This is a genomic window from Acidovorax sp. GW823-FHT02H02 (assembly GCF_058797075.1).
On sequence record NZ_JBXAJH010000004.1, the window covers coordinates 252358 to 340930 of the forward strand.

The 88573-nt window shown below is 64.8% G+C and carries 82 protein-coding genes and 1 other RNA gene; 29 read left to right on the forward strand and 54 right to left on the reverse strand.

Annotated elements, in window-relative coordinates; translation table 11 throughout:
• Window positions 1-155: 155 nt before the first annotated feature.
• Window positions 156-287, reverse strand: coding sequence for a hypothetical protein (locus AC1RDS_RS06490; RefSeq protein WP_348683424.1), 132 nt, complete (start codon window positions 285-287; stop codon window positions 156-158).
• 98 nt (window positions 288-385) lie between these two features.
• Window positions 386-922, reverse strand: a complete 537-nt coding sequence (gene ppa, locus AC1RDS_RS06495) for an inorganic diphosphatase (RefSeq protein ID WP_092696525.1) — start codon at window positions 920-922, stop codon at window positions 386-388.
• Window positions 923-1154: 232 nt separating this feature from the next.
• Here ppa and AC1RDS_RS06500 point away from each other — a divergent pair, with 232 nt between their 5' ends.
• The 4 genes from AC1RDS_RS06500 to AC1RDS_RS06515 all read left to right on the forward strand — a co-directional run bounded on the left by AC1RDS_RS06500 (window position 1155) and on the right by AC1RDS_RS06515 (window position 6449).
• On the forward strand, window positions 1155-3236 hold the full coding sequence (locus AC1RDS_RS06500; RefSeq protein ID WP_348683426.1) for a sodium-translocating pyrophosphatase: 2082 nt from the start codon (window positions 1155-1157) through the stop codon (window positions 3234-3236).
• A 213-nt stretch (window positions 3237-3449) separates the two neighbouring features.
• Complete coding sequence (locus AC1RDS_RS06505) at window positions 3450-4883, forward strand: aldehyde dehydrogenase family protein (RefSeq protein WP_092696523.1); 1434 nt, start codon at window positions 3450-3452, stop codon at window positions 4881-4883.
• 97 nt (window positions 4884-4980) lie between these two features.
• The gene (locus AC1RDS_RS06510; RefSeq protein ID WP_092696522.1) at window positions 4981-5589 is read left to right on the forward strand and encodes a DUF2889 domain-containing protein; all 609 of its coding nucleotides are present in this window, start codon (window positions 4981-4983) and stop codon (window positions 5587-5589) included.
• A 98-nt stretch (window positions 5590-5687) separates the two neighbouring features.
• Window positions 5688-6449 (forward strand): SDR family oxidoreductase, encoded by a 762-nt coding sequence (locus AC1RDS_RS06515; RefSeq protein ID WP_287878078.1) that lies wholly within the window; start codon window positions 5688-5690, stop codon window positions 6447-6449.
• A gap of 45 nt (window positions 6450-6494) precedes the next feature.
• On the opposite strand, the gene AC1RDS_RS06520 is transcribed toward AC1RDS_RS06515, so the two are convergent.
• Window positions 6495-7331 carry a type IV pili methyl-accepting chemotaxis transducer N-terminal domain-containing protein gene (locus AC1RDS_RS06520; protein WP_348683429.1) on the reverse strand — a complete coding sequence of 279 codons (837 nt, stop codon included), beginning with the start codon at window positions 7329-7331 and terminating at the stop codon, window positions 6495-6497.
• Between the two features lie 203 nt (window positions 7332-7534).
• Here AC1RDS_RS06520 and moaA point away from each other — a divergent pair, with 203 nt between their 5' ends.
• The 4 genes from moaA to AC1RDS_RS06540 all read left to right on the forward strand — a co-directional run bounded on the left by moaA (window position 7535) and on the right by AC1RDS_RS06540 (window position 11313).
• Window positions 7535-8671, forward strand: a complete 1137-nt coding sequence (moaA, locus tag AC1RDS_RS06525) for a GTP 3',8-cyclase MoaA (protein WP_348683431.1) — start codon at window positions 7535-7537, stop codon at window positions 8669-8671.
• A gap of 104 nt (window positions 8672-8775) precedes the next feature.
• Window positions 8776-9408: a molybdenum cofactor guanylyltransferase MobA gene (mobA, locus tag AC1RDS_RS06530; protein ID WP_092696518.1), complete on the forward strand. Its 633-nt coding sequence runs from the start codon at window positions 8776-8778 to the stop codon at window positions 9406-9408.
• A gap of 46 nt (window positions 9409-9454) precedes the next feature.
• Window positions 9455-10810 (forward strand): molybdopterin molybdotransferase MoeA, encoded by a 1356-nt coding sequence (moeA, locus tag AC1RDS_RS06535; RefSeq protein WP_092696517.1) that lies wholly within the window; start codon window positions 9455-9457, stop codon window positions 10808-10810.
• Between the two features lie 167 nt (window positions 10811-10977).
• Window positions 10978-11313: a thioredoxin family protein gene (locus AC1RDS_RS06540; RefSeq protein WP_092696516.1), complete on the forward strand. Its 336-nt coding sequence runs from the start codon at window positions 10978-10980 to the stop codon at window positions 11311-11313.
• Between the two features lie 167 nt (window positions 11314-11480).
• On the opposite strand, the gene AC1RDS_RS06545 is transcribed toward AC1RDS_RS06540, so the two are convergent.
• The gene (locus AC1RDS_RS06545) at window positions 11481-12680 is read right to left on the reverse strand and encodes an MFS transporter (protein WP_431603996.1); all 1200 of its coding nucleotides are present in this window, start codon (window positions 12678-12680) and stop codon (window positions 11481-11483) included.
• Between the two features lie 397 nt (window positions 12681-13077).
• Between AC1RDS_RS06545 and AC1RDS_RS06550 the strand changes: the two genes are divergently transcribed.
• Window positions 13078-13704 carry a c-type cytochrome gene (locus AC1RDS_RS06550; protein WP_348683434.1) on the forward strand — a complete coding sequence of 209 codons (627 nt, stop codon included), beginning with the start codon at window positions 13078-13080 and terminating at the stop codon, window positions 13702-13704.
• Between the two features lie 114 nt (window positions 13705-13818).
• On the opposite strand, the gene AC1RDS_RS06555 is transcribed toward AC1RDS_RS06550, so the two are convergent.
• The 4 genes from AC1RDS_RS06555 to AC1RDS_RS06570 all read right to left on the reverse strand — a co-directional run bounded on the left by AC1RDS_RS06555 (window position 13819) and on the right by AC1RDS_RS06570 (window position 17428).
• Window positions 13819-15207: a phenylacetate--CoA ligase family protein gene (locus AC1RDS_RS06555; protein WP_348683436.1), complete on the reverse strand. Its 1389-nt coding sequence runs from the start codon at window positions 15205-15207 to the stop codon at window positions 13819-13821.
• Window positions 15204-15863: a SagB/ThcOx family dehydrogenase gene (locus tag AC1RDS_RS06560; RefSeq protein WP_348683437.1), complete on the reverse strand. Its 660-nt coding sequence runs from the start codon at window positions 15861-15863 to the stop codon at window positions 15204-15206. The genes AC1RDS_RS06555 and AC1RDS_RS06560 overlap by 4 nt, the downstream gene beginning before the upstream one ends.
• Before the next feature lie 222 nt (window positions 15864-16085).
• The gene (gene rnhA / locus AC1RDS_RS06565) at window positions 16086-16535 is read right to left on the reverse strand and encodes a ribonuclease HI (RefSeq protein ID WP_026436780.1); all 450 of its coding nucleotides are present in this window, start codon (window positions 16533-16535) and stop codon (window positions 16086-16088) included.
• Window positions 16532-17428, reverse strand: a complete 897-nt coding sequence (locus AC1RDS_RS06570) for a class I SAM-dependent methyltransferase (RefSeq protein WP_348683439.1) — start codon at window positions 17426-17428, stop codon at window positions 16532-16534. Before AC1RDS_RS06570 ends, rnhA begins: the two co-directional genes overlap by 4 nt.
• On the opposite strand from AC1RDS_RS06570, the gene gloB reads away from it, so the two are divergent.
• A complete protein-coding gene (gene gloB / locus AC1RDS_RS06575) occupies window positions 17427-18200 on the forward strand; it encodes a hydroxyacylglutathione hydrolase (RefSeq protein ID WP_348683440.1) in 774 nt (257 codons plus the stop codon). The genes AC1RDS_RS06570 and gloB overlap by 2 nt on opposite strands.
• Window positions 18200-19702 carry a transglycosylase SLT domain-containing protein gene (locus AC1RDS_RS06580; protein ID WP_348683442.1) on the forward strand — a complete coding sequence of 501 codons (1503 nt, stop codon included), beginning with the start codon at window positions 18200-18202 and terminating at the stop codon, window positions 19700-19702. The genes gloB and AC1RDS_RS06580 overlap by 1 nt, the downstream gene beginning before the upstream one ends.
• A gap of 27 nt (window positions 19703-19729) precedes the next feature.
• Here AC1RDS_RS06580 and AC1RDS_RS06585 read toward each other — a convergent pair whose 3' ends face one another.
• Window positions 19730-19882 carry a DUF3096 domain-containing protein gene (locus AC1RDS_RS06585; RefSeq protein ID WP_092696510.1) on the reverse strand — a complete coding sequence of 51 codons (153 nt, stop codon included), beginning with the start codon at window positions 19880-19882 and terminating at the stop codon, window positions 19730-19732.
• 119 nt (window positions 19883-20001) lie between these two features.
• Entirely contained in the window at window positions 20002-21051 is a 1050-nt protein-coding gene (locus AC1RDS_RS06590; RefSeq protein WP_348683444.1) for an ABC transporter substrate-binding protein, read from the reverse strand.
• On the opposite strand from AC1RDS_RS06590, the gene AC1RDS_RS06595 reads away from it, so the two are divergent.
• Window positions 21050-21187 carry a hypothetical protein gene (locus AC1RDS_RS06595; RefSeq protein ID WP_159433756.1) on the forward strand — a complete coding sequence of 46 codons (138 nt, stop codon included), beginning with the start codon at window positions 21050-21052 and terminating at the stop codon, window positions 21185-21187. The genes AC1RDS_RS06590 and AC1RDS_RS06595 overlap by 2 nt on opposite strands.
• Here AC1RDS_RS06595 and AC1RDS_RS06600 read toward each other — a convergent pair.
• The 4 genes from AC1RDS_RS06600 to dnaX all read right to left on the reverse strand — a co-directional run bounded on the left by AC1RDS_RS06600 (window position 21178) and on the right by dnaX (window position 24890).
• Window positions 21178-21600: an MAPEG family protein gene (locus AC1RDS_RS06600; RefSeq protein ID WP_092696508.1), complete on the reverse strand. Its 423-nt coding sequence runs from the start codon at window positions 21598-21600 to the stop codon at window positions 21178-21180. The two genes, AC1RDS_RS06595 and AC1RDS_RS06600, sit on opposite strands and share 10 nt — an antisense overlap.
• A gap of 81 nt (window positions 21601-21681) precedes the next feature.
• The gene (recR, locus tag AC1RDS_RS06605) at window positions 21682-22272 is read right to left on the reverse strand and encodes a recombination mediator RecR (protein ID WP_092696507.1); all 591 of its coding nucleotides are present in this window, start codon (window positions 22270-22272) and stop codon (window positions 21682-21684) included.
• Window positions 22273-22521: 249 nt separating this feature from the next.
• Window positions 22522-22854 (reverse strand): YbaB/EbfC family nucleoid-associated protein, encoded by a 333-nt coding sequence (locus AC1RDS_RS06610; protein WP_010457931.1) that lies wholly within the window; start codon window positions 22852-22854, stop codon window positions 22522-22524.
• A gap of 41 nt (window positions 22855-22895) precedes the next feature.
• Window positions 22896-24890 carry a DNA polymerase III subunit gamma/tau gene (gene dnaX / locus AC1RDS_RS06615; protein WP_092696506.1) on the reverse strand — a complete coding sequence of 665 codons (1995 nt, stop codon included), beginning with the start codon at window positions 24888-24890 and terminating at the stop codon, window positions 22896-22898.
• 178 nt (window positions 24891-25068) lie between these two features.
• Here dnaX and ffs point away from each other — a divergent pair.
• The 4 genes from ffs to mepK all read left to right on the forward strand — a co-directional run bounded on the left by ffs (window position 25069) and on the right by mepK (window position 27664).
• Window positions 25069-25165, forward strand: an RNA gene (gene ffs, locus AC1RDS_RS06620) — signal recognition particle sRNA small type.
• 70 nt (window positions 25166-25235) lie between these two features.
• On the forward strand, window positions 25236-25451 hold the full coding sequence (locus AC1RDS_RS06625) for a hypothetical protein (protein ID WP_026436787.1): 216 nt from the start codon (window positions 25236-25238) through the stop codon (window positions 25449-25451).
• A gap of 122 nt (window positions 25452-25573) precedes the next feature.
• Window positions 25574-27064 (forward strand): L,D-transpeptidase family protein, encoded by a 1491-nt coding sequence (locus tag AC1RDS_RS06630; protein WP_081679682.1) that lies wholly within the window; start codon window positions 25574-25576, stop codon window positions 27062-27064.
• A gap of 33 nt (window positions 27065-27097) precedes the next feature.
• On the forward strand, window positions 27098-27664 hold the full coding sequence (mepK, locus tag AC1RDS_RS06635) for a peptidoglycan L,D-endopeptidase MepK (protein WP_026436789.1): 567 nt from the start codon (window positions 27098-27100) through the stop codon (window positions 27662-27664).
• Window positions 27665-27695: 31 nt separating this feature from the next.
• On the opposite strand, the gene AC1RDS_RS06640 is transcribed toward mepK, so the two are convergent.
• The 3 genes from AC1RDS_RS06640 to AC1RDS_RS06650 form a co-directional block, all read right to left on the reverse strand.
• Window positions 27696-29054 carry a TIGR03862 family flavoprotein gene (locus AC1RDS_RS06640; protein WP_026436790.1) on the reverse strand — a complete coding sequence of 453 codons (1359 nt, stop codon included), beginning with the start codon at window positions 29052-29054 and terminating at the stop codon, window positions 27696-27698.
• Window positions 29055-29091: 37 nt separating this feature from the next.
• Entirely contained in the window at window positions 29092-32520 is a 3429-nt protein-coding gene (locus tag AC1RDS_RS06645; RefSeq protein WP_026436791.1) for a UvrD-helicase domain-containing protein, read from the reverse strand.
• Window positions 32521-32685: 165 nt separating this feature from the next.
• A complete protein-coding gene (locus tag AC1RDS_RS06650; RefSeq protein WP_348683477.1) occupies window positions 32686-35232 on the reverse strand; it encodes a PD-(D/E)XK nuclease family protein in 2547 nt (848 codons plus the stop codon).
• 109 nt (window positions 35233-35341) lie between these two features.
• Between AC1RDS_RS06650 and trxA the strand changes: the two genes are divergently transcribed.
• The 5 genes from trxA to AC1RDS_RS06675 all read left to right on the forward strand — a co-directional run bounded on the left by trxA (window position 35342) and on the right by AC1RDS_RS06675 (window position 40802).
• On the forward strand, window positions 35342-35674 hold the full coding sequence (gene trxA / locus AC1RDS_RS06655; protein WP_026436793.1) for a thioredoxin TrxA: 333 nt from the start codon (window positions 35342-35344) through the stop codon (window positions 35672-35674).
• 273 nt (window positions 35675-35947) lie between these two features.
• Window positions 35948-37210 (forward strand): transcription termination factor Rho, encoded by a 1263-nt coding sequence (gene rho, locus AC1RDS_RS06660; protein WP_026436794.1) that lies wholly within the window; start codon window positions 35948-35950, stop codon window positions 37208-37210.
• Between the two features lie 142 nt (window positions 37211-37352).
• The gene (locus AC1RDS_RS06665) at window positions 37353-37610 is read left to right on the forward strand and encodes a type B 50S ribosomal protein L31 (RefSeq protein WP_026436795.1); all 258 of its coding nucleotides are present in this window, start codon (window positions 37353-37355) and stop codon (window positions 37608-37610) included.
• A gap of 103 nt (window positions 37611-37713) precedes the next feature.
• A complete protein-coding gene (locus tag AC1RDS_RS06670; protein WP_026436796.1) occupies window positions 37714-39435 on the forward strand; it encodes a hypothetical protein in 1722 nt (573 codons plus the stop codon).
• Complete coding sequence (locus AC1RDS_RS06675; protein WP_026436797.1) at window positions 39435-40802, forward strand: MATE family efflux transporter; 1368 nt, start codon at window positions 39435-39437, stop codon at window positions 40800-40802. Before AC1RDS_RS06670 ends, AC1RDS_RS06675 begins: the two co-directional genes overlap by 1 nt.
• On the opposite strand, the gene phoR is transcribed toward AC1RDS_RS06675, so the two are convergent.
• The 7 genes from phoR to pstS all read right to left on the reverse strand — a co-directional run bounded on the left by phoR (window position 40717) and on the right by pstS (window position 47398).
• A complete protein-coding gene (phoR, locus tag AC1RDS_RS06680; RefSeq protein WP_026436798.1) occupies window positions 40717-42099 on the reverse strand; it encodes a phosphate regulon sensor histidine kinase PhoR in 1383 nt (460 codons plus the stop codon). The genes AC1RDS_RS06675 and phoR overlap by 86 nt on opposite strands.
• 58 nt (window positions 42100-42157) lie before the next feature.
• The gene (gene phoB, locus AC1RDS_RS06685; RefSeq protein ID WP_026436799.1) at window positions 42158-42865 is read right to left on the reverse strand and encodes a phosphate regulon transcriptional regulator PhoB; all 708 of its coding nucleotides are present in this window, start codon (window positions 42863-42865) and stop codon (window positions 42158-42160) included.
• A 15-nt stretch (window positions 42866-42880) separates the two neighbouring features.
• On the reverse strand, window positions 42881-43585 hold the full coding sequence (gene phoU, locus AC1RDS_RS06690) for a phosphate signaling complex protein PhoU (protein WP_026436800.1): 705 nt from the start codon (window positions 43583-43585) through the stop codon (window positions 42881-42883).
• Between the two features lie 12 nt (window positions 43586-43597).
• Complete coding sequence (gene pstB / locus AC1RDS_RS06695) at window positions 43598-44383, reverse strand: phosphate ABC transporter ATP-binding protein PstB (protein WP_026436801.1); 786 nt, start codon at window positions 44381-44383, stop codon at window positions 43598-43600.
• A 15-nt stretch (window positions 44384-44398) separates the two neighbouring features.
• Window positions 44399-45280 carry a phosphate ABC transporter permease PstA gene (gene pstA / locus AC1RDS_RS06700; protein ID WP_092696495.1) on the reverse strand — a complete coding sequence of 294 codons (882 nt, stop codon included), beginning with the start codon at window positions 45278-45280 and terminating at the stop codon, window positions 44399-44401.
• Complete coding sequence (pstC, locus tag AC1RDS_RS06705) at window positions 45277-46203, reverse strand: phosphate ABC transporter permease subunit PstC (protein WP_348688363.1); 927 nt, start codon at window positions 46201-46203, stop codon at window positions 45277-45279. Before pstC ends, pstA begins: the two co-directional genes overlap by 4 nt.
• A gap of 154 nt (window positions 46204-46357) precedes the next feature.
• Entirely contained in the window at window positions 46358-47398 is a 1041-nt protein-coding gene (pstS, locus tag AC1RDS_RS06710) for a phosphate ABC transporter substrate-binding protein PstS (protein WP_026436804.1), read from the reverse strand.
• 208 nt (window positions 47399-47606) lie between these two features.
• Here pstS and AC1RDS_RS06715 point away from each other — a divergent pair, with 208 nt between their 5' ends.
• The 4 genes from AC1RDS_RS06715 (at window position 47607) to AC1RDS_RS06730 (ending at window position 51434) form a co-directional block, all read left to right on the forward strand.
• Window positions 47607-48098 (forward strand): fasciclin domain-containing protein, encoded by a 492-nt coding sequence (locus tag AC1RDS_RS06715; protein ID WP_026436805.1) that lies wholly within the window; start codon window positions 47607-47609, stop codon window positions 48096-48098.
• A gap of 117 nt (window positions 48099-48215) precedes the next feature.
• Window positions 48216-49310, forward strand: a complete 1095-nt coding sequence (locus AC1RDS_RS06720) for an ABC transporter substrate-binding protein (RefSeq protein WP_244273580.1) — start codon at window positions 48216-48218, stop codon at window positions 49308-49310.
• 70 nt (window positions 49311-49380) lie between these two features.
• Complete coding sequence (locus tag AC1RDS_RS06725) at window positions 49381-50862, forward strand: Ppx/GppA phosphatase family protein (protein ID WP_026436807.1); 1482 nt, start codon at window positions 49381-49383, stop codon at window positions 50860-50862.
• A 53-nt stretch (window positions 50863-50915) separates the two neighbouring features.
• Window positions 50916-51434 (forward strand): hypothetical protein, encoded by a 519-nt coding sequence (locus tag AC1RDS_RS06730; RefSeq protein ID WP_348683453.1) that lies wholly within the window; start codon window positions 50916-50918, stop codon window positions 51432-51434.
• Window positions 51435-51469: 35 nt separating this feature from the next.
• Here the strand turns inward: AC1RDS_RS06730 and sixA are convergent, their stop codons facing one another.
• The 9 genes from sixA to AC1RDS_RS06775 form a co-directional block, all read right to left on the reverse strand.
• Window positions 51470-51931 carry a phosphohistidine phosphatase SixA gene (sixA, locus tag AC1RDS_RS06735; protein WP_092696492.1) on the reverse strand — a complete coding sequence of 154 codons (462 nt, stop codon included), beginning with the start codon at window positions 51929-51931 and terminating at the stop codon, window positions 51470-51472.
• Window positions 51931-54123, reverse strand: a complete 2193-nt coding sequence (gene ppk1 / locus AC1RDS_RS06740) for a polyphosphate kinase 1 (protein WP_092696491.1) — start codon at window positions 54121-54123, stop codon at window positions 51931-51933. Before ppk1 ends, sixA begins: the two co-directional genes overlap by 1 nt.
• Window positions 54124-54203: 80 nt before the next feature.
• On the reverse strand, window positions 54204-55265 hold the full coding sequence (locus AC1RDS_RS06745) for a glycosyltransferase family 4 protein (RefSeq protein WP_348683456.1): 1062 nt from the start codon (window positions 55263-55265) through the stop codon (window positions 54204-54206).
• Complete coding sequence (locus AC1RDS_RS06750; RefSeq protein WP_348683458.1) at window positions 55262-56131, reverse strand: UDP-2,3-diacylglucosamine diphosphatase; 870 nt, start codon at window positions 56129-56131, stop codon at window positions 55262-55264. Before AC1RDS_RS06750 ends, AC1RDS_RS06745 begins: the two co-directional genes overlap by 4 nt.
• A complete protein-coding gene (locus AC1RDS_RS06755; protein WP_425285631.1) occupies window positions 56131-56868 on the reverse strand; it encodes a GNAT family N-acetyltransferase in 738 nt (245 codons plus the stop codon). The genes AC1RDS_RS06750 and AC1RDS_RS06755 overlap by 1 nt, the downstream gene beginning before the upstream one ends.
• Before the next feature lie 427 nt (window positions 56869-57295).
• Window positions 57296-58630 carry a phosphoglucosamine mutase gene (glmM, locus tag AC1RDS_RS06760; protein WP_092696487.1) on the reverse strand — a complete coding sequence of 445 codons (1335 nt, stop codon included), beginning with the start codon at window positions 58628-58630 and terminating at the stop codon, window positions 57296-57298.
• Window positions 58631-58752: 122 nt separating this feature from the next.
• Entirely contained in the window at window positions 58753-59595 is an 843-nt protein-coding gene (gene folP / locus AC1RDS_RS06765) for a dihydropteroate synthase (RefSeq protein WP_348683460.1), read from the reverse strand.
• A 76-nt stretch (window positions 59596-59671) separates the two neighbouring features.
• Window positions 59672-61591: an ATP-dependent zinc metalloprotease FtsH gene (ftsH, locus tag AC1RDS_RS06770; RefSeq protein ID WP_092696485.1), complete on the reverse strand. Its 1920-nt coding sequence runs from the start codon at window positions 61589-61591 to the stop codon at window positions 59672-59674.
• Window positions 61592-61757: 166 nt separating this feature from the next.
• Window positions 61758-62420: an RlmE family RNA methyltransferase gene (locus tag AC1RDS_RS06775; RefSeq protein WP_287878021.1), complete on the reverse strand. Its 663-nt coding sequence runs from the start codon at window positions 62418-62420 to the stop codon at window positions 61758-61760.
• A gap of 106 nt (window positions 62421-62526) precedes the next feature.
• On the opposite strand from AC1RDS_RS06775, the gene AC1RDS_RS06780 reads away from it, so the two are divergent.
• Both AC1RDS_RS06780 and AC1RDS_RS06785 read left to right on the forward strand, forming a co-directional pair.
• Window positions 62527-63003 (forward strand): YhbY family RNA-binding protein, encoded by a 477-nt coding sequence (locus tag AC1RDS_RS06780; RefSeq protein ID WP_026436876.1) that lies wholly within the window; start codon window positions 62527-62529, stop codon window positions 63001-63003.
• A gap of 4 nt (window positions 63004-63007) precedes the next feature.
• The gene (locus AC1RDS_RS06785; RefSeq protein WP_287878018.1) at window positions 63008-63772 is read left to right on the forward strand and encodes a glycosyltransferase; all 765 of its coding nucleotides are present in this window, start codon (window positions 63008-63010) and stop codon (window positions 63770-63772) included.
• Between the two features lie 22 nt (window positions 63773-63794).
• Here AC1RDS_RS06785 and kdoO read toward each other — a convergent pair whose 3' ends face one another.
• The 21 genes from kdoO to rpsB form a co-directional block, all read right to left on the reverse strand.
• Window positions 63795-64670 carry a Kdo hydroxylase KdoO gene (gene kdoO, locus AC1RDS_RS06790; RefSeq protein WP_287878017.1) on the reverse strand — a complete coding sequence of 292 codons (876 nt, stop codon included), beginning with the start codon at window positions 64668-64670 and terminating at the stop codon, window positions 63795-63797.
• Window positions 64671-64710: 40 nt separating this feature from the next.
• Complete coding sequence (locus tag AC1RDS_RS06795; protein ID WP_287878015.1) at window positions 64711-65130, reverse strand: DUF4149 domain-containing protein; 420 nt, start codon at window positions 65128-65130, stop codon at window positions 64711-64713.
• A gap of 11 nt (window positions 65131-65141) precedes the next feature.
• A complete protein-coding gene (gene greA, locus AC1RDS_RS06800; protein WP_287878012.1) occupies window positions 65142-65618 on the reverse strand; it encodes a transcription elongation factor GreA in 477 nt (158 codons plus the stop codon).
• Between the two features lie 189 nt (window positions 65619-65807).
• A complete protein-coding gene (carB, locus tag AC1RDS_RS06805; RefSeq protein WP_092696479.1) occupies window positions 65808-69074 on the reverse strand; it encodes a carbamoyl-phosphate synthase large subunit in 3267 nt (1088 codons plus the stop codon).
• Window positions 69074-70261, reverse strand: coding sequence for a glutamine-hydrolyzing carbamoyl-phosphate synthase small subunit (carA, locus tag AC1RDS_RS06810; protein ID WP_092696478.1), 1188 nt, complete (start codon window positions 70259-70261; stop codon window positions 69074-69076). Before carA ends, carB begins: the two co-directional genes overlap by 1 nt.
• A 254-nt stretch (window positions 70262-70515) precedes the next feature.
• Window positions 70516-71289 carry a TrmH family RNA methyltransferase gene (locus AC1RDS_RS06815; RefSeq protein WP_348683464.1) on the reverse strand — a complete coding sequence of 258 codons (774 nt, stop codon included), beginning with the start codon at window positions 71287-71289 and terminating at the stop codon, window positions 70516-70518.
• Between the two features lie 46 nt (window positions 71290-71335).
• A complete protein-coding gene (gene rnhB, locus AC1RDS_RS06820; RefSeq protein WP_026436868.1) occupies window positions 71336-71953 on the reverse strand; it encodes a ribonuclease HII in 618 nt (205 codons plus the stop codon).
• Window positions 71925-73082 carry a lipid-A-disaccharide synthase gene (lpxB, locus tag AC1RDS_RS06825; protein ID WP_092696476.1) on the reverse strand — a complete coding sequence of 386 codons (1158 nt, stop codon included), beginning with the start codon at window positions 73080-73082 and terminating at the stop codon, window positions 71925-71927. Before lpxB ends, rnhB begins: the two co-directional genes overlap by 29 nt.
• A 9-nt stretch (window positions 73083-73091) precedes the next feature.
• Entirely contained in the window at window positions 73092-73880 is a 789-nt protein-coding gene (lpxA, locus tag AC1RDS_RS06830; protein ID WP_092696475.1) for an acyl-ACP--UDP-N-acetylglucosamine O-acyltransferase, read from the reverse strand.
• A 29-nt stretch (window positions 73881-73909) separates the two neighbouring features.
• Window positions 73910-74350 (reverse strand): 3-hydroxyacyl-ACP dehydratase FabZ, encoded by a 441-nt coding sequence (fabZ, locus tag AC1RDS_RS06835; RefSeq protein ID WP_026436865.1) that lies wholly within the window; start codon window positions 74348-74350, stop codon window positions 73910-73912.
• Window positions 74351-74366: 16 nt separating this feature from the next.
• Window positions 74367-75347 (reverse strand): UDP-3-O-(3-hydroxymyristoyl)glucosamine N-acyltransferase, encoded by a 981-nt coding sequence (lpxD, locus tag AC1RDS_RS06840; protein WP_348683467.1) that lies wholly within the window; start codon window positions 75345-75347, stop codon window positions 74367-74369.
• A 24-nt stretch (window positions 75348-75371) separates the two neighbouring features.
• Window positions 75372-75890: an OmpH/Skp family outer membrane protein gene (locus AC1RDS_RS06845; RefSeq protein ID WP_026436863.1), complete on the reverse strand. Its 519-nt coding sequence runs from the start codon at window positions 75888-75890 to the stop codon at window positions 75372-75374.
• On the reverse strand, window positions 75890-78187 hold the full coding sequence (gene bamA / locus AC1RDS_RS06850) for an outer membrane protein assembly factor BamA (protein WP_092696473.1): 2298 nt from the start codon (window positions 78185-78187) through the stop codon (window positions 75890-75892). Before bamA ends, AC1RDS_RS06845 begins: the two co-directional genes overlap by 1 nt.
• A 44-nt stretch (window positions 78188-78231) precedes the next feature.
• The gene (gene rseP, locus AC1RDS_RS06855; protein ID WP_287879431.1) at window positions 78232-79596 is read right to left on the reverse strand and encodes an RIP metalloprotease RseP; all 1365 of its coding nucleotides are present in this window, start codon (window positions 79594-79596) and stop codon (window positions 78232-78234) included.
• Between the two features lie 26 nt (window positions 79597-79622).
• Complete coding sequence (gene ispC / locus AC1RDS_RS06860) at window positions 79623-80813, reverse strand: 1-deoxy-D-xylulose-5-phosphate reductoisomerase (protein WP_287879434.1); 1191 nt, start codon at window positions 80811-80813, stop codon at window positions 79623-79625.
• Complete coding sequence (locus AC1RDS_RS06865; RefSeq protein ID WP_092696470.1) at window positions 80810-81667, reverse strand: phosphatidate cytidylyltransferase; 858 nt, start codon at window positions 81665-81667, stop codon at window positions 80810-80812. Before AC1RDS_RS06865 ends, ispC begins: the two co-directional genes overlap by 4 nt.
• Before the next feature lie 9 nt (window positions 81668-81676).
• Window positions 81677-82408: a polyprenyl diphosphate synthase gene (uppS, locus tag AC1RDS_RS06870; RefSeq protein WP_092696469.1), complete on the reverse strand. Its 732-nt coding sequence runs from the start codon at window positions 82406-82408 to the stop codon at window positions 81677-81679.
• A gap of 30 nt (window positions 82409-82438) precedes the next feature.
• Complete coding sequence (gene frr / locus AC1RDS_RS06875; protein WP_092696468.1) at window positions 82439-82999, reverse strand: ribosome recycling factor; 561 nt, start codon at window positions 82997-82999, stop codon at window positions 82439-82441.
• A gap of 49 nt (window positions 83000-83048) precedes the next feature.
• A complete protein-coding gene (gene pyrH, locus AC1RDS_RS06880) occupies window positions 83049-83771 on the reverse strand; it encodes a UMP kinase (RefSeq protein WP_092696467.1) in 723 nt (240 codons plus the stop codon).
• 50 nt (window positions 83772-83821) lie between these two features.
• The gene (gene tsf, locus AC1RDS_RS06885) at window positions 83822-84748 is read right to left on the reverse strand and encodes a translation elongation factor Ts (protein ID WP_348683471.1); all 927 of its coding nucleotides are present in this window, start codon (window positions 84746-84748) and stop codon (window positions 83822-83824) included.
• A 106-nt stretch (window positions 84749-84854) separates the two neighbouring features.
• Window positions 84855-85607 (reverse strand): 30S ribosomal protein S2, encoded by a 753-nt coding sequence (gene rpsB / locus AC1RDS_RS06890; protein ID WP_092696465.1) that lies wholly within the window; start codon window positions 85605-85607, stop codon window positions 84855-84857.
• Window positions 85608-85794: 187 nt separating this feature from the next.
• Here rpsB and AC1RDS_RS06895 point away from each other — a divergent pair, with 187 nt between their 5' ends.
• The gene (locus tag AC1RDS_RS06895) at window positions 85795-87138 is read left to right on the forward strand and encodes an amidase (RefSeq protein ID WP_287879441.1); all 1344 of its coding nucleotides are present in this window, start codon (window positions 85795-85797) and stop codon (window positions 87136-87138) included.
• A gap of 50 nt (window positions 87139-87188) precedes the next feature.
• The gene (locus tag AC1RDS_RS06900) at window positions 87189-88427 is read left to right on the forward strand and encodes an FAD-dependent oxidoreductase (RefSeq protein WP_092696463.1); all 1239 of its coding nucleotides are present in this window, start codon (window positions 87189-87191) and stop codon (window positions 88425-88427) included.
• Window positions 88428-88573 lie beyond the last annotated feature (146 nt).

Genomic DNA, 88573 nt, shown 5'->3' on the forward strand with positions numbered 1-88573 from the left:
AGGGCGAGAGTGGGTGCTTATAAGATTCATTTCAAATGAATATTAACGCAGTGCACCCACCAATGCAAGCTCCGATGCATGCCATGGAGCCCGTTCTTCGTTCTTTATGGATCAGAAACCGTTCAGCGTGCGCCGGCCGAAATCCATCGAGGCGCTCAGGGCGAACGGTTCAGAGGGCGCCGGGCCGTGAGGGCCACCACATCCGCCACGGCATCCACCACGCGCCCCATATCCCGCCTGGCCGTTGCAGCACCGTTCGCCATGCTGCCCAGTGGCGAAAAAAGCATGCAAACCAGGCGGTTTGCATGCTTTTATCGTGACAGCTGTCAGCGCTTTATGGCAAAGCGCAAAGCCCCTATTTCACCGAAAAATCGGTGAACGAACTTCAGGCAGCGCCCTTCTGGAAGCTCGCGATACCGTCGGTGATTTCCTTCTTGGCGGCGTCGATGCCTTCCCAGCCCAGCACCTTGACCCACTTGCCCTTTTCGAGGTCCTTGTAGTGCTCGAAGAAATGGGCAATGGCGTTGCGGCGCATGGCGTTCACGTCGTCGATGGTCTTCCAGTGGTCGTACATGGGCAGGATCTTGGACGTGGGCACGGCAATCACCTTGCCATCCACACCGGCCTCGTCTTCCATCATCAGGATGCCCAGGGGGCGGCAGGGGACCACCACGCCGGGATGCAGGGGGTAAGGCGTGATCACCAGCACATCGACCGGGTCGCCGTCGCCCGACAGGGTCTGCGGCACATAGCCATAGTTGGTGGGGTAGTGCATGGCCGTGGTCATGAAACGGTCCACAAAAATGGCGCCCGATTCCTTGTCCACCTCGTACTTGATGGGGTCGGAGTTCATCGGGATCTCGATGACGACGTTGAAGGCATCGGGAACGTTCTTGCCTGGGGGGACGTTGTTGAGGGACATGTCTTGTATGAAAAGTTGATGGACGGCAATCCGCGCAGCATGCCGCGTCGGGATTAACCCTGATTTTAGGCACATGGCCCTTTCTGCCGGCTTGCAAATGGAGGTTTGGCTGTAAATTGACCCTGTTGGCCAATCGACTCCGGTACGCTGGGGCACGAGGAAGCAACGCAGCGGAAGCACGCCGATGCGTTGTGTTTCCTTCCGTGCAAGTGAATATTTCAAGGAGTGACGAATGGCTGGAAATACAGCGCTGACTGCCCCTCTGATACTGGCTGTGGTGTGTGGATTGATTGCGGTGGCCTATGGCATCTGGGCCCGGGGATGGATTCTTGCCAAAGACCCCGGCAACGCCCGCATGCAGGAAATCGCCGCCGCCATCCAGGCCGGCGCCGCCGCCTATCTGGCCCGCCAGTACAAGACCATTGCCCTCGTCGGCGTGGTGCTGGCCATTCTCATCGGCATCTTCCTGGACGGCACCACGGCCGTGGGCTTCGTGGTGGGCGCAGTGCTTTCGGGCGCCTGCGGCTTCATCGGCATGAACGTGTCGGTGCGCGCCAATGTGCGCACGGCACAGGCGGCCACGCAGGGCATTGGCCCGGCGCTGGATGTGGCGTTTCGCGGCGGCGCCATCACCGGCATGCTGGTGGTGGGCCTGGGCCTCCTGGGCGTTACCGGCTTCTACTGGTTTCTGGCGGGCAACGGCAACCTCACGCCCACGGCCAAGCTGTCCGTGCTGCTCAACCCGCTGATCGGCTTTGCCTTTGGCTCGTCGCTGATCTCTATCTTTGCGCGGCTGGGCGGCGGCATCTTCACCAAGGGCGCCGACGTGGGCGCCGACCTGGTGGGCAAGGTGGAGGCCGGCATCCCCGAGGACGACCCGCGCAACCCCGCCGTGATTGCCGACAACGTGGGCGACAACGTGGGCGACTGCGCCGGCATGGCGGCGGACCTCTTCGAAACCTACGCGGTGACGCTGATCGCCACCATGGTGCTCGGCGCGCTGCTGGTGGCCACCGCCCCGGTCAACGCCGTGGTGTACCCGCTCGCGCTGGGCGCCGTGTCCATCGTGGCCAGCATCATCGGCTGCTTCTTCGTGAAGGCATCGCCCGGCATGAAGAACGTGATGCCCGCGCTGTACAAGGGCCTGGCGATTGCGGGCGTGCTGTCGCTCGTCGCGTTCTACTTCGTCACCGTCTGGATCATGCCGGACAACGCCATCACCGCCACCGGCAGCCAGATGAAGCTGTTTGGCGCCTGCGCCACGGGGCTGGTGCTGACGGCCGCGCTGGTGTGGATCACCGAGTTCTACACCGGCACGCAATACTCGCCCGTGCGGCACATCGCCCAGGCATCGACCACGGGTCACGGCACCAACATCATTGCCGGCCTGGGCGTGTCCATGCGCTCCACCGCCTGGCCGGTGATCTTTGTGTGCCTGGCCATCCTGTCGGCCTACCAGCTTGCGGGCCTGTATGGCATTGCCGTGGCGGCCATGTCCATGCTCTCCATGGCGGGCATCGTGGTGGCGCTCGATGCCTATGGCCCCATCACCGACAACGCAGGCGGCATCGCAGAAATGGCCGAGCTGCCCAGCAGCGTGCGCGATATTACCGACCCGCTCGACGCCGTGGGCAACACCACCAAGGCCGTGACCAAGGGCTACGCCATCGGCTCGGCGGGCCTGGCCGCGCTGGTGCTGTTTGCCGACTACACGCACAAGCTCGAAAGCTATGGCCGGGCCATCAGCTTTGACCTGAGCGATCCGCTCGTGATCATCGGGCTGTTCATCGGCGGCCTTATCCCCTACTTGTTCGGCGCGATGGCCATGGAGGCCGTGGGCCGCGCCGCCGGCGCCGTGGTGGTGGAGGTGCGCCGCCAGTTCAGCACCATCAAGGGCATCATGGACGGCACGGGCAAGCCCGAGTACGGCAAGGCCGTGGACATGCTGACCACCGCCGCCATCAAGGAAATGGTGATCCCCAGCCTGCTGCCCGTGGTGGTACCCGTCGTGGTGGGCCTGCTGCTGGGCCCCAAGGCGCTGGGAGGGCTGCTGATGGGCACCATCGTGACCGGCCTGTTCGTGGCGATTTCCATGTGCACCGGCGGCGGCGCCTGGGACAACGCCAAGAAGTACATCGAGGACGGCCACCACGGCGGCAAGGGCAGCGAGGCGCACAAGGCCGCCGTCACCGGCGACACGGTGGGCGACCCCTACAAGGACACCGCCGGCCCCGCCATCAACCCGCTGATCAAGATCATCAACATCGTGGCACTGCTGATCGTGCCGCTGGTCGTGAAATTCCACGGCGGCTGATTCCACCGCCGCCTCTCCCCACAGGCTCGCTGCGGCGGGCCTTTTTTGTGCCCGACAACGCCGTTTTTCAGATGATAGGCAGCACCGCCAGCGGGCAGCGATTCACCAAAACGCTATTACATCAATAGCTATAAGTGCTTTACAGACAAGCGCTGAATCCATTTTTGACATCATCCCCCGAGGAACACCTGGCTTTTACCGCACAATTTGGCCATGCCACTGCACTTCATCGCCAATGCCCCCGTTCCCTCCACCTCCGGCCGCACGATCCCGGTGATCGACCCCTCCGACGGCCAGCCGTTCGACGAGATCCAGCGCGGCACGGCCGAGGACATCGACGCCGCCGTGCGCGCGGCGCAGCAGTGCTACCACGCCGTGTGGCAGAAGATGGCGCCCGCCGACCGGGGCCGCCTGCTGCACCAGCTCTCGGCCAAGATACTGGAACACGCGGACGAGCTGAGCGCGCTGGAGCGGCGCGACTGCGGCAAGCCCACCCGCCAGGCCCGGGCCGATGCGCTGGCGCTGGCGCGCTACTTCGAGTTCTATGCCGGAGCCTGCGACAAATTGCACGGCGAGACCATCCCCTACGCCGATGGCTACAGTGTGCTCACCTGGCGCGAACCCCACGGCGTGACGGGCCACATCATTCCGTGGAACTACCCCATGCAGATCTTTGGCCGCAGCGTGGGCGGCGCGCTGGCGGCGGGCAATGTGTGCGTGGTCAAGCCGGCCGAAGATGCCTGCCTGAGCCTGATCCGCGTGGCGCAGCTGGCGGCCGAGGTGGGGTTTCCGGCGGGTGCGCTCAACATCGTTACCGGCTACGGCCACGAGGTGGGCGACGCACTGGCGCGCCACCCGGGCGTCCAGCACATCAGCTTCACCGGCAGCCCCAAGATCGGCACGCTGATCCAGCAGGTGGCCGCCGAGCGCCACTGCCCCGTGACGCTGGAGCTGGGCGGCAAAAGCCCGCAGATCATCTTTGCCGATGCCGACCTGGACGCCGCCGTGCCCGTGGTCATCAATGCCATCGTGCAGAACGCGGGGCAGACCTGCTCGGCCGGCTCGCGCGTGCTGATCGACTCGCTCATCTACGAGCCCCTGCTGGAGCGCCTGGGCCAGGCCTTTGAAGCGCTGCGCGTGGGCCCCGCCGCGATGGACCTGGACGTGGGCCCGCTGATCCGCCAGTCGCAGCAGCAGCGCGTATGGGATTTTCTGTCCGACGCGCAGGTGGCCGGCATCCCCATGGTGGCCCAGGGCCAGATCGTGGACGATGCGCCCGAAACCGGTTTCTACCAGGCCCCCACGCTGCTGCGCGATGTGCCGGTGGAGCACCGCCTGGCGCAGGAGGAAGTCTTTGGCCCCGTGCTCAGCGCGATGGCCTTCCAGGACGAGGACCATGCGGTGGAGCTGGCCAACGCCACCCAGTTTGGCCTGGTGGCCGGCATCTGGACGCGCGATGGCGCCCGCCAGTTCCGCATGGCCCGGCGCGTGCACAGCGGCCAGGTGTTCATCAACAACTACGGCGCTGCCGGCGGCGTGGAGCTGCCGTTTGGCGGCGTCAAATCGAGCGGCTACGGCCGCGAAAAGGGCCTGGAGGCGCTGCACGGCTTCACCACGCTCAAGACCGTGGCCATCCGGCACGGCTGACCCAGGCCCGCCTGTCGCGCCCGCGCAAGGCGGCGCGGCGGTGTGCCGGTAGCATGTGTTCTCGCCCTTCCTTTTTGCCCGACGGTTTCTTTTCTCCATGCCCCTGAGCCCCCCCGCCCCCCGCACCGCCCGGCACCAGCGCCGCGTCCATTACCAAGGCTTTGAACGCGACGATGGGCTGTGGGACATCGAAGGCGAGCTGCACGACAGCAAGACCTACGATGCGCCCTCGTTCCGCGAGGCCGGCCTGCGCCGCGCTGGCGAGCCCATCCACCACATGTGGCTGCGCGTCACCGTCAACCGCCAGCTGGTGGTGCAGGCCATCGACGTGGCCATGGACACCCACCCGCTCAAGGACTGTCCCCAGGCCCAGCCCGCGCTGCAATCCATGGTGGGCTGCAGCATGGCGCGCGGCTGGCGCCAGGCCATCCAGAAGAACCTGGGCGGCGTGGCCAGCTGCACCCACCTGCGCGAACTGCTGTTCAACCTGGCCACGGCAGCATTCCAGTCGGTGCCCGCGGTGTTTGCTGCCGCCAATGCGGACGAGCCGCCCCGCCACCTGGGCCAGTGCACCGGCTGGGACTTCAACGGCAACGGCGTGAAGGAATATTTTCCGCAGTTCTACCGCCGCGGCCCGGACGGTCTGACGGTGCCGGTGGGCCCGCCCCCTGCGACCGACGACGCCCGCCCCGCGCTGCAGCCCTAGCCCGTGTGGCGGGGGAACAATATGAATAAAAACAGGCGCTATCGCCTACCCCTAAAGCGCAAGCCGCTATCCAATTTATAAAGCAAGGAGACAACACCATGCGCGTGCAGCACAAATCCATCATCGTCACCGGCGCCGGCAACGGTATTGGCGAAGGCATTGCCAAGCGCCTGGCGGCTGAAGGGGGCAAGGTCATCGTGAATGACGTCAACGCAGTTGGCGGCCAGCGTGTGGTGGCCGAGATCATCGCGGCGGGTGGCACGGCGGCCTTCTTCCAGGCCGATGTGACAAAGTCCGCCGATGTCAAGGCCCTGGTCGACGAGGCCGTGCGCCTGCATGGCCGGCTGGACGTGGTGGTCAACAACGCCGGCTGGACGCACCGCAACCGCCCCATGCTGGAAGTGAGCGAGGACGAGTTCGACAAGGTCTATGCCATCAACGTCAAGAGCATCTACCTCTCGGCCATCCACGCCGTGCCCGCGATGCGCCAGGGCGGCGGCGGCAGCTTCATCAACATTGCCTCCACGGCGGGCCTGCGCCCCCGGCCGGGCCTGACCTGGTACAACGGCTCCAAGGGCGCCGTCATCACCACCAGCAAGTCGATGGCCGCCGAGCTGGGCCCCGACAACATCCGCGTGAACTGCATCAACCCCGTGTTCAACCCCGACACGGGCCTGGCCGCCGAGTTTGCGGGGGGACCGGTGGACGAAGCGCGCCGCGCGAAATTCCTGGCCACCATTCCGCTGGGCCGCTTTTCCACGGCGCTCGACGTGGCCAACGCCGCGCTGTACCTGGCCAGCGACGAGGCCGCCTTCATCAGCGGCGTGTGCATCGAGGTGGATGGGGCACGCTGCGTGTAGCAGCACACCACAGCCCCCCGGACGGCGCTGCCGGCAAGCCCCTGGCTACAGCACCTCGCGCAAGGCGGCTTCGTACAGGCCGGTGAGCCGGTCCATCACGCTCAGCAGGCGTTCGCTGGTAGTGGCCACCGCGCTCAGTCCCTGCTCGTCGGCGGGCCGGCGCAGGGCCGCCTCAAAAAACACCCACTGCGGGGCCGCCAGCTCCAGCTCGCCACGAATGGCGGGCGTGGAGACCGGTGCGGCCGTCAGGGTCTGCATGGCCTGCCGGAAATCGGCGGCATCTGCCGCCAGTTGCGCATGCACCAGCTTGGTGTCCGCCTTGGCGGCTACCAGAAAATAGTTCTTGGCCAGGCGCTGCGACAGCATGCGCTGGCGCCCGGCCAGATTCACCAGCCGCGCACTGGCCACCCGTGCCATCTTTTCGATGGACTCGGTCACCGCCTGGGCCACCAGCAGCGTGCGGTCGGACTGCTCGGACACCGCGGCCAAGGCCGCCCGCGACATGGGCGCCGCTGTCAACTGGTCGAGCCGTGCAAACTGCTTTTGCACTTCGTCCAGCTGCCGCGCCACCTCGGCGGGCCACTGGCCCGACTGCAGCCCGCGCGCCAGCTCGCCAGATCCCTGCTGCACCCGTTTGCGCGCATGGCCCAGCACGTCCCTGGCAGCCTCGGGCAGCACCTGCAAATATTGCTGGCAATACGCCTTGGCCATGCGCTGCGACAGTGCCCGAAACCATCCCGCGTGGTTGATGGCCCCCGACAGTGCCATTTGCGCCTGGGCCCCGCCGGCCCAGGTGGGCAGCAGGATGCCCGCCGCCACCCACTGCACGGCCACCCGGCGCTGGCAGGGAAGCGCTTGTGCAATCGACCTCGCATTCGTCATGTCATTTCCTTGAAACTTTGTGTGCTGCGATTGTTGTGACACACCACCTGCGCCCCCTGCGCCATGTCAAGCAACTGCCATTCGCCGGACATTGGCGGGACATTGGCGGGACGAACCCGCGTTAACCCGCTCCATTGACCCCAGTCAACCTCGCCAGCAGGGGCATGGCCTCGATGGCGGGGCCGATACGGCAGAATCACCCCATGTCTGAACGTGTGATTCCTCTGGTGGACCAACGCATCGCCGCTCTGGCGGCCAGGGTGCCCGCGCAGGCCGCCGCCCCCACCGGTCTGCTGACCGACACCCGGGACCGCCCCCTGCGCGACCTGCGCATCAGCGTGACCGACCGCTGCAACTTCCGCTGCAACTACTGCATGCCCAAGGAAGTGTTCGACAAGGACCATGCCTACCTGCCGCACAACGCCCTGCTGAGCTTTGAGGAGATCACGCGGCTGGCGCGGCTGTTTCTGGCCCACGGCGTGCGCAAGATCCGCCTGACCGGGGGCGAGCCTCTGCTGCGCAAGAACCTCGAGGAACTGGTGGCCCAGCTGGCCCGGCTGCGCACGGTGGACGGCACCGCGCCCGACCTCACCCTCACCACCAACGGCTCGCTGCTAGCGCGCAAGGCGCGGGCCCTCAAGGAGGCGGGCCTGAACCGCGTCACCGTGAGCCTCGATGGCCTGGACGACGCGGTGTTCCGCCGCATGAACGATGTGGATTTTCCGGTGGCCGATGTGCTGGCCGGCATCGAGGCGGCGCACGCGGCGGGGCTGTCGCAGATCAAGGTGAACATGGTGGTCAAGCGCGGCACCAATGACCACGAAATCCTGCCCATGGCGCGCCACTTTCGCGGCACGGGCACCACGCTGCGCTTTATCGAATACATGGATGTGGGCGCCACCAACGGCTGGCGCATGGACGAGGTGCTGCCGTCGGCCGAACTGATCGAGCGCCTGCGCGCCGAGCTGCCGCTGGTGCAGCTCAGCCCCACCAGCCCCGGCGAAACCGCCGAGCGCTGGGGCTACGCCAGCGCTGCTGGCCAGCACGACCAGGCCCTGGGCGAAGTGGGCGTGATCAGCAGCGTGACGCAGGCCTTCTGCGGCGACTGCAACCGCGCGCGCCTTTCCACCGAAGGCCGGCTGTACCTGTGCCTTTTTGCCACCCAGGGCTACGACCTGCGCAGCCTGCTGCGCGGCGGCGCCAGCGACGAGGCCATTGCATCGGCCATCGCGCCCATCTGGCAGCAACGCACCGACCGCTATTCGGAGCTGCGCAGCAGCCTGCCGGCCGACACCACGCAGGGCGCGCGCCGGGTGGAAATGAGCTACATCGGCGGATGAGATGCAACAATCCCCTGAGCGACTTCACCGCTTCCCCCATCTCTTGCGCTGCGCGCGGGCAGGGGGACGCAGCCCTCGCTGAATCGGCAACGACCATCAAAGACATGATTGAAACGAACGACATCACCGGCCTCGTGCTGGCCGGCGGTCGCGGCTCCCGCATGGGCGGCGTGGACAAGGGCCTGCAGAATTTTCGTGGCCTGCCGCTGGCGCTGCACACGCTGATGCGCCTGCAGATGCAGGTGGGCGCCACCATGGTCAACGCCAACCGCAACCTGGCCGCCTACGAGGCCTTTGGCGCACCCGTGTGGCCCGACGTGATTGCCGACTATGCCGGCCCGCTGGCGGGCTTTCTGACCGGGCTGGAGCGCTGCGAAACCCCGTGGCTGCTCACCGTGCCCTGCGACACCCCGCTGTTTCCGCTGGACCTGGCGGCACGGCTGGCGGCCGCTGCGGACGCCCAAGGGGCCGACATCGCCATGGCCGCCGCCCCCGAGGACGATGGCGCGGGCGGCACCGCCGTGCGCACCCAGCCCGTGTTCTGCCTGCTGCGTGTGGACCTGCTCGAAAGCCTGGTCGCCTTCACCCAGGCCGGTGGCCGCAAGATCGACGCCTGGACCGCACAGCACCCGCATGTGGTGGTGCCCTTCGACCAGCCGGGCGACGACCCGCTGGCCTTCTTCAACGCCAACACGCTGGACGAGCTGCACCGCCTTGAAAGCGCCGGCATTCCCTGACCGGGTGCACCGGTTGCACCCCCACCCGCTCAGCGCGAACGCACCCATGAAAACCATTGCACAGATTGCCGCCGAACTGCAGGGCTACGACCCCCAGGCACTCAGTGCCGACCAGGTGTCGGCCTTTCTGGAACAGCTGGTGCAGCCGGTCACGGCCACCGAAGAGATCGGCATTTTCGAGGCCCTGGGCCGCGTGCTGGCACGCGACGTGGTCTCGCCCCTGAGCGTGCCGCCCCACGACAACTCGGCCATGGACGGCTACGCCTTTGCCGGTGCGCAACTGGTGGCGGGCCAGCCGCTCACGCTGCGCGTGGTGGGCACGGCGCTGGCGGGCAAGGCCTGGACCGGCACCGTGGGCGCGGGCGAATGCCTGAAGATCATGACCGGCGCCATCATGCCCCCGGGCCTGGACACCGTGGTGCCGCAGGAGTTCACCACCGCCGCCGATGGCGACCACATCACCATTGCCGCCAACGTGCTGCGCCTGGGCGACAACCGCCGCTTCAAGGGCGAAGACCTCATGGAAGGCGGTGTGGCGCTATCCAAAGGAGCGCTGCTGGCTCCTGCCGCGCTGGGGCTGGTGGCCAGTCTGGGGCTGAAAACCGTGGCGGTGTACCGCCGCCTGCGCGTGGCCTATTTTTCCACCGGCGACGAAATCCTGAGCCTGGGCGAGCCGCCCCGCGAAGGCGCGGTGTACGACAGCAACCGCTACACCGTGTTCGGCCTGCTCACGCGGCTGGGCGTGGAGGTGATCGACCTGGGCGTAGTGCCCGACACCCCCGCCCTGCTGGAGGCCGCCTTCCGCGATGCCGCGCAGCGGGCCGACGCCATCATCACCAGTGGCGGCGTGAGCGTGGGCGAGGCCGACCACACGCGCACCATGATGAAGCAGCTCGGTGACGTGGCTTTCTGGCGCATCGCCATGCGCCCCGGCCGGCCCATGGCCGTGGGACGCATTGCCAGCGCAGGTTTTCAGAAAAAAGAGGCCTCCAGCGCAGATGCAGAAAGCACTGACAGCTATCAGAACGATACTGGCAAAGCCGCCACCGGTGCCGTTCTTTTCGGCCTACCCGGCAACCCCGTGGCGGTCATGGTGACCTTTCTGGCCTTTGTGCGCCCCGCCCTGCTGCGCATGATGGGCAGCACCCGCCCGGCCCCGCCGCTGCTGCGCGCCGTGAGCACCGAGGTCCTCCGCAAGAAGGCCGGCCGCACCGAATACCAGCGTGGCACCGTCACCACCGCTGCCGACGGCACGCTGCAGGTCTGCACCACGGGCAACCAGGGTTCAGGCGTGCTCAGCTCCATGGTGCAGGCCAACGGCCTGATCGTGCTGCACCACGGCCAGGGCAACGTGGCCGTGGGCGACACGGTGGATGTGATGATGTTCGACGGAGTAATTTGAGCCCCCCCTGTGTCGCTTCGCGCCTTCCCCCGAGGGGGACGACGCCCTCGCTGCGGGGCGGCCCTTGCTCGGCGTCCCTGGCAGGTGACGCGCCAGTTGCGCGCCGAGCGGGCGACGCGCAGCACAATGGGTTTCGTATCTGCCCTCTTCTTGAAATCATTGAGCCTATGCCCTACGCCGCCCAACACCTTGCACAAGCACCCACCCGCGCCGAAGTGGACCGCCTGCCCGGCGCCACCGTGCTCGAATTCGGCACCCCCTGGTGCGGCCACTGCCAGCGCGCCCAGCCCCTCATCGAGCAGGCCCTGCGCGACCGGACGGATATGGCCCACATCAAGGTGGAAGACGGCCCCGGCCAGCGCCTGGGCCGCAGCTTTGGCGTGAAGCTCTGGCCCACCCTGGTGCTGCTGCGCGATGGACAAGAGTTGGCGCGTGTGGTGCGGCCCCAGGACGCCCTGACCATGGAACAGCTGCTTGGCGCAGACCGGCCGGCACCGGGCTGATTTTCATGGTGTCCTGCACCGCCAGCGACCCATGAAACAGACGCAGCCCAGGCCAGGGCAGCCAAGCAAGGGCCGCCCCGCAGCAAGGGCTGCGTCCCCCTGCCCACAGCGCGCAGCGGTGCGAGAGCGGGGGGAAGCGGCAACGCCGCTCAGGGGGGTGTCTCGCTTCAAGCCTGCTCGATCACCGGGGTGCGCTGGGCCAGCCAGGCCAGCACGCCGGTCAACGCCGCCATCGCCCCGCAGAAAACCACGATGGCCACCCGCAGGCCCAGGTGGTCCGACAGCCAGCCCACGCCCAGAATGGGCACGATGGTGCCCAGATAGCCCACCACCAGGTAGGTGGACAGCAGCCCGGACCGGTTCTCGGGGCCCGCCACCTTGTTCACGATGGCAATGCCTGCCAGGTTCACCAGGCCATGGCCTGCGGCGGTACTGAGCACGCTCAGCACGAACAGCAGCGGCAGGTTGGTGTAGGTGGTGGCAATCAGCAGCAGATTGCAGGCCGCCAGCAGCCCCAGCCCGGCGATGGCGCAGGTCTTGGTGTGCACCGGCCGGGCCAGCCACTGAAAGCCGGCCGAGAGAAACAGGATCATGGCAATCGACAGGCCACTCACGGCCGGCCCGTGCCAGGGCACCATGTGCGCCATGAAGCTCGGTGCCAGCGACGCATACAGGCCAAAGATGCCGAAGGTGCTGAACGCCCCCAGGCTGGCAATCAGGAACGGGCGCCGCAGGGTGGGTTGCGGCAGGGTGATGCGCGGCAGCCAGTCGCCCAAGGCCAAAGGCTGCTGCACCGCGGCCGCACCCGGTGAAGCCCGTTGCACCTGGTACAGGGCATAAATGGCCAGCACCCCCAGCACCACGCTGGGCGCATAGGCCGTCACCAGCGGCAGCGGCACCCACTGCGCCATCAGGCCGCCCACCAGCGGCCCCAGGCCAAAACCCAGCGCCATGGCAAAACTGGTCATGGCCGAGGCGCGCATCACGTTGCGGCTGCGGTTGAGCTGCGTGAGGCCGATCGAGGCCGAGGTGGTGATCATTCCCGATGCAACGCCGATCAGCACACGGCTGACCACGAACGACGCCACGCTCCAGGCCAGCGCCGACAGCAGCACGCCGGCCGTGACCAGCACCAGGCCATGGCGCAACACGGGCAGAAATCCGAACCGGTCGCTCAGCCGCCCCAGGAACAGCAGGCTGGCCAGCGCCCCAAACATGTAGGCCACGTAGATGCCCGTGATGTGGCTGGGCTGCAGGCCCCAGTGGGCCTGGTACAGCGGGTACAGCGGGCTGGCCAGGGCGGTGCCCATGACACCCACGCACATGGCAAAACAGACCCAGGCAAATGGAGGCCAATGGCGTGGCATAAATGGTAGGCCGACCGGCCGCGAGAGGGCCGTGTTGGCGAAAAAATGGACGGGGGAAAAACGGCAAAAGCCGCATGCGACCCAGGGGCGCACACGGCTTTCTCAGGCTCCAGGGTTGCATCCGATGGGGTGCAAAGCAGCCACAACGGTGCATTCCCGGGCGGTCATTTTACGAAGAACACCCCCAAGCGCGCCTGCGCCGCAGGCCCCGCCCCTACCGGCAGGCGTGCCATTGCCTGCCCCGGGCGCCGGCTGCACCCCCTCCCCCGCCCAAAGCACACTCTTTGATCCAACCCCGCCTGCGCGTGCGAACGGTGGTGAACCCCGGGCCTAGAATGACCTTTTCAATAAAGTGGTTATCGCCATGCTCCTGCGCACAGCTCTGACGATCGGATGGATGGCTGCACTCGTGGTCCCGCCCGTGGTGGCCCAGCAAGCCAAGGCCCGCGCCACCGCCAACGTGGATCTGGACGCGCGCTTCAAGGAAGCGCAAACCAGTGCACCGCTGGCCGATCACCTCTACAAGGTGGGCCGCAAGGTGGCCGCCGTGTGCGCCCATTGCCATGGCGAAGGCGGCACCAGCACCAAGCCGTCCATTCCCAACCTGGCCGGCCAGAATCCGGCCTATCTGCTGGAGCAGATGCGGCAGTTTGCCGACGGCCGCCGGCGCAACGAATTCATGGAAGGCATGATCCGCGCCATGAACAGCGACGAAAAAATCGGCATGGTGCTGTTCTATGCAGCACAGCCAGTGGCCCACCAGACCACCGCCAGCCCCGCACTGACCGCCAAGGGGCAGGCCTATTTCGAGAAAACCTGCTTTCGCTGCCATGGCGCTGCAGGCCGGGGGAACGAGCAGATTGCCCGCATCGCCGGGCAGCAGCCCGACTACCTGCGCATGACCCTGCACCGCTACCGAGAAGATACGGGGGCGCGCACCGGTTCCATCATGACCCCCAACACCAGGCAGATGTCGGATGCCGACATCGAAGCGGTGGTGGCCTATGTGTCGTCCATGCCTTGAACGCCGTTTCATACGGTCTTGCCTCCAAACGTATCACTTCGTTGGTTCGCCTTGCCGTGCTAGAGCACTGTCTGCGGCTTCCCGCCTAGTTATCCGCTTGAATACAAGACCGTATCAGACACAACAAGCCATGATGCGGCAGGCCTTGCCGCTGCGCCCGCGTGGCACGGGCAGGTCCAGTTCCTGCAGCACCCGCAGCCGCGGCAGGCCCTGGGCCCTGGCAAAGGCCTTGAGCGCCTTGCAGCCGCGCTCCATGGCCGCCTGCCCGGCCTCGCCCGCCACGGGCAGGCGCAGCACCAGCGTGTGCGCGTCCTGCTGGCGCAGGTAGAAATCAAACACGCCCGCGTCGTCCTCCAGCACCGTGGACAAGGCCAGCGGCAACAGCGTTACCGGCCGCCCGCCCGGCCCTGCCATGTGCAACAGATCGTCGTGGCGCCCCTGCACCACCATCACCGGCAAGGGTGAACCACAGCCGCAGCGCCCGGCCTGCAGCGTCACCTGGTCACCCAGGTCGTAGCGGATGAGGGGCTGAACGGTGTTGGCCAGATTGGTCAGCAGCACGCTGCAGGCGGCATGGCCCACCGGCACGGGGCGGTGGTGCTCATCCACGGGCTCCAGGATCACCCAGTCGGCGTTCAGGTGCATCTGGCCGTGGGCGCACTCCCAGCCCATGGAGAGGAACTCCGAGGCGCCATAGCTGTTGCGCACCACGGCGCCCAGCGCCCGTTCGATGTGCGCGCGCACGGCCGGACTCAGCGATTCACCGCCGGTCCAGACCTCGTGCGGCGCGATGCGCAAGGCACCCCGGTCCGCCTCGTCGGCCAGCAGCGCGGCCGCGGTGGGGTAGGTGGCCAGCACCGTGGGTGCAAAATCATTCAGGGCGGCCACCAGCTCGGGTGCGGACTCCTGGATGGAAAAACTGCGGATGCGCCCCGCCAGCCACGGGTTGAGGGTGCGCAGCCGCTGCACCGAGACATAGCTGGCGAAATGCCCGCTGGTCGCCCCCACGAAGGCAATGCGCTCGGACAGGCACAGCGGGTCCAGCCAGCGCAGCAGGGGGCGCGGCGTGCTGCGGCGCAGCGCCTCCAGCGCGTCGTACACGGCCATGGCCTGTGCGTCCTGCACAAAGATGCCCGGCTGGCCGCTGGTGCCCGAGCTTTCCCACACCATGTAGCGGCCCTGCCAGGGCGTGGCGATGCGCGCCGGGTCGGCGGTGAAGGCGCGCAGCGCATGGAGCGTGAGGCACGGGTCGGTCACCCAGTCGTCAAAGCGCGCCATCAGCTGGTGGCGTGTGACCACCGGCAAATCCTGCAACGGCGTGCGGGCCGAGGTGCCTGCGGGCAGCAGCTCGCGGTACAGGCGCGCGCCCTTGAGCGCGGCCTCCAGCAGCCGCGCCAGCCGCGCCTGCTGGCGCCGCGCCAGGCCCTGCACCGAATCGTGGTTGGCCGCCATCACCTCCAGCGACACCGCCGACAGGCGCAGCGGGTCGAACACGGTGCTCATGGCGGCGCCGCCCCGGCCGGCCAGCCCACGGTTTGCGCCAGCAGCACCTGCTGGTTGGTGCCCAGGCCCATGGCCTGCGCCAGTGCGGTGCGGTCCAGCCAGGCGCGGATGACGGTGGCCAGCCCGGTGGATGCGGCCTGCAGATAGACGTTTTGCGCCATGGCACCCGCCGCGGCTGCGGCGTAGGTGCTGCGCTGTTCGGCCGGCACCAGCTTCATGCGTGCATGGTCGGCCACATAGACGAGATCGAGCGGCGCGCTGTCCACAAAGTCCTGGTAGCCCGTGACGCGCCGTACATCGGCGACCACCGTGCGCTGCAGTGCGTGGGTCTGGGGGTCGTAGAGGTACAGGCCTTCGGGCAGGGCTACGTACAGGTCCACCTCCTGCGCGTTCATGGCGCTCGGCGCCGTGCGCCCGCCGCTGTCGTGCCGGTTGACGCCCGCCGCAGCCCACAGCAGGTCCGACAGCACCGGCATTGGCAGCGCCACGGGATCGAATTCGCGCTGCGACTGCCGCCGGGCCAGCGCCTGCATGAGCGGCATGCCGCCGTCGCACCGCGGCGGGGGCAAGGCCAGCACCGGACTGCCATCGCCCGTGGGGGGCTCGGGGCGCAGCTGCCCCATCAGCCCCAGCGCCATCTTGGTCAGCGGGTTCACGTTCACTCCTGTGCAGAGTTCCACCGGCCGCCATCAGACCACAGCGCCGCGCCGCTGCCTACTGGAAAGGCGCAGGCCGATGCCCACCGGCAGAGTGCTCACACACCAGGAATTTGGTTAAAAACACCTGAAGCGCCTAATTCATGTGCGCTTATAGCTACCAATAAAGTAGCAATCAACAAGAAATCGGCAGCGCATACCCGCCAGATCTGGTCGAGAACTTCAGCGCCGCCCCAGGGCCTGTTCCACACCGCGGTTGGCCAGGGCATCGGCCCGCTCGTTGCCCGGATCGCCCGAATGACCCCGCACCCAGCGCCAGTCGATGCGGTGACCGGCCCCGGTGACCAGCGCATCCAGACGCTGCCACAGCTCGACGTTTTTCACCGGCTGCCTGGCGGCGGTGCGCCAGCCGCGCGCCTTCCAGCCGTGGATCCATTCGGTGATGCCCTTGCGCACATATTCGCTGTCGAGGTACAGCGTCACCGCGCAAGGCCGCTTGAGCGCAGACAGCGCCTCGATGACGGCCAGCAGTTCCATGCGGTTGTTGGTGGTGCCGAGCTCGCCGCCAAACAGCTCTTTTTCAGTGGCACCGGAGCGCAGTAAAACGCCCCAGCCGCCGGGGCCCGGATTGCCCTTGCAGGCACCATCGGTATAGATCTCGATCTGATTCAAACTTTTTTCCTGTGGGTGCGGTCTGTGGCGCCCGGTGCCATGGTGGGCACCAGGCTGGTGCGGTGCGACGGTTTCTGGCTGGCACCGCGGTGGGCCACCGGCACCGACGCGGCAGCGCGCTGCGGTGCGGTGCGCCAGGCGGGTTCGAGCAGGCGCATGCCATGCACGCGCTTGACGGCCACCAGAAAGTACGCGGCCCCGAGTATCGGCCACCATTGATCGCCCAGGCGGTCCATCCAGGCAAATCTTTCCAGCCAGTGGCTGCTGCGCACGGCCGGCCGGTAGCAGCCAAAGCGCGCCGACTCGACCTCGAAATTGAGCAGCCGCAACCAGTCGCGCAGCCGCCGGTAGCCAATGAACTCGCCCGCATCCGGCAGGTACAGGCGGCCCCGCCCCAGGCGCTGGTACAGGCGCGCGCGGTGTTGGCGCAAGGCCCACAGGCTGACCGGATTGAGCCCGCTGATCACCACCCGCCCCTCGGGCACCAGCACGCGCTCCACCTCGCGCAGCGCGGCATGCGGGTCCGCGCTCTGCTCCAGCGTGTGCGGCAGCACGATGAGGTCCAGGCTGTTGTCCGCAAACGGCAGCGCCACCGGGTCGGCCAGCAGGGCCAGCAGGCGCAGGGGGTCTGGCGCGGGCGCGGCGCCAGCGGGTGGCGGGCCTGCAGCGCAGGTGCCCGGCAGCAGGGCCATACCCTCTTCGCCCAGGGCCAGCCACTGGTGAGGCATGCGGTTGGCGCGCAGGCCGTCGAGCATCGGAATGCCGATCTGCAGGCCATGGTAGCCAAAGATGTCCACCACCGCCTCATCGAAGCGCTGCTGCTCCCACGCCAGCAGGTAACGGCCGGGGGGGGAGTCGAACCAGTGGTGCAAACTTATAATTTGATCGCTCATGAACCTGCTACCGCTGCCCGCCTTTGCCGATAACTACATCTGGATGCTGCACAACGGCCGCCAGGCCATCGTGGTGGACCCCGGTGACGCGGCGCCCGTGCTGCAGGCGCTGCAGGCCCAGGGGCTGCAGTTGCAGGCCATTCTAGTCACGCACCACCACGCCGATCATGTGGGCGGCGTGGATGCCTTGCGCGCTGCCACCGGCGCCCAGGTGTTCGGCCCGGCGCGCGAGCGCATCCCCGAGCCGCTGGTGCGCCTGGCGCAGGGCGACAGCGTGGATCTGCTGGGCCTGCGGTTTTCCGTGCTCGATGTTCCGGGCCACACGGCTGGCCACATCGCCTATTACTGCCCCGACATGGAGGGCGCGCCCCTGCTGTTTTGCGGGGACACCCTTTTCTCGGGCGGCTGCGGGCGCCTTTTTGAAGGCACGCCCGCGCAGATGCTGGCATCGCTCGACCAGCTGGCCGCCCTGCCGGGCAGCACGCGCGTGTGCTGTACCCATGAGTACACGTTGTCCAACCTGAAATTTGCGCGTGCCGTGGAACCCGGCAACGCCGCCTTGCTCCACTACAGCAGCCATTGCACGGCCTTGCGGGCGCAAAACCAGCCCACGCTGCCATCACGCATGGCGCTGGAACGTGACATCAACCCCTTTCTGCGCGTGCGCGAAACCACAGTCGCCGCAGCCGCCCAGGCCTTTGACGCCCGGGTCCCACAACACGACGCCGTGGCGGTATTTGCCGCCCTGCGCCAATGGAAAAACGACTTCTGATGAAAATTCTGCGCTTCGCCTGCCTTGCAGGACTGCTGTGGCTCACCGGCTGCGCCACCACCGGCACCCCCTCCAGCAACCCGTTCGACACCGATTCGCCCGCGGGCACCGCCAGCCACATCCCCGTCATCCCCAATGGGCCGCTGAGCCCGATCACGGCCGGCCGCGCCGCCAGCAGCGAAGTGGCCTCGCTGTTCACGCCCGCCGACCTGTGGGAGCGCATTCGCCGCGGTTTTGCCATGCCCGACCTGCAGCACGAACTGGTGCAGGACCGCGAGCAGTGGTACGCCAGCCGCCCCGACTACATGCAGCGCATGACCGAGCGCTCCAGCAAATACCTGTTCCACATCGTTGAAGAGCTCGAACGCCGAGGCATGCCCACCGAGCTGGCGCTGCTGCCCTACATCGAAAGTGCCTTCAACCCGCAGGCCGTCTCCAGTGCCAAGGCCGCCGGCATGTGGCAGTTCATGCCGGCCACGGGCAACTACTTCGATCTCAAGCAGAACGCCTTTCGCGACGACCGCCGCGACGTGCTGGCATCCACCCGCGCCGCGCTCGACTACCTGCAAAAGCTGTACGGCATGTTTGGCGACTGGCACCTGGCCCTGGCCGCCTACAACTGGGGTGAAGGCAGCGTGGGCCGCGCCATTGCCCGGAACCAGAAAGCCGGGCTGGGAACGCGCTACACCGACCTGAACATGCCTGCGGAAACGCGGCTGTATGTGCCCAAGCTGCAGGCCGTCAAAAACATCGTGGCCAACCCCGAGGCCTTTCGCACCGAACTGCCACTGATCGAAAACCACCCCTATTTCCAGACGGTGGACATCACCCACGACATCGACGTGGCGATGGTGGCCCAGCTGGCAGGGGTGCGCGAAGCGGATTTTCGTGCGCTGAACCCCTCGTTTCACCGTCCGACCATTTTTGCCGCAGGCACCCCCCAGATCCTGCTGCCCTGGGACAACGCGCGGGTCTTCCAGCGCAACCTTGACGCCAAAAACCAGGGGCAATACGCCAGCTGGACGGTGTGGTCCGTGCCCACCACCATGAGCGTGGCCGATGCCGCCCAGCGTACCGGCATGAGCGAAAACGACCTGCGCAGCCTCAACAACATTCCGCCGCGCATGCTGATCAAGGCCGGATCGGCGCTGATGGTGCCGCGCACCACCACCACCCGCCAGGATGTTTCAGCCCACCTGGCAGACAACGGCCAGCTGGCCCTCACACCTGAAATCGTGACCCGCCGCACCACGGTGCGCGCCGGCAAGCGCGACACCGTGCGCAGCATGGCACAGCGCTACCGCGTCAGCGTCGACAACGTGGCCGACTGGAACGATGTGAAGACCGGTGCAGCCTTCAAGGCCGGCCAGCAGGTGGTGATGTTCCTGCCGGTGCGCATGAGCAAAGGGTCATCGGCCAGCGGCTCAGCCAGTCGCACAACAGGAAGCAAGGCCCCAGCCCCCACACGCAAGGGTGGCAAGCCCTCCAAGAAACGCCGCTGAGCACGAGTGCTGCTGTGCCGTGGGCACTTACAAGCGCAGGGTGTGCATGCCCAGCAAGCCCAACACGCCGATCACGATCAGGTAAAGCGCCACGATGGTGCTCAGCAGGCGCGGCATGACCAGGATGAGGATGCCCGCGATCAGGGAAACGAGCGGGCCAATGCTGAGGCTCAGCGACATGAGAGGGTCCTTTGAACTGAGTGAGGAAGAGTGGCGAACACCGGGCACAGCCCCGTTGGCCCGGCATTCTCACCCACTGCGCAGGCCGTCAGCGCCTTCGCACCGCCAGGGCGCGCATCTCACACCCCGAATTTCTGCCGCGCCTTTCGGGTCAGGTCATCGGTGAAGGTGCGTGCCAGGCTGGCCCGTGTGTCCAACATGCCGGGATAGGACTGCGCAAGCGCCCGCAAGGCGGTTGCCGGTCCGTCCTCGGGCATGAGCCCATTGGGCGAAAACGTCTCGCGCACCCGGTTGAACGCCGCCAGATAGACCGCCCTGTCACCCAGCAGGTAACTGGCAGGCACCGCCTTGACCAGATCGGCCGGCGCTGCTGTCTGCAGCCACTTGAGCGCATGCACGATGCCATTGACCAGCGCCTGTGCCACCACGGGCTCCTGGTGCAGAAATGACTGGGGGGCAACCAGGCAACTGGCAGGCATGGCGCCGCCAAACACCTCCTGCGTGGCCTGGAGCGTGCGCAGGTCGCCGACAAGGCGCACCTCGCCCCGTTGCTCGAGCAGCGCCATGATGGGGTCGGCATGGCACAGCGCATGGATGCGGCCTGTGCGCAGCGCCGCCAGGGCAGCAAGCCCCGTTCCCACGCCCACGAAGGAGACAGTGTGCACATCCACGCCCGCGCGGGCCAGCAGCATGCTCGCCATCACCTGGGTGGACGAGCCCAGGGCCGAAACACCGATGCGCCGTCCCCGCAGGTCCGATGGCCCCCGATAGCTCGGCACCGCCCGCAGCGACACGCCCAGCGCCTGCTGCGGCGCCCGCCCCTGCACCACGAAAGCGCGGTAATCGTGGCCCCGACTCTGCTGGCGCAGAGTGTGTTCATAGGCACCCGAGCAGACCTGGGCCACTCCGTCCTGCACCGCCCGCAAGGCCAGGGCACCACCGGGGTAGTCAAGCACCGTGACATCCAGTCCTTCGGCCTGGAAAAAACCCAGCCGGCCCGCGATGGTCAGGGGCAGGTGGTACAGCACGGCCTGCCCGCCCACCGCGATGGTGACGCGCCGCGCCGCGGCGCCGGGCGCATACGCCCAGGCGCCAGAAGTGCATGCCGCGACTGCCGACAGGGCAGACAGGGCACCAAAGGCACGGCGGCTGACAGGAGGAAGGGACATGGAAAAAACGGAAAAGCAGGAAATTGCTGCAACGCAACAATCGTGCCGCAGCCGCTGCATGGGCGCATCAGGGTCTTCCCCTGAGCGCTTCTACGTATTGCTGTGCGGGCATCAGCCCACACCGTTTCAGCGGTAGCCGATGAAGAAAATGGCGATGTTCACCAGGAACGCCGCACCCCACACCGCGCTGCGGGCCTTGGGCATGTCCGAGACATACATCAGGATGTAGAAAACGCGCAGCATGATGAACAGGAAAGCGAGGATGTCGAGCAGGGTCTGCGCCGCACCCAGCTGGTGTGCAATGACGACCGCTCCGATGAAGAATGGCAGCGCCTCGAAACTGTTGGCCTGCGCTGCGTTCGCGCGGGCATGCCAGTCGGACTGGCGGGCCATCCAGGCACGCGGGTCATGGTTGTCGTAGCCCCCTTCGCGGCGCGGCCTGCCCAGGCCACCGCTCTTGGCCAGCCACGCGCACACCAGGGGCAGCAGCACGGCCATGAAAACACACCAGTAGGCCACCGTGAAACGCGCCACATGCAAGGAATTCATTTTGTCCCTAGACGGATATAGCGCAGCACCGACAAGCGCTGTTCGCTATTAAATCGGGAGTATTCTAGCGACGAAAAGAGGCTAGCGACGGTCTACCAGCGCATGCGCGATGGTGCCCAGGTCCACATACTCCAGCTCGCTGCCCACGGGTACGCCCCGCGCCAGCCGCGTGACATGCAGGCCCCGGCTTTTGAGAGCCTCGCTGATCACATGGGCCGTGGCCTCGCCCTCGGCATTGAAATTGGTGGCCAGGATCACCTCCTGCACCACGCCGTTGCAGGCCCGCTCCATGAGCTTGTGCAGGCCAATCTCCTGGGGGCCGATGCCGTCGAGCGGACTGAGCCGCCCCATCAGCACAAAGTAAAGCCCCTTGAACGCCCCCGTGCGCTCCAGCGCCGACTGATCGGCGGGCGTCTCGACCACGCACAGCCGCGTGGCGTCGCGCTCCGGGTCCAGGCAGGTGCTGCACACCTCGGCCTCGGTGAAGGTATGGCACAGCGTGCAGTGGCGCACCGACCCCACGGCCTCCTCCAGCGCCCGCGACAGCGCCAGCGCCCCCTGCCGGTCATGCTGCAGCAAATGAAACGCCATGCGCTGCGCAGACTTCACCCCCACCCCAGGCAGCCGGCGCAGCGCCTGGATCAGAACGTCGAGGGAGTTGGTGGTGGACATCGGTGGGTGAGCGATCGGGGTGACGGTGTGGGAGGAGGAGGAATCGGGGTCAGGCTTCGACAGGCTCAGCCCGAACGGTATGCGGAGGGCGCAGTCTCAACTTGAAACTCCCCAAAACCCCGCCCTCAAGGGCGTAGCGAGCGGGATGAGCTGCTAGGCGGCCGGAGCGCAGGAACCGGAACGTACTGGCAGTACGTGAGGATTCCGAGCACCGCCCAACGACGCAGATCGCCCGCTCGGTAGCCAGCCTCAGAAAGGGAATTTCATGCCGCCGGGGAGGCCTGGCATGCCTTGCGTGAGCTTGCCCATCTTCTCCGCCGAAGTCTCCTCGGCCTTGCGCACGGCCGCATTGAACGCTGCCGCCACCAGGTCTTCGAGCATGTCCTTGTCTTCGGCCAGCAGGCTGGGGTCGATGGTGATGCGCTTGACGTCGTGCTTGCAGGTCATCAGCACCTTGACCAGGCCCGCGCCCGACTCGCCTTCCACCTCGATGAAAGCCAGCTCGTCCTGTGCCTTCTTGAGGTTGTCCTGCATGGCCTGGGCTTGCTTCATGAGGCCGGCGAGTTGTCCCTTGTTGAACATGGTGTGTTTCCTTTTCGTTTCTGTGGAATGGAGGTTGTTGGTCACGCAGGCTTGATGCTGCCCGGCACGATTTTCGCGCCGTAGTCGCGCACCAGCGACTGCACATAGGGGTCGTTCATCACGATGTCTTCGGCCACGCGCTGGCGCTCGGCGGCGGCGGCGGCGTTGCGGCGGGCGGGGCTGTCAATCACCACGCCCACTTCCACGCTGATCTGGTTGGCATGGCCGGCGGCCTCCAGCGCGGCACGCAGCCGCTCGCGGGCCAGGGGCTGGTTGAGCGATTCGCGCTCGACGCGCAGCAGCCAGTGGCCGCCATCCCGCGCCACCAGCTGGGACTGCAGGGCCAGCTCGCGCACCAGGGCGGTAATGGTTTCGGCCACCACCAGCTGCTGCACGGTGCGGTGCCATATGTCGCCTTCGTCCGTAGGGGTGTAGCGCGCCGAGACGGGGGTGGGCGCAGACAGGGGCAACGGCTGCAGTCGCTCACCAGGCTCGGGCAACTCTCGCACGGGAATCGCTACATATTCAGGAGCATTTTGCGCAAGAACGGCATGCACCGGGGCCTGGTTCCCATCAAAATCTTCGGTGGTGCGCACCGGCAGAACGGTGGCAGTGGGCGCTTCGGTCCGCACGGTATCCAGCTCGTCCGAACCCGGCCAAGGAGGCGGCTCGGAGGCATCGGAAGGTACGTCTTCTGACGGCGCGGAGGCGGACGGGGACGGTTGAACCGACAGGACCGGGGCGGTGGCAGCCGGGGCAACCAACGCTGCGGGCTGCGCCCCAGGATCCGCTACCGCAGGGGCCATCGGTGCCGACACAGGGGCAGCAGGGCGCGCAGGGGAAGCCTGGAACCCGACAGAACCAGCGGCTACCCGGCCCGAAGACGCCGCCTCAGGCCGCGTCAGAGTTTTTTTTTCAGCCGGTTCGCTCTGGGGCTTGAAGGCCAGCAGACGCAGCAGCACCATGGTCAGCGCGGCATATTCATCGGGCGCCAGGCCCAGCTCGCCCCGCCCGTGCAGGCACAGGCTGTAGAGCAGCTGGGTTTCGTCAGCGGGCATCAGGGCGGCCAGGCGGGCCGTCTCAGAGGCCTCGGGGTCGTCGGCATCCACGGCGCCGGCCATCTGCGGCACGGCCTGGAACACCGCCATGCGCTGCAGCACGGCGCTCATTTCTTCGAGCGTGGACGCGGCCGACAGGCCATTCAGGCGCAGCGTGTCCGAGGTTTCCACCACGGTCTTGCCATCGCCCCGGGCCAGCGCTTCGATGAGGCGGAACACGTAGGAGCGGTCCACCGCCCCCAGCATCTGGCGCACGGCGGCTTCCTGCAACTGGCCGCTGCCAAAGGCAATGGCCTGGTCGGTGAGCGACAGCGCATCGCGCATCGAGCCACGCGCCGCGCGCGACAGCAGGCGCAAGGCCTGCGGCTCGGCCGCTACGTTTTCGGCTGCCAGCACCTGCGTGAGGTGAGACAGCACGGTCTCGGGCGCCATGGGCCGCAGGTTGAACTGCAGGCAGCGGCTCAGCACCGTGACGGGCACTTTCTGCGGGTCGGTCGTGGCGAGCACGAATTTCAGGTATTCGGGCGGCTCTTCCAGCGTCTTGAGCATGGCGTTGAACGCCGTGTTCGTGAGCATGTGCACTTCGTCGATCATGAAGACCTTGAAGCGCCCCTGCACCGGCTTGTACACCGCCTGCTCCAGCAGGCTCTGCACCTCGTCCACGCCACGGTTCGAGGCGGCGTCGAGTTCGGTGTAGTCCACGAACCGGCCGCTGTCGATATCGGTACATGCCTGGCACACGCCGCAGGGCGTGGCCGTGATGCCGCCCTGCCCGTCTGTACCCTGGCAGTTGAGCGACTTGGCCAGGATGCGCGATACCGTGGTCTTGCCCACGCCGCGCGTGCCCGTGAACAGGTAGGCGTGGTGCAACCGCTGCTGGGTGAGCGCGTTGGTGAGGGCCTGCACCACATGCTCCTGCCCCACCATTTCGGTGAAATTGCGGGGACGGTACTTGCGGGCGAGCACGAGGTAGGACATGGGGGGTGATTCTAGGGCCCGCAACGCCACCACCTTCTAAAACCGGCGTGCGCCCCACACCAGGGACACCGCGCAAGGGCCGCCCCGCCGCACTGGTGTCGTCCCCCTTCCCGAATTGCGCGGCAATTCGAGAGAAGGGGGAAACGGCGCGGCCGTTCAGGGGGTAGAATCTCACCCTGACGGGCCTCCCCGCATGGTGAAGCGGCCAACCGGGTCAGGTGGGGAACCAAGCAGCCCTAACTGTGGAGCCAGTGCCGGGGGTAAGGCTCGTCAACTTCTTTCCGATATTGCGTCAGGCAGGGTGACGAAAACCCTGCAGCCACCCGACAACACGACGAGGCGCCCGTGTTCGCAGAGAACTTCAACCCCCTTGCAGCGCTGACGGCTGCCAAGTGCCCCCGTTGCCACGCCACGGGGTTGGTCGAGATTGACGGCGAAGCCCACGACAAGGCGCCGGAGACCGACAAGCACCAGGCCAAGTTCCACGTCAGCCCCAGCCTCTATGCCCAGTGTCCGGCCTGCGGACTGGTCGGCGAATGGCCCGGCATGAGCGACCATTGACAACGATGCGGCGCCTGCCCAGCCCCTTTCTCGCCCTTGCATCCACTTTGTTTCCACGCCTTGGCACCCGTTTGAGTTTGCGCAGCACATGGCTGGCGCTCTGGCTGGCTGTTTGCGCCCCCATGGCAGGCGCCGCGCCCTGGCTGGTGGACGGACGCCCCGCGCCTGCGGCGCAGCAGGCCGTGGACATCCTGGCGGCGGCGGCCACCGAAGGCCTGCAGCCCGACGATTACCACGCCACCCGACTGGCGCAGGCCGTGGCCTCCGCCGCCCGTGGCCCCGCGCTGGGCCCCGATGCCGCACAGCAGCTTGAAGATGCACTCACCGCCGCCCTGCAGCGCTACCTGGGTGACCTGCGATCAGGCCGCATCGATCCGCGCCAGATCCAGCAGAACTACACCCAGCCCGCAGCCCCCCGCATCGACGCCACCACCGCCTTGCAGCAGGCCCTGGCCGCCCCCTCACTGGCCGATGCCGTGCGTGCCGCAGCGCCCCAGGTGCCCCTGTATGCCAGCCTGCGCACTGAACTGGCCCGCTACCGGGCGCTGGGCGCCCCCGCCGCCTGGGCCACCCCCCTGCCGGCGCTGCCGGGCCGCAAGCTGGAGGCCGGCCAGGCCTGGGCAGGCCTGGCCCAGCTGATGCAGCGCCTGGTGGTGCTGGGCGACCTGCCCGCGGATGCGCAGCCGCCAGCGCTTTACGACGAGGCCCTGCAAAACGGCGTGAAGGCCTTCCAGCAACGCCACGCTCTCGCCTCTGACGGCGTGATAGGCAAGGCCACGCTGGATGCCTTGGCCATTTCGCCCACCGCCCGCGCCCGCCAGATCGAGCTGGCCATGGAGCGCCTGCGCTGGACGCCCCTGCTGCGCGGCCCGCGCATGATCGTGGTCAACATCCCCGAATTCGTGCTGCGCGCCTACGAGGTGCAGGACGGACGGGTGTCGCTGCAGCTGGCCATGAAGGTGATCGTGGGCAAGGCGCTGGACACCCGCACGCCGCTGTTCGACGAAGACATGCGCTTCATCGAATTCAGCCCCTACTGGAACATTCCGCCTTCCATTGCGCGCAGCGAAACCATCCCCCGGCTGCGGCGTGACCCTGGTTATTTGCAGCAGCAGGGCATGGAATTTGTGGGCACCAACGGGCAGGTGCACAGCACGCTGGCGCCAGAGTACCTCGACGCCGTGCTGCGCGGGCAGATGCGCATACGCCAGCGCCCCGGGCCCAAAAATGCACTGGGCGACATCAAGTTCGTGTTTCCCAACAACAGCAACATCTACCTGCACCACACGCCCGCACCGTTGCTGTTTCAGCGCGACCGGCGCGACTTCAGCCATGGCTGCATCCGCGTGGAAGACCCCGTGGCGCTGGCCCAGTTTGTTTTGCACAACGACCCGGCCTGGCCCGAAACGCGCATCCGCGAGGCCATGGCCCGGGGCCAGTCGGCCACGCTGCGCCTGGCCAAACCCCTGCCCGTGGTGATTGCCTACAGCACCGCCATCGTCAAGCAGGGCCAGCTGCATTTCTTTGCCGACCTGTACGGGCAGGACAGACTGCTGGACCAGGCCCTGCGCCAGCAATCCGAGCAGCGCCGCCTGCGCGCCGGCGCACTCTGATAAAACCGGTTTCACCCCTTCCTGGAACATGCCATGACCCAGCCCACCCACCCTCTTGCACCGGAACGCCGCCGCTTTCTGGGCACGGGCAGCCGCTGGCTGGTGACCGGGGCCCTGCTGCCGCTGGCGCAGCCCGCCCTGGCCAGCCTGCCCGACGCCCGCAGCCTGTCGCTGGACCACACCCACACCAGCGAGCGTCTGGCCCTGGTGTATGCGCTGGGCGAGCAGTTCGTGCCCCAGGCGCTGAGCAGCCTCAACCATTTCCTGCGCGACCACTACAGCGGCGAGGCCGGCCTGATGGACCCGCAGCTCTTCAACCTGCTGCACCGGATCCGGCAGGAGCTGCGCGCGCAGCAGCCCTTCCAGGTCATTTCAGGCTATCGCAGCGCGGCCACCAACCACACACTGCGCACCACGCGCGGTGGCGGCGTGGCCAAGCGCAGCCTGCACATGGATGGCAAGGCCATCGACGTGCGCCTGCCCGGCGTGCAGTTGGCCAGCCTGCGCGACGCCGCGCTGGCGCTGGGCCTGGGTGGCGTGGGTTTTTACCCGCGCGAGCAGTTCGTGCATGTGGACACCGGCCCCGTGCGCCGGTGGTGATGAAGCGCTATTTTCAATAGCTACTGGCGCTTTATCCTCCATCGCCAGCGCCCAAAAACTTCAAAACCCCCTGCCCCGCCCGCACGCCACTGGCCAGGCTGGCCGTGAGCAGGTAGCCCCCGGTAGGCGCTTCCCAGTCGAGCATCTCGCCCGCGCAGAACACGCCGGGCGCGGCGGTGGCCATGAGGTGCGCATCCAGCGCCTCGAACGCCACACCGCCGGCCGTGCTGATGGCCTCGTCCAGCGGGCGCGCGGCCACCACGGTGATGGGCAGGGCCTTGATGGCATGGGCCAGGGCCACGGGGTCGTTCATGCCGTCCTTGCCCAGGTGTTCGTACAGGATGCCGGCCTTGATGCCATCGAGCCCCAGGCGGCTCTTGAGGTGGCTGGACAGCGAGCGTGAACCGCGCGGGTGGCGCACTTCCACCAGCACACGCTCAGGCACATGGTCGGGCAACAGATCAAGGTGGAACGTGGCATGGCCATGGGCCTCGATCTCGTCGCGCAGCAGCTGCGATGCGGCATAGACCAGGCTGCCCTCCACGCCCGTGGCCGTGGCCACGAACTCGCCCCGGCGGCTGAAGTGCCGGCCCTGGCTGTCGGTAAAACTGAGCGCCACCGATTTGAACGGCTGGCCGGCAAAGCGCTCGGCAAAGTGCGGCGTCCAGCCCACGGCGCCCCCGGGCGTGCGGCCCAGCAGCTCCTGCAGGAATGCGCGGCGGGTTTCGCCGGCGGGTGCATCCATGCGCGGCACATCGAAGCCGCAATTGGCGGGGCGCAGCGGCGCCACGGCCACGCCACGCCCGGCCAGCAAGGGCACCCAGGCGCCATCGGACCCCAGGCGCGCCCAGCTGCCGCCACCCAGCGCCAGCACCACGGCGCGCGCCGTGACCTGCACCTCACCCACAGGCGCCGCAAAACGCAGGGCGCCGCCATCACTCCAGCCCAGCCAGCGGTGGCGCATGTGGAACCGCACCCCCAGCCCGCGCAGGCGCTGCAGCCAGGCGCGCAGCAGCGGCGCGGCCTTCATGTCGACCGGGAACACGCGGCCCGACGTGCCCACAAAGGTTTCCACCCCCAGGCCCTGCGCCCAGGCACGCACCTCGGGCCCGCCAAAGGCCTGGATGAGCGGCTCGACCTGCGGCTGGCGCCCGGCATAGCGGCTGGCAAAGGGCGCGTGCGGCTCGGAATGCGTGAGATTGAGCCCGCCCTTGCCCGCCAGCAGGAATTTGCGCCCCACCGAAGGCATGGCGTCAAACAGATGCACCGCCACGCCCGCCTGCGCCAGCACCTCGGCCGCCATCAGCCCGGCAGGGCCGCCCCCCACGATGGCGGCATCGCAGTGCAGAGGGCTGGCTGCATCGGTGGCCAGGGGGGTGGGTGCGTTCATGGGGAAAACCTTTCGATCCATCGACAACGTTCGGCGCTCAGAACAAGGAGCCTTGGGCAGGCCCCGGCGCGGGGGCGAGAGTATGCCGCACGGCCTGCGCCGCCCGATCCGCGCCCGCTGCCAAGGCAGCTTCGGCGGGAGGTGCGCCATCGGGCACCGGCACCATGCGCCCGTCGCCCGTGAGGAACGCCGCCCGCACCGGCTCGCCGGGTGCCTGCCCCGAGACCGCCGCGCGGTAGCGCTGCAGCTGCGCCATCAGCGCGGGCTGGCGCTCGGGCTCGGCGGCGCTTTTGTAGTCCAGCACCCACCAGCCCGTGCGCTCGGGCGGCTGGTGGCAGTGCACCAGGCGGTCGATGCGCAGGTTCTGGCCCTGGTGGTGCAGGGGCGCCTCGTTGATGGCGGTGTCCACCACCGTCGCATCCCAGGCCCAGGCACCCTCGCCCGCCAGGATACGCCGGGCGGTCTGCGCGGCGGTGCGCGCGGCGCCCACGGTGATGTCGAAGTCCTGCGCCAGGCGCGCAATGCGTGCCGCGGACCAGCCGTGGGCACGCAGCTCGGCCAGTGGCGCACCGGCCACGCCGGCCTGCTCCAGCAACTGGTGCATGGCCTCGCCCAGGCGCGATGCGGGGGTGGACAGCGACGCCTCCGGGTCGGCGCTTTCTTGCACAGCCCGAGGGGTGGCGCGCAATTCAGCAGGAAGCCCCGGCAACTCAGCCAAGGTGAACTGGTCGTGAACGCTGCCCGTCGTGGCGACAAACCCGTCGGATTCAACCGCTTCGTCCAAGGCCTCCACATCAGCCAGCAGCGGCTCCAGCCGGTTCCACCAGCTGCCTGGCGCAGACACGCTGGGCAACACCGACGACAGCGCCAGGCAGTGTTTGGCGCGCGTCATGGCCACATAGAGCATGTTGAGTTCTTCGCGCTGGCGGGCCTGCTGCTCGGCAGCCAGGGCGGCTTCGGCGCTGGGCGGCGGGCTGGATTCGCTGGCCAGAAAGACGAAGCCTGCGGGCACGGCCTGCTCGCCGGGCCAGTCCACCAGCACGCCCATGGTCTCGGCCTTTTGCGGGCGGGTGTCGGTGTCCAGCAGCAGCACGCAGCGCGCCTCCAGCCCCTTGGCTCCGTGCACGGTGAGCAGGCGCACCGCCAGCGCATCCACCCGGCCGGGCGCGCGCACGCCGCCTTTTTTCATGGCGCGCACAAAGGCATAGGGCGTGAGGTAGCGGCCGCCGTCGTGCTGCAGCGCGGCCGACAGCAGCGCGCGCAGATTGGCCAGCACCGCCATGCGCTGCGCGGCGGGCGCGGCGGCGGCAAAGCGGGCCAGCACGTCGCCATGCTGGTAGATGGCGTGCAGCGCATCGTGTGGCGGCAGGGCATCCACCCAGGCCTTGTATTGGGCCAAACGGGTCGATAGCGCTTGCAGTTCAAGCGGTAGCAGATCACTTTCTTGGAGCAAATCAAACCAGCTGCTGCTGGCATGCTCGGGCTGGCGGCGCAGCAAGGCCAGCGCTACCAGGGCGTCATCATTCAGCCCGAACAGCGGCGACTTGAGCGCGCGCGCCAGCGAGAGGTCGTGCCCGGTGGACACCAAGGCATCGAGCAGCGCCACCATGTCCTGCACCTCGGGCGCGTCGAACAGGTCGGCCTTTTCGGGCTGCACGCAGGGCAGATGCAGGGCACGCAAGGCCTCCTGCATGGCGGCGAGCCGATCGCGTTTGCGGGCCAGCACCAGCACTTCGTTCGGCGGCGTGCCTTGCGCGATCTGCGCCGCCACCCAGGCGGCGGCCTGCGTGCATTCGCGCATGCGCTGGGTTTCCTCGGGCTCATGGCGCGGCTCGGTCAGGCTGTCGCGCCAGGCAAACGGGTCGGTGCCCCCGCCACTGTCAGTATCCGGCGGCAGGATGGAGGGCAGGCGCAGCAGCACGCCGGGGTCTTGGGATTCGGTGGTGTGCTCGCGAAAACCGAAGGTTTCACCAAAGCCGCTGGTTGCGTGTTGCGCCTGCGCGGTGCCCATCACATGGTTCACCGCGGCGATCACGCCCGTGGCGTTGCGGCGCGTGTGGTCGCAACTGAGCAGGTCGCCCGCAAGGCCGTCGCGCACAAAGGCCTGCGCGGCAATGAACACCTGCGGCTCGGCGCGGCGAAAGCGGTAGATGCTCTGCTTGGGGTCGCCCACGATGAACACACTGGGCGCCGTGGCTCCGCCGCCCGAGCCCGCGTAGCCCGCCAGCCAGGCGTGCAGCGCCTGCCACTGCAGCGGGTTGGTGTCCTGGAACTCATCGACCAGCAGGTGGCGGATGCGCGCATCGAGCCGCTCCTGCACCCAGCCCGAGAGCACGGGATCGGCCAGCATGACCAGGGCCGTGCGTTCCACATCGTTCATGTCCACCCAGCCGTGCTGGTGCTTGACGGCGGCAAATGCCGCAATCAGGCAGCGCGCCAGGCGGGCCATGCGCTGCTGGTGCTGCCAAGCCTCGTGCTGGCGGCGGGCGGTGAGCGCGCGCTGGCACAGCGCCTGGACGTGGCGCACCTGCTCGATCCCGGCCAGCTTGTCGTTGAACTTGCGCGGCTCGCCCTTTTGGGTGAGCAGGGCGTCGATCAGGCCATCGGCGTCTTCGTTGCTGACTGCCGTTTCCAGCGCGACGCCCTTGGCCGAGAAGGTGGGCGCACTGGCCCGCCCCAGCGCGAGCGCCGCGGCCAGCAGGGCATCACGCTCGCGACGCAACAACGCGATAGCCGGGTCGTTTTCCCCCGACAGATCGGGGAACAGCGCCCCTGCCGGCGGCACCGAGACATCGACCACGCCCGCGGCGTCGGCCAGGTCAAACTCCACCCGCTTGGCGAGCGCCGCCGCCAGCGCCTTGTGCGTTTGCGAGCGGCCATGGCGGGCCACCACGGCCTCGTAGTCGGCCCGCAGCGTGGCGCTGGTGGCAACCGTCTGCAAAAACGGCCCCCACACCTCGCGCACAGCCTCGGCGTCGTCTTCGAGCAGCTCGAAATTGGCCGGCAGGCCCTGCGCCTGCAGCAGCGCCAGCGGCGCCGTGCCGAGCAGCGCGGCAAACCAGCTGTGAAAGGTGCGGATCTGCACCGGGCGGCCGCTGGCCAGCATCTGGTGGTATAGATTTCGTAGCGCCTCGCGCTTGTCTAGCGCACGTTCGGGGCTGATTCCTCTTGCAACCAGCTCTGCGCCCAAGGTATCCAGCGGGGCCTGGGCAAACGTCTCCAGCCACTCCTGCAGCCGCTGGCGCATTTCGCCGGCGGCCTTCTTGGTGAAGGTGATGGCCAAAATTTCATGCGGCGCAGCGCCGTCGAGCAAGGCGCGCAGCATGCGCGAGACCAGCATCCAGGTCTTGCCCGCGCCCGCGCAGGCCTCCACTGCCACGCTGCGCGCGGGGTCGCAGGCGATGGCGTAGAAGGCCGCGCGCGAGACCGGGTGGCCGTTGTGTTCGTAGGCCGCTTGTTCAGTCATTCTGGTGATCCACGGCGCCCTGCCCGCAAGTGATCTGTGAACCCGGCGCGCGCCCGGGCGAGAGACGCCGCGCAAGGGCCGCCCCGCCGCGCTGGCGTCGTTCACCCTCCCGGCGCAGCCGAGAGAGGGGGGAAGCCGCGAAGCGGCTCAGGGGGGTATTCCTGTTCATTTCCAGAAGTCTTTTCGGCACAGCCCCCGCGCGGCGCAGTAGTCGCACACGGTGCCCTCGCCCAGCGCGGGCATGGGCGCGCCAGCCGCAATGCGGGCGAAGTCGTGCTGGATGCCTTCCACCAGCAGGTCGCGCAGGTGCACCACCTCGTCCTGTTCGTGCATTTGCGTCTCGCCGCGCTCGCCCACGTTCACGTAGGCGGCACGCAGCGTGTCGTGGCTCAGCAAGGCGGCGTAGAACGCGAGCTGGGTGTCTTCCGCGCCCGCCTTGATGCGCTGGCGCGTGGCGGTGTCGTTCTCGGTCTTGTAGTCGATGACCAGCGGCGCGGGCTCGCCGGCGGACGAAACGGCATCGATGCGGTCGATGGTGCCCACGAGCTGCAGGGCGCCCAACGGCTGGCTGGCTTGCACCTCGGCCTGCCGAAAGTGGCCCCCGGCCTGTTCATGCTGCGCGAGCCAGCGCAGATAGCCGTCACGCACCTGCGGCCAGCCTGCGGCAAACGGCAGAAAGTCGCCCTCGCCCAGGCCTTGTTGCAGCGTGACGGCCTGCGCGGCGCCGTCCATGCGGGCGATGCGGGTGGCTGCGTCGTCCGTTGGCTCGGCCAGCAAGCCTTCATGAAAGTGCTGCAGCACCGCGTGCAGCCAATTGCCGAAGTCGCGCTTGTCCACCTCGGCGGCCAGCTCGTCGGCCTCCTGCAGGCCCAGCTGGCGCAGCGCAAAAAAACGGTAGGGGCAATGCCGCAGATCGGAATACGCGGTGGACGACAGGCGCAGCACGGGCAGCGCGCGCCCATCGGGCAAAGGCCGCGCCGTGGGGTGCGCCGCCACGGTGCGCTGGCTGCGGTCATCGGCACCTTGGGTGGCCGCGCCTTCGAGGTGCAGCGCCAGCACCAGCGCGCTGGCCAGCAGGGGCTCGCCGCCTTCGTCGCCCGTGCGCCAGAGCACATCCACGGCCGGTGTCTGCAGGGCATGCTGCCAGGCGGCGCGCTGGGCGGTCTCCAGCGATTCGCGCGTGGGCAGGCCCCAGGCCTGGCGCTGCGCGGGGGTCCAGTCGCCGACAGGTTCGGGCGAGGGCTGCAGGCGCTTTTCATCGCAGCCGGGCAGCACCAGGGCGGCAAACGGGCGGGCCAGCAACTGGGGCATGGGCAATACGATCACGGGCGCATCGCCCATCTGGCTGGGTACATAGCGCGCGGCTTCCAGCACCTCGTTGGCCCAGCGGGTGAACTCGGCCAGGGCCATGCGCCGGCCGGCGCTGCCCCAGCCCTCCAGCTCGGCCTCCTGGCCCGCTTGCAGGCGCAGTGCCGTCAGCACGCGGGCGCCTGCGGCCTCCGCTTCGAGCCGGGGCCACTGGCCACTGGCCACCAGCAGGCCACGCAGGGACTGCAGCCACTGCGCCAGCGGACGCGGCGCGCGCAGGCCTTCGCACCATTCCTGCACCTGGGCCACACAGGCCGCCAGCGCGGGCTTGTCGGCCCAGTTGCGTCCGGCCGCGCCCGCCCAGGCGGCCACCGAAGCCTTGCGCAACGCACGCTCCAAGGCGCCAAGCACAGCGGGCTCAATGGCCGGTGCATGCTTGAGCCAGTCCAGCACCTCGTCGGCCGATGCGTTCCAGGCGCAGGCCTTGAGCGCGGCCATCAGCTGCGCGGCCGCCCGGGTGGTCGAGAGCGTCCAGCCGTTTTCATCGCGCACCGCCACACCACAGCTGGTCAGATGCGCCCCGATGCGGCGCGTGAGGGCGCGGTCGTTGGCCGCCAGCGCCACTGGTGTGCGGCCCGCCACCACATGGGCCAGCACACAGGCCGCCGCCCGCTGGGCCTCGTCTTCGGCATCCTGGGCCGCATGCAGGGCAATGCGGCCGCGCGCGTTGGCATCCGGTGCCGCAGGCGGCAATGCCAGGGCCGCGGCCTTGTCGCCCCAATGGACCTGCAGGGCCTGTGCCAAGGGCTCCACCTGAAAGCCTTGCAGAACCACCAGGGCATCGACCGACTGGCGCACGCCGGGCTCGAACAACACATCGGTGGCATGGCGCGATGCCAGTACCCATTCGAGCGCAATGCGGGCCACGACGGCCTCGAAACGCAGGGTCGAACCTTCGTCAGGCTCCGTCATCAGGCTGCGCGCCTGCATCCCCCAGGCCTCACGCTGCGCCGGGGCCATGGCAGCCACAGCCACTGCCAGCTGGGCGGCAGCCTCTTGCAAGGGCACCGCCAGCACGTCGCGTTGCGCGGCCAAGCCGGCGCGGTCGAGCAAGGCGCGTGCGGTGAGCGTGTCGCGCGCCACGTCACCGGCCAGGTCGTCGCCTTGCGGTACAAAAGCGGCCAGCTGGCGGGCCCAGTTGCGCGTGGTTTCGAAACGGGGTGCAAATCCGTCGGCATGGTGCAAGGCCCAGTAACGCTGCGCCCAGGGCATGAGCTGGGCATAGGGCAGCAGCACCACGGTGCGCGCCGGATGGGCCTGCAAACCCAGCATGTGCGCCTCCACCTGGGCCAGAACGCGCTGCCACAAGGCCGCGCACTGATCGCTTTTCGCTATGACTGTCATAGCGTCGTAAGGCCCGGCCACACCGGTGAACATGGGATTGGTTTCTGTCACAATGACCAGACTTTAAACGTACACCGGTAGCAAACCGCTCAAAATCAAGGAATCCGCCATGGCCAGCGCACTCATCAAACATGTCTCTGACGCCAGCTTTGAAGCCGACGTGCTCCAACCCGGCACCGCCGTGCTGGTGGACTACTGGGCCGAATGGTGCGGCCCCTGCAAGATGATCGCCCCCATCCTGGATGAAGTGGCTGGCACCTACCAGGGCAAGCTGCAGATCGCCAAGATGAACGTGGATGAAAACCGCGAGATCCCTGCCAAGTTCGGCATCCGCGGCATCCCCACGCTGATGCTGTTCAAGGACGGCCAGCTGGCCGCCACCAAGGTCGGTGCCATGAGCAAGGCGCAACTGACCGCCTTCATCGATCAGCAACTGGCCTGATTCACCGACGCCCCGCTGGCTGTGCCGCCACCGGGGCTTTTTATCGGATGCATGGTGCACACACAGGCACCAGGGTCGGCGGCAATCATCGACTCAATTGCGCTCGCATGAAGTCCTCGCTTTTTTTCCTGTCATAATTCTTCCAGATCACCGGGCTGCGTGCATTGGCAGCCGGACCAAGATCCCAGGCGCGCCGGAGCTGCAAACAGCAGCCCATCCGGCCCCGGCCCCCCTCCCCAAAGATTCATACCAGCTCCGCCAAGGAGTCAATCCATGCACTTAAACGAACTCAAGGCACTGCACGTGTCTGAAGTCCTGAAGCAGGCCGAAGAACTCGAAATCGAAAACACGGGCCGCATGCGCAAGCAGGAGTTGATGTTTGCCATCATCAAGAAGCGCGCCAAGACCGGGGAACAAATCATTGCCGACGGCGTGCTGGAAATCCTGCCCGACGGCTTCGGCTTCCTGCGCAGCCCCGACACGAGCTTCACGGCCAGCACGGACGACATCTACATCAGCCCCAGCCAGGTGCGCCGCTTCAACCTGCACACCGGCGACATGATCGAAGGGGAGGTCCGTACCCCCAAAGACGGTGAACGTTACTTCGCGCTGAACAAGCTCGATTCCGTCAATGGTGGTCCGCCCGAGCAGAACAAGCACAAGGTGATGTTCGAGAACCTGACGCCCCTGTTCCCCAAGGAGCAGATGCGCCTGGAGCGCGACGTCAAGAGCGAAGAGAACATCACCGGCCGCATCATAGACATCATCGCGCCCATCGGCCGCGGCCAGCGCGCCCTGATCGTCGCTCCGCCCAAGAGCGGCAAGACGGTGATGATGCAGCACATCGCCCATGCCATCACGGCCAACAACCCCGATGTGCACCTGATGGTGCTGCTGGTGGACGAGCGCCCTGAAGAAGTGACGGAAATGCAGCGCACGGTGAAGGGCGAAATCATCGCCTCCACCTTTGACGAGCCCGCCGCCCGCCACGTGCACGTGGCCGAGATGGTGATCGAGCGCGCCAAGCGCCTGGTCGAGCTGAAAAAAGACGTGGTGATCCTGCTGGACTCCATCACCCGCTTGGCCCGCGCCTACAACAACGTCGTGCCGTCGAGCGGCAAGGTGCTGTCGGGCGGTGTGGACGCCGCCGCGCTGCAGCGCCCCAAGCGCTTCTTCGGTGCCGCACGCAAGGTCGAGGAAGGTGGCTCGCTCACCATCATCGCCACGGCGCTGGTCGATACCGGCAGCCGCATGGACGAGGTGATCTTTGAAGAATTCAAGGGCACGGGCAACTGTGAAATCCACCTGAACCGCCGCCTGTATGAAAAGCGCGTGTTCCCCGCCATCGAGCTCAACAAGAGCGGCACGCGCCGCGAAGAGCTGCTGCTGGCCCCCGAGATTCTGCAAAAAACCCGCATCCTGCGCCAGTTCATGTACAACATGGACGAGATCGAGTCCATGGAGCTCATGATCAAGAACATGAAGGCCACCAAGAGCAATGTCGAGTTTTTCGACATGATGCGAAGGGGCGGATAATTCCGCGCGCCACGGCAAACATCGCCGACTGCCGCTCCGGGCTATAATGGCAGGCTTTTTCTGCGGAAAGTACGCTGGATGTTTCACGAGGCAAAGGTTGCTTCGGGTCCCGCACGGCTCCCGCACTTGACAAGGATTGATCATGAAAGAAGGCATTCACCCCAACTACCGCGAAGTTCTGTTCGTGGACCTGTCCAACGGTTTCAAGTTTGTCACCCGCTCGTGCGTGAACACCAAGGAAATGGGCAAGACCGACGACGGCCGTGAGCTGCCCCTGTTCAAGCTGGACACCTCCAGCGAATCGCATCCTTTCTATACCGGCACGCAAAAATCCGTGGACAACATGGGCGGCCGTGTGGAGCGTTTCCGCAACCGTTTCGGCAAGACCGCAGCGAAGTAATTCACCGCGTTTCCGCCAAAAAGGCAGCACGGGCAACCGCGCTGCCTTTTTGTTTGGATTTGCCCTTATTCTCGACAGCCAGCCATTGCCATCCTCCTGACGCGTGAACGCTCCCACCCCTGCCATCGTTACCCGAAATGCTGCACGCCAGCTTCCTCGCTGGGCCTTGCTGCTGCTGTGCCTGGCTTATGTGGTGCCTGGCTTTGTCGGCCGAGGCCCGTGGAAGAACGCCGATGTGACGGCCTTTGGCTACATGCTGGAACTGGCCAACGGGCACACCCCGTGGCTGAAACCGCTGCTGGGGGGGGTCCCCCCCGAAACCGACGGTTTGCTGCCCTACTGGCTGGGAGCCTGGGCCATCCGGATCACGCCCGATGGTCTGATGGCGCCCGAGATGGCGGCCCGCCTGCCCTTCATGTTGCTGCTGGCGCTGACGCTGGCTGCCACCTGGTATGGCGTTTACTACCTGGCGCGCAGTCCGGGCGCTCAGCCTGTGGCATTTGCCTTTGGCGGCGAGGCCAAACCCCTGGATTACGCCCGCGCCATCGCCGATGGCGCCTTGCTGGCCCTGATCGCCTGCCTGGGCCTGGCACAGCTTTCGCACGAAGCCACCGGCTATCTGCTGCAACTGGCATGTGCGGCACTGATCTTCTTTGCCGTAGCCACCTTGCCTTACCGCACGGTGGTGCCCGCCGTGGCTCTGGTTGCGGGCATGATGGGACTCACGCTGGCCGGCGCGCCCACGTTCGCCGCCTTGCTGGGGGGGGGCTGCATTGCTCTGGTTGCGCTGGCCCCACCCGGCCCCGCCGACCCGGCCCATCACTCCGATCGACGTCTGCACTGGGTCGCGGCGCTGGCGGCCATCACGCTGCTGGCCGCCGCCGTGGCATGGCAACTGGATCTGTGGCGCTGGCGCCTGGTCGATGCGGCCACCGAGGGCAAGGAATTCAGAAGCCTGATACGGCTGCTGCTCTGGTTTGGCTGGCCAGCCTGGCCCATGGCCACCTGGACGCTGTGGCGCTGGCGCAGACAGCTGTTCAGCCGCCAGTTGCATCGACACCTGTGGTTGCCCCTGTGGTTTTCGCTGGTCTCGGTGGGTGCCACCTTCACCACACAGCCGGCAGACCGGGCGTTGCTCGTCGGTTTGCCGGCCATCGCCACGCTGGCCGCGTTTGCGTTGCCCACATTCCGGCGCAGCATGGCGTCGCTGATCGACTGGTTCACCTTGCTGTTCTTCAGCATATCGGCCCTGGCCATCTGGGTCATCTGGTTTGCCATGCAGACGGGCGTTCCGGCACAGCCTGCAGCCAACGTGGCCAAACTAGCCCCCGGATTCACGCCCGAGTTCTCATGGCTGGCACTGGCGGTGGCACTGGCCGCCTCGGCGGCCTGGTGCCGGCTGGTCTGGTGGCGCGCAGCACGCAACCGTGCCGCCATCTGGAAAAGCCTGGTATTGCCCGCCAGCGGGGCGGCTCTGGGCTGGCTGCTGCTGACCACCCTGTGGCTCCCGCTGCTCGACTATGCCCGCAGCTATGCACCGCAGGCGCACAAACTGGCGGCTGCCTTGGGCCCACACCCCGGATGCGTGCAGATGGTCGGCCTGAGTCGGGCGCAGGTGGCCGCACTGCAATACCACGCCCGGCTGCGCCTGCAACCGGTCAACCCGGCAATTCACTGCCCCTGGCTGATTGCAGACAACAACGCCTGGCCGGCACCCGCAAACCTGGTGAATCCTGACCACTGGAAGAGGCAAGCCACCATCGGCCGCCCTACCGACAAGAAGGAGTCCATCCTGCTGTTCCGGAGAACGGAATCACCCGACTGATGTCGGAGTCTTCCACCATCTCCCGCCACGCACTGACCGTGCTCACGGGGCAGCTGGCCGTGATGGCCTTCGGCGTGACCGACACCATCGTGGCCGGGCGCCACGGCGAAACCTCTCTGGCGGCACTGTCGGTGGGCTCGGCCATCTTCATCAGCGTCTATGTGGCCCTGATGGGCATCTTCCAGGCCCTCATGCCCGTCTGGGCCGAGCAGCGGGGTGCGCACAACCCCGGCGCCATTGGCCAATCGCTGCGCCAGGCGCTCTACCTGTGTGCCGTGACGGCAGCCGTCGGCATGCTCATCCTGTTGTCGCCCGGTCCGCTGCTGCGCTGGACCGAGGTACCACAGGCGTTGCGCACCGAGGTAGAACAATACCTTGCAGTGCTGGCCCTGGCGCTGCCACCCGCCCTGCTCTTTCGCCTGTACAGCACGCTGAACCAAGCCATTGGACGACCGCAACTGGTGACCTGGCTGCAGGTGGGGTCGCTGTTCATCAAGGTGCCCCTGTCCATCTGGTTCACTTTTGGCGGCGCCGGCCTGCCGGCGCAAGGCGCCGTGGGCTGCGCCTGGGCCACCCTGGTGGTGAATGCCTGCATGCTGGCCCTGGCTTTCTGGCTGTTGCGCAGCCAGGATCTCTACAGGCCGCTGCGCATCTGGCAGCGCATGGAGCCACCCCATTGGCCCACCCTTCTCGGCTTCGCCCGGCTGGGCGTGCCTGCGGGGCTTGCCATCCTGGTGGAAGTGACCTCGTTCACCCTGATGGCCCTTTTCATTGCCCGCCAGGGCACGGTGGCCACCGCAGCCCACCAGATCGCTGCCAACGTGGCGGCCGTGCTGTACATGGCGCCCCTTTCACTGGCCATTGCCACCAGCGCCCGGGTGAGCTACTGGCTGGGTGCCGGCAACGCTGTGCAGGCACGCAGCGTCGTTTTGATAGGTTTCAGGCTCGCAGTACCTGTGGGTATTGCGCTATCAGCTCTATTATTCATAGCAAATGAAACCGTCGCTGCCCTGTATTCCAGCAGTGCCGCCGTGGTGGCAACCACCGGTGGATTGCTGCTGTGGGTTGCGACCTACCATGCCGCTGACGCCGTGCAGACCCTGTGTGTCTTTGTGCTGCGCAGTTACCGCGTCACGATCGCCCCCTTGGTGGTTTATTGCACCTTGCTGTGGGGCGCCGGGCTTGGCGGGGGCTATGTGCTGGCGTACCAAGGGCTGGGCCCTTGGGCACCCATAACGTCTCCCGTGCCGTTCTGGGCGGCCAGTGCCCTGGCACTGGCCATCACGGCAGGGCTGTTTGTGCTGATGCTGCGGGTTGCAATTCGGCCGGCAACGCGGAGCGGCGAAGCCGGTTGGCAGGAAAAGTAACCGAGAAGACCGATCCCTTGCCCAGTGCACTGGTGATATCAAGCGTGGCGCCATGCCGCTGCACGGCATGCTTGACGATGGCCAGCCCCAGGCCCGTGCCACCCGTTTCCCTCGACCGGCTGCGGTCGACGCGGTAGAACCGCTCGGTGATGCGCGGAATATGCTCCGGCGCAATGCCGGGCCCGGTGTCGCTCACGGAAAAGATGGCATTGCCATCGGTCGTGTAGCGCCATTGCACCGTGATGGTGCCGCCTGCGGGCGTGTAGCGCACGGCATTGCTGATGAGGTTGGACAGCACACTTTGCAACTCGGCCTGCACCCCGGCAATTTCGCCCGCGGATCGCAAATCCTGCGCCGCAGGAAACTGCAGCACATGGTGCCGATGGTTGTTTTGCGTCAACAGTGCCGACAAGGCCCGGCCCTCTTCCTCGCACCGCAGCATCAGGACCTGTACCGACGTCCATTCGGAAATACCGGGCAGGGGACTGCCTTCCAGGCGCGAGAGCGTCAGCAAATCGTGCACCACGCTCTGCATGCGCGCCGCCTGCTGGGCCATCATGGCCAGGTAGCGTGCACGCTCCTCGGCATCCAGCGGCAGGGTTTGCAGGGTTTCCACAAAACCCGTCAGCACGGTCAGGGGCGTGCGGATTTCATGTGACACATTGGCCACAAAATCGCGGCGCATGGCGTCGGCCTGCTCCAGCGCCGTGACATCCCGGGACAGCATCAGCTTGCGCCCATCACCATACGGATGCAGATGCACCGAAATGCGCACGGGCCGGGACAGCGTGCTGTTCCTGCCCTGCAGCACCACATCGTGGGTGTAATCCTGGGCCGCATAGTAGGCACTGAAATCGGGATCCCGTACCAGGTTGCCGACAGACTGCATGACATCCCGTTGGGCATCGAACCCAAACTGTGCAGCCGCAAGCTGATTGCACCATTCAATGCGCCCTTCTCCATCGAGCAGGACAATGCCATTGGGCGTGGCCTGGAGTGCTGCCAGAATTTCCTGCAGACGATCCTCGCTTTCGTTGACCTGCGCCTGGCGCTGGCGCAACAGACGCCGCGCGCGATCTGCCGCTTCACCCCACATGCCGAAAGTTGACGGAGCCGCCGACAGGTCACCCGAGCGCAGCCACTGCAGCACCCGCACCCCCCGCCACAAATCTCCGACAAACCACAACCATGCAGCCACCCCGGCCCCCAGCACTGCGCCCCAGGGGCCACCTTGCCACCAGCCGAGCGCGCCTCCAGCCAATTGCCAGGCCAGATAATAAAGAAAACGCCAGAGCATGCGGACTACACAACTTTCTCGGGGGTCACGAAGGCACTCCGCCCCCGGACTGCAACATTCAGGCCTGCATCAGCGCGGGCGGCTGGGCGGTGAGCCGGTAGCCCGCGCCGCGCACGGTTTCCACCATGACGCCCGCCGTACCCAGGGCCTCCCGCAGCCGCTTCACATGCACGTCCACGGTTCGCTCTTCAATGAACACATGGTCGCCCCACACCTTGTCCAGCAGTTGTGAGCGGCTGTGCACGCGCTCCGAGTGCTTCATGAAGAAATGCAGCAGCTTGAACTCGGTCGGCCCCACCTTCAGCGGCTGCCCATGGAAAGTGACCCGGTAGGTACCCGCGTCCAGCACGAGATCGCCAATGGTGACGCTGTCGCTCACCTGCTCGGGCGCGCGGCGCCGCAGCACCGCCCGGATGCGCGCCAGCAGCTCCTGCGTGGAAAACGGCTTGGTGATGTAGTCGTCCGCCCCCGCATCGAGCCCGGCCACCTTGTCGGGCTCATCACCCCGGGCGGTCAGCATGAGGATGGGGATGGGTTTGGTCCGACTGTCTGCACGCCACTTACGCGCCAGCACGAGGCCGCTTTGACCGGGCAGCATCCAGTCGAGCAGGATGACATCGGGAAGGACAGCATCGAGTTCACGCTGGGCCGAATCACCATCTTCCGACCAGATGGGCTGAAAACCGTTGTGGCGCAGATTGACGGCAATCAGCTCGGCAATCGCCGGCTCATCTTCCACAATCAATACGCGAGGAAGCTTTTTCATGTCAACGCCAATCGCTCACTGCAACAAAGTGGTTTCAATTTCATCAAGTGCCGTGTGCCGCACGTCCTTGCCCTTGACAAGGTAGATGACGAGTTCGGCCACATTCTTGGAGTGATCGCCAATGCGTTCGATCGCCTTGGCCAGGAACAACAGGTCCAGGCTGGCGGAGATGGTGCGCGGGTCTTCCACCATGTAGGTGATGAGCTTGCGGACAAAGCCATCGAACTCTTTGTCAATGAGATCGTCCTCCTTGAGGATGGCCAGCGCCGCCTTGGTGTCCAGGCGCGCAAAGGCATCCAGCGCCTTGCGCAGCATGCCCGAGGCCAGGTCGGCCGATACGCGCAGGTCGCTCGATGGCAGTGAACGGGCCGCACCGCTCTCAATGATCGACTTCACCATGCGGGCCATCTTGTTGGCCTCGTCACCCACGCGTTCCAGGTTGGCGGTGGCCTTGGAAATGGAGAGCAGCAGCCGCAAGTCGCGGGCAGTGGGCTGGCGCCGGCCAATGATGGACGCGAGTTCGTGGTCAATCTCGACTTCCATGGCATTCACGCGCTGCTCTATCAATGCCACCTGCTCCACCGCTTCGAGACTGAAATGTGAAAGCGCGTAAATGGCCTGGCGAATCTGCGATTCCACCAGTCCCCCCAATTCCATGACGCGGGCAGAGACGCCGTTGAGTTCGCTGTCGAACTGCGATGAAAGGTGCTTGTCAGCCATGAATTTGCCTCCTCAGCCAAAACGGCCGGTAATATAGTCTTCGGTTTCCTTGCGCTGGGGCTTGAAGAACATCTGTTCTGTCTCACCGAACTCCACCAGATCCCCCAGGTACATGTAGGCGGTGTAGTCGCTGCAACGCGCTGCCTGCTGCATGTTGTGCGTGACGATCACCACGGTGTAGTCTTCCTTCAGTTCGGCGATCAACTCCTCGATCTTGGCGGTGGAGATCGGGTCGAGGGCCGAGCACGGTTCGTCCAGCAGCAGCACCTCTGGCTTGATGGCAATGCCACGCGCAATGCAAAGGCGCTGCTGTTGCCCGCCCGAGAGGCTGGAGCCACTCTGACTGAGCTTGTCCTTGACCTCATTCCACAGCGCCGCCTTGCGCAATGCCCACTCCACGCGGTCATCCATGTCCGTGGCGCTGAGGCTTTCAAACAGCTTCACACCAAAGGCGATGTTGTCGTAGATCGACATGGGAAAAGGCGTTGGCTTCTGGAACACCATGCCGATCTTGGCCCGGATCAGCGCCACATCCTGCTTGGTGGTCAGCAGGTTTTCGCCATCCAGCACGATCTGGCCTTCGGCACGCTGCTCGGGATACAGCTCGAACATGCGATTGAAGGTGCGCAACAGCGTGGACTTGCCACAACCGGACGGTCCGATAAAGGCCGTGACCTTGTTTTCCGGAATATCCAGATTGATGGCCTTGAGGGCGTGGAACTTGCCGTAATAGAAGTTCAGGTCCCTGACCGTGATCTTCGACGGGCCCGGTTGCGATTTTTGGATAGTGGAGGGCATGAAAGTCTTCCTTGCTTATTTCTGCCGGGTCAGAACCCGCGCGAGGATATTGAGTCCGAGAACGGCGAGTGTGATCAGGAACACTCCCGCCCAGGCCAGTTGCTGCCAGTTTTCATAGGGGCTCATGGCGAACTTGAAAATGGTGACGGGCAGACTGGCCATGGGTTTGGACAAGTCCGAGGTCCAGAACTGGTTGCTCAACGCCGTGAACAGCAAGGGCGCCGTCTCACCCGCAATGCGCGCCACCGCCAGCAATACCCCCGTAATGACGCCGGCCCGCGCCGCCCGCAGGGTGACCATGGTGATCACCTTCCACTTGGGTGTGCCCAGGGCGTAGGCCGCCTCGCGCAGGCTGGCGGGCACCAGAATCAGCATGTTTTCAGTGGTCCGGATGACCACCGGAATAACGATCAATGCCAGGGCCATAATCCCGGCGTAGGCCGAAAAACTCTTGAAGCGCGCCACCACCACGGCATAAACAAAAAGGCCGATCACGATGCTAGGTGCCGACAGCAGAATGTCGTTCACGAAGCGTGTCGTGGATGCCAGCCAGCCGCGCACGTCGTACTCGGCCAGGTAAACCCCGGCCATGATGCCGATGGGGGTTCCCACGAAAGTGGCCAGCAATACCATCACCACCGAGCCGTAGATGGCATTGGCGATGCCCCCCGCCTCATTGGGCGGCGGCGTCATTTCGGTGAACAGTGTCAGGCTCAACCCCCCAACCCCGAGGCGCACGGTTTCCCACAAGATCCATACCAGCCAGAACAAGCCAAAAGCCATGGCGGCCAACGACAGGGTCAGGGCAATCTGGTTGACGCGCTTGCGACCGTTGTAGCGTGCCTGGCGCGCCTTCGCGACATCGGCCGCCGAGATAAGAGGCTGCGAGGTGGTCATGTGCGGACTCCTTCGTTCTTTTGAAGGCGTGACAGCAAGACCTTGGACAAGGCCAGCACCACAAAAGTGATAAAGAAGAGCACCAGCCCCAGATAGATCAGCGATGCCTGGTGCAGGCCTTCGCCAGCCTCTGCAAATTCATTCGCCAGGGCCGACGTGATGCTGTTGGCTGCCTCGAAAATCGACAGGGAATCGAGCTGGTTCATGTTGCCGATGACGAACGTTACCGCCATGGTTTCCCCCAGCGCACGCCCCAGCCCCAGCATGATGCCCCCCAGCACCCCCGTCTTGGTATAGGGCAGCACCACCTTCCACATCACCTCCCAGGTGGTCGAACCCAGGCCATAAGCCGACTCCTTGAGGAGCGCTGGCGTGACATCAAAAACATCCCGCATCACCGAAGCAATGAAGGGAATGATCATGATGGCCAAAATGATGCCCGCCGACAAAATGCCAATGCCTACCGGGGGACCCGAGACCAGCGCACCCAGATAGGGAATACCGGCAAACAAGGACTGCAAGGGCTGCTGCACAAAACGCGCGAGGATGGGGCCAAAAACCATCAACCCCCACATGCCATACACAATCGACGGCACGGCGGCCAGCAACTCGATCGCCGTTCCCAGGGGCCGCTTCAGCCAGGCGGGAGACAGCTCGGTGAGGAACAAGGCGATACCAAAGCTCACAGGTACGGCAATCAGCAACGCGATGAACGACGTGGCCAGCGTGCCATAGATCATGACCAGGCCGCCGTACTCGTTTTGCACGGGATCCCAGACGCTGCGGGCGAGGAAACTCAGGCCGTATTGGGAAATGGAGGGCCAGGCCCCCGCCACCAGCGACGCCATGATGCCCAGCAGCAGCAACAGCGTGAGGATGGCCGCGCCACGCGCGAGCCATCCAAAAATTCGGTCTGCCAACATGCCTGATATCAGCGGTTTGCGGGGTGGAGGCGTGCTCCGCTTGATGCCAGAGGCAGCCTCTGAGGGCGAACTCTGGCGAGCCGGCATCGTAGTAGACACGTTGGTAGCCTTGAAAGGTTAAATCAAATGGCCGGCAGGATGCCGGCCCAGGAGATTACTTGAACGACACAGCCTTGCCAGAGGTGTCCTTGATGTCACCCCAGGACTTGATGATGACGTTCTTGACGCTGTCTGGCATGGGAACATAGTCCAGTTCGGACGCCGTCTTGTCACCCGACTTGTAAGCCCACTCGAAGAACTTCAGAGCCGTACCAGCCTGCACCGGCTTGTCCTGGGTCTTCTGGAACAGAATGAACGTGGCAGAAGTGATTGGCCACGCATCCTTGCCTGGCTGGTTCGTCAGGATCTGATAGAAGCTCTTGGCCCAGTCAGCACCCGCGGCAGCCGCCTTGAAGGTCGAATCATCGGGTGAAACATAATTGCCAGCCGAGTTTTGCAGCTGTGCGTAGGTCAGCTTGTTCTGCTTGACATAGGCGTACTCCACATAGCCGATCGAGTTGGGCAGGCGGCCCACGAATGCAGCCACACCTTCATTGCCCTTACCGCCCGCACCCGTGGGCCAGTTCACGGCGGTACCCTCACCCACCTTGCTCTTCCACTCGGCGTTGACTTTGGACAGGTAGTTCGTAAAGCCAAAAGTGGTGCCCGAACCGTCGGCGCGACGCACTGGCGCAATGGAATCATCCGGCAGCGGCAGCGAAGGATTCAGCGCCTTGATGGCAGGATCGCTCCACTTGGTGATCTTGCCCAGATAGATATCCCCCAGCACCTGACCGTTCAGCTTGAGCTGCCCGGGTGCAATACCCTTGATATTGACCACCGGAACGATGCCGCCGATCACGGTGGGAAACTGAACCAGGCCCTTCTTGGCGAGATCCTCGTCCTTGAGGGGCGCGTCGGAAGCACCGAAATCCACCGTCTTGGCTTCGATCTGGCGCAGGCCAGCACCCGAACCCACCGACTGGTAGTTGATCTTCACGCCAGTGGCCTTGTGGTAGTCAGACGCCCACTTGGAGTACAGCGGCGCAGGAAAACTAGCACCAGCCCCCGTGGCTTCCTGCTGCGCCATGGCACTGGAGAATGCTCCAGCAGAAGCGACACCAGCCACCAGAACTCGAATCACGGACATTTTCATGAAGATACCTTTTGGGTTGAAAAAGTTGGGATGCCGCGACTCTAGGTGTCATATATGACAACACCGTGACATTTACCAATACCTGTCACACACCTATTTTCCCGTTCCCACGGGGCCGTATTGAATCAAATCGTCATATTTTTGTCACGGCCGTTGCGTAGTCTCCTGCGACCGACATGCGTCGGCTATCTACTTCCAGGAGAATTCCATGTTTCGCCGTCATGCACTTCAATCTGCCATCGCCCTGGTGGCAGTGACCGCTCTGGGCGCCTGCGCCACGCACGCCCCAACATCCCAGACGCTGGCCGACACGGTCGCCAAGACCCCCTCGCTGCAGACTTTCAATACCCTGGTTGCAGAAGCCGGCCTGACGGACACCCTCAAGGCTGCAGGCCCCTACACCGTTTTTGCGCCGTCCGATGCGGCATTCAAAGCAGTTCCCGCCAAGACCCTGGAAGCACTCAAGCAAGACAAAGCGTTGCTGAAATCCGTGCTCAGCTACCACATCGTGCCATCGCGCCTGGCCTCTGCAGAAGTGAAGCCAGGTAATTTCAAGACCGTGCAGGGCGCAAACGTCGCACTGGCGCGCGCTGGCACGTTCGTGACCGTGGAAGACGCCATGGTGGAGCAAGCCGACATCGCGGCCACCAATGGCGTGGTGCATGTGGTGGACCGCGTGCTGATGCCGCCGAAGAAATAAGCACCGCTCAGAGCTTCCATGGCCATGTACTTCTCCGACTTCCCCGCGGTTTCACTGAATCGCCGACACTGGATTCAATGGTCCGCTGCTGCAAGTGCCGTCATGGCAGGCGAAGTAATGGCCCAGCCCTCCTCGGCGAGCCCTCCTCGCAACAGCGACGGAGAACGCTCGCTGGTGGTGGCCCAGATTGTTGACCTGACTTTCGGCCAGCAGGATGTGAGCCGCGACTTTCTGGCGGGCTCCCGATCGGCCTGGCAAGACCTGAATGCGCGCGGCGGTGTACGCGGGCGGACAGTGCGGCACGTCACCATCGAGACCGATGGCACCCCCCAAGGCCTCGCGGCCGCATGGCAGGCCGCCCACCGTCAACCCGAGTGCATAGCGCTGTCTGGTTGCGTGGGCAATGCCGCAGCCGCCGGGCTTGTGGCCCTGCAGACTTCGGCGGGTTCGGCGTCACCCCTGGCGCTCGTGGCCCCGTGGCTGCACAACGCCGTCACCGACAACGAGGCAGAGACAGTGTTCGAGGTGTTCCCGGGCCACCAGATTCAGATAGCGCATGCCATCCAGACCCATGCATCCCTGGGCGTAAAGCAGATCGGCGTGGTGTTTGCTTCCGCACAGGTACAACACCAATCTCAAGCCTATGTTTTCCAGGCAGCAAAGAGCCTGGGTTTGCAGGCACAGATATTGCCGCTTCCGGGCACGGAAGGACAGGCAGCGAATCAGCTCATCAATCCAACCCAGACCATCATCTTGTTCGTGGGCGGAACACCAGAGCTGCATGCATTCACCAGCAAGCTGATTGCCCCGGCAGGCCGCCAGTGCTTTGTCGTGGCCCTGGCCGATGTGAACCTGCAGGTGCTGGCCCAGATGGGAGGCACGCCCAAAGGCATCTCCATCATTGCCACCCAGCCCGTTCCATTGATCACATCCAGCCTGCCCGTGGTGCGCGCATACCGTGCCGCGCTAAGCCGATTCTTTGATGAGGCCCCCTCCCCGCAAGGTCTGGCCGGGTTCATTGCAGCGCGCTATACCGCCGAAATCCTGGGCGGAATTTCAGGACCATTGACGCGCGCCAGCATGCTCTCGGCATTGCAAAGGCGTGCCGACGTCAATGTGGGCGGGTATACCGTTGCCTATCAAGGAACCAAGCGTTCAAACGCCTACGTCACGCAAAGCATGCTGACGCAGGACGGGCGCATCATCGGTTGATACAGGCCCGAGAAAAGGGGCGCGGGTGCTATGCTGCCCGCTGGAGATCAAGCGCATCACGCGCAGAAACATGCACAACGGAACACTGCTCGCAGCTGTCGATCTGGGATCGAACAGCTTTCGCCTTGAAATCGGCCGTTACGAGCACGGTCACATCCAACGGATGGAATATCTCAAGGAAACCGTGCGCCTGGGCAATGGCCTTGACGAAGAATTCAACCTCACCCCCGAAGCCATGCAGCGCGGCTGGGATTGCCTGGCGCGCTTTGGCGAGCGCCTGGCGGGGTTTGAGCGCGCACAAGTGCGCGCCGTGGCAACCCAGACCCTTCGCGAAGCCCGCAACCGGGAAGACTTCCTGATCCGCGGTGGAGAAATTCTGGGCTACCCCATCGATGTGGTGTCAGGCCCGGAAGAAGCCCGGCTGATCTACCAGGGGGTTGCACGCCTGCTACCCCAATCGGACGAACGCCGGCTCGTGGTGGACATTGGCGGCAGGTCCACGGAGTTCATTCTCGGCCAGCAATTCAACCCCCACACGGTGGCCTCGTTCCGGGTTGGCAGCGTGGCATGGTCCACGCGCTACTTTGCCAATGGCCAGTTCACACGGCAGGCATTCATGGCCGCAGAAATCGCGGCCAAGGCGGTGCTCGATGAGGCCCTTGGCACATTCCGGCCAGAAACCTGGGATATCGCTTATGGGTCTTCGGGTACGGCTGGAGCAGTAGGCGACATCCTCTTTGCCGCGGGTGGCCCGCAGGGGCTGATCACCCTGGAAGGACTGGAATGGCTGCATGACCGCCTGCTGCGCGCGCACCATGCAGATCGCGTTCGCCTGGAGGGGCTCAAGGAAGACCGGCGGGCAGTGATTGGCGGAGGTATCAGCGTGCTGCGGGCTGTTTTTGATCTTCTCGAGATCCGGCAGATGCAAGTGGCCCAGGGCGCGCTGCGCCAGGGCGCACTCTACGACCTGCTGGACCGCGAGCAGCCCGAGACCGACTTGAGAACCACCACGGTGAAAGGCCTCATGCAGCGATTCTCGGTGGACGCAGCACAGGCCGAACGGGTGGCACGCGTTGCCTCCGACCTCTTCACCCAGGCGGCGCCCCAGAACAGCGAGCGCGCAGCACGGAAGCTGCAATGGGCCGCTCGCCTGCACGAGATTGGCGGCATCATCTCTCACAGCGAATACCACCGCCATGGCGCCTACATCCTGGATCACACCGACGCGGCAGGGTTTGCCGTGTCCGAACTGCACAGGCTCGGTGCGCTGGTGCTGGGGCAGCGGGGCAAAGTCCGCAAGCTGGAGGCAGCCCTGATCAACGACCCTGGCTTTGCCCTGCAGTTGTTGAGTTTGCGCATGGCGGTCGCGCTCTGCCATGCACGACGCGACCCGGATGTGGAAGGCCTGTCCTTGCAGACACTGGGCACGCGCCACACCGTCAGCACCCGGGCCGGATGGACGGCTGCCTACCCCCAATCGGCCTACCTGCTGCGGGAAGAACTGGTAGCCTGGCAAAAAACGCCCTGGGAGCTGGAACTCAGACTTGGGTGACGTGATGCAATAAACGGTATAAACTGTTTATACCGTTTATTCATTCATTCACCATGAACACCTCCAGCACTGTTCCAGGCCAAAACGCCAGCACAACACCCACACAACCTGCCGCCAAGACCGCAGCAGCGAGCACCGTTGCAACGGCAACCGCGGCCGGTGCAAAGACATCAGCGACGAGTCAACCCAAGACAATTGCCAACAAGGCACCGGCCAAACCCGTCAAGCGTTCGGCAACACCCGCTCCAGCCAAGGCAGCACCAGCGCCTGCGCCCGCCTTGCAAGCCAAGGAAGTTCGCGCCAAAAAGCCCAAACTGGTTCGCGACAGCTTCACCATCCCCAAGGACGAGTACGCCGTCATCGAGACACTCAAGCAACGCGCGAACTTGCTCGCCCAGCCAGCCAAGAAAAGCGAACTGCTGCGCGCCGGTCTGAAGGTGCTGGCAGGGCTGTCGGACGCGGCCCTGCGCAATGCCTTGCAAGCGGTTCCATCCATCAAGACGGGGCGTCCCAAAGCGGAGACCCCAGCCGCCAAGCCCTCGGCAAAAACAGTCCGCAAGCAAGGCAAGTGAGCTGGACAGTACCGGAATGGCCCGGTGATTGCAGGTCAGAGGAATTCCGGGGACTGCACTGTCATGAGCACGGTCTGGCTATGGTCCAGTCTTTGGCGCTGGCGGAGCCACCACACGGCGCCCTTGCGCACGGTGCATTCGGGTGATTGCATTTCCAGCAATTGAGCAATCGCCTGTCCGAGCACAGGCTGATGCCCGATGATCAGCACGGCTCCACGGGCACGCGGCCACTGGGCCAGTTCCAGCAAGTCCTGCACGCTGCCCCCGGGCAGAAGCTCGGCACGCATCTTGAACTTGCGCCCCAAAGCCCTGGCCGTCTGCTCCGTACGCCGAGCCGGGCTTGCGAGCACCCTCAAACCTTCCGGCAATTGCCGGTCCAGCCAGGCTGCCATGCGTGCCGCCTGCTTCTCGCCTCGCGGCGTAAGAGGACGCGCCGCATCATCCACACCATCAGCCGCCTCCTCGGCTTCGGCGTGACGCCAGAGGATGAGGTCCATCACGCCGCTCCCTGATCCTGCAGAGCCGCAGCCGACATGCCGCCGTATCGCACCATCAGTGCATTCTGAGCCCCCTGGCCGGCGATAGGCTGGCTGGCGCGCTCATAGGTTCCATCCGCCTTGAGCATCCAGGCGTCCTTGTCGTCATGAAGATAGGCGACCAGGCATTCGTCCACGATCTGCTGACGCAAAACCGGGTCCGTCACGGGCCAGGCCAGTTCCACCCGCCGCATCATGTTGCGGTTCATCCAGTCGGCGCTGGACAGGTACAAATCTTCCTGGCTGCCTGAGCGGAAATAGAACACCCGTGTGTGCTCCAAAAAACGGCCAATCACCGAGCGCACCCGGATGTTTTCAGTGACTCCTGGCAACTGGGCCGGCAGCATGCAGGCACCCCGCACAATGAGGTCAATCCGAGCACCGCGCTGCCCGGCAAGGATCAGCGCCCGGATCAACGCTTCATCCGTCAGGGCGTTCATTTTGGCCACAATGCGCGCATCTTCTCCTCGGCTGGCTGCCAGCCCCACCTGCTCAATTTTTTCCAGCATGCGGCGGTGCAGGTGAAACGGCGCCAACAGCAGCCTGCGCAACCTGGGTGGGCGATTCTGACTGGCCAGATGGTTGAACACCCCATCCATGTCGGCGGTGGTTTCTTCGTCCGCGGTGAGATAGCTCAGGTCGGTGTACAGGCGCGCGGTGCGCATGTTGTAGTTGCCCGTGGACAAATGGCCATAGCGACGAAGCTGACGCCCCTCCCGCCTGGTGACCAGCAGCATCTTGGCATGTGTCTTGAGCCCCACCACACCGTACACCACCTGGGCACCAATGGATTCCAGCGCTTCAGCCCAGTTGATATTGGCTTCTTCGTCAAAGCGCGCCTTGAGTTCCACCACGGCCATGACCTCCTTGCCGCGGCGCACTGCCTCGGTCAACAGATCCATGAGCTCAGAGTCTGAACCGGTGCGGTAAATGGTCTGCTTGATAACCAGCACCTGGGGGTCATTGACCGCCTCGCGCAGAAAGGCCAGCAAACCGTCAAAGCTCTCGAACGGCTGGTGCATCAAGATATCGCGGTGCCGCAATTGCTCCAGGATGGAAACACCGGGCTGAATCTGCCGCGGCCAGGCAGAACGCCAGGGGGAAAACAGCAACGCGGGATCGTTGACCAGATCCACCAACTGGGTCAGGCGCACCAGATTGACCGGCCCACTGACACGGTAAAGCGCGGCAGCGGGCAATTCAAACTGCTCAAGCAAAAAGTTCGAAAGAAACGCCGAACAGCCGGCAGAAACTTCCAACCGAACCGCCTGGCCATAGTGGCGATGCTGCAAGCCCTGGCGCAGTGCCGTTCTCAGGTTGCGGACGTCCTCTTCATCGAGTGCCAGATCGGAATGGCGGGTCACGCGGAACTGCGAAAACTCGGTGACCTCCCGCCCCGGGAAAAGGTCATGCAGGTGCGCCCGCACGATACTGGAGAGACTGACGAACAAGGCCTCCTTGGGTGCAACCTTCGGCGGCATGCGAACAAGCCGCGGCAAGGCGCGGGGGACCTTGACAATGGCAATTTCGTTTTCACGCCCAAACGCATCGCGCCCCTTGAGTCGCACGATGAAATTCAAGGATTTGTTGGCGACCTGCGGAAATGGATGGGCAGGATCCAGCCCCACGGGAATGAGCAGCGGCCGCACTTCGCGCATGAAATAGTCGTGCACCCAGCGCTTCTGGATAGCTGAGCGCTCACCATGCGGAACAATGCGAATTCCGTGCGCTGCAAAAGCCGGAACCAGGGATTCGTTGTACAGAGCATATTGCCGCGCCACCAGGTCGTGCGCCAAGACCGACAGGGCCTCGAATGATGCTTCGGTGTAGAGACCCTTGGTCTCTCCGTTTTTGGCTGCGGTGATGTGCGGCGCAGCCCTCACCTCAAAGAACTCATCCAGATTGGAAGACACGATGCAAAGATAGCGCAGCCGTTCCAGCAGCGGCACGTCGGTCCGGACAGCCCAATCGAACACACGCTCATTGAAGGCCAGAATGCTGTGGTCCCTGTCCAGAAGCTCCACCACAGAAAGTTGCGCCACCGGTGCTGCGGGCTGCGGATCCAGTATTTCTGCGGCGCCAGAACCCGCTGCGACGACAGGTAGTTTGGCGCGCGATGGGGCCACGGCAGCGTCAGGGGACAGTGGAGACATGGGCACGCAATCAGGGGTTGTACAGACTTTCCCAGTATTCAATACGAATATGACATTCTTGTGTCAATTCATATGGCGCTTTATGTGACAGACATAAGATGCAACAACCCATCTGATCGGGCGGGAACCAGATGCTGAACGAAGAGTTTTGTTGCATTGGCCCAGGTGAAATCCAGCGCCCGGCGACGGGCCTCGTGACGCGGCACAGCCAATGCTGCCTGGCATGCCGAAAGCAGGTCTTCATGCAGAACACCGCCCCTCACGCCTTGTGGATCCAGAGCCCCCAGGACTTCCAGCGGACCATCCACCGGAAACGCCGCCACGGGGGTTCCGCAGGACATGGCCTCCAGCATGACCAACCCAAAGGTCTCTGAGCGGCTGGGAAATACGAACACATCGGCACAGGCATACAGTGCTGCAAGGGATTGCCGATCCAGCAGGCCCACCCACCGCACCTCGGGATAACGCTCCTTCAACCGCTGCTCCAATGGACCCACGCCGCACACAATCTTGGTGCCGGGCATCCTGATCTGCAGGAAGGACTCAATGTTCTTTTCGTACGAAACGCGACCCACATACAGGCTCACGGGATGGGCCAATGCGCCAACCAGGGGGCTGGGTGAAGCCTCCCCCTGAAAAGGGAACGCCTGCGTATCCACACCGTGGGTCCACTGGCGCAAATTGCGAAACCCACGACGCTCCAGCATTTGCAGGACTCCTTGCGTGGGCACCATGATTCCCGAGGACGGACGATGGAAGTGCCTGAACAATGCATAGCCCCATGCCAGCGGAACACGCACGGCTGCATTCAATATTTCAGGAAATCGCGTGTGAAATGCCGTGGTGAAAGCCAGTTTGTGGCGCAGACAATAGCCTCGGGCAGCCCATCCAAGAGGCCCCTCCGTGGCGAGGTGGATGGCGTCCGGCTTGATGGCGTCCATGGCGCGCCCCAAAGACGCTGCCGGTCGAACCGCGAGATCGATGCCTGAATAGCCGGGACAAGGGCGGTTGCGAAACTGGCCTGGGTGAATCACATGGACTTCGTGCCCCAGCCCCTGCAGTTGCTGCACCAACTCCACGAGAGTGGTCACCACCCCATTCACCTGCGGATGCCACGCATCCGTCACCAGAACAATCTTCATGCAACCAATTCCGAGACCGGGGCTAAAGATGGCACCGCGGGCCGGGCAGGCCATTGCAACAACTCCAATCGACCATCGAGATGCTCCACCAGTGCAGTACGGCTCTCGACCCAGTCGCCATCGTTGCAATACAGAATGCCGTCGATCTCCCGCATTTCTGCACGGTGGATATGTCCGCAAACCACGCCATGGTGCCCCCGCCGGCGCGCCTCTGCCGCAACGGCGATCTCGAAGTCCGTTACATAATTGAGCGCTTTTTTCACCTTGCCCTTGAGATAGGCCGACAACGACCAGTATGGCAAGCCCATGCGCGCACGCAACGAATTAAGGTGCCGATTGAGCTTGAGAGTGAACTCATAAAGGTTATCCCCCAGGTAGGCCAGCCACTTGGCACACTGGATAACTCCGTCAAAGTAGTCACCATGGGTGACCCAAAGCTGCCGGCCATCGACCGTCAGGTGCACGGCATCGGCAACCACTTCGATACCACCGAACGAATGGCCGACGAACGCACGGGCAAATTCATCATGATTGCCCGGCACGAACACCACGCGACATCCCTTGCGGGCACTGCGCAGCAGTTTTTGGACCACATCGTTGTGGGCCTGCGGCCAAAACCATCTGCGACGCAGCTGCCACCCGTCCACGATATCCCCCACAAGATAAAGCGTTTCGCTGGGATGGTGCTTGAGAAAATCCAGCAGCGCCGTTGCCTGGCAGCCCGGAGTTCCGAGGTGCAGATCGGAAATGAACACCGCCCGGAAACGGTGCGGCTCGGGCACATGCACGTCACCCGTATGGCTGGCGACTCCCTCCGTGCCCAAGGCTGCGCTCCACGGCCCCAAGGCGTCGAACGCCGTACGCATCAGGCCCCCAGAAAGTGCTTGCGATAGCGGGAGGGCAGGTCGGCAATGCGCATCAGCATCGGCAGGTCGGCCGTATTGAAATCCGGATCCCAGGCCGGCGCCCCCAGAACCCGGGCTCCCAGGCGCAGATAGCCCTTGATCAAGGCAGGTGGCTCGATCAGCAGAGAACCATCGAGCTGCTCTACCGGCAATGGCAGCCGGGGCCGCACATGGAAATCAATGGGCGCCATGTGGGTCTGGCGCAATTGCTGCCAGATGCTGGCAGCTGCATCGCCGCTCACCACGCCGTTGTGCAGCATCGGAATACTGGCGCAGCCAATCATCGTATCGAGCTGGTTGCGCACCATGAAGTCCGCCAGCGCCCCCCACAGGGCCAGAATGACCCCCCCATGGCGATGGTCCGGATGCACGCAACTGCGGCCCAGCTCGACCATGCGGGGACGCAAACTGCGCAAGCGGGTCAGATCAAACTCATTGTCGCTGTAGGTCCCCCCCACACGCTTTGCCTGTGCCGGGGTGAGCACCCGGTAGGTTCCGATCACCTGCTGGCTTGGCACATCGCGCACCAAAAGATGCTCGCAGTAGTCGTCAAACAGATCCACATCGTGGCCCGGCAGGGTCGTTGCCAGCCGGGCGCCCATTTCTGCGGCAAAGACATCGAAGCGCAGTCGCTGCGCCTGACGCACTTCATCAAGGTGCCGCGCCCAACCCACCTGAATATTGCCCTGCACCTGCATCAACGGGGCAACGCTGCTTTTGCCCTCTGTGCGCGCATGCGCCCCCCCGGTTGACGGTGAAGCAGGTAGCAGCGGCAGGTTGGTCAACTCATTCATGGGACGTCTCCGAGGGGCAGGAAAATGGCTTTCTCCGGAAATCGCTACCTATTCGGGCACCGCTTCCTCGCAAAGCAGTGTGAAAGACTCCCGTGACAACGCCATGTCGTTGTCATGTCGATTGCATGACGCATTGCCCACAAACAACGGTGGCACCGGGCAAACGCCGTCCACAAGACGATGCCGGCAACCAGGGATTGCCCTGCAGCCACTCAACATTTGCCACAGGTTCAGCGGCGCACTCAAGAGCGCGAGCGAAATGCCGGAGTACCCTGCTCCTTAGCGCTCAGGAAAACGCTCCGGCGCTTTCCCGCCCTTCAGGCACAAAAACTCAGCCCGCGCGGGCCGCATCGGCCAGCGCCTGCGCGCAGCGACTGGCCATTTGCGCATCACGCGCCTCCACCATCACCCGCAGCAGGGGCTCCGTGCCGCTGGCGCGGATCAGGACGCGCCCGGTGGAACCCAACTCCTGCTCAACAGCCTGAGTGGTCTGTGCAAGCAATTTGTTGGACTTCCAGTCCTGCCCCGGCACCAGGCGGACATTCAAGAGCACCTGGGGATAAAGCACCACGTCAGACAGCATGTGTGCCATGGTTTTCCCATTGCGCACGCATGCCTGCAGCACCTGCAAGGCACTGACGATGCCGTCGCCCGTCGTATGGCGGTCCAGCGCCAACAGGTGGCCCGAGCTCTCGCCACCCAACACCCAGTGGTGGCGTGCCAATTCTTCCAGTACATAGCGGTCGCCCACGCGCGCCCGCACCAACTTCACGCCACGGGCATGCAAAGCGACCTCGACGGCCATGTTGGTCATCACGGTGCCCACCACACCAGGCACATGCTCATCGCGCCCCATGCGATCGGCCGCCATGAGGTACAGCAACTCATCCCCGTTGTACAAACGTCCCGCCGCGTCCACCATCTGCAGCCGGTCGGCATCCCCATCAAGCGCGATGCCATAGTCGGCATGGTTGGCGCGCACCGCCCGTACCAGTGCATCGGGATGGGTGGCCCCCACCTCGTGGTTGATATTGAGACCATCCGGCGCACAACCTATGGTCAGCACTTCGGCACCGAGTTCATGGAACACCTTGGGAGCCACCTGGTAGGCAGCACCATGGGCTGCATCCACCACGATCTTGAGGCCTCGCAAGGACATCGCGTGCGGGACCGTGCTCTTGCAGAACTCGATGTACCGGCCTGCCGCATCGTCCAGGCGGCGGGCTTTGCCCAGGGAGGCCGAATCAGCCCACTTGGGGGGCTCATCCAGTGCGGCTTCCACCGCCAGTTCCCAGGCATCCGGCAGCTTGGTACCCTGGGCGCTGAAGAATTTGATGCCGTTGTCGGGATAGGCGTTGTGGCTGGCGCTGATGACCACCCCCAGACTGGCCCGCTGTGCCCTGGTCAGGTAAGCCACACCCGGTGTAGGTATAGGCCCCAGCAGCACCACATCCACCCCCGCAGAGTTGAAGCCCGACTCCAGGGCGCTCTCCAGCATATAGCCTGAAATGCGCGTGTCCTTGCCAATCAGCACCGTGGGGCGCTCTTCGGCCTGTTTCAATACCCGACCGACGGCATGCGCCAGACGCAATACGAAGTCAGCGGTGATGGGAAACTGCCCGACAGTGCCACGAATGCCATCGGTACCAAAATATTTTTGAGTCATGGAAACGGCTTTGCGCTGATATTGTGAATTTTGAGTCTAGCGCATGGCAAGCCCACCTCCGTCCTGCGACCCCATCGCAGCCAAGTACCCCGCGAGGCGTTGCCAATAGCGCCAGACTGCCCTTACCCAGCCACCACGGGGTCTGACTCCATGGCACGCCAGACCGCCAGTGCCTGCACCGTTTCGCGGACATCGTGCACGCGCACCACGCGGGCGCCGCGCTCCACTGCGAGCAGCGCAGCGGCCACGCTGGGCTGCAGCCGTTGCTCCACGTCCAGGCCCGTCACCGCACCCAGTGATGATTTGCGCGACCAGCCTGCCAGCAACGGATAGCCCGGTGCCAGCAACTCGCGCTGGCGCGCCAGCAGGGCGAAGTTCTGTGCCACTGTTTTGCCAAAGCCAATACCCGGGTCCAGCACAATTCTGGTCTTGTTGACCCCCAGCGCCTGCAGGTCATGCGCTGAAAGCTCTAAAAATGAGAGCACCTGCGGCAATACATCACCCACCATGGGTGCCACCTGCATGGTCTGCGGATCGCCGTGCATGTGCATCAGGCACACACCGCAGTGCGGGTGCCGCGCCACCACCTGCGCAGCTCCGGGCTGGCGCAAAGCCCATATGTCGTTCACGATATCGGCCCCCAGATCGAGCACCGCCTGCATGACCTCGGGTTTGTAGGTATCCACCGAGATCGGCACGCCCAGGCCCACCGCTTCGCGCACCAGGGGGAGTACACGCGCCAGTTCCTCATCGAGACCCACGGCCGGGCTGCCAGGACGGGTGGATTCACCGCCGATGTCGAGGATGTCGGCGCCATCCTTCAAAAGTTGCTCGCAGTGGCGCAGCGCCGCCGCAGTGGATCCATGACGCCCCCCGTCGGAGAAGGAGTCTGGCGTCACATTGACAATGCCCATGGTGTGAGGGCGGGTCAGATCCAGGGTGAATCGGGTGGTTTGCCAGAACATGGGACTCCGGGAAAATGGGTGGTGAAAACAAAAACGGGGCCACAAGCCCCGTTTTGGTAATGAAGGTGCTCCCGCGTCAAGCAACGGTAGGGGCGGGCTCCGTGGTCACAGCGGGCGACCCACCGCTGGGGCCATCGCCGGAGGATGGGGGCGTACGCGGTGTCCAGTCCTTGGGTGGGCGCGGTGCCTTGCCAGCCATGATGTCGTCCAACTGCTCGGTATCAATGGTTTCCCACTCGAGCAGGGCTTTCGCCATGGCGTGCATCTTGTCGCTGTTCTCTTCAATCAGGCGACGGGCCAGGTTGTACTGCTCGTCGATGATGCGGCGCACTTCCATGTCCACCTTTTCCATGGTCTGCTCGCTCATGGTGGTGGTCTTGGTCACCGAACGACCCAAGAACACCTCGCCTTCATTCTCGGCATAGACCATCGGCCCCAAGGCATCGGTCATGCCGTAGCGCGTAACCATGTCGCGGGCGATGTGGGTGGCCCGCTCGAAGTCGTTGCTGGCGCCGGTCGTCATCTGGTTCATGAACACTTCTTCGGCAATACGGCCACCAAAGAGCATGCTGATCTGGTTCAGCATGTATTCACGGTCGTAGCTGTAGCGGTCCTGCGCAGGCAGGCTCATCGTCACGCCCAGGGCGCGGCCACGGGGAATGATCGTGACCTTGTGCACCGGGTCGCACTTGGGCAGCAGCTTGCCGATCAGTGCATGGCCGGACTCATGGTAGGCCGTATTGCGGCGCTCTTCCTCGGGCATGACCATGCTCTTGCGCTCTGGACCCATGAGGATCTTGTCCTTGGCCTTCTCGAAGTCCTGCATTTCCACGGTGCGGGCGTTGCGGCGCGCAGCCATCAGGGCGGCTTCGTTGCACAGGTTGGCCAGGTCGGCACCGCTCATGCCGGGTGTGCCACGGGCGATGATGCCGGCATTCACGTCCTGGCCGATCGGAATCTTGCGCATGTGCACGTTCAGGATCTGTTCGCGGCCGCGGATGTCGGGCAGCGTCACATACACCTGGCGGTCGAAGCGGCCAGGGCGCAGCAGAGCAGCGTCCAGAATGTCGGGGCGGTTGGTGGCAGCGACCACGATCACGCCCAGGTTGGTCTCGAAGCCATCCATCTCGACCAGCATCTGGTTGAGGGTCTGCTCGCGCTCGTCGTTGCCGCCGCCAAGGCCCGCACCGCGCTGGCGGCCCACGGCGTCGATTTCGTCGATGAAGATGATGCAGGGGGCGTTCTTCTTGGCGTTCTCGAACATATCGCGCACGCGGGCCGCGCCGACACCGACGAACATTTCCACAAAGTCCGAACCCGAGATGCTGAAGAACGGCACCTTGGCTTCACCGGCAATGGATTTGGCCAGCAAGGTCTTGCCGGTACCCGGTGGCCCGACCAGCAGCAGACCACGGGGGATGCGGCCACCGAGCTTCTGGAACTTCTGGGGATCTTTCAGGAAGTCGACGACTTCCTTGACCTCTTCCTTGGCTTCGTCACAGCCAGCCACGTCGGCGAACGTGACCTGGTTGGTGTTTTCGTCCAGCATGCGCGCCTTGCTCTTGCCAAAGCTGAAGGCTCCGCCCTTGCCGCCGCCCTGCATCTGGCGCATGAAATACACCCACACGCCGATCAGCAGCAGCATGGGCCCCCAGCTAACCAGCAGGGTCATGAGCAAAGAGCCTTCTTCACGCGGCTTGACGTCGAACTTGACGTTGTTGTTGATCAGATCGCCGACAAGGCCGCGGTCAAGGTAGGTGGCGGTAGTGCGGATCTTGCGGTCATCGTTGGTGACGGCAACGATCTCGGTGCCACCCTGGCCTTCCTGGATCGTGGCGCTCTTGATGCGATTGCTGCGGACTTCCTCCAGGAACTCCGAATAGCCGACATGGCCGGCACTCGCACCGGTGCGGGTGTCGAACTGTTTGAACACAGTGAACAGCACCATGGCGATGACCAGCCACACGGCAATTTTTGAAAACCACTGATTGTTCAAGCAGGACTCCAGTCGCGGGAAAAAACGGTCACGAAGCCGTCACGGCTTACGTATGTCCCATTTTAAGTGTTTCAAGCCTTGGGGGGTCTTATTCCCCCTGCCTGCCATGGACTCAGCACGGACTTTGGCGCCAAATGGCATAAATCATGGCCCCGATCCACCCCACTCAGGCGTTGTTTCTGAGACCCATGCCCACCAGGAAAGTTTCGGAGGACTTGTCTCGTGAGGCCTTGGGCTTGATCGGCTTGACGGTTTTGAAGCTGCGCTTGAACAGCGCCACCAGTTCGCCATAGCCGCTACCATGGAACAGCTTCACCACCAGCGCGCCCTCGGGCTTCAGGTGCTGGCAGGCAAAGTCCACGGCAAGCTCCACGAGATGCGCAATGCGCGCCGCATCGGCCGACTCGATGCCGGACAGGTTGGGCGCCATGTCGGACACCACCACATCCACCGCCCTGCCCTGCAATGCGTCCTCCAGCTGCCGCAATACCTCGGGCTCCCGAAAGTCGCCGTGCAGGAAAGTCACGCCCTCGACGGGCTCCATGGGCAGAATGTCCAACGCAATGATGCAGCCATTGAGCTGCCCGGCCGCCGCCCCTGCAGGTGACAGTCGCCGGCGCACATACTGGCTCCAGGCCCCGGGGGTGGAGCCCAGATCCACGACCGTGTGGCCCGGCTTGATCAACCCCAGCTGCTCGTCGATTTCCTTGAGCTTGTAGGCCGCACGCGCGCGATAGCCGTCTTTCTGGGCCAGCTTGACGTAGGTGTCATTGACATGGTCGTTCAACCAGGCCTTGTTGACCTTCTTGCTTTGGGTTTTAACTTTCATACCGCTCCATTGTCTCTCGACAATCGGCACCGCTGATTGCGTCAAGTGCTCACCACGCGCAACGGGGTGAAGTCGCTCCGCGACGGGCCGCAGACATAATACGGCCATGCCCCAAATTCAACTGACTCCCGCAGAGCGCCGGGAACATCGCGCCAATGCCCACCACCTCGACCCCGTGGTCCTTGTAGGGGGAGATGGCCTGACCGCCGCGGTGCAAAAAGAAATCGATGCCGCCCTGAACGCCCATGGGCTGATCAAGGTGCGCATCTTCAACGATGACCGCACGGCCCGTGAACTGATGTACCAGCAGCTGGCTGCAGAGCTGAACGCGGCCCCCATCCAGCACATCGGCAAACTTCTGGTGCTCTGGCGCCCCCAGCCCGCCAAGGAGCGCACACCGGACGAAGACCGCATGCCCGGCCCGCGCGACGTCAAGGTGCTCAAATACAGCAAACGCGGCGGCCAGCGGCCCGAAATCAAGCAACTGCGCGTGCTGGGCAACCAGCGCCTCACGTCCGGCGGGCAGATCAAGCGGGCAAAAAAGCCCAAGCTGAAGTCGATCAAGAAAAGCCAGGCTGACTGACGCCATGGCCGCACCCACTGCCGCGGCGCAGCAGCGCCATGTGATCTGCATGAAATGGGGCACAAAATACGGCCCCGAATACGTCAACCGGCTGTACGCGATGGTGCGCCGCAACCTCACGGGTGATTTTCACTTCGTTTGCCTGACCGACGACAGCACAGGCATTCGCCAGGAGGTGCATTGCCTGCCGATTCCCGATCTGGACCTGAATCTGGCGCCCGGCGAGCGCGATGGCGCCTGGCAAAAGCTCACCACCTTCGAAGCGGATCTGCATGGCCTGCGCGGCACGGCCTTGTTCATGGACCTGGACGTGGTGGTGGTGGGTAGCCTCGATGGTTTTTTCGAGCAACCCGGCAGCTTTCGCATCATCCGCGACTATGTGCGGCCGTGGCAGTTCGGGCGCATCACCGGCAACTCGTCGATCTACCGCTTCGAACTGGGCGCACACGCCGACCTGCTGGACTACTTCCGCAGCCATATCAACGAGGTACGCTCACAATTTCGCAATGAGCAGGCCTACCTGTCACACCGGCTGCACAGCCAGGGAAAACTGCAGTACTGGCCGCAAGCCTGGTGCCCCAGTTTCAAGTACAGCTGCATTCCCGCCTGGCCCAGCAATTACTGGCGCGAGCCGATCGTGCCTGCAGATGCGCGGGTGGTGATATTTCATGGCGAGTGCAACCCGCCCGACGCCCTCGCCGGCCGCCGCAACAAGCGCTTTCGGCACATGGAGCCCGCGCGCTGGATTGCGCGCTACTGGAACGAATAGCCGCGCCCGACCGGGCGGGCCCTCAAACCCCCACCAAGGGGCGTCCCGTCAGGCGCGCCAGGATCGCCAGCGGACTCGCGGCGGGGTCGTACTCATGGCCGGGGGCCAGGTGCAGGGTCTGCTCCAGCATGTACTGGCCCGACATCACCGCATGCGAAGCCTGGTCGGAAAAACAGATCCAGGTCGATCCGGCAGGAAATGGCACGGTTTCCTGCGTCGCCTCTTTCTGGTAGGCCAGGTCGCGCTTCATGCCATCGTGCAGTTGCAGCATCAGGTGATCGTATTCACTGCGCAGCGACTTGGTCACATGCAGCGCCTGGAGGGCATGGGCCTGCCAGCGCACATAGGGCTTGGCCTTGGGCAGGAAATTGCGCGCCACCGTTTCAAACGGTTCACCCAGCCGCCACACACGGGGCCGGCCCTCGGGATTGACATTGGTGAACACGCGCAAAATGCGCTCACCGTAATTGGGGCGCGATGGAAAGGCGTCCACATGCAGGCGGCGGTCGTCCGCGCGCCACGACTGCACACGCGACTCCACCTGCATGGGCCGAAAGCTCGTGGGCGCCAGGCGCAGCGCGGGCACATAGTCCGGCAGCAGGCCCGAGACCAGCGCCATGGCCTGCTCCCGAAAGCGCCCCACCATCGCCGCCAGGCCCGCCTGCGTTGCCGCGTCGCCCGCCGCCCCTTTCAGGCGGCCCTGGGCATCCAGACTGATGTTGCGTGCGCCCGGGTCGCGGATGTCCGGGCGCAGGTATGTTTTCTCCTCCGGCAGCAGTGCAAAAGCGAGCTGGGGAAAGAACAGCACCTGCCCCCCCTCCACCGCAGTCGTCCAGGCAGGATTACCCTGCAGCCCCTGCCATTGCGTTGTTTCGATGCGTACGACTTGCGAAACCATCACCTGCCTCCCGTTGCGATCACAGAGCCGCGACCAGCCGTCATTGTGGATGACGGGCCGGCAGCGTTCGCCAGAGCGACATGCCTGCACACACCCACTGCACGGCATACGTCACGCTACCCACCGTGTGCCACAGGCGCAAATCCTGCCGGGCGACGATGCGCGGCGCCACGCCAAACTGGGTCAGCAATGCCAGCAGCAGGCCTGCAACTATGAAAACCATAGCCGCTTGCGCCCATGGATATTGGGTCACCTCGCCTTTTGGCCTTGAAACCAGCAGCAACAGCACGCAACACACTACCGTCACCCAGGTCTGGGCGGCAAACAGCCTTGCCGCCATGCCGCCCGCCAGTGCCGGGGTGGGCAAATGGGCAAACAACAACGGCACCACCAGCAGCCCGATGGTCGTCAGACTGCCCCACCAGAGGGCCGCCAGAAAGGCAGGAAGGCGGGTGTGCATGGTGCTTCGGATCACAGGTAGCTGACGGCCACCACTTCATAGCGGCGCACGCCGCCCGGCGCCTGTACTTCCGCCGTGTCACCCTCTTCCTTGCCGATCAGGGCCCGGGCAATCGGGCTGGAGATATTGATCAGGCCTTGTTTCAGATCGGCCTCGTCCTCGCCCACGATCTGGTATTTCACCGTGTCGCCCGAGTCTTCATCCTCCAGTTCGACCGTGGCACCAAACACCACCTTGCCGCCGCCGTCCACGGCACTGGGGTCGATGACCTGAGCAACTGACAGCTTGCCCTCGATTTCCTGAATGCGGCCCTCGATGAAGCCCTGGCGGTCCTTGGCCGCGTCGTAGTCGGCATTTTCGCTGAGGTCTCCCTGCGCACGCGCCTCGGCAATTGCCGTGATCACTGCGGGCCGCTCTATGGTCTTGAGGCGGTGCAGCTCGGCCTTGAGCATTTCAGCGCCGCGCTTGGTAATGGGAATGGTGGCCATTGCGATGAATCTCCGTCAAACAAAGCGGTGGGGGCACGAAGCAACCCCGCCGGTCAGTCACCCGACATGGACAGGAAGCTTCGCTGTCCATGCCTTTGGCGACCCTAAAAAGGAAACCGCCGCACGTTGCCGCGCGGCGGTGTCTGGTCAGGGCAGATTATGCCGCGTTTGCCCGGGTGCCGACCACCATCAGGCGGCCAGCTGGGCGTGCAGTTCCTGCACCGAATACACATCGAGCTTGTCGAGGAACTTCATGCCCTCGACCGCGGCTTCCGCACCAAAGATGGTGGTGAACGTGGTCACGCGCGCCAGCAGCGACGAGGTGCGGATGGCCCGCGAGTCGGCGATCGCGTTGCGGCGCTCTTCCACCGTGTTGATGACCATGGCGATCTCGTCGTTCTTGATCATGTCCACGATGTGTGGGCGGCCCTCGGTCACCTTGTTGACCACCGCCACTGGCACGCCGGCCTCGGCAATGGCCGCCGCCGTGCCCTTGGTGGCCACGAGCTCGAAGCCCATCGCCACCAGGTCGCGGGCAATGGCCACGGCGCGTGCCTTGTCGCTGTTCTTCACGGTGAGAAACACCTTGCCCGAGGTGGGCAGCTTGGTGCCCGCGCCCAGCTGGCTCTTCACGAAGGCTTCGCCGAAGGTCTTGCCCACGCCCATCACCTCGCCGGTGGACTTCATCTCGGGGCCGAGGATGGTGTCCACGCCAGGGAACTTGACGAACGGGAACACGGCCTCCTTCACGCTGAAATACGGGGGCGTCACTTCCTGGGTGATGCCCTGGCTGGCAAGGGTCTGGCCCGCCATGCAGCGCGCAGCCACCTTGGCCAGCTGGATGCCGGTGGCCTTGCTGACGAAGGGCACCGTGCGCGATGCGCGGGGGTTCACTTCCAGCACGTAGATGATGTCCTTGCCATCCACTTCCTGGATGGCGAACTGCACGTTCATCAGGCCCACCACGTTCAGGCCCTCGGCCATGGCGGCCGTCTGACGCTTGATTTCGTCGATGGTGGGCTGCGACAGGTAGTACGGGGGCAGCGAGCAGGCCGAGTCGCCGCTGTGCACGCCGGCCTGTTCGATGTGCTCCATCACGCCGCCGATGAAGGTGACGCCCGCGGAATCACGCACGCAGTCCACATCGCACTCGATGGCGTTGGAGAGGAAACGGTCGAGCAGCACGGGCGAGTCGTTGCTCACCTTGACGGCCTCGCGCATGTAGCGCTCCAGGTCACGCTGCTCGTGCACGATTTCCATCGCGCGGCCACCCAGCACGTAGCTGGGGCGCACCACCAGGGGGTAGCCCAGGGCGGATGCCTTTTCCAGCGCTTCCGGCTCGGTGCGGGCCGTGGCGTTGGGCGGCTGGCGCAGGCCCAACTCGCCCAGCAGCTTCTGGAAGCGCTCGCGGTCTTCGGCCGCATCGATCATGTCGGGGCTGGTGCCGATGATCGGCACGCCTTCGGCTTCCAGGCCCAGGGCGAGCTTGAGTGGCGTCTGGCCGCCGTACTGCACGATCACACCGACCGGTTTTTCCTTATCCACGATCTCCAGCACATCTTCGAGCGTGACGGGCTCGAAGTACAGGCGGTCGGAGGTATCGTAGTCGGTGGAGACGGTCTCGGGATTGCAGTTGACCATGATGGTCTCGTAGCCGTCCTCGCGCATGGCGAGGGCCGCATGCACGCAGCAGTAGTCGAACTCGATGCCCTGACCGATCCGGTTCGGGCCACCGCCCAGCACCATGATCTTCTTGTTGGCGGTGGGCTCTGCCTCGCATTCCGCGACGCCCCCGTAGGTGGCATTTTCGTAAGTGGAGTACAGGTAAGCGGTGTCGGTGGCGAACTCGGCCGCGCAGGTGTCCACGCGCTTGTACACCGGGCGCACGTTCAGCGCACGGCGCGCTTCGCGCACGGCCTTCTCGGTGGTCTTGAGCAGTTTCGCCAAGCGGCGGTCGGAGAAGCCCTTTTGCTTGAGCGTGAGCAGCGTGCCGGCATCGATTGCCGCCAGGGCGCCCGCGCCCTTCTCGGCCACAAGCTTGTCGATATCGAGCTCGATCTTCACGATCTGCTCGATCTGCACCAGGAACCACTTGTCGATCTTGGTGAGGTCAAACACCTCATCGACCGACAGGCCCATGGCAAATGCATCGCCCACGTACCAGATGCGCTCGGGGCCGGGCTCGCCCAGCTCCTTCTCCAGGACTTCGCGGTCCTGGGTCTTCTCGTTCATGCCGTCCACACCCACTTCCAGGCCACGCAGGGCTTTCTGGAAGGACTCCTGGAAGGTACGGCCCATGGCCATGACCTCGCCCACCGATTTCATCTGCGTGGTCAGGCGGCTGTCGGCAGTGGGGAACTTCTCAAAGGCAAAACGTGGGATCTTGGTGACCACGTAGTCGATCGAGGGCTCGAACGATGCGGGCGTGGCGCCGCCGGTGATTTCGTTCTTGAGCTCATCCAGCGTGTAGCCCACGGCCAGCTTGGCCGCCACCTTGGCGATCGGAAAGCCCGTGGCCTTGGAGGCCAGCGCCGAGGAGCGGGAGACGCGCGGGTTCATCTCGATGACGACCATGCGGCCGTCCTGCGGATTGATCGAGAACTGCACGTTGGAGCCACCGGTGTCCACGCCGATCTCGCGCAGCACTGCCAGGCTGGCGTTGCGCAGGACCTGGTATTCCTTGTCGGTCAGGGTCTGCGCGGGAGCCACGGTGATCGAGTCACCGGTGTGCACGCCCATGGGGTCGAGGTTTTCAATCGAGCAGATGATGATGCAGTTGTCTGCCTTGTCGCGAACCACTTCCATCTCGTACTCTTTCCAGCCGAGCAGCGACTCTTCGATCAGCAGCTCGTTGGTGGGCGAGGCTTCGAGGCCGCGCTTGCAGATGGTCTCGAACTCTTCGGGGTTGTAGGCAATGCCGCCACCCGTGCCGCCCAGCGTGAAGCTGGGGCGGATCACGGTGGGGAAACCCACTTGCCTCTGCACCGCCCAGGCCTCGTCCATGCTGTGGGCGATGCCTGAGCGCGCGGAGCCCAGACCGATCTTGGTCATGGCATCCTTGAACTTCAGGCGGTCTTCGGCCTTGTCGATGGCCTCGGGCGTGGCGCCGATCAGTTCGACCTGGTACTTGTCGAGCACGCCGTGGTGCCACAGGTCCAGCGCGCAGTTCAGCGCGGTCTGGCCGCCCATGGTGGGCAGGATGGCGTCGGGGCGTTCCTTGGCGATGATCTTCTCGACCGTCTGCCAGGTGATGGGCTCGATATAGGTGACGTCGGCCGTGGCCGGGTCGGTCATGATCGTGGCAGGGTTGCTGTTGATCAGGATGACCTTGTAGCCCTCTTCGCGCAGGGCCTTGCAGGCCTGCACGCCGGAGTAGTCGAACTCGCAGGCCTGGCCGATGATGATGGGGCCGGCGCCGATGATGAGGACGCTTTTAATGTCTGTGCGCTTTGGCATTATTTTTTCTCCTGGGCCGTGGCCATCAATGCCGTGAAGCGGTCGAACAGGTAGGCAATGTCGTGCGGGCCGGGCGATGCCTCGGGGTGCCCCTGGAAGCAGAAGGCGGGCTTGTCGGTGCGCACCAGGCCCTGCAGCGTGCCGTCGAACAGGCTGATGTGCGTGGCGCGCAGGTTGGCGGGCAATGACTCCAGCTCCACCGCAAAGCCGTGGTTCTGGCTGGTGATGCTGACGCGCCCGTTGTCCAGGTCTTTCACCGGGTGGTTGGCACCATGGTGGCTGTGCTGCATCTTGAAGGTCTTGGCGCCAGAGGCCAGGGCCATGATCTGGTGGCCCAGGCAGATACCGAAAGTGGGAATACCGCTGTCGATGATCTCGCGCACCGCCGTGATGGCGTAGTCGCAGGGCTCGGGGTCGCCAGGGCCGTTCGACAGGAACACGCCGTCGGGGTTCATGGCCAGCACTTCGGCGGCCGGCGTCTTGGCAGGCACCACCGTCAGCCTGCAGCCGCGCTCGGCCAGCATGCGCAGGATGTTCAGCTTCACGCCGTAGTCGTAGGCCACCACATGGAAGCGCGGCGACTCCTGCTTGCCGTAGCCAGAGCCCAGCTTCCACTCGGTCTGCTCCCAGGAATAGGCGGCAGGGGTGGTCACGACCTGGGCCAGGTCCAGGCCCTTCATGCTGGGCGCGGCCTTGGCTGCGGCCAGCGCTGCGTCAACGCGTGCCTGTGTCACGGTTTCGCCGGCCGCCAGGCCGACGATGGCACCGTTCTGCGCGCCCTTGTTGCGCAGCAGGCGAGTCAGCTTGCGGGTGTCGATGTTGGCAATGGCCACCGTCTTGTGGCGCACAAGGTATTGCGAGAGGGTTTCGGTCTGGCGGAAGTTGCTGGCCAGCAGGGGCAGGTCCTTGATGATGAGGCCTGCGGCATGGACCTTGTCGGCTTCGATATCCTCGGTGTTGACGCCGTAGTTGCCGATGTGCGGATACGTGAGCGTCACGATCTGCTGGCAATAGCTGGGGTCGGTGAGGATTTCCTGGTAGCCGGTGATGGCGGTGTTGAACACCACCTCGCCGACGGTGGTGCCCGCATCTGCGGATGAAGCACCGATCGAATTACCGATAAAGACCGTGCCGTCTGCGAGCGCCAGGATGGCGGGCGGGAAGTTTCCCTGTAGAGACAAGAGCACTGGATTCTCCGGATGGTTACGGTCGCCCGGCGCCTGCAGGCCGCTCGCGCAAGGTGTGCCGGCGGCTGCTCTCAGATGGGTTGTTGCTTTGGGTGCGATCGGGCGACGCTGTTGCGAGAAAAGCCCTTGATTATACCCAGCTGAGTCCCGCTTCGAATGCCCTCATGCTGCAATGCGGCATCGAGACAGGGGCTGCAGCACGCCACGCAATGCGCCTCTCCTTCACAACCGACCCAGCCGGCGCGTTCCAAATTTCAGCGCGTGGCGCCACTGGCGTGCAGGCAGATGGCTGCGGCGGCCGCCACGTTCAGGGACTCCTCGCCGCCAGGCTGCGCAATGCGGATACGCCGGGTGGCACGCTCCTCCAGCGCGGGCGACACGCCCTGCCCCTCATGGCCCAGCACCCAGGCGCAAGGCCACGGCAAGGCGGCGCGGTGCAGGAAGTCGCCATCGTGCACATGGGTCACCAGCAGTGGCACCTGAAGCGCCTGGAGATCCTGCACCTCCAGCCCTTCCACGAGATCGAGCGCAAAGTGCGCGCCCATGCCCGCGCGCAGCACCTTGGGCGCCCACAGCGCCGCGCTGCCCTTGAGCGCCGCCACCTGCCGGAAGCCAAATGCCGATGCACTGCGCAGGATGGAACCCACATTGCCGGCATCCTGCACGCGGTCCAGCACCACCGTGGCCACCCCCGTCTGCAACCCCCTCGGCGCGGCGACATCCACCACAAACCCCATGGGCGCCGGTGATTCCAGGCCACTGATGTCGGCAAACAGGGCATCGGCGATCACTACTAGCTTCATAGCTGCTTGCGCATATGCAGCAGGCGCCAGAGGCCAAAAAGACTCCGAAAATACCGCCACCACAGGCCGCACGCCACGCTGCAGGGCCGCGCTGCACAGGTGGTCGCCCTCCAGCCAGACACGGCCCTGCTTGCGGTAGGCCGTGCTGTCCTGCGCCAGCCGGCGCAGGTCTTTGACAAAGGCGTTGTCACGCGAGTGGATCACGGTCAGGGGTGCGGAGGTCATGCGGTGTCCCGTGCGAGCAATGAAATGGCGTGCAGCACCCGGCGATTCAGGCCAGCACCCTGGCCACGGGCGCGAAGCTGTGCCGATGGTGAATGCAGGCACCATGCTCGCGCAGGGCGGCCATGTGCATGGCCGTGCCGTAGCCCTTGTGGCCGGCAAAGCCGTATTGCGGGTACTGCGCATCGACCTGCACGCACCAGCGGTCCCGGTGCACCTTGGCCAGGATGGAGGCCGCCGAAATGGCAGGCACCAGCGCATCGCCCTTGACAATGGCCTCGGCCGGCATGTCCAGCGTGGGCAGCCGGTTGCCATCGACCAGGACCATCTTCGGCTTGAGCCGCAGGCCCAGCACGGCGCGGCGCATGGCCAGCAGCGTGGCCTGCAGGATGTTCAGACGGTCGATTTCCTCGACACTGGCTTCGGCAATGCTGCAGCACAGCGCCTTGGCCCGGATCTCGTCAAACAGGGCCTCGCGCCGTGCAGCGGTGAGCTTCTTGGAGTCGGCCAGTCCGGCGATGGGGTGCAGGTCGTCGAGGATGACCGCTGCGGCCACCACGGGCCCGGCCAACGGGCCGCGGCCAGCCTCGTCTACCCCCGCCACCAGACCCGGGGGATGCCAGGGCAGGCTGGCCTGTTCAGGCGGCAAGGATTTTCTGGATCGCATCGGCAGCCAGTTGAGGGGTGTTGCGTTGCAGGCTTTCGTGCAGCGCCGTGAAGCGCCGCTCCAGGGCCGCGATTTTCTGGGGGTTGCTGCGCCGCGCATCCAGCCAGTCCAACGCTGCCGCGCAAAGCGCTTGCGGCGTGGCCGCATCCTGGATGAGTTCAGGCACCACAAACTCGCGGCAAAGGATGTTGGGCAACCCCACCCAGGGCTGCAACTGCCTGCGGCGCATGAGCCACCAGCTCCAGGGATGCATGTGGTAGCCGATCACCATGGGGCGCTTGAAGAGTGCCGCTTCCAGCGTTGCAGTACCGCTGGCGATCAAGGTGGCATCACAGGCGGCAAGCACGGTGTGGGACTGCCCCGCAATGATCTGCACCGCCCCACCCAGGCCACAGTGGTGGGCGATCTGAACGATCCGGTCACGCAAGGCGGGCACCGCCGGCACGATCAATTTGATGGCGGGTCGCGCTTTCAGCACCAGCGCCGCCGCCTCGAAGAAGGGCTGGGCAATGTACTGAATCTCGGAAGAACGGCTGCCGGGCAGGATGGCCAGCACCTCGTCCGAATCTTGCAGACCGAGTTGCGCCCGGGCAGCAGCGCGGTCTGGCAGCATGGGAATCACACCCGCCAGGGGGTGGCCCACGTACGTGGCCGCAATGCCATGGTGCGCCAGAAGCTCCGGCTCGAACGGGAAAATGCACAGCACATGGTCCGCGCTGCGGCGGATCTTCTCGACCCGGTCAGCACGCCAGGCCCAGATGGACGGACACACGAAGTGCACCGTCTTGATGCCGGCAGCACGCAAGTCGGCCTCCAGCCCCAGATTGAAGTCGGGGGCGTCCACACCGATGAAAACATCGGGACGGTCCCTGAGCAAACGCTCGCGCAGCTGTTTGCGGATTCGGAGCAACTCCCGCAGCCGGCGCAGCACTTCCATGCTGTAGCCATGGACGGCCAGCTTCTCGCTGGGCCACCAGGCCTCAAAACCACGCCGCTGCATTTGCGGACCACCAATGCCGCAGGACTGCAACTGTGGCCAGTGGGCCTGCATTCCGTCGATCAGCAGGCCTGCGAGCAGATCGCCCGAAGTCTCGCCCGCCACCATGGCGACGCGGGGGGAAATACTCATGGGAGCCCCTCAGCGCGCAATGCCGCGCGTGGAGGCATCCAGAAAGGCCAGCACCAGCGCGATGTCGGCGCTGGCTTCCGGATGGGTGAGCGGCAACTCGGCGATGGCGGTGCGGGCAGACTCCAGGGTCAGCCCCTGCCGGTACAGAACGCGATGCATCTGCTTGATGCCAGCCATCCGCGCAGCCGAAAAACCACGGCGACGCAGGCCTTCGAGGTTCAGGCCGCGCACAGCCAGCGGGTTGCCGTCCACCATCATGAAGGGCGGAACGTCCTGCGAGATATGGCTGGCAAAACCGGCCATCACATGCGCGCCCACTTTCACAAACTGGTGAATGCCCGTGAGCCCGCCGATGATGGCCTGGTCCGCCACCTGCACATGCCCCGCCAGGGTGGCGTTGTTGGCCAGGATGGTCTGGTTGCCCACCACACAGTCGTGCGCGATGTGCACGTAGGCCATGATCCAGTTGTCATCGCCTATGGTCGTCACGCCCTTGTCCTGGGTGGTTCCCAGGTTGAAGGTGCAAAACTCGCGGATGGTGTTGCGGTCTCCGATGACAAGCCGTGTGGGCTCGCCCGCGTACTTCTTGTCCTGCGGCGCGGCACCGAGCGATGCAAACTGGAAAATGCGATTGTCCGCACCGATGGTGGTGCGCCCTTCGATCACGCAATGCGGCCCCACGGTGGTGCCGGCACCGATGGAAACATCAGGGCCTATCACGGTGTACGGCCCCACCGTCACGGAGGGATCGATGCGGGCACCCGCCTCGACAATGGCTGTGGGATGAATATTGCTCACGGTCCAACAGGTCTGAACAGTTTGGTCAGTCAGCCTACGCTGCGCATGGTGCACATGAGTTCGGCTTCGCAAGCCACCTCGTCGCCCACGCTGGCCACGCCCTTGAACTTCCAGATGCCGCCGCGCACGCGGTCGATGGTGATGGACAGGATCAGCTGGTCACCCGGCTCCACAGGGCGCTTGAAACGCGCGCCGTCGATACCGACAAAATAATAGATGTTGTTTTCATCGGGCACCTTGCCCATGGCATCAAAAGCCAGCAGGCCTGCGGCTTGCGCCAAGGCTTCAAGGATCAACACACCGGGCATCACGGGACGGCCGGGGAAATGCCCCATGAAATAAGGCTCGTTGAACGTGACGTTCTTGATGGCCTTGATGCGGGTGTTGCTCTCAAGCTCGATCACCTTGTCTACCAACAGAAACGGGTAGCGGTGGGGCAGCTGCTTGAGAATTGCGTGGATATCCATCATCGAGTTGTTCTTCCGTTCATGCTGCCTTCAGGGCCTGCTCCAGCGCCTTGATGCGCTCGCGCAGGCTGTGCAGTTGTTTGAGTGTCGCAGCGTTCTTTTCCCAGCGGGCATTGTCGTCGATGGGGAACATGCCGGTGTACTGGCCCGGCCTGTTCAAGGAGCGTGTGACCACCGTGCCCGCGGAAATATGCACGTTGTCGGCCAATTCCAGGTGGCCCAGCACAATCGCGCCCCCACCAACGGTGCAATGCGCTCCAATGGTGGCGCTGCCCGCGATGCCCACACACCCGGCCATCGCAGCATGCTTGCCGATGTGCACGTTGTGGCCCACCTGGATCAGATTGTCGAGTTTCACCCCGTCTTCGACCACCGTGTCCTGCAGCGCACCGCGATCTATGCAGGTGTTGGCACCGATCTCGACATCGTCGCCAATGCGCACGGCGCCCAGTTGCTCGATCTTGATCCATTGCCCGTTTTCTGGTGCAAAACCAAATCCGTCGGCCCCGATCACCACGCCAGCGTGCACGATGCAGCGCGCACCGATGTGGCAATCTGCACCCACCGTCACGCGCGACTTGAGCACCGTGCCTGCGCCAATGCGGGCACCGCGCTCGACAACGCACAGCGGACCGACCGAAGCGCTGGGATGCACCACGGCGGTCGCATCCACCACGGCGCTGGGGTGCACACCGGCTGGCACGGCTTCGCCATGGCGCTGCCGCCAAAGCTGCGTCACCCGGGCGAAATAGACATAGGGGTTGTCCGCCACGATGCACGCGCCGCGCGCCAGCGCAAGCTCGCGCATGGCAGGCGCCACAATGACGCAGGCCGCCCGGGAGGCGGCCAGTTGCTGCTGATAACGCGGGTGGCTCAGGAAACTGATGTCTCCTGGCCCGGCGGTTTCGAGCGGCGCAATGCGAAGAACCTCGGTTTCCCGCTGCCCCCCTTCCAGCGATCCGCCCAGCGCATCGACAATGTTCCCGAGGAGCAAACTCACGCGCCACCCACCCTGAGCCGCAGCTTATTTGCCAGCGGCATTCAGCGCCTTGATCACCCGGTCGGTGATGTCGTGCTTGGGATTGATGTACACAGCTTCCTGCAGGATGACGTCGTACTTCTCCGCCTCGGCCACTTGCTTGACCACCTTGTTGGCGCGCTCCAGAACCTGTGCGAGCTCTTCGTTCTTGCGGGCATTCAGGTCTTCCTGGAACTCACGGCGCTTGCGCTGGAATTCACGGTCCTGGTCCACCAGCTGGCGCTGGCGGGTGGTGCGCTGGCTCTCGGCCATGGTAGGGGCCTCGCGCTCGAATTTCTCCGTCGCCGTCTTCAAGGTGTTGCCCATGTCGATGAGCTCTTTCTCGCGACGGGAAAACTCCTGCTCCAGCTTGGCCTGGGCCGCCTTGGCGGTGGTGGCTTCGCGGAAGATACGGTCGGTATTGACAAAACCGGCCTTGAATTCTTGTGCCTGCAGCGCAGGAGCAGCCACGGCCAGTGCGCTCAGCAGCAGACCCAGAGTGAAATGGCGGGAAAGGGATTTCATTAGAAGGACGTACCAATCTGGAATTGAAGTTTCTGGATTCTATCGCCGGCGAACTTGCGCACCGGCTGCGCATAGGCAAGACGCAGCGGACCCAGGGGGGAAATCCAGCTCAGGCCCACACCTGCGGATGCACGCATGTCATTAAAACTGACTTTGTCATCTTCGCCATACACATTGCCCACATCCACGAAAGTGAAAATGCGCAGCGTGCGGTCATTGCCGGCCCCCGGGAAAGGCGCCATCAACTCGGCATTGAGCGTGACTTTCTTGGGTCCGCCCAAGGAAGCGCCCGTGACATCGCGCGGCCCCAGTGTGCCCTGATCGAAACCACGCACGGAACCCAGACCACCGGAATAAAAATTCTTGAACACCGGGAACGGCCGACCGTTCATGCCCTTGCCGTAGCCCAGTTCGCCATTGAAGGCCACCGTGAAACGTTTGTTCAGCGGGATGTACTGCTGGTACTGGTAGTTCGCCCGCAGATAGCGCGCATCACCTGCCACAGACCATTCGGAATTGAGCCGCTGATAACGCCCCGAATTGGGTGCCAGCGCACTGTCGCGGTCATCGCGCGACCAGCCAATGGTCAGGGGGGCGGCGATGCTGCTGCTTCCATAGGTGTCCGCGTAGGCCAGGTAAGCGGCCGGTATGAGGGTGCCTGCCTTGATCTTGATCTGCTCCACCCCGCCACCGAAGAACACGGTGTCGGTTTCGCTGAAGGGCACCCCGAAACGAATGGATGCACCCGTGGTGACCAGCTGGTAATTGCCACCCTGATGGTCATAGGGCTTGTCGGTACGGTAGTAGAGATCCATCGTACGGGAAATGCCATTCTGGGTGAAATACGGATTGGTGGTGCTGAACACCAAGGTGCGGCGGTACTTGCTGGTGTTGACATCCACCCCCAGATAGTTGCCGGAACCGAAAACGTTTTCCTGCTTGATGGAAAAGGACAAGGCCACCTTTTCAGCGCTGGAAAAACCGGCGCCCAATTGCAGTGACCCAGTGGGCTTCTCGGCCACATTGATCACGAGGTCGACCTGGTCTGGCGATCCGGGCACTTCCTGGGTTTCGATGCCCACCTCGGTAAAGTAGCCAAGCCGGTCCACGCGGTCGCGCGACAGGCGGATCTTCTCGCCGTCATACCAGGAGGCCTCGTACTGTCGGAATTCACGGCGCACGACTTCATCACGGGTGCGGTTGTTGCCGCTCACATTGATGCGCCGCACATACGCGCGGCGGGCCGGTTCGGCCTGCAGCACCAAGGTCACGCGGTTGTTTTCGCGATCGATGTCGGGCACCGCCTCGACGCGCGCGAAGGCAAAACCGAAACGCCCAAAATATTCGGAAAAAGCCTTGGTCGTTTCAGTGACCTGATCGGCGTTGTAGGGCTCCCCCGGGCGAATGGTGACCAGCGACTTGAACTCGTCGTCGCGGTCGAGGTAATTGCCTTCGAGCTTGACCCCCGACACCACGAAACGCTCGCCTTCGGTGACATTGACCACAATGGAGATGTCCTGCTTGTCGGGCGAGATGGCCACCTGGGTGGAGTCCACGCGAAACTCCAGATAGCCGCGCTGCAGATAGTAGGAACGCAGGGTCTCCAGATCGGCGTTGAGCTTTGCACGGGCATAGCGGTCCGACTTGGTGTACCAGCTCAGCCAGCCGCCGGTGTCCTGGTCAAAGAGCCCCTTGAGCGTGGACTCGCTGAACGCCTTGTTGCCGACAATGCGCACTTCCTTGATGCGTGCAGGCTCGCCCTCCACCACCGTGAAGGTGAGATTGACACGGTTGCGCTCAATCGGCGTCACAGTGGTCACCACTTCGGCGCCGTACAGGCTCTTGTTGATGTACTGGCGTTTGAGTTCCTGCTCTGCCCGGTCGGCCAGCGCCTTGTCATAGGGACGCCCTTCGGTGAGCCCCACGTCGCGCATGCTCTTCTTGAGGGCCTCCTTGTCGAACTCCTTGGAGCCTGCAAAATCGACATCTGCAATGGTGGGGCGCTCTTCCACCACCACCACCAGCACATTGCCGGTGGCTTCCAGCCTCACATCCTTGAACAATCCCAGACCAAACAGTGCCCGGATGGCGGCCGCGCCCTTTTCATCGTTGTAGTCATCGCCCACCCGCAGCGGCATGGAAGCAAAAATGGTCCCAGGCTCCACACGCTGCAGCCCTTCCACCCGGATGTCCTGCACCTTGAAGGGCTCCAGAGCCCAGGCCGCATTGGCGACAAAAACCATGGCGGCAACGGCCGCTGCAGTACGCACGCCCAGGCGATTGATGTGTTTTTTCATGAGTGAAGCGGAGGCCGCAGACGCAGGGGAAAGCGGCAAAAAGGTTAGCCAAATAGCCGGGTGATATCGTTGAACAGGGCAATGGACATCATGAGAAGAAGCACTGCCACGCCACCGCGCTGCAACTGCTCCATCCAAGCATCCGACACCTTCCTGCCGGTCACACCCTCCCAAAGATAATACATCAGGTGCCCCCCATCGAGGACTGGCAAGGGCAGCAGGTTCAGCACGCCCAGACTCACGCTGATGAGCGCCAGGAACACCAGGTACTGCGTGAAACCCATGCTGGCCGAGCGGCCGGCATAGTCGGCAATCGTCAAGGGTCCACTGAGGTTTTTCAGGGACGCCTGACCCAGCACCATGCGGCCCATCATGCGAAGCGTCAGGACGGACACGTCCCAGGTACGCACAACGCCATTCCACAAGCCCTCCACCGCACTGTGCTGCACGATCACCAGCTCAGGCGGTGCGCCCACATAGGCACCGATGCGGCCCACACTGCCACCCTGCTCCTTCTGGACATCGGGCATGACATCCACGGTGATCTGCTGGCCACCGCGATCGATACGCCAGGGTTGCACCACGGCCGCCTCGGCGCGCACGGACTGGCGAATCAGTTCGCGCAGCTGCTGGCCATCCACCACCTCTGCCGCGCCAATCCGGAGCACCACATCGCCCTGGCGAAGCCCCGCGCGCTGCGCAGCACCGCCGGCCATAATTTCACCCAGCACCGGACGCGTCCAGGGCCCCAGAAGCCCCACCTTGCGAAACAGTTGCGCATCGGCCTCGCGCGTGTCGAGCTGCGCCATATCCAGCAACACCTCCCGGTGCATGGCACCGGGTGTTGGCTCGACCTCCAGCCGGACCCTTTCGCCTTCCAGCGCGCCGCGGGTCAACAACCAGCGCAAGTCCTCGAAAGAACGCACGGGCTCCAGTTCGTTCGCCCCCAGGGCCGCGCTGTGCACCAGTTCACCGCCGCGCAAACCCGCAGCCTGCGCCACCGAACCTGCCACGGGACTGGCCAGCAGCGCCCTGGGTTCCTGGACCCCGATCCAGTTGACCGCTGAATACAGCAACACGGCCAGCAGCAGATTGGCCAGTGGACCTGCCGCCACGATGGCCGCACGCGAGCGCAGGGGCTGGGTATTGAACGCAAGATGGCGCTCAGCCTCGGGCACGGGTGCCTCGCGCTCATCGAGCATGCGCACATAGCCCCCCAACGGGAACGCACTCAGCACAAACTCGGTGGCTGAACCCTTGGGTTGCCAGCGCAGGAGCGGCTTGCCAAAACCCACAGAAAACCGCAGCACCTTGACGCCACAGGCCACCGCCACCCGGTAATGCCCATACTCGTGCACTGCGATCAGCACACCCAGGGCAACAACGAACGCGACAAGGGTCAACAGCATGCAATGGCTCCGTGAATCAACCGCATTCAGCCGGCCAGACGGCCAACAACCTGCTCGGCCACACTGCGCGCCTGGGCATCCAGGGCCAGCAAGGCCTTGAGTGAATCGGGGTTGGAGGGAGCAACCGCTTCCAAAGTTGCAAGATTGAGATGGTGTATCTGATCGAAACGGATGCGGCGCTCCAGAAACGCCGCCACGGCCACCTCGTTGGCCGCATTCAGCACCGCCGTCGTGCCCTGCGGGGCCGCCAGGGCGTCCCACGCCAGCTGCAGCCCAGGGAAGCGGTCACGATGCCCATGGTCGTCAATGGCCTCGAAGGTCATGGCGGAAAGCGCGTGGAAATTCAGCGCCGCAGCCCCCGACTCGACCCGCTCGGGCCAGGCCAGGCCGTACGCGATGGGAACACGCATGTCCGGGGTGCCCAGTTGCGCCACCACCGAAGTGTCCCGGTACTGCACCATGGAGTGGATGATGCTTTGGGGGTGGATCACCACATCCAGCTGCGACGGAGCCAGGCCAAACAGATAGCGCGCCTCGATGACTTCGAGTGCCTTGTTCATCATGGTGGCCGAATCCACCGAAATCTTGCGCCCCATGTTCCAGTTGGGATGGGCGCAGGCCTGCTCCGGCGTGACATCGCGCAGCGTGTCGGGCGACCGGGTGCGAAACGGCCCCCCGGAGGCGGTCAGAATGATTTTCTCGACCCGCTGGCCCCAGGTGGCGGCATCTTCGGGCAAGGACTGGAAGATGGCCGAATGCTCACTGTCGATTGGCAGCAACGTGGCCGCCCCTTCGCGCACCGCGTCCAGAAACACGTCCCCCCCCACGACCAGCGCCTCCTTGTTGGCCAGCAGCAGGCGCTTTCCGGCCCAGGCCGCCGCGAGACAAGGCGCCAGCCCCGCCGACCCGACAATGGCCGCCATGACCGTATCCACCTCCTCGTTGGAGGCTATTATTTCAAGAGCATCAGGGGATTGAAGAACGTGCGTTTTTAGCCCATTTGCCTTGATTTTCTCCGCCAGCAAACGGGCATGGGGTGCACTGGCCATCACGGCAAAGCAGGGCCTGAATTGCGCGCACTGCGCCAGCATCAGGTCCACCTGGGTGGCTGCGCTGAGGGCAAACACCTCGAATCGATCCGGATGGCGCGCCACCACGTCGAGCGTGCTGGTACCGATAGAGCCTGTAGAGCCCAGAACAGTGAGTCGTTGTTTCATAGGGGTGTCGTCAGGCGCGTCAGCATCAGGGCCAGAGGAAGCGTGGGCAACAAGGCATCCACGCGGTCCAGTACCCCGCCATGCCCCGGCAGCAGGCCACTGCTGTCTTTCACACCCGCACTGCGCTTGATCAGCGACTCCACCAGATCACCTGCCACACTCATGGCCACCATGAACAGGACCGAAATCACCAGCAGCCAACCCCCCTGCTGCGCCAGGCGGCTATAAAAACTGGGCACTGCGGCCTGCCAGTAGGTATCTGCGGCAACCCAGGCAAATGCCAGCACGACCACGCCCGCCAGCCCGCCCCACACCCCTTCCCAGCTCTTGCCGGGACTGATGGAAGGCGCCAGTTTGTTCTTGGTGAAACGCAAACCAAAGGCACGGCCGGCAAAGTAGGCAAAGATATCGGCCACCCACACCAGAACCAGCACCGACAGCAGAAAATTGACGCCCAGATGGCGGGCCTGCACCACGGCCAGCCAGGCGAGCCAAAGTGCCAGCACCCCGGCCACCAGCCGAACGCCCGCAGGAATGCGGGGCCAGCCCGGCACGCCGGCGCGCAACAGCCAGGCAGCGCACAGCACCCACAGGCCGCCACCAACGATCCACAGGGCGGTCAGGGGCCGATCAATCCAGCCCAGCACCCACGACGCTGCACATAGGGCAACGCAGGCGGCGCCCACGGCCAGCGAACCTGCCTGGCCAAAACCGCTCAGGCGCCCCCACTCCCATGCGCCGGCAGCCATGAGCACCAGCACGACCAGCGTGAATGGCACCGCGGAGGGATAAAAGAGCGCGGGCAGCAGAATGGCCAGCAGGACAAGAGCGGTGATGACACGCTGTAGAAGCATGGGGCCTATTCAGCCGAGCACCGGGACGGGATGCGCGGTCAGGATCTGTTCGGAGGTTTTGCCAAAACGGCGCTCGCGTGCACTGAAGGCGGCAATCGCCTCGTCCAGTGCCGACTCGTCGAAATCCGGCCAGAGCCGGTCGCTGAAAAACAACTCGGAGTATGCAGCCTGCCACAACAAAAAGTTGCTGATCCGCATTTCGCCCCCGGTGCGGATCACCAGGTCCGGGTCGGGCACATGGGCCAGGCCCATCGCGCCATTCAGGCTGGCCTCGGTGATGGGCTCGCCGCGCGCGGCCAGCGACGCAGCGGCCTGGGCGATGTCCCAGCGGCCGCCGTAGTTGAAGCACACGTTGAGCACGAGGCGGGTGTTTTCCGCTGTGGCGGCCTCCGCCTGCGCCAGACCGTCACGCACCTTGGGCGACAGACCCGCGCGCTCGCCCACAAAGTACAGGCGAACGCCGTCTTTTTTGAGCTGCGGCACCTCGCGCGCCAGCGCCATCGCCAACAGTTCCATGAGGCCAGAGACCTCATCGACCGGACGGTTCCAGTTTTCGGATGAGAACGCAAAGACGGTCAGCACGGCCACGCCCCGCTGCACGCAAGCGCGTGCGCAGCGGCGCAGCGAATCAACCCCTTGCTTGTGGCCCGCCAGGCGCGGCAGGAAGCGGCGTGTAGCCCAGCGGCCGTTGCCATCCATGACGATGGCAATGTGGTGTGGCACCACCTTTGGTTCAGACATGTAGAACGATCAGGCCCGTCAATGGACGGCTCAGACCGCCATGATTTCCTGTTCTTTGCCCGCTACCAGAACATCGATTTCGGCGATGTGCCTGTCGGTGAACTTCTGCACTTCGGCTTCGGCGCGCTTCTGGTCGTCTTCCGATGCCAGCTTGTCCTTGACCAGCTTCTTGACGGATTCGTTGGCGTCACGGCGCAGGTTGCGCACGGCGATCTTGGCGCTCTCGCCTTCATTGCGCGCCAGCTTGGTCATTTCCTTGCGGCGCTCTTCGCTCATGGGCGGCATGGGCACCCGGATCAGATCGCCCATGGACGCAGGGTTCAGCCCCAGATCGCTTTCGCGGATGGCTTTTTCGATCTTGGCGCCCATGCCCTTTTCCCAGGGCTGCACGCTGATGGTGCGCGAGTCGATCAGGGCCACGTTGGCCACCTGGCTCAGGGGCACCATGGAGCCGTAGTACTCCACCTGCACCGTGTCGAGCAGCGCAGGATTGGCACGGCCGGTGCGGATCTTCTGCAGGTTGTTCTTGAATGCTGTGATGGACTGGTCCATCTTGGTTTCGGCAGTCTTCTTGATGTCGGCAATCGTCATGTTTTCTCCTGGGGCCGACCTGCATCCGGTGCAGGTCCATCCATCGTGATCAAGCGTAAACCAATGTACCTTCGTCTTCACCCATCACCACGCGCTTCAAGGCGCCATGCTTGATGATGGAGAACACCTTCACCGGCAGCTTCTGGTCGCGGCACAGGGCAAAAGCGGTCGCATCCATGATGCCCAGATTGCGGGACATGGCCTCGTCGAAGCTGAGCTTGGTGTAGCGCGTGGCCGAAGGGTCCTTCTGGGGGTCGGCAGTATAAACGCCGTCCACCTTGGTGGCCTTGAGCACCAGCTCGGCGCCGATCTCTGCACCGCGCAGGGCAGCGGCGGTGTCGGTGGTGAAGAAAGGATTGCCCGTGCCCGCAGCAAACACGACGACCTTGCCCTCTTCGAGGTACTGCAAGGCCTTGGGGCGCACGTAGGGCTCAACCACCTGCTCGATGGCGATGGCAGACATCACACGCGCCACCAGGCCCTGCTTGTTCATGGCGTCAGCCAGAGCCAACGCGTTCATCACGGTAGCCAGCATGCCCATGTAGTCGGCGGTGGCCCGGTCCATGCCGACCGAGCCACCCGCGACGCCACGGAAAATATTGCCCCCACCGATCACCACCGCCACCTGGACGCCCAGGCGGGTGACCTCGGCGATCTCCTCCACCATGCGAACGATGGTGGTGCGGTTGATGCCGAAGGCATCATCCCCCATCAGCGCCTCACCAGACAGCTTGAGCAGAATGCGCTTGTGGGCTGGTGCAGCGTGGGACATGGGGATTTTCTCCGGTGATAGGAACGGGGCTTTGGGGATAACGGAAACGATCAGGCGGCAGCCTTGGCAGCAGCCACTTGCGCAGCCACTTCGGCGGCGAAGTCGTCCACCTTCTTCTCGATGCCTTCACCCACGACATACAGCGTGAAACCCTTCACGTTGGTGCTGGCAGCCTTGAGCATCTGGGCCACGGTCTGCTTGCCGTCGGCAGCCTTCACGAAGACCTGGTCAGCCAGCGAGACCTCCTTGAGGTACTTCTGCACAGCGCCGTCGATGCGCTTGGCGGTGATTTCCGCGCTTTGCGCAGGCTTGCCGGCAGCCACCAGCTCCTTGTTGGCTTCGTCGGCCTTGCCTTCGGCAACCGAACGCTCCTTGGCGATCAGTTCGGCAGGCACGTCGGCGCTGGTCAGCGCCACGGGCTTCATGGCAGCCACATGCATGGCCACATCCTTGGCGGCAGCTGCGTCACCGTCGAACTCGACGACCACGCCGATGCGCGAACCGTGCAGGTAGGCAGCCAGATTGGAGCCGCTGAAGCGCTTGAAGCGGCGGAACGACATGTTCTCGCCGATCTTGCCGATCAGGCCCTTGCGCACGTCTTCCAGCGTGGGGCCGAAGCTGTCTTGCTCGTAGGGCAGCGCGCCCAGGGCTTCGATGGTGGCGGGGTTGTGCTCGGCCACCAGTTTGGCGGCGGCGTTGGCCATGGCGATGAAGCTGTCGTTCTTGGAGACGAAGTCGGTTTCGCTGTTGACTTCGATCAATGCACCCAGGTTGCCGTTGATGAAGCTGGCGACCACGCCTTCGGCAGTGACGCGCGAAGCGGCCTTGCCAGCCTTGGTGCCGAGCTTGACACGCAGCAACTCTTCGGCTTTGGCCATGTCGCCGTCGGCTTCGGTCAGGGCCTTCTTGCATTCCATCATGGGAGCGTCGGTCTTGCCACGCAGTTCAGCCACCATGCTTGCGGTAATTGCAGCCATCTTTATTCCTTCAGTATTCAGTTCAGTCAGTTCAGATTCGGGCTAAAAAAAAGGGGGCTCACCAGGGGCCCCGCTTTTATCCGCGATACATCGCGCAGCCGGGACTTCAGGCAGCGGACTCTTGCACTTCCACGAATTCGTCGCCACCTTCAGGAGCAGCCGCCTTGGCCACTTCGTTCACGGCGTTCGCACGGCCTTCGATGATCGCATCAGCGATGCCACGGGCGTACAGCGTCACAGCCTTGGCCGAGTCGTCGTTGCCGGGGATCACGTAGTCGATGCCTTCGGGCGAGTGGTTGGTATCCACCACGCCGATCAGCGGGATGCCCAGCTTCTTGGCTTCGGCCACGGCGATCTTGTGGAAACCCACGTCGATGATGAAGATCGCGTCGGGCAGGGCTGCCATATCCTGGATGCCGCCGATGTCCTTTTCAAGCTTGGCGATTTCGCGGCTGAACGTCAGCTGCTCTTTCTTGCTCAGGCTGTCGAGGCCGGTTTCGAGCTGGGCCTTCATGTCCTTCAGGCGCTTTATCGAGGTCTTGACGGTCTTGAAGTTGGTCAGCATGCCGCCCAGCCAGCGCTGGTCCACAAAGGGCACGCCAGCGCGCTGTGCTTCGGTGGCCAGGATTTCACGGGCCTGGCGCTTCGTGCCGACCATCAGGATCGTGCCGCGGTTGGCAGCCAGCTGCTTGGCGAACTTCTGGGCTTCCTGGAACAGTGGCAGCGACTTTTCCAGGTTGATGATGTGAATCTTGTTGCGATGGCCGAAGATGTAGGGGGCCATCTTGGGGTTCCAGAAGCGGGTCTGGTGACCGAAGTGGACACCGGCTTCCAGCATTTCGCGCATGGTAACGGACATAAAAATACTCCAAAGGTTGGGTCTAAAATCCAGCCCCAATACTTGCGCCGCCGTGCATCTGCACGAAGACGCAACACCTTGACAGGGCTGGTTTGCGATTGGTTTTGCCGCCTTCGCAGCGCATACACCACCGAAGGCATTGCACGTGCCGCGGCTCTCAGCAAAACCCAAAGATTCTAGCACAGCCATGCTTATTGACCTCACCTCCACCCGCCAACGCCTGCAGGACGGCCCCCACACCGCCACAGCGGAACTGGAGCAGTGCCTGGATGCGGCGCAGTCTGCCGCCTGCGGCCATGCCTTCTTGCGCCTGATGCCGGAGGCGGTGCGCACCATCGTGGTGCAAGGCGATCCCCTCCGGCTGCCGCTGGCCGGGCTTTCCGTGTCGGTCAAGGACCTGTTTGACATCGCCGGCCAGCCCACCACCGCCGGCTCCACGGCCCTGGCCGACGCGGCGCCGGCGCCGCACGATTGCCCCGCCGTCGCCCGCCTGCGCTCCGCCGGCGGCACGGTCATCGGCCGCACGAACATGGTGGAATTTGCCTTCTCGGGTGTCGGCGTGAATCCGCACTTCGGCACGCCTGCAGCATGGGATGGGCGCTTTGGCGCGTTGCCGGGGGCGCCGAGAATTCCCGGAGGCTCGTCCTCGGGCGCGGCCGTATCGGTGGCTACTGGCGCGGCCTTTGTGGGCCTGGGCTCGGACACAGGCGGCTCCATCCGCATTCCCGCGGCGCTCAACGGCATCGTGGGCTTCAAGAACACGGCCCGGCTGGTTCCCACGGCGGGCGCCATTCCATTGTCCACCACGCTGGATACGGCCTGCGCCATGACGCGCAGCGTGCGCGATGCCATCGTGGTGCACGAGGTGCTGGCCGCGCGACGCGTCACGCGCAGCCCCGCTCCCCTGCGTTGGTGGCGTCTGGCCGTGCCATCCACCACCTTCCTCGACAACCTGGATGCCACAGTGGCGCGGGCATTCGGCCGCACGCTGGATACCTTGCGCCAAGCGGGCGCCCACATTGAAGAAATCGACCTGCCGCTGACGGCCGAACTTGGGCCCATGCAGGCGGGCGGCAGCCTGTCGGCGGCAGAAAGCCATGCCTGGCACCGCCGCCTGCTGGCACGGCAGGCGGCGCAATACGATCCACGGGTGCGCAGCCGCATCGAGCGTGGCGCCACCATGGCGGCCGCAGACTACATCGATCTGCTGCAGGCCCGCCAGAACTGGATAGCCCGCATGGAAGCCGCACTGGCCCCCTACGACGCCCTGCTCTCGCCCACGGTGCCGATGGTGGCGCCCCCCATCGCCGAGGTGGCGCCCGGCGCCAAGCACGATGCCGAGTTCTTCCGCATCAACGCCCTGCTGCTGCGCAACACCAGCGTGGTGAACATGCTCGATGGCTGTGCGCTGTCGCTGCCCTGCCATGTGGCCGGGGAACTCCCGGTCGGGCTGATGGTCTGGCACGCTGCCTTGCACGACGACGCGGTACTCAACGTGGGCCTGCAGATCGAGCAGATACTACAAAAATAATAGCTGTCAGCGCTTTACCATCAAGCGCTAGAGAAAAAACATTCAAATTCATGAAAATCGCCATCGTGGGCGCCGGCATTGTCGGCGTGTCCACCGCATACGAGCTGGCCCATGACGGCCACGAGGTCACCGTCTTCGAACAACGCAACGCCGCCGCCGAGGAGGCCAGCTTTGCCAACGCCGGCCTGCTGGCGCCGCACCTGCTCACACCCTGGGGCACACCCGGCCTGGGCACGCCTCTGAAGCTCCTGGGCCGCCGCGCCACGCTGCGGCTGGCCGAAGGCTTCAAAGGCACAGACCTGGCATGGCTGTGGCGCTGGCGGCGCGCAGCGCGGCGCGGCGCATCGGCCGCACAGCTGTCGACACTGGAAAGCCTGGCACGCTACAGCCAGCGGCGCCTGCAGCACATCGCCGTGCAACACGAGCTGGATTTTGAAAGCAGCCAGGGGCGCCTCATCCTGCTGCGCACCGCGCAGGAACAGGCCCGCTGGCAACCCACCCTGCAGGTTCTGCGCGACGCCGGGATTGCGCTGCGCGAGATCGATGCCGACGCCGCACGCCAGATCGAGCCCGGCCTGTGCCCCGAAACCCCGCTGGCGGGGGCGCTGCACCTGCCCGACGCCAAGGCCGGCAACTGCCGACTCTTCGCCCAACTGCTGCGCCAGGGCACCCAGGCCGGCGGAGTGCATTTTGCGTTTGGCACCCGCGTGGCCCGGCTGACTTCCCAGCCCCTGGGCGTGCAGGTGCAGGGCGAAAGCGGCACGCGGTCCTTCGATGCCGTGGTGCTGTGCGCCGGCATGGCATCGGCCGCCCTGCTGCGCCCCCTGGGCCCGCGCCTGCCGATGGCGGCAGTGCATGGCTATTCCGTCAGTGCCCCGCTGCGCGAGACCCTGCATGCGCCGGTGGCCAGCGTGGTGGACAGTCAGTTGCAGATCAGCATCACGCGGCTGGGCCAGCGTGTGCGCATCGCGGGTGGCGCCGAACTGGGCGCGCCGGATGCCGCACACCACGCCCCCACGCTGCAGCAGCTCTACCGGACCCTGAACGACTGGTTCCCCGGTGGCGCCCTGCTCTCATCCGGGCTTCAGATATGGCGCGGCGCACGCCCCACGCTGCCCGACGGCGCGCCCGTGGTGGGTGCCAGCGGCGTGCCGGGCCTGTGGCTCAACACCGGCCATGGCGCGGGCGGATGGGCACTGGCCAGCGGCTGCGCCCGCGCCGTGGCAGACCTGATCGGCCAGCGCAGCCCGGATATCAGCCTGGAGGGGCTCGGAATCCAGCGCTTTTGAATGGCCAAGGGCGGGAGATGGCGGCGTGCGACCGCGTGCGCCACACCGCCATAAAACAAGGGGGCCGATGGCCAATGCCAGTCAGTTAAGCTTGGCTTGATCTGATTGGCAGTAAAAAGGGAACGTGTTTCACGTTCCCTTTTTAT

What these genes read in the sequence shown, in the direction of transcription:
- rseP (WP_287879431.1), bottom strand. Translation starts at nt 79,596, where the DNA reads ATGCTGTTGACCCTTGTCGCGTTCGTTGTTGCCCTGGGTGTGCTGATC.
- AC1RDS_RS06505 (WP_092696523.1), top strand. Translation starts at nt 3,450, where the DNA reads ATGCCACTGCACTTCATCGCCAATGCCCCCGTTCCCTCCACCTCCGGC.
- AC1RDS_RS06900 (WP_092696463.1), top strand. Translation starts at nt 87,189, where the DNA reads ATGAAAATCGCCATCGTGGGCGCCGGCATTGTCGGCGTGTCCACCGCA.
- AC1RDS_RS06520 (WP_348683429.1), bottom strand. Translation starts at nt 7,331, where the DNA reads ATGACGAATGCGAGGTCGATTGCACAAGCGCTTCCCTGCCAGCGCCGG.
- AC1RDS_RS06600 (WP_092696508.1), bottom strand. Translation starts at nt 21,600, where the DNA reads ATGAATTCCTTGCATGTGGCGCGTTTCACGGTGGCCTACTGGTGTGTT.
- phoU (WP_026436800.1), bottom strand. Translation starts at nt 43,585, where the DNA reads ATGGCTGACAAGCACCTTTCATCGCAGTTCGACAGCGAACTCAACGGC.
- AC1RDS_RS06640 (WP_026436790.1), bottom strand. Translation starts at nt 29,054, where the DNA reads ATGAACGCACCCACCCCCCTGGCCACCGATGCAGCCAGCCCTCTGCAC.
- rho (WP_026436794.1), top strand. Translation starts at nt 35,948, where the DNA reads ATGCACTTAAACGAACTCAAGGCACTGCACGTGTCTGAAGTCCTGAAG.
- fabZ (WP_026436865.1), bottom strand. Translation starts at nt 74,350, where the DNA reads ATGATGGATATCCACGCAATTCTCAAGCAGCTGCCCCACCGCTACCCG.
- mobA (WP_092696518.1), top strand. Translation starts at nt 8,776, where the DNA reads ATGATTGAAACGAACGACATCACCGGCCTCGTGCTGGCCGGCGGTCGC.
- rnhB (WP_026436868.1), bottom strand. Translation starts at nt 71,953, where the DNA reads ATGCGATCCAGAAAATCCTTGCCGCCTGAACAGGCCAGCCTGCCCTGG.
- AC1RDS_RS06650 (WP_348683477.1), bottom strand. Translation starts at nt 35,232, where the DNA reads ATGACAGTCATAGCGAAAAGCGATCAGTGCGCGGCCTTGTGGCAGCGC.
- AC1RDS_RS06815 (WP_348683464.1), bottom strand. Translation starts at nt 71,289, where the DNA reads ATGACCTCCGCACCCCTGACCGTGATCCACTCGCGTGACAACGCCTTT.
- AC1RDS_RS06775 (WP_287878021.1), bottom strand. Translation starts at nt 62,420, where the DNA reads ATGAAAGTTAAAACCCAAAGCAAGAAGGTCAACAAGGCCTGGTTGAAC.
- dnaX (WP_092696506.1), bottom strand. Translation starts at nt 24,890, where the DNA reads ATGTCCTACCTCGTGCTCGCCCGCAAGTACCGTCCCCGCAATTTCACC.
- AC1RDS_RS06755 (WP_425285631.1), bottom strand. Translation starts at nt 56,868, where the DNA reads ATGCAGGTGCAGGGCAATATTCAGGTGGGTTGGGCGCGGCACCTTGAT.
- greA (WP_287878012.1), bottom strand. Translation starts at nt 65,618, where the DNA reads ATGGCCACCATTCCCATTACCAAGCGCGGCGCTGAAATGCTCAAGGCC.
- AC1RDS_RS06675 (WP_026436797.1), top strand. Translation starts at nt 39,435, where the DNA reads ATGTCGGAGTCTTCCACCATCTCCCGCCACGCACTGACCGTGCTCACG.
- AC1RDS_RS06555 (WP_348683436.1), bottom strand. Translation starts at nt 15,207, where the DNA reads ATGAGCACCGTGTTCGACCCGCTGCGCCTGTCGGCGGTGTCGCTGGAG.
- AC1RDS_RS06780 (WP_026436876.1), top strand. Translation starts at nt 62,527, where the DNA reads ATGCCCCAAATTCAACTGACTCCCGCAGAGCGCCGGGAACATCGCGCC.
- AC1RDS_RS06500 (WP_348683426.1), top strand. Translation starts at nt 1,155, where the DNA reads ATGGCTGGAAATACAGCGCTGACTGCCCCTCTGATACTGGCTGTGGTG.
- bamA (WP_092696473.1), bottom strand. Translation starts at nt 78,187, where the DNA reads ATGAAAAAACACATCAATCGCCTGGGCGTGCGTACTGCAGCGGCCGTT.
- ispC (WP_287879434.1), bottom strand. Translation starts at nt 80,813, where the DNA reads ATGAAACAACGACTCACTGTTCTGGGCTCTACAGGCTCTATCGGTACC.
- gloB (WP_348683440.1), top strand. Translation starts at nt 17,427, where the DNA reads ATGAACCTGCTACCGCTGCCCGCCTTTGCCGATAACTACATCTGGATG.
- AC1RDS_RS06665 (WP_026436795.1), top strand. Translation starts at nt 37,353, where the DNA reads ATGAAAGAAGGCATTCACCCCAACTACCGCGAAGTTCTGTTCGTGGAC.
- AC1RDS_RS06725 (WP_026436807.1), top strand. Translation starts at nt 49,381, where the DNA reads ATGCACAACGGAACACTGCTCGCAGCTGTCGATCTGGGATCGAACAGC.
- sixA (WP_092696492.1), bottom strand. Translation starts at nt 51,931, where the DNA reads ATGGACCTCATCCTCTGGCGTCACGCCGAAGCCGAGGAGGCGGCTGAT.
- AC1RDS_RS06865 (WP_092696470.1), bottom strand. Translation starts at nt 81,667, where the DNA reads ATGCTTCTACAGCGTGTCATCACCGCTCTTGTCCTGCTGGCCATTCTG.
- AC1RDS_RS06610 (WP_010457931.1), bottom strand. Translation starts at nt 22,854, where the DNA reads ATGTTCAACAAGGGACAACTCGCCGGCCTCATGAAGCAAGCCCAGGCC.
- AC1RDS_RS06545 (WP_431603996.1), bottom strand. Translation starts at nt 12,680, where the DNA reads ATGCCACGCCATTGGCCTCCATTTGCCTGGGTCTGTTTTGCCATGTGC.
- frr (WP_092696468.1), bottom strand. Translation starts at nt 82,999, where the DNA reads ATGACGATTGCCGACATCAAGAAGACTGCCGAAACCAAGATGGACCAG.
- moaA (WP_348683431.1), top strand. Translation starts at nt 7,535, where the DNA reads ATGTCTGAACGTGTGATTCCTCTGGTGGACCAACGCATCGCCGCTCTG.
- ppa (WP_092696525.1), bottom strand. Translation starts at nt 922, where the DNA reads ATGTCCCTCAACAACGTCCCCCCAGGCAAGAACGTTCCCGATGCCTTC.
- AC1RDS_RS06630 (WP_081679682.1), top strand. Translation starts at nt 25,574, where the DNA reads ATGGCAGGCGCCGCGCCCTGGCTGGTGGACGGACGCCCCGCGCCTGCG.
- carB (WP_092696479.1), bottom strand. Translation starts at nt 69,074, where the DNA reads ATGCCAAAGCGCACAGACATTAAAAGCGTCCTCATCATCGGCGCCGGC.
- tsf (WP_348683471.1), bottom strand. Translation starts at nt 84,748, where the DNA reads ATGGCTGCAATTACCGCAAGCATGGTGGCTGAACTGCGTGGCAAGACC.
- AC1RDS_RS06510 (WP_092696522.1), top strand. Translation starts at nt 4,981, where the DNA reads ATGCCCCTGAGCCCCCCCGCCCCCCGCACCGCCCGGCACCAGCGCCGC.
- mepK (WP_026436789.1), top strand. Translation starts at nt 27,098, where the DNA reads ATGACCCAGCCCACCCACCCTCTTGCACCGGAACGCCGCCGCTTTCTG.
- AC1RDS_RS06795 (WP_287878015.1), bottom strand. Translation starts at nt 65,130, where the DNA reads ATGCACACCCGCCTTCCTGCCTTTCTGGCGGCCCTCTGGTGGGGCAGT.
- AC1RDS_RS06515 (WP_287878078.1), top strand. Translation starts at nt 5,688, where the DNA reads ATGCGCGTGCAGCACAAATCCATCATCGTCACCGGCGCCGGCAACGGT.
- AC1RDS_RS06550 (WP_348683434.1), top strand. Translation starts at nt 13,078, where the DNA reads ATGGCTGCACTCGTGGTCCCGCCCGTGGTGGCCCAGCAAGCCAAGGCC.
- trxA (WP_026436793.1), top strand. Translation starts at nt 35,342, where the DNA reads ATGGCCAGCGCACTCATCAAACATGTCTCTGACGCCAGCTTTGAAGCC.
- phoB (WP_026436799.1), bottom strand. Translation starts at nt 42,865, where the DNA reads ATGAAAAAGCTTCCTCGCGTATTGATTGTGGAAGATGAGCCGGCGATT.
- AC1RDS_RS06745 (WP_348683456.1), bottom strand. Translation starts at nt 55,265, where the DNA reads ATGAAGATTGTTCTGGTGACGGATGCGTGGCATCCGCAGGTGAATGGG.
- pstA (WP_092696495.1), bottom strand. Translation starts at nt 45,280, where the DNA reads ATGACCACCTCGCAGCCTCTTATCTCGGCGGCCGATGTCGCGAAGGCG.
- AC1RDS_RS06720 (WP_244273580.1), top strand. Translation starts at nt 48,216, where the DNA reads ATGGCCCAGCCCTCCTCGGCGAGCCCTCCTCGCAACAGCGACGGAGAA.
- rpsB (WP_092696465.1), bottom strand. Translation starts at nt 85,607, where the DNA reads ATGTCCGTTACCATGCGCGAAATGCTGGAAGCCGGTGTCCACTTCGGT.
- AC1RDS_RS06585 (WP_092696510.1), bottom strand. Translation starts at nt 19,882, where the DNA reads ATGTCGCTGAGCCTCAGCATTGGCCCGCTCGTTTCCCTGATCGCGGGC.
- pstB (WP_026436801.1), bottom strand. Translation starts at nt 44,383, where the DNA reads ATGCCCTCCACTATCCAAAAATCGCAACCGGGCCCGTCGAAGATCACG.
- AC1RDS_RS06590 (WP_348683444.1), bottom strand. Translation starts at nt 21,051, where the DNA reads ATGTCCCTTCCTCCTGTCAGCCGCCGTGCCTTTGGTGCCCTGTCTGCC.
- pstC (WP_348688363.1), bottom strand. Translation starts at nt 46,203, where the DNA reads ATGTTGGCAGACCGAATTTTTGGATGGCTCGCGCGTGGCGCGGCCATC.
- AC1RDS_RS06750 (WP_348683458.1), bottom strand. Translation starts at nt 56,131, where the DNA reads ATGCGTACGGCGTTCGACGCCTTGGGGCCGTGGAGCGCAGCCTTGGGC.
- glmM (WP_092696487.1), bottom strand. Translation starts at nt 58,630, where the DNA reads ATGACTCAAAAATATTTTGGTACCGATGGCATTCGTGGCACTGTCGGG.
- ppk1 (WP_092696491.1), bottom strand. Translation starts at nt 54,123, where the DNA reads ATGTCTCCACTGTCCCCTGACGCTGCCGTGGCCCCATCGCGCGCCAAA.
- AC1RDS_RS06645 (WP_026436791.1), bottom strand. Translation starts at nt 32,520, where the DNA reads ATGACTGAACAAGCGGCCTACGAACACAACGGCCACCCGGTCTCGCGC.
- folP (WP_348683460.1), bottom strand. Translation starts at nt 59,595, where the DNA reads ATGTTCTGGCAAACCACCCGATTCACCCTGGATCTGACCCGCCCTCAC.
- AC1RDS_RS06730 (WP_348683453.1), top strand. Translation starts at nt 50,916, where the DNA reads ATGAACACCTCCAGCACTGTTCCAGGCCAAAACGCCAGCACAACACCC.
- AC1RDS_RS06845 (WP_026436863.1), bottom strand. Translation starts at nt 75,890, where the DNA reads ATGAAATCCCTTTCCCGCCATTTCACTCTGGGTCTGCTGCTGAGCGCA.
- AC1RDS_RS06895 (WP_287879441.1), top strand. Translation starts at nt 85,795, where the DNA reads ATGCTTATTGACCTCACCTCCACCCGCCAACGCCTGCAGGACGGCCCC.
- kdoO (WP_287878017.1), bottom strand. Translation starts at nt 64,670, where the DNA reads ATGGTTTCGCAAGTCGTACGCATCGAAACAACGCAATGGCAGGGGCTG.
- pstS (WP_026436804.1), bottom strand. Translation starts at nt 47,398, where the DNA reads ATGAAAATGTCCGTGATTCGAGTTCTGGTGGCTGGTGTCGCTTCTGCT.
- recR (WP_092696507.1), bottom strand. Translation starts at nt 22,272, where the DNA reads ATGTCCACCACCAACTCCCTCGACGTTCTGATCCAGGCGCTGCGCCGG.
- AC1RDS_RS06490 (WP_348683424.1), bottom strand. Translation starts at nt 287, where the DNA reads ATGCTTTTTTCGCCACTGGGCAGCATGGCGAACGGTGCTGCAACGGCC.
- pyrH (WP_092696467.1), bottom strand. Translation starts at nt 83,771, where the DNA reads ATGTCCCACGCTGCACCAGCCCACAAGCGCATTCTGCTCAAGCTGTCT.
- AC1RDS_RS06540 (WP_092696516.1), top strand. Translation starts at nt 10,978, where the DNA reads ATGCCCTACGCCGCCCAACACCTTGCACAAGCACCCACCCGCGCCGAA.
- phoR (WP_026436798.1), bottom strand. Translation starts at nt 42,099, where the DNA reads ATGCTCTGGCGTTTTCTTTATTATCTGGCCTGGCAATTGGCTGGAGGC.
- AC1RDS_RS06595 (WP_159433756.1), top strand. Translation starts at nt 21,050, where the DNA reads ATGGAAAAAACGGAAAAGCAGGAAATTGCTGCAACGCAACAATCGTGC.
- uppS (WP_092696469.1), bottom strand. Translation starts at nt 82,408, where the DNA reads ATGTCTGAACCAAAGGTGGTGCCACACCACATTGCCATCGTCATGGAT.
- AC1RDS_RS06785 (WP_287878018.1), top strand. Translation starts at nt 63,008, where the DNA reads ATGGCCGCACCCACTGCCGCGGCGCAGCAGCGCCATGTGATCTGCATG.
- lpxB (WP_092696476.1), bottom strand. Translation starts at nt 73,082, where the DNA reads ATGAGTATTTCCCCCCGCGTCGCCATGGTGGCGGGCGAGACTTCGGGC.
- AC1RDS_RS06570 (WP_348683439.1), bottom strand. Translation starts at nt 17,428, where the DNA reads ATGAGCGATCAAATTATAAGTTTGCACCACTGGTTCGACTCCCCCCCC.
- AC1RDS_RS06580 (WP_348683442.1), top strand. Translation starts at nt 18,200, where the DNA reads ATGAAAATTCTGCGCTTCGCCTGCCTTGCAGGACTGCTGTGGCTCACC.
- AC1RDS_RS06715 (WP_026436805.1), top strand. Translation starts at nt 47,607, where the DNA reads ATGTTTCGCCGTCATGCACTTCAATCTGCCATCGCCCTGGTGGCAGTG.
- moeA (WP_092696517.1), top strand. Translation starts at nt 9,455, where the DNA reads ATGAAAACCATTGCACAGATTGCCGCCGAACTGCAGGGCTACGACCCC.